This is a genomic window from Flavobacterium sp. K5-23 (assembly GCF_023278045.1).
Lineage (GTDB): Bacteria > Bacteroidota > Bacteroidia > Flavobacteriales > Flavobacteriaceae > Flavobacterium.
On sequence record NZ_CP056783.1, the window covers coordinates 288,357 to 403,699 of the forward strand.

At 33.9% G+C, this 115,343-nt stretch carries 109 protein-coding genes, 2 tRNA genes and 1 pseudogene (2 of these 112 cut by a window edge); 41 read left to right on the plus strand and 71 right to left on the minus strand.

The window, feature by feature from the left end; translation table 11 throughout:
- Together FLAK523_RS01330 and purT are read left to right on the plus strand one after the other, a co-directional pair.
- Window positions 1-762, plus strand: the 3' portion of a protein-coding gene (locus FLAK523_RS01330) for a pyridoxal phosphate-dependent aminotransferase (RefSeq protein WP_248905709.1). Its footprint begins 426 nt before the window's first position; the window shows 762 of its 1,188 coding nt (coding positions 427-1,188); its start codon lies beyond the left edge, outside the window; it ends in the stop codon at window positions 760-762.
- 427 nt (window positions 763-1,189) lie between these two features.
- Complete coding sequence (purT, locus tag FLAK523_RS01335) at window positions 1,190-2,350, plus strand: formate-dependent phosphoribosylglycinamide formyltransferase (RefSeq protein WP_248905711.1); 1,161 nt, start codon at window positions 1,190-1,192, stop codon at window positions 2,348-2,350.
- Window positions 2,351-2,758: 408 nt separating this feature from the next.
- Here purT and FLAK523_RS01340 read toward each other — a convergent pair whose 3' ends face one another.
- Window positions 2,759-3,625, minus strand: a complete 867-nt coding sequence (locus tag FLAK523_RS01340) for an AraC family transcriptional regulator (RefSeq protein ID WP_248905713.1) — start codon at window positions 3,623-3,625, stop codon at window positions 2,759-2,761.
- 94 nt (window positions 3,626-3,719) lie between these two features.
- Here FLAK523_RS01340 and FLAK523_RS01345 point away from each other — a divergent pair, with 94 nt between their 5' ends.
- From FLAK523_RS01345 to FLAK523_RS01355, 3 genes are all read left to right on the plus strand, one after another.
- The gene (locus FLAK523_RS01345) at window positions 3,720-4,082 is read left to right on the plus strand and encodes a DUF983 domain-containing protein (protein ID WP_248905715.1); all 363 of its coding nucleotides are present in this window, start codon (window positions 3,720-3,722) and stop codon (window positions 4,080-4,082) included.
- 130 nt (window positions 4,083-4,212) lie between these two features.
- Window positions 4,213-4,548, plus strand: a complete 336-nt coding sequence (locus tag FLAK523_RS01350) for a DUF6370 family protein (RefSeq protein WP_248905717.1) — start codon at window positions 4,213-4,215, stop codon at window positions 4,546-4,548.
- Window positions 4,548-5,126: a Crp/Fnr family transcriptional regulator gene (locus FLAK523_RS01355; RefSeq protein ID WP_368670293.1), complete on the plus strand. Its 579-nt coding sequence runs from the start codon at window positions 4,548-4,550 to the stop codon at window positions 5,124-5,126. The genes FLAK523_RS01350 and FLAK523_RS01355 overlap by 1 nt, the downstream gene beginning before the upstream one ends.
- Before the next feature lie 162 nt (window positions 5,127-5,288).
- Here the strand turns inward: FLAK523_RS01355 and FLAK523_RS01360 are convergent, their stop codons facing one another.
- A complete protein-coding gene (locus tag FLAK523_RS01360; protein WP_248904378.1) occupies window positions 5,289-6,053 on the minus strand; it encodes an IS3 family transposase in 765 nt (254 codons plus the stop codon).
- A gap of 100 nt (window positions 6,054-6,153) precedes the next feature.
- Complete coding sequence (locus FLAK523_RS01365) at window positions 6,154-6,549, minus strand: transposase (protein WP_248902299.1); 396 nt, start codon at window positions 6,547-6,549, stop codon at window positions 6,154-6,156.
- Between the two features lie 164 nt (window positions 6,550-6,713).
- Here FLAK523_RS01365 and FLAK523_RS01370 point away from each other — a divergent pair, with 164 nt between their 5' ends.
- From FLAK523_RS01370 to FLAK523_RS01385, 4 genes are read left to right on the plus strand one after another with little or no spacing between them, the layout of a single operon-like run.
- Window positions 6,714-7,430, plus strand: coding sequence for a pirin family protein (locus tag FLAK523_RS01370; protein ID WP_248905721.1), 717 nt, complete (start codon window positions 6,714-6,716; stop codon window positions 7,428-7,430).
- 15 nt (window positions 7,431-7,445) lie between these two features.
- Window positions 7,446-7,730 (plus strand): GNAT family N-acetyltransferase, encoded by a 285-nt coding sequence (locus FLAK523_RS01375; protein WP_248905722.1) that lies wholly within the window; start codon window positions 7,446-7,448, stop codon window positions 7,728-7,730.
- 2 nt (window positions 7,731-7,732) lie between these two features.
- Window positions 7,733-8,140, plus strand: a complete 408-nt coding sequence (locus FLAK523_RS01380) for an OsmC family protein (RefSeq protein ID WP_248905724.1) — start codon at window positions 7,733-7,735, stop codon at window positions 8,138-8,140.
- A gap of 2 nt (window positions 8,141-8,142) precedes the next feature.
- Entirely contained in the window at window positions 8,143-8,367 is a 225-nt protein-coding gene (locus FLAK523_RS01385; RefSeq protein ID WP_248905725.1) for a (4Fe-4S)-binding protein, read from the plus strand.
- A gap of 90 nt (window positions 8,368-8,457) precedes the next feature.
- Here FLAK523_RS01385 and FLAK523_RS01390 read toward each other — a convergent pair whose 3' ends face one another.
- Complete coding sequence (locus FLAK523_RS01390) at window positions 8,458-10,089, minus strand: hypothetical protein (RefSeq protein ID WP_248905727.1); 1,632 nt, start codon at window positions 10,087-10,089, stop codon at window positions 8,458-8,460.
- A 172-nt stretch (window positions 10,090-10,261) separates the two neighbouring features.
- Between FLAK523_RS01390 and fabD the strand changes: the two genes are divergently transcribed.
- From fabD to FLAK523_RS01405, 3 genes are all read left to right on the plus strand, one after another.
- Entirely contained in the window at window positions 10,262-11,137 is an 876-nt protein-coding gene (fabD, locus tag FLAK523_RS01395) for an ACP S-malonyltransferase (RefSeq protein WP_248905729.1), read from the plus strand.
- 80 nt (window positions 11,138-11,217) lie between these two features.
- A complete protein-coding gene (locus tag FLAK523_RS01400) occupies window positions 11,218-11,613 on the plus strand; it encodes a transposase (protein ID WP_248902299.1) in 396 nt (131 codons plus the stop codon).
- 274 nt (window positions 11,614-11,887) lie between these two features.
- Window positions 11,888-12,475 (plus strand): IS3 family transposase, encoded by a 588-nt coding sequence (locus FLAK523_RS01405; protein WP_248905738.1) that lies wholly within the window; start codon window positions 11,888-11,890, stop codon window positions 12,473-12,475.
- 140 nt (window positions 12,476-12,615) lie between these two features.
- Here FLAK523_RS01405 and FLAK523_RS01410 read toward each other — a convergent pair whose 3' ends face one another.
- The 3 genes from FLAK523_RS01410 to FLAK523_RS01420 all read right to left on the minus strand — a co-directional run bounded on the left by FLAK523_RS01410 (window position 12,616) and on the right by FLAK523_RS01420 (window position 15,167).
- A complete protein-coding gene (locus FLAK523_RS01410) occupies window positions 12,616-12,843 on the minus strand; it encodes a hypothetical protein (RefSeq protein WP_248905740.1) in 228 nt (75 codons plus the stop codon).
- Window positions 12,844-12,939: 96 nt separating this feature from the next.
- Window positions 12,940-13,959, minus strand: coding sequence for a UDP-glucose 4-epimerase GalE (gene galE, locus FLAK523_RS01415; protein ID WP_248905742.1), 1,020 nt, complete (start codon window positions 13,957-13,959; stop codon window positions 12,940-12,942).
- 77 nt (window positions 13,960-14,036) lie between these two features.
- The gene (locus tag FLAK523_RS01420; RefSeq protein ID WP_248905743.1) at window positions 14,037-15,167 is read right to left on the minus strand and encodes a DegT/DnrJ/EryC1/StrS aminotransferase family protein; all 1,131 of its coding nucleotides are present in this window, start codon (window positions 15,165-15,167) and stop codon (window positions 14,037-14,039) included.
- Window positions 15,168-15,324: 157 nt separating this feature from the next.
- Here FLAK523_RS01420 and FLAK523_RS01425 point away from each other — a divergent pair, with 157 nt between their 5' ends.
- The 3 genes from FLAK523_RS01425 (at window position 15,325) to FLAK523_RS01435 (ending at window position 19,361) form a co-directional block, all read left to right on the plus strand.
- Window positions 15,325-16,566, plus strand: a complete 1,242-nt coding sequence (locus FLAK523_RS01425; RefSeq protein ID WP_248905745.1) for a 3-deoxy-D-manno-octulosonic acid transferase — start codon at window positions 15,325-15,327, stop codon at window positions 16,564-16,566.
- Between the two features lie 271 nt (window positions 16,567-16,837).
- Window positions 16,838-19,018 (plus strand): S46 family peptidase, encoded by a 2,181-nt coding sequence (locus tag FLAK523_RS01430; RefSeq protein WP_248905747.1) that lies wholly within the window; start codon window positions 16,838-16,840, stop codon window positions 19,016-19,018.
- 154 nt (window positions 19,019-19,172) lie between these two features.
- Window positions 19,173-19,361 (plus strand): hypothetical protein, encoded by a 189-nt coding sequence (locus FLAK523_RS01435; RefSeq protein ID WP_248905748.1) that lies wholly within the window; start codon window positions 19,173-19,175, stop codon window positions 19,359-19,361.
- A 154-nt stretch (window positions 19,362-19,515) separates the two neighbouring features.
- Here FLAK523_RS01435 and FLAK523_RS01440 read toward each other — a convergent pair whose 3' ends face one another.
- The 4 genes from FLAK523_RS01440 to mutS form a co-directional block, all read right to left on the minus strand.
- Entirely contained in the window at window positions 19,516-19,863 is a 348-nt protein-coding gene (locus tag FLAK523_RS01440) for a DUF1508 domain-containing protein (protein ID WP_248905750.1), read from the minus strand.
- Between the two features lie 246 nt (window positions 19,864-20,109).
- Window positions 20,110-20,195, minus strand: a tRNA-Leu gene (locus FLAK523_RS01445).
- A 14-nt stretch (window positions 20,196-20,209) separates the two neighbouring features.
- Window positions 20,210-20,282: transfer RNA gene (locus FLAK523_RS01450), tRNA-Gly, on the minus strand.
- Between the two features lie 144 nt (window positions 20,283-20,426).
- Window positions 20,427-23,033: a DNA mismatch repair protein MutS gene (gene mutS, locus FLAK523_RS01455; RefSeq protein ID WP_248905753.1), complete on the minus strand. Its 2,607-nt coding sequence runs from the start codon at window positions 23,031-23,033 to the stop codon at window positions 20,427-20,429.
- 162 nt (window positions 23,034-23,195) lie between these two features.
- On the opposite strand from mutS, the gene FLAK523_RS01460 reads away from it, so the two are divergent.
- Complete coding sequence (locus tag FLAK523_RS01460) at window positions 23,196-23,642, plus strand: DUF1573 domain-containing protein (protein ID WP_248905755.1); 447 nt, start codon at window positions 23,196-23,198, stop codon at window positions 23,640-23,642.
- Between the two features lie 77 nt (window positions 23,643-23,719).
- Complete coding sequence (locus FLAK523_RS01465) at window positions 23,720-24,247, plus strand: RNA methyltransferase (protein ID WP_248905757.1); 528 nt, start codon at window positions 23,720-23,722, stop codon at window positions 24,245-24,247.
- 46 nt (window positions 24,248-24,293) lie between these two features.
- Here FLAK523_RS01465 and folK read toward each other — a convergent pair whose 3' ends face one another.
- Window positions 24,294-25,427 carry a 2-amino-4-hydroxy-6-hydroxymethyldihydropteridine diphosphokinase gene (gene folK, locus FLAK523_RS01470; protein WP_248905760.1) on the minus strand — a complete coding sequence of 378 codons (1,134 nt, stop codon included), beginning with the start codon at window positions 25,425-25,427 and terminating at the stop codon, window positions 24,294-24,296.
- 137 nt (window positions 25,428-25,564) lie between these two features.
- On the opposite strand from folK, the gene sppA reads away from it, so the two are divergent.
- Together sppA and FLAK523_RS01480 are read left to right on the plus strand one after the other, a co-directional pair.
- Window positions 25,565-27,325, plus strand: a complete 1,761-nt coding sequence (sppA, locus tag FLAK523_RS01475) for a signal peptide peptidase SppA (RefSeq protein ID WP_248905763.1) — start codon at window positions 25,565-25,567, stop codon at window positions 27,323-27,325.
- Between the two features lie 150 nt (window positions 27,326-27,475).
- Complete coding sequence (locus FLAK523_RS01480) at window positions 27,476-30,115, plus strand: AsmA-like C-terminal region-containing protein (RefSeq protein WP_248905764.1); 2,640 nt, start codon at window positions 27,476-27,478, stop codon at window positions 30,113-30,115.
- A gap of 89 nt (window positions 30,116-30,204) precedes the next feature.
- Here FLAK523_RS01480 and FLAK523_RS01485 read toward each other — a convergent pair whose 3' ends face one another.
- Window positions 30,205-30,999: a DUF2797 domain-containing protein gene (locus FLAK523_RS01485; RefSeq protein WP_248905766.1), complete on the minus strand. Its 795-nt coding sequence runs from the start codon at window positions 30,997-30,999 to the stop codon at window positions 30,205-30,207.
- Window positions 31,000-31,181: 182 nt separating this feature from the next.
- On the opposite strand from FLAK523_RS01485, the gene FLAK523_RS01490 reads away from it, so the two are divergent.
- Window positions 31,182-32,708, plus strand: a complete 1,527-nt coding sequence (locus tag FLAK523_RS01490) for a GH3 auxin-responsive promoter family protein (RefSeq protein WP_248905768.1) — start codon at window positions 31,182-31,184, stop codon at window positions 32,706-32,708.
- 155 nt (window positions 32,709-32,863) lie between these two features.
- Here FLAK523_RS01490 and FLAK523_RS01495 read toward each other — a convergent pair whose 3' ends face one another.
- The 6 genes from FLAK523_RS01495 to FLAK523_RS01520 form a co-directional block, all read right to left on the minus strand.
- Window positions 32,864-33,295: a VOC family protein gene (locus tag FLAK523_RS01495; protein WP_248905771.1), complete on the minus strand. Its 432-nt coding sequence runs from the start codon at window positions 33,293-33,295 to the stop codon at window positions 32,864-32,866.
- A gap of 24 nt (window positions 33,296-33,319) precedes the next feature.
- Window positions 33,320-33,760 (minus strand): SRPBCC domain-containing protein, encoded by a 441-nt coding sequence (locus FLAK523_RS01500; protein WP_248905773.1) that lies wholly within the window; start codon window positions 33,758-33,760, stop codon window positions 33,320-33,322.
- A gap of 34 nt (window positions 33,761-33,794) precedes the next feature.
- Window positions 33,795-34,202: a VOC family protein gene (locus FLAK523_RS01505; RefSeq protein WP_248905775.1), complete on the minus strand. Its 408-nt coding sequence runs from the start codon at window positions 34,200-34,202 to the stop codon at window positions 33,795-33,797.
- A gap of 276 nt (window positions 34,203-34,478) precedes the next feature.
- The gene (gene clpX, locus FLAK523_RS01510; protein WP_248905777.1) at window positions 34,479-35,711 is read right to left on the minus strand and encodes an ATP-dependent Clp protease ATP-binding subunit ClpX; all 1,233 of its coding nucleotides are present in this window, start codon (window positions 35,709-35,711) and stop codon (window positions 34,479-34,481) included.
- Window positions 35,712-35,878: 167 nt separating this feature from the next.
- Window positions 35,879-36,553: an ATP-dependent Clp endopeptidase proteolytic subunit ClpP gene (clpP, locus tag FLAK523_RS01515; protein ID WP_248905779.1), complete on the minus strand. Its 675-nt coding sequence runs from the start codon at window positions 36,551-36,553 to the stop codon at window positions 35,879-35,881.
- Window positions 36,554-36,774: 221 nt separating this feature from the next.
- The gene (locus FLAK523_RS01520; protein WP_248905780.1) at window positions 36,775-38,100 is read right to left on the minus strand and encodes a trigger factor; all 1,326 of its coding nucleotides are present in this window, start codon (window positions 38,098-38,100) and stop codon (window positions 36,775-36,777) included.
- A gap of 406 nt (window positions 38,101-38,506) precedes the next feature.
- Here FLAK523_RS01520 and FLAK523_RS01525 point away from each other — a divergent pair, with 406 nt between their 5' ends.
- From FLAK523_RS01525 to FLAK523_RS01545, 5 genes are all read left to right on the plus strand, one after another.
- Complete coding sequence (locus tag FLAK523_RS01525; RefSeq protein WP_248905782.1) at window positions 38,507-39,484, plus strand: hypothetical protein; 978 nt, start codon at window positions 38,507-38,509, stop codon at window positions 39,482-39,484.
- Window positions 39,477-39,974 carry a hypothetical protein gene (locus tag FLAK523_RS01530; protein WP_248905784.1) on the plus strand — a complete coding sequence of 166 codons (498 nt, stop codon included), beginning with the start codon at window positions 39,477-39,479 and terminating at the stop codon, window positions 39,972-39,974. The genes FLAK523_RS01525 and FLAK523_RS01530 overlap by 8 nt, the downstream gene beginning before the upstream one ends.
- Before the next feature lie 240 nt (window positions 39,975-40,214).
- The gene (locus FLAK523_RS01535; RefSeq protein ID WP_248905786.1) at window positions 40,215-40,688 is read left to right on the plus strand and encodes an SRPBCC domain-containing protein; all 474 of its coding nucleotides are present in this window, start codon (window positions 40,215-40,217) and stop codon (window positions 40,686-40,688) included.
- 284 nt (window positions 40,689-40,972) lie between these two features.
- Complete coding sequence (locus FLAK523_RS01540; protein ID WP_248905787.1) at window positions 40,973-41,344, plus strand: hypothetical protein; 372 nt, start codon at window positions 40,973-40,975, stop codon at window positions 41,342-41,344.
- Between the two features lie 76 nt (window positions 41,345-41,420).
- Complete coding sequence (locus FLAK523_RS01545; RefSeq protein WP_248905789.1) at window positions 41,421-41,591, plus strand: hypothetical protein; 171 nt, start codon at window positions 41,421-41,423, stop codon at window positions 41,589-41,591.
- 124 nt (window positions 41,592-41,715) lie between these two features.
- On the opposite strand, the gene FLAK523_RS01550 is transcribed toward FLAK523_RS01545, so the two are convergent.
- Window positions 41,716-42,543, minus strand: coding sequence for an MOSC domain-containing protein (locus tag FLAK523_RS01550; protein ID WP_248905791.1), 828 nt, complete (start codon window positions 42,541-42,543; stop codon window positions 41,716-41,718).
- A 326-nt stretch (window positions 42,544-42,869) separates the two neighbouring features.
- Here FLAK523_RS01550 and FLAK523_RS01555 point away from each other — a divergent pair, with 326 nt between their 5' ends.
- Window positions 42,870-43,478: a cytochrome c gene (locus tag FLAK523_RS01555; RefSeq protein ID WP_248905793.1), complete on the plus strand. Its 609-nt coding sequence runs from the start codon at window positions 42,870-42,872 to the stop codon at window positions 43,476-43,478.
- Window positions 43,479-43,601: 123 nt separating this feature from the next.
- On the plus strand, window positions 43,602-44,153 hold the full coding sequence (locus FLAK523_RS01560) for a hypothetical protein (protein WP_248905795.1): 552 nt from the start codon (window positions 43,602-43,604) through the stop codon (window positions 44,151-44,153).
- A gap of 100 nt (window positions 44,154-44,253) precedes the next feature.
- Here the strand turns inward: FLAK523_RS01560 and FLAK523_RS01565 are convergent, their stop codons facing one another.
- The 21 genes and pseudogenes from FLAK523_RS01565 to FLAK523_RS01670 form a co-directional block, all read right to left on the minus strand.
- Window positions 44,254-46,506 carry a multicopper oxidase domain-containing protein gene (locus tag FLAK523_RS01565; RefSeq protein WP_248905805.1) on the minus strand — a complete coding sequence of 751 codons (2,253 nt, stop codon included), beginning with the start codon at window positions 46,504-46,506 and terminating at the stop codon, window positions 44,254-44,256.
- Between the two features lie 8 nt (window positions 46,507-46,514).
- Entirely contained in the window at window positions 46,515-47,237 is a 723-nt protein-coding gene (locus FLAK523_RS01570) for a PepSY domain-containing protein (RefSeq protein ID WP_248905807.1), read from the minus strand.
- 45 nt (window positions 47,238-47,282) lie between these two features.
- Window positions 47,283-48,158 (minus strand): DUF2911 domain-containing protein, encoded by an 876-nt coding sequence (locus FLAK523_RS01575; protein WP_248905815.1) that lies wholly within the window; start codon window positions 48,156-48,158, stop codon window positions 47,283-47,285.
- Window positions 48,159-48,187: 29 nt separating this feature from the next.
- Window positions 48,188-48,325, minus strand: a complete 138-nt coding sequence (locus FLAK523_RS01580; protein ID WP_248905816.1) for a hypothetical protein — start codon at window positions 48,323-48,325, stop codon at window positions 48,188-48,190.
- A gap of 27 nt (window positions 48,326-48,352) precedes the next feature.
- Window positions 48,353-48,961: a membrane or secreted protein gene (locus tag FLAK523_RS01585; RefSeq protein ID WP_248905819.1), complete on the minus strand. Its 609-nt coding sequence runs from the start codon at window positions 48,959-48,961 to the stop codon at window positions 48,353-48,355.
- Window positions 48,962-48,997: 36 nt separating this feature from the next.
- Window positions 48,998-51,541 carry a heavy metal translocating P-type ATPase gene (locus FLAK523_RS01590; RefSeq protein WP_248908114.1) on the minus strand — a complete coding sequence of 848 codons (2,544 nt, stop codon included), beginning with the start codon at window positions 51,539-51,541 and terminating at the stop codon, window positions 48,998-49,000.
- 87 nt (window positions 51,542-51,628) lie between these two features.
- Window positions 51,629-52,189 (minus strand): AraC family transcriptional regulator, encoded by a 561-nt coding sequence (locus tag FLAK523_RS01595; RefSeq protein WP_248905821.1) that lies wholly within the window; start codon window positions 52,187-52,189, stop codon window positions 51,629-51,631.
- Between the two features lie 118 nt (window positions 52,190-52,307).
- Entirely contained in the window at window positions 52,308-53,522 is a 1,215-nt protein-coding gene (locus FLAK523_RS01600) for an efflux RND transporter periplasmic adaptor subunit (protein WP_248905823.1), read from the minus strand.
- Window positions 53,523-53,524: 2 nt separating this feature from the next.
- A complete protein-coding gene (locus FLAK523_RS01605; protein ID WP_248905825.1) occupies window positions 53,525-54,883 on the minus strand; it encodes an efflux RND transporter periplasmic adaptor subunit in 1,359 nt (452 codons plus the stop codon).
- Between the two features lie 2 nt (window positions 54,884-54,885).
- Window positions 54,886-56,139, minus strand: a complete 1,254-nt coding sequence (locus tag FLAK523_RS01610) for a TolC family protein (RefSeq protein WP_248905827.1) — start codon at window positions 56,137-56,139, stop codon at window positions 54,886-54,888.
- Window positions 56,126-58,063, minus strand: coding sequence for an efflux RND transporter permease subunit (locus FLAK523_RS01615; RefSeq protein WP_248905828.1), 1,938 nt, complete (start codon window positions 58,061-58,063; stop codon window positions 56,126-56,128). Before FLAK523_RS01615 ends, FLAK523_RS01610 begins: the two co-directional genes overlap by 14 nt.
- A 10-nt stretch (window positions 58,064-58,073) precedes the next feature.
- Window positions 58,074-59,354: an efflux RND transporter permease subunit gene (locus FLAK523_RS01620; RefSeq protein ID WP_248905830.1), complete on the minus strand. Its 1,281-nt coding sequence runs from the start codon at window positions 59,352-59,354 to the stop codon at window positions 58,074-58,076.
- Window positions 59,355-59,360: 6 nt separating this feature from the next.
- Window positions 59,361-59,776 (minus strand): annotated as a pseudogene (locus FLAK523_RS15250) (heme-binding domain-containing protein).
- Between the two features lie 54 nt (window positions 59,777-59,830).
- Window positions 59,831-60,541 carry a DUF3347 domain-containing protein gene (locus FLAK523_RS01635; protein ID WP_248905835.1) on the minus strand — a complete coding sequence of 237 codons (711 nt, stop codon included), beginning with the start codon at window positions 60,539-60,541 and terminating at the stop codon, window positions 59,831-59,833.
- A gap of 37 nt (window positions 60,542-60,578) precedes the next feature.
- The gene (locus tag FLAK523_RS01640) at window positions 60,579-61,385 is read right to left on the minus strand and encodes a hypothetical protein (protein WP_248905844.1); all 807 of its coding nucleotides are present in this window, start codon (window positions 61,383-61,385) and stop codon (window positions 60,579-60,581) included.
- A gap of 4 nt (window positions 61,386-61,389) precedes the next feature.
- Window positions 61,390-61,917, minus strand: coding sequence for a heavy-metal-associated domain-containing protein (locus tag FLAK523_RS01645; protein ID WP_248905846.1), 528 nt, complete (start codon window positions 61,915-61,917; stop codon window positions 61,390-61,392).
- A 1-nt stretch (window position 61,918) separates the two neighbouring features.
- The gene (locus FLAK523_RS01650) at window positions 61,919-62,395 is read right to left on the minus strand and encodes a TlpA disulfide reductase family protein (protein ID WP_248905848.1); all 477 of its coding nucleotides are present in this window, start codon (window positions 62,393-62,395) and stop codon (window positions 61,919-61,921) included.
- A gap of 62 nt (window positions 62,396-62,457) precedes the next feature.
- Entirely contained in the window at window positions 62,458-63,318 is an 861-nt protein-coding gene (locus FLAK523_RS01655) for a DUF3347 domain-containing protein (RefSeq protein ID WP_248905850.1), read from the minus strand.
- A 150-nt stretch (window positions 63,319-63,468) separates the two neighbouring features.
- The gene (locus tag FLAK523_RS01660; RefSeq protein WP_248905852.1) at window positions 63,469-63,840 is read right to left on the minus strand and encodes a hypothetical protein; all 372 of its coding nucleotides are present in this window, start codon (window positions 63,838-63,840) and stop codon (window positions 63,469-63,471) included.
- Window positions 63,841-63,939: 99 nt separating this feature from the next.
- Window positions 63,940-64,284 carry a phage holin family protein gene (locus FLAK523_RS01665; protein WP_248905853.1) on the minus strand — a complete coding sequence of 115 codons (345 nt, stop codon included), beginning with the start codon at window positions 64,282-64,284 and terminating at the stop codon, window positions 63,940-63,942.
- Window positions 64,285-64,427: 143 nt separating this feature from the next.
- The gene (locus FLAK523_RS01670) at window positions 64,428-65,198 is read right to left on the minus strand and encodes an alpha/beta fold hydrolase (RefSeq protein WP_248905855.1); all 771 of its coding nucleotides are present in this window, start codon (window positions 65,196-65,198) and stop codon (window positions 64,428-64,430) included.
- Window positions 65,199-65,425: 227 nt separating this feature from the next.
- On the opposite strand from FLAK523_RS01670, the gene FLAK523_RS01675 reads away from it, so the two are divergent.
- Window positions 65,426-66,742: a hypothetical protein gene (locus FLAK523_RS01675; protein ID WP_248905857.1), complete on the plus strand. Its 1,317-nt coding sequence runs from the start codon at window positions 65,426-65,428 to the stop codon at window positions 66,740-66,742.
- 47 nt (window positions 66,743-66,789) lie between these two features.
- Here FLAK523_RS01675 and FLAK523_RS01680 read toward each other — a convergent pair whose 3' ends face one another.
- The 3 genes from FLAK523_RS01680 to FLAK523_RS01690 form a co-directional block, all read right to left on the minus strand.
- Window positions 66,790-67,644 carry a DUF4249 domain-containing protein gene (locus FLAK523_RS01680; protein WP_248905866.1) on the minus strand — a complete coding sequence of 285 codons (855 nt, stop codon included), beginning with the start codon at window positions 67,642-67,644 and terminating at the stop codon, window positions 66,790-66,792.
- 5 nt (window positions 67,645-67,649) lie between these two features.
- Window positions 67,650-69,941, minus strand: a complete 2,292-nt coding sequence (locus FLAK523_RS01685) for a TonB-dependent siderophore receptor (protein ID WP_248905868.1) — start codon at window positions 69,939-69,941, stop codon at window positions 67,650-67,652.
- A 520-nt stretch (window positions 69,942-70,461) separates the two neighbouring features.
- A complete protein-coding gene (locus tag FLAK523_RS01690) occupies window positions 70,462-71,175 on the minus strand; it encodes a pyridoxine 5'-phosphate synthase (protein WP_248905870.1) in 714 nt (237 codons plus the stop codon).
- 114 nt (window positions 71,176-71,289) lie between these two features.
- On the opposite strand from FLAK523_RS01690, the gene FLAK523_RS01695 reads away from it, so the two are divergent.
- The 8 genes from FLAK523_RS01695 to murI all read left to right on the plus strand — a co-directional run bounded on the left by FLAK523_RS01695 (window position 71,290) and on the right by murI (window position 79,631).
- Window positions 71,290-71,949, plus strand: coding sequence for a CBS domain-containing protein (locus FLAK523_RS01695; protein WP_248905879.1), 660 nt, complete (start codon window positions 71,290-71,292; stop codon window positions 71,947-71,949).
- A 67-nt stretch (window positions 71,950-72,016) separates the two neighbouring features.
- Window positions 72,017-72,901 carry an NAD kinase gene (locus FLAK523_RS01700; protein WP_248905882.1) on the plus strand — a complete coding sequence of 295 codons (885 nt, stop codon included), beginning with the start codon at window positions 72,017-72,019 and terminating at the stop codon, window positions 72,899-72,901.
- A 172-nt stretch (window positions 72,902-73,073) separates the two neighbouring features.
- The gene (locus FLAK523_RS01705) at window positions 73,074-73,757 is read left to right on the plus strand and encodes a DUF6089 family protein (protein ID WP_248905884.1); all 684 of its coding nucleotides are present in this window, start codon (window positions 73,074-73,076) and stop codon (window positions 73,755-73,757) included.
- A 7-nt stretch (window positions 73,758-73,764) separates the two neighbouring features.
- On the plus strand, window positions 73,765-74,505 hold the full coding sequence (locus FLAK523_RS01710; protein ID WP_248905885.1) for an isoprenyl transferase: 741 nt from the start codon (window positions 73,765-73,767) through the stop codon (window positions 74,503-74,505).
- Window positions 74,438-77,197 (plus strand): outer membrane protein assembly factor, encoded by a 2,760-nt coding sequence (locus FLAK523_RS01715; protein WP_248905888.1) that lies wholly within the window; start codon window positions 74,438-74,440, stop codon window positions 77,195-77,197. The genes FLAK523_RS01710 and FLAK523_RS01715 overlap by 68 nt, the downstream gene beginning before the upstream one ends.
- A 36-nt stretch (window positions 77,198-77,233) precedes the next feature.
- Window positions 77,234-78,238, plus strand: a complete 1,005-nt coding sequence (locus FLAK523_RS01720) for an OmpH family outer membrane protein (RefSeq protein ID WP_248905890.1) — start codon at window positions 77,234-77,236, stop codon at window positions 78,236-78,238.
- Window positions 78,239-78,257: 19 nt separating this feature from the next.
- Complete coding sequence (locus FLAK523_RS01725; protein ID WP_248905893.1) at window positions 78,258-78,758, plus strand: OmpH family outer membrane protein; 501 nt, start codon at window positions 78,258-78,260, stop codon at window positions 78,756-78,758.
- Between the two features lie 96 nt (window positions 78,759-78,854).
- Window positions 78,855-79,631 (plus strand): glutamate racemase, encoded by a 777-nt coding sequence (gene murI / locus FLAK523_RS01730; protein WP_248905895.1) that lies wholly within the window; start codon window positions 78,855-78,857, stop codon window positions 79,629-79,631.
- On the opposite strand, the gene FLAK523_RS01735 is transcribed toward murI, so the two are convergent.
- Window positions 79,628-80,161 carry a gamma carbonic anhydrase family protein gene (locus FLAK523_RS01735; protein WP_248905897.1) on the minus strand — a complete coding sequence of 178 codons (534 nt, stop codon included), beginning with the start codon at window positions 80,159-80,161 and terminating at the stop codon, window positions 79,628-79,630. The two genes, murI and FLAK523_RS01735, sit on opposite strands and share 4 nt — an antisense overlap.
- A 29-nt stretch (window positions 80,162-80,190) precedes the next feature.
- Window positions 80,191-81,189: a type IX secretion system membrane protein PorP/SprF gene (locus FLAK523_RS01740; protein ID WP_248905899.1), complete on the minus strand. Its 999-nt coding sequence runs from the start codon at window positions 81,187-81,189 to the stop codon at window positions 80,191-80,193.
- Window positions 81,190-81,318: 129 nt separating this feature from the next.
- Between FLAK523_RS01740 and FLAK523_RS01745 the strand changes: the two genes are divergently transcribed.
- The 4 genes from FLAK523_RS01745 to FLAK523_RS01760 all read left to right on the plus strand — a co-directional run bounded on the left by FLAK523_RS01745 (window position 81,319) and on the right by FLAK523_RS01760 (window position 84,197).
- Window positions 81,319-82,218: a NifU family protein gene (locus FLAK523_RS01745; RefSeq protein WP_248905901.1), complete on the plus strand. Its 900-nt coding sequence runs from the start codon at window positions 81,319-81,321 to the stop codon at window positions 82,216-82,218.
- A 115-nt stretch (window positions 82,219-82,333) separates the two neighbouring features.
- A complete protein-coding gene (locus FLAK523_RS01750; RefSeq protein ID WP_248905903.1) occupies window positions 82,334-82,534 on the plus strand; it encodes a dodecin family protein in 201 nt (66 codons plus the stop codon).
- Between the two features lie 225 nt (window positions 82,535-82,759).
- Window positions 82,760-83,263 carry a YtxH domain-containing protein gene (locus tag FLAK523_RS01755; RefSeq protein ID WP_248905904.1) on the plus strand — a complete coding sequence of 168 codons (504 nt, stop codon included), beginning with the start codon at window positions 82,760-82,762 and terminating at the stop codon, window positions 83,261-83,263.
- Window positions 83,264-83,369: 106 nt separating this feature from the next.
- Window positions 83,370-84,197, plus strand: a complete 828-nt coding sequence (locus tag FLAK523_RS01760; RefSeq protein ID WP_248905905.1) for a mechanosensitive ion channel family protein — start codon at window positions 83,370-83,372, stop codon at window positions 84,195-84,197.
- 19 nt (window positions 84,198-84,216) lie between these two features.
- On the opposite strand, the gene tsaB is transcribed toward FLAK523_RS01760, so the two are convergent.
- From tsaB to FLAK523_RS01780, 4 genes are read right to left on the minus strand one after another with little or no spacing between them, the layout of a single operon-like run.
- Window positions 84,217-84,885: a tRNA (adenosine(37)-N6)-threonylcarbamoyltransferase complex dimerization subunit type 1 TsaB gene (tsaB, locus tag FLAK523_RS01765; RefSeq protein WP_248905907.1), complete on the minus strand. Its 669-nt coding sequence runs from the start codon at window positions 84,883-84,885 to the stop codon at window positions 84,217-84,219.
- Window positions 84,886-84,935: 50 nt separating this feature from the next.
- Window positions 84,936-85,355, minus strand: coding sequence for a hypothetical protein (locus FLAK523_RS01770; protein ID WP_248905909.1), 420 nt, complete (start codon window positions 85,353-85,355; stop codon window positions 84,936-84,938).
- A 1-nt stretch (window position 85,356) separates the two neighbouring features.
- The gene (locus FLAK523_RS01775; RefSeq protein ID WP_248905911.1) at window positions 85,357-86,661 is read right to left on the minus strand and encodes an efflux RND transporter periplasmic adaptor subunit; all 1,305 of its coding nucleotides are present in this window, start codon (window positions 86,659-86,661) and stop codon (window positions 85,357-85,359) included.
- A gap of 6 nt (window positions 86,662-86,667) precedes the next feature.
- A complete protein-coding gene (locus tag FLAK523_RS01780) occupies window positions 86,668-88,104 on the minus strand; it encodes a TolC family protein (RefSeq protein ID WP_248905913.1) in 1,437 nt (478 codons plus the stop codon).
- Between the two features lie 193 nt (window positions 88,105-88,297).
- On the opposite strand from FLAK523_RS01780, the gene FLAK523_RS01785 reads away from it, so the two are divergent.
- Window positions 88,298-89,707 carry a DUF4403 family protein gene (locus FLAK523_RS01785; RefSeq protein ID WP_248905922.1) on the plus strand — a complete coding sequence of 470 codons (1,410 nt, stop codon included), beginning with the start codon at window positions 88,298-88,300 and terminating at the stop codon, window positions 89,705-89,707.
- 53 nt (window positions 89,708-89,760) lie between these two features.
- On the opposite strand, the gene FLAK523_RS01790 is transcribed toward FLAK523_RS01785, so the two are convergent.
- From FLAK523_RS01790 to FLAK523_RS01890, 21 genes are all read right to left on the minus strand, one after another.
- Window positions 89,761-90,024, minus strand: coding sequence for a hypothetical protein (locus tag FLAK523_RS01790; RefSeq protein ID WP_248905924.1), 264 nt, complete (start codon window positions 90,022-90,024; stop codon window positions 89,761-89,763).
- Window positions 90,017-90,556 carry a DUF420 domain-containing protein gene (locus FLAK523_RS01795; RefSeq protein ID WP_248905926.1) on the minus strand — a complete coding sequence of 180 codons (540 nt, stop codon included), beginning with the start codon at window positions 90,554-90,556 and terminating at the stop codon, window positions 90,017-90,019. Before FLAK523_RS01795 ends, FLAK523_RS01790 begins: the two co-directional genes overlap by 8 nt.
- Before the next feature lie 6 nt (window positions 90,557-90,562).
- Window positions 90,563-91,249: an SCO family protein gene (locus FLAK523_RS01800; RefSeq protein ID WP_248905927.1), complete on the minus strand. Its 687-nt coding sequence runs from the start codon at window positions 91,247-91,249 to the stop codon at window positions 90,563-90,565.
- 12 nt (window positions 91,250-91,261) lie between these two features.
- Entirely contained in the window at window positions 91,262-91,903 is a 642-nt protein-coding gene (locus tag FLAK523_RS01805; protein WP_248905929.1) for a hypothetical protein, read from the minus strand.
- 75 nt (window positions 91,904-91,978) lie between these two features.
- Window positions 91,979-92,329, minus strand: a complete 351-nt coding sequence (locus tag FLAK523_RS01810) for a cytochrome C oxidase subunit IV family protein (RefSeq protein WP_248905931.1) — start codon at window positions 92,327-92,329, stop codon at window positions 91,979-91,981.
- A 19-nt stretch (window positions 92,330-92,348) separates the two neighbouring features.
- Window positions 92,349-93,326, minus strand: coding sequence for a cytochrome c oxidase subunit 3 (locus tag FLAK523_RS01815; protein WP_248905933.1), 978 nt, complete (start codon window positions 93,324-93,326; stop codon window positions 92,349-92,351).
- A gap of 42 nt (window positions 93,327-93,368) precedes the next feature.
- A complete protein-coding gene (locus FLAK523_RS01820) occupies window positions 93,369-93,956 on the minus strand; it encodes a cytochrome c oxidase subunit 3 (protein ID WP_248905935.1) in 588 nt (195 codons plus the stop codon).
- A gap of 2 nt (window positions 93,957-93,958) precedes the next feature.
- Window positions 93,959-94,861, minus strand: coding sequence for a heme o synthase (gene cyoE / locus FLAK523_RS01825; protein ID WP_248905937.1), 903 nt, complete (start codon window positions 94,859-94,861; stop codon window positions 93,959-93,961).
- 115 nt (window positions 94,862-94,976) lie between these two features.
- A complete protein-coding gene (locus FLAK523_RS01830; protein ID WP_248905939.1) occupies window positions 94,977-97,097 on the minus strand; it encodes a capsule assembly Wzi family protein in 2,121 nt (706 codons plus the stop codon).
- Window positions 97,098-97,194: 97 nt separating this feature from the next.
- Entirely contained in the window at window positions 97,195-97,938 is a 744-nt protein-coding gene (gene deoC, locus FLAK523_RS01835) for a deoxyribose-phosphate aldolase (protein WP_248905941.1), read from the minus strand.
- Between the two features lie 196 nt (window positions 97,939-98,134).
- Complete coding sequence (locus tag FLAK523_RS01840; protein ID WP_248905943.1) at window positions 98,135-98,509, minus strand: VanZ family protein; 375 nt, start codon at window positions 98,507-98,509, stop codon at window positions 98,135-98,137.
- The gene (gcvH, locus tag FLAK523_RS01845) at window positions 98,502-98,882 is read right to left on the minus strand and encodes a glycine cleavage system protein GcvH (protein ID WP_248905945.1); all 381 of its coding nucleotides are present in this window, start codon (window positions 98,880-98,882) and stop codon (window positions 98,502-98,504) included. Before gcvH ends, FLAK523_RS01840 begins: the two co-directional genes overlap by 8 nt.
- Before the next feature lie 87 nt (window positions 98,883-98,969).
- The gene (gene sprA, locus FLAK523_RS01850; protein WP_248905947.1) at window positions 98,970-106,133 is read right to left on the minus strand and encodes a cell surface protein SprA; all 7,164 of its coding nucleotides are present in this window, start codon (window positions 106,131-106,133) and stop codon (window positions 98,970-98,972) included.
- A gap of 26 nt (window positions 106,134-106,159) precedes the next feature.
- A complete protein-coding gene (gene ruvA / locus FLAK523_RS01855) occupies window positions 106,160-106,741 on the minus strand; it encodes a Holliday junction branch migration protein RuvA (protein ID WP_248905948.1) in 582 nt (193 codons plus the stop codon).
- A 68-nt stretch (window positions 106,742-106,809) separates the two neighbouring features.
- Complete coding sequence (locus FLAK523_RS01860; protein ID WP_248905950.1) at window positions 106,810-109,101, minus strand: NADP-dependent malic enzyme; 2,292 nt, start codon at window positions 109,099-109,101, stop codon at window positions 106,810-106,812.
- Between the two features lie 155 nt (window positions 109,102-109,256).
- Window positions 109,257-109,691 carry a CBS domain-containing protein gene (locus FLAK523_RS01865; RefSeq protein ID WP_248905952.1) on the minus strand — a complete coding sequence of 145 codons (435 nt, stop codon included), beginning with the start codon at window positions 109,689-109,691 and terminating at the stop codon, window positions 109,257-109,259.
- Window positions 109,692-109,833: 142 nt separating this feature from the next.
- Window positions 109,834-110,754: a tRNA epoxyqueuosine(34) reductase QueG gene (gene queG, locus FLAK523_RS01870; protein ID WP_248908115.1), complete on the minus strand. Its 921-nt coding sequence runs from the start codon at window positions 110,752-110,754 to the stop codon at window positions 109,834-109,836.
- A 115-nt stretch (window positions 110,755-110,869) separates the two neighbouring features.
- Window positions 110,870-111,892 carry a Holliday junction branch migration DNA helicase RuvB gene (ruvB, locus tag FLAK523_RS01875; RefSeq protein WP_248905953.1) on the minus strand — a complete coding sequence of 341 codons (1,023 nt, stop codon included), beginning with the start codon at window positions 111,890-111,892 and terminating at the stop codon, window positions 110,870-110,872.
- An 80-nt stretch (window positions 111,893-111,972) separates the two neighbouring features.
- Window positions 111,973-113,769 (minus strand): cbb3-type cytochrome c oxidase subunit I, encoded by a 1,797-nt coding sequence (locus FLAK523_RS01880; protein WP_248905955.1) that lies wholly within the window; start codon window positions 113,767-113,769, stop codon window positions 111,973-111,975.
- Between the two features lie 28 nt (window positions 113,770-113,797).
- Complete coding sequence (locus tag FLAK523_RS01885) at window positions 113,798-114,952, minus strand: cytochrome c oxidase subunit II (RefSeq protein WP_248905957.1); 1,155 nt, start codon at window positions 114,950-114,952, stop codon at window positions 113,798-113,800.
- A gap of 18 nt (window positions 114,953-114,970) precedes the next feature.
- Window positions 114,971-115,343, minus strand: partial view of a quinol:cytochrome C oxidoreductase gene (locus FLAK523_RS01890; RefSeq protein WP_248905959.1) — the 3' portion only. It continues 980 nt past the right edge of the window; only the last 373 of its 1,353 coding nucleotides appear in the window; its start codon lies beyond the right edge, outside the window; the stop codon is at window positions 114,971-114,973.

Sequence of the window (115,343 nt, forward strand, 5' to 3'; positions counted from 1 at the left end):
CCTACTTCTATTGATACTGATTTCAAAATCACTCCGGAACAACTAGAAGCAGCCATCACACCAAAAACAAAAATGATGTGGTTCAGTTCTCCTTGTAACCCAAGTGGATCGGTATACAACAGAGAAGAGTTGACTGCACTTGCAAAAGTGTTAGAAAAATACCCAAACATCTATGTAGTTTCTGACGAAATCTACGAACACATTAATTTCTCTGGAACTTTTTGCAGTATTGCATCTATCCCGGGAATGCTAGAAAAAACCATCACTGTAAACGGAGTTGCTAAAGCTTTCGCTATGACAGGATGGAGAATTGGTTACATTGGAGCACCGGAATTCATCGCTAAGGCGTGTGTGAAAATTCAAGGTCAAGTAACTTCTGGAGCAAACAGTATTGCTCAACGTGCAACTATTACAGCTGTAGATGCTGACCCAAGTGTTTTAAACCACATGGTAAAAGCATTCCACAGTCGTAGAGATTTAGTTGTAGGATTATTAAAAGAAATCCCTGGAGTAAAAATCAACGTTCCAGAAGGAGCCTTTTACGTATTCCCAGACGTTTCTTCTTTCTTCGGAAAAACATTAAAAGGAACTGAAATCAACAATGCAAACGACGTTTCAATGTACCTTTTGGCCGAAGCTTGTGTTGCAACCGTAACAGGTGACGCTTTTGGAAATCCAAACTGTATCCGTTTCTCTTACGCAACCAGCGAAGATTTACTAACAGAAGCACTAAAAAGAATCAAAGACGCTTTGGCACTATAGTCGAAACTCCTAAAGTCAACAATCCGACTTTTATATATACCAAAAATACCTCAGGAGATTTTCTTGAGGTATTTTTTTTGGCGTGTTCGCCGCGGCGAATCGGGCTTTACGTTGCAATCTTTCTATTTTTAAAGAAAAAACAGAAAGGATTTTCACTACAATCCCTCACGCAAAGTGTAGCTGCTCCGCAAATGTCTCCTGACTTTGCGACACAATCTAAGTATCCATAAAACAAAATGCTTTAAGTAATCTCAACCATTAAGAAATTAAGTTGCATTTAGCTTAATTTCTTAATGGTTTATTTATCTATTCAATTTCATTAGAATCCTTCCTTTTTAAACACTTCAATTTCATCAAAATAATTCGTGAATTTGCGGTCACAAAAAAGCAATTCAGTATTTTTACATTTCAAACTAGACTCCATAAAATGAAAATACTACTTCTAGGCTCAGGCGAATTAGGAAAAGAATTTGCAATCGCAGCACAACGCATCGGGCACACCATAATAGCCGTTGATAGTTATGAAAAAGCACCTGCAATGCAAGTCGCTCACGGTTTTGAAGTCATCAATATGCTTGATGGCACTGAACTGGATCGCATTGTAGCCAAACACAATCCTGATTTTATCGTTCCAGAAATAGAAGCCATTCGCACCGAGCGTTTTTATGACTATGAGAAACAAGGGATAACGGTAGTTCCATCTGCGAAAGCGGCCAACTTCACTATGAATCGCAAAGCCATTCGTGATTTGGCTTCCAAAGAACTTGGTTTAAAAACAGCCAATTATCGCTACGCCACTACTGCCGAAGAATTACAAAAAGGTGTTGAAGCTGTAGGAATGCCTTGCGTGGTAAAACCGCTAATGTCTTCTTCAGGAAAAGGACAATCAACCATAAAAACCGAAGCCGACATTGAGAAAGCGTGGAATTATGCCGTAGAAGGTTCGCGTGGTGATGTGGTAGAAGTCATAGTTGAAGCATTTGTTAAATTCAATTCGGAGATTACTTTATTGACCGTTACCCAAAACAATAATCCAACCTTATTTTGCGCTCCAATAGGACACCGTCAAGAACGAGGTGATTACCAGGAAAGTTGGCAACCCGCTAGAATTTCTGATAAGGATTTATACGAAGCCCAAGATATGGCCGAAAAAGTAACCGAAGCACTTGGCGGAGCAGGACTTTTTGGAGTGGAATTTTTCCTGGCTGATGATGGCGTTTATTTCTCGGAACTCTCCCCTCGCCCACACGATACCGGAATGGTAACTTTGGCAGGAACGCAAAACTTCAACGAATTCGAACTGCATTTAAGAGCTGTTTTGAGCTTGCCTATATTCGAAATTACATTAGAAAAAGCTGGAGCAAGTGCCGTAATATTAGCTTCCGAAAATTCTAATAATCCCACATTTACAGGAATAGAAAAAATCGCTTGTTTACCCAAAACCGATTTCAGAATATTTGGAAAACCTACATCAAGACCGTATCGAAGAATGGGAGTTACTTTGGTAAACGCTACTTTAGAAACACCAATTGAAGAAGTGGTAGAAAAAGCAAAAGAAGCCGCTAAATTAGTCAAAGTACTCTCTTAATAATTGAGGCTGTATTCTAAAACAAACAGTATTAAATTTTCGACTTATTTACTTAGTAGACAACCAAAGGCTAAATGTTAACGGAGGCGAATTCCCCTCTTGAAATCGAAGATTCAACGACTCCAAAACCAATTTAAACCTGAGTTATAGGGGTTAGGGGTGTGTTATTGTTTAAAATGTAAATATTCCATTTTGTTAATACTGATCTAAAACATTAACAGTCATTAAAAACGATAATAAAGGTTGGTTTTTTAGATTTAATGTTGGTTTTTAAGTAAATAACTCGATTAAATTTTAAACCATATAAGGCATATAAGATCATTTATTCTAGGATGCAAAACAACCAGCTAATAAAACTGACATTCCTTTTATGTCGCCTTTTCACAACTGATCTTTTTCTAACCTAAACTATCCTTTTTTAGAATCCCTAAATGCAGTGGGAGTAATAGTGGTGTGTTTCTTGAAAAATCTGGTGAAATAGGAATAATCATCATAGCCTAATGCGATAGCAATTTCATTGACAGTCATTTTCTTGTCCATCAACATCCGTTTGGCTTCGAGAATGACTCTGTCTGTAATGACTTCTGTAGTTGTTTTTTTCAGGATTTCATTGCATATCCGATTCAAATGCTTCAATGTAATATTGAGTTGGGACGCATAGTAAGACGCCGTTTTTTCATTGATAAAGGTATCTTCTAAAAGCTGTTCGAACGTTTTAATTTTCACATTATACGAATGCGTCTCGTGAACAAATGTCTCATTGTATTTTCGAGCAAGATCGATATGAACAATATCAAGCAGGTTCATAATTTTATCCTGTTTCATTAATTGATTATCAGCAACTTCAGTCATCATCGCCCTGAAATAAGGCAAAATAGATGATAATTCTACGCCATTAAGTATAATTTCAGGCTTGCTACTTATCGAAAAATAAAAGGGATAGCTCTCAATATTTTTTTGACCAAAATAAAGATTATACATCTCTTGGGAATAGAACACCACAAATCCATCAACATCTTCGGATAGATTCCAATGATGCATTTGCCCAGGTTGCAAAAGAAAAACACTTCCTGGTTGTATCGTAAAAGAATCAAAATCGATTTCATGAGTCCCAGAACCTTTAGTAAAAACAACAAGTAGATAGAAATCATGTCTATGGGGTTCTTCAACAAAACTATGATCTATCAAATGGTTTTTAAACGTATTGACATACAAATCACGGTTCACGGAATTACAGTTAAACCGCTGGATATTATAAACTGGATATTTTTTCATAATTTAAAAAAATGTCTTTATTGTGCTATAAGTAGCGAATATATAAAATAGCTACGACACAGATATAAAATACCTTTGTAAAAAAAATAGTAAAATGGCACATGCACTAGTTCACATCCTGAGTAACGATTGTCCTCATTGTCTAAAAGGGAAAGTTTTTAACGAGAAAAACATCTTTTTAAAATTTGGATTCCCTAATATGAACTCCAATTGTTCTCATTGCAATTACAAATTCGAAAAAGAACCTGGCTATTTCTTTGGCGCTATGTATGTTAATTACGGACTTACTGTCGCGCAGGCAATTGGAACTTATTTAATAGCTCAACTGTTCTTTGAAGTAACTTTCGATCTAAGAATAATTGCTATTATTGCAATAGTAATCGTAGCGATGTCATCCTTTAACATCCGCCTTTCCCGATTATTATGGATTTATATGTTTAAAAATTATTCCATCTAAATTAGTTCCGAATCAATCTTTCGTGTAAATAAAATCCGGTTTTATTCCGGTTTTCATGTAACTCCTATAGACAAACGTGTTTATTAAGACAAATTGACTATCTTAGTAATCCAAAAAAATTATAGATAAAATGAAAAAAATAGCTGCATTATTAGTCTTGTTTTCAGTGTTTTCAGTAACTGCTCAAGATAAAAAAGAAACAAAAAAATCTCAAATTGTAGAAGCTTCATGTGGGCAATGTCAATTTAAAATGGAAGGACACGGTTGTGATTTAGCTGTTCGCATAGACGGAAAAAACTATTTTGTAGACGGCACTTCGCTAGATTCTCACGGAGACGCACATGCTGAAGATGGATTTTGTTCAGCAATTAGAAAAGCAGAGGTAACCGGAGAAGTAGTTGACAATCGCTTTAAAGCAACTTCATTTAAATTACTCCCTGAAAAACAGAATAAAACAACGAAATAGTGTGTTTAATTCTTCAAAATATTTCCAAACATGTGACTCTTACTCAACAAGAGTCACAGTTGTTTTTATCCAAAACTGAAACGCATCATTTTAAAGCCAAAAGCCTCTTATTGAATACCGGAGAAATTTGCAAATATTCCTATTTTGTAAATTCGGGAATCTTGAGAAGTTTTAATATCAATGATAATATTGTAGAACATGTTTTAAATTTTGCCTGTGAAGGATATTGGATTGGTGATATGTACAGTTTAATTTCTCAAAAACCGGGAAATCTTTTTATCGAAGTCTTGGAAGATGCCGAAGTCGTTTTTCTTTCAAAAGAAAACCAAGAGCAACTTTACATTGAAATCCCAAAACTCGAACGTTTTTTCAGAATACTAACTGAAAATTCTTTGGTGGCAAACCAAGAACGCTTAATGGACAATTTAAGTTTATCAGCAGAAGAACGTTTTTCAAAATTCTGTAAAAGATACCCCGAATTAATTCAAAAAATACCCCAAAAACAAATCGCTTCCTACATAGGAGTAACTCCTGAATTCTTTAGCAAAATGAAGTCAAGGTTACTGAGGAATCAGTAAATAGTAGTCCTTATTGATGGTCAGTCTTTATTAGTGATCAGTAGGTAGTATTCAGTGGTCAGCACTTAATAGTGATCAGTAAAAATAATTATCAGTCCAGTTTACATTGCTAAAAACGGAACACTATAACATGATTAGAGCATACTGAATGCACGTCCCTAATTAAAGTTGACCGATTTCTATTAATTTATCATTGTCAAAAATAGTAATAATAGGCTTAGAAAAAAGAGGATTATTGAACCAATTATTTTCAAAATCAACAGGGCTTAATTTCCCTATGTTGTTATGAGGTCTCTTATTATTATAATGTTCAACTGCTCTATCTACATCCTTTTTTAATTGTTCAAATGTTTTAGGTTTCCAATGGTCTATATACTCTTCTTTTATTGTTCTGTTAATCCTTTCTGCATAAGCATTGTCTTGTCCTGACAATGCCATGCTGATTTCGCATCCACTCACTTTGAGAAGAGCTATATATTCATTGTAAATATACTGACTACCTCTATCAGAGTGGTGTATCATTGGAGCTTGATTGTTTTCTAATGCCATTTGCATTGCGCTTAAATTAGCAGTAGCTCTCATATGATTAGATAGTTGATGTCCAACGATTTTCTTTGTATAAACATCTATTATAAACACTGCGTAATAAAATCTTTCTCCAACATAAATATAAGTTATATCCGATTGCCAAATCGTCGACGGAGCATATACAGACATTGACTTTATTAGATTCGGAAAATAAACTTTCACAGAAAACGTTGTTCTCCTGTAATTTTTATGCCTTTTTATCCTGAACCCTAAATCCATAAACGTATCGATAAATCTATCTCTTCCTATGAAATTAGGACGCAAAGCATAATACATTTTCTCAACCCCACAACCAGGGGGTGTTCTTTCCTTAGTTCCTCTGCTTCTAAAATCAGACATTCTATCTTTCTTTCAAAAGCAACCTGTCTTTTTGAATACTGATTAACTGCTTGCTTGCTTATTTCAAGTGTTTCGTAAAGCTGATTTAAAGAAAAACTTATTACTTTCTGGTTCTCAACGAACCAGCTGATTGTGGGGTGTTGGAGTTTTTTTTTATGTCGATATTAAATTCATCTTTAGCTATATCAATCATCTTTTCGAGATAATCAATTTTTATTTGCTTCTGACCAACCGCTTGTTCAAGTTCTTTTATCTTGAGTTCTAACTGTTTTAGCTTATCAATGTTACTATCTTTCATTTCTACAACTCTAATTCCTTTTTCATTAAAAGTAGAAAATTTATAAATCCAATTGTAGATTGTAACGTTATTCACTCCGTAAAGTCGTTCTAATTGCAGAACACTATACTTCCCGCTTTCGTAAAAACTTACGATTCCTTTTTTAAACTCTTCCGAATAAACTCGGAGTTTCCTAATTTCTTTTAAATTTGCATTCATATAACTTGACTTTTGTGGTCAACCTATATCAGGGAAGTACAAAGTACAGAATACTGAACACTGATTACTAAAAACTGAACACTAATTTTCTTAATCTAGATTAAGTGCCTTTTGCTGACCTTGATTGTAAATTTGTAGTATAGAAATCATTAAATTTATACATTATGAAAAATACAGTAGTACATAAAGCAGACACAAGAGGACACGCAGATCATGGTTGGTTAAACGCTTATCACAGTTTTAGCTTTGCCAGCTGGTACAATCCAGAAAGAGTTCAGTTTGGGTCATTGCGTGTATTAAATGATGACACTATTGCTGCCGGAATGGGTTTTGGGACGCATCCGCACGACAACATGGAAATCATCAGTATTCCACTTGAGGGCGATTTAGCGCACACAGACAGCATGGGAAATACGGAAACCATTAAAACTGGGGATGTTCAGGTTATGAGTGCAGGAAGCGGAATTAAACACAGTGAATTCAATCCGAATCCCGATCAAAGAACAAAGTTGTTACAGATTTGGGTTTATCCAAACCAACAAAATGTGGAGCCACGTTACCAACAAATCACTTTAAACCCAGAAGACCGAAAAAATAAATTGCAACAAATTCTTTCGCCCAATGCTGAGGATGCAGGTGTTTGGATTCATCAAGATGCTTGGTTTCATTTGGGTAAATTTGACAAGGAAGTTACGGCAACCTATGATTTGAAAAAAGAAGGAAATGGCATGTATGCTTTTATCCTTTCCGGGAATGTAACCATCAACGGACAAGATCTGGAAACCAGAGATGGTTTTGGAATTTGGGACACCACTTCATTAGATATAAAAGCCACAACTGATGCCGAGTTTTTATTGATGGAAATCCCGATGCAACATTAATTAAAAATTTCGATTATGAATGAAGTTACAGGAATAGAATACGACGACAAAAAGGGTTATATTTATATTAAGGTTAATGACAAAATCGAAGCAAAAATGACGTTTGTTTTTGCAGGAGACAGTAAAATCATCATTGACCACACCGAAGTAAACCCAGGCAATAACGGAAAAGGTTTTGGAAAGAAAATGGTAGAAAAAGCGGTTGAATTTGCAAGAGAAAAAGGCATTACCATTCTCCCTCTATGTCCGTTTGCCAAAAGTGTTTTTGACAAAACACCCGAATTTAAAGACGTTTTATAATTATGGGAAATCTATTAGAAAATAACATCACAGGACATATTGGCACACAAAAATACTTGTGCACCATTATATGGAGAAACGGTCAGCTTATTATGGATGAACCGGAAAGTATTGGCGGTAATGATTTAGGCCCAGATCCTTATTCAACCTTACTCGCATCATTAGCAAGTTGCACCCTATCCACCTTGCGAATGTACATTGACAGAAAAGGCTGGGTAATTCCCGAAATCAATATATCGTTGAATGCAAAGCAAGAAACAGAGGGAGAATTGAACACCATTATCTCAAGAAGCATATCCTTTTCAGCAGATATTACTCCGGAACAAAAAGAACGATTGTTATTAATTGCCGAGAAATGTCCCGTTTCTAAAATGTTAAAAGGAAAAATAACCATTAATACTAACATCTAATTATGGATTCAAAAGACATCAAAAAAGAATATACTAATGGTGAAGTTACCGTAGTATGGCAATCTGGAAAATGCACGCATTCTGGAAACTGTGTTCGTAATAATCCGGAGGTATTCCAACCCAAAGAAAAACCTTGGATAAAAATAGAAGCCTCATCAACTGAAAAAATTATTGAAACAGTAAAAAAATGTCCTTCTGGTGCTTTAACTTATTATAAAAACAGCTAAAAAATTTAGTTTAGTAGAGTTGAAAAACAAAAAAACCGAATGCGTTTTTACACGCATCCAGTCTTTTCCACTCAAACTAACAACCTAAAACTATTTATTTTGCAAATTGATGTTTTCAAAACTGGAAACATCAATTACCTCTTCCATATCTATATCAAATGAAATTTTAACCGTGTCCCCTATTAAAGTTACTGGTAACTGAGATGATATTTGTGAGGAACCAACGAAGATATTTGGGTAGTCTTTCACTTTAAAATAATAAAAACTATTTCCGTTTTTTACATCGTTTTGAATACGTGTAATCACTGAAGTCAGTATCTTTTTATTGGAAACACTCCCAGGATTGATCTTGTTATCTGCCATATTATACACGTTCTTGAATGAAGTTAAAGCTTCTCGCATCGTGTTCCCCACTCCTACTATTGTATAATCAGAAATGGCTACCATAGCAAACATTTTAACTAATCCTCCCTTGTCTTTCAAAGTCATAACGTAGGTTGGAATATTGTTTATATTATAAGGAATCGGTAAAGAAGCCTTATACCCTTTTTCTTGAACTTTCCCTTGTGCTGAGCTTTGCGCTGCATATTCAGTCGCTCCACCTTGTTTATAAAAAGTAGTTTCCTTTGTTCTAGTGTCTACCAAAACAAAACCAACCGCTGACTCATCCTTCCCTACAGAAGTAAGTCCAGTGTACCAATATGATTTATTATCTTGACCGTAAACTAACGTCAAACCTTCTGTAATTTGAAGTTTATTCGCATTCGAAAAATTCCAATACCCATGAACATATTTCCCCCAATCATTCAATTGATCTTCAATAAAACTGATTGGTTGAATCCTGTCAACCCATTTAGGAGTTGAAGCAATCGAATGTTCTTTAATTTCCCCGGTTTGCGCATTGACCAAAACAACACCTATAGCATCATTCCCGCCAAACCCAATTTCCTTTTCGTATTTTGTCACAACCCAAAAAGGGATTCCTTTATCATCAATTTCAAAAGTATAATCAGCTAAACCCACAGTAGAATATCCGTTGAAATACAACAATCTTTCTATATTACTTTGAAAATAAGCTTCCGGTTGGTATTTAATTTTAATAGGGTTTCCATCAATGTTTTGAACTAATTTTACGTCCCTTTCATTTGTTGCTGAAACCATAACATATCCAGCTGTTCCTTCTTGATTGTTCATCCACTTAAAAAAACCGGAATGCAATAATGGAGCAACCCAATACAAATCATTATTTACTTTTTGAATACAAAAATCCCCAAGTTCCACTTGACTTCCCAAAGCAGGCTGGGAACCTAAAACTTTTTCGCCTAAAAGGTGTGCTAAATCCTCATCAACAACACGTATTTCATCAATAGAAATGGGTGCAATATGATTTGATATTTTTTCACCATTTGCGACTTTACCAATCATTTTTTGGTACGATTCACTCCTAAACATTGGAAGACTGGTAAGCATTGGAAAAGCAATAATGTAAACTAACAATACAGCAACTATAATAAACAGGAACTTCTTTGGCTTAGAAGAGACGATCAATTGCTTCGTTTTTGGAGAAATTTCTAAACCTGTAGAAATTAAAATATAAAAAAGTGTTAGAACCAAAAGCACAAATGGCAGGCCTAAAAAGCCATAATTAATAACCGGCATAGCAAAATAGAACAACAAAAAACCAATAAAAAGCAAAAACAAAACGGGTACTATTTTTTTCATAACAAGAGTTAATAATTTAAATTATTAGTCTCTAAATAAGACTTTTGTTACAATACAATTACTTTATTTATCAAAGTAAATCGCTTTTAAAATAACAATATCCTAAAAAATAGTATTTTTGTCAGCGATTTAATTATTAAATCTTTAAATTTTCAATCTTTAAATTAAACAAATGAAAGCATACGTTTTTCCAGGTCAAGGCGCTCAATTCACAGGAATGGGTAAAGATTTATATGAGAGTTCTACATTAGCCAAAGATTTATTCGAAAAAGCAAATGAAATATTAGGTTTCCGTATTACCGATATCATGTTTGAGGGTACAGCTGAAGAGTTGAAAGAAACTAAAGTAACCCAACCAGCAGTTTTCTTGCACTCGGTTATTTTAGCAAAAACATTAGGTGATGATTTCAAGCCAGAAATGGTGGCAGGACATTCTTTGGGAGAATTTTCAGCATTGGTAGCCAATGGTGCATTATCCTTTGAAGACGGATTAAGATTAGTTTCTAAACGAGCGCTGGCAATGCAAAAAGCTTGCGAAATAAAACCTTCAACTATGGCTGCTGTGCTTGGATTAGCAGACAACATCGTGGAAGAAGTTTGTGCTTCTATTGACGGAGTTGTTGTTGCGGCAAATTATAATTGTCCTGGGCAACTTGTAATTTCTGGTGAATTTTCGGCAGTTGAAAAAGCATGTGAGGCGATGAAAGAAGCTGGAGCAAAACGTGCATTATTACTTCCTGTAGGAGGTGCTTTCCACAGCCCAATGATGGAACCGGCAAGAGAAGAACTAGCTGCCGCAATTGAAGCAACTACTTTCTCCACTCCAATATGTCCAGTGTATCAAAACGTAACGGCTAACGCAGTATCAGACGCTACTGAAATCAAGAAAAACTTAATTATTCAATTGACTGCTCCTGTGAAATGGACACAATCAGTACAACAAATGATTGCTGACGGAGCTACATTGTTTACGGAAGTTGGTCCAGGAAAAGTATTGGCAGGATTAATTGGAAAAATCAATAAAGAAGCGGTTACTGCTAACGCTTAAAATAAGTGTTCAGTTATTAGTGTTCAGTTTGAATCCGACTGTACTTCCCTGATATAGGTTGACCACAAAAGTCAAGTTATATGAATGCAAATTTAAAAGAAATTAGGAAACTCCGAGTTTATTCGGAAGAGTTTAAAAAAGGAATCGTAAGTTTTTACGAAAGCGGGAAGTATAGTGTTCTGCAATTAGAACGACTTTACGGAGTAAATAACGTTACAATCTACAATTGGATTTATAAATTTTCTACTTTTAATGAAAAAGGAATTAGAGTTGTAGAAATGAAAGATAGTAACATTGATAAGCTAAAACAGTTAGAACTCAAGATAAAAGAACTTGAACAAGCGGTTGGTCAGAAGCAAATAAAAATTGATTATCTCGAAAAGATGATTGATATAGCTAAAGATGAATTTAATATCGACATAAAAAAAAACTCCAACACCCCACAATCAGCTGGTTCGTTGAGAACCAGAAAGTAATAAGTTTTTCTTTAAATCAGCTTTACGAAACACTTGAAATAAGCAAGCAAGCAGTTAATCAGTATTCAAAAAGACAGGTTGCTTTTGAAAGAAAGATAGAATGTCTGATTTTAGAAGCAGAGGAACTAAGGAAAGAACACCCAGGTTGTGGGGTTGAGAAAATGTATTATGCTTTGCGTCCTAATTTCATAGGAAGAGATAGATTTATCGATACGTTTATGGATTTAGGGTTCAGGATAAAAGGCATAAAAATTACAGGAGAACAACGTTTTCTGTGAAAGTTTATTTTCCGAATCTAATAAAGTCAATGTCTGTATATGCTCCGTCGACGATTTGGCAATCGGATATAACTTATATTTATGTTGGAGAAAGATTTTATTACGCAGTGTTTATAATAGATGTTTATACAAAGAAAATCGTTGGACATCAACTATCTAATCATATGAGAGCTACTGCTAATTTAAGCGCAATGCAAATGGCATTAGAAAACAATCAAGCTCCAATGATACACCACTCTGATAGAGGTAGTCAGTATATTTACAATGAATATATAGCTCTTCTCAAAGTGAGTGGATGCGAAATCAGCATGGCATTGTCAGGACAAGACAATGCTTATGCAGAAAGGATTAACAGAACAATAAAAGAAGAGTATATAGACCATTGGAAACCTAAAACATTTGAACAATTAAAAAAGGATGTAGATAGAGCAGTTGAACATTATAATAATAAGAGACCTCATAACAACATAGGGAAATTAAGCCCTGTTGATTTTGAAAATAATTGGTTCAATAATCCTCTTTTTTCTAAGCCTATTATTACTATTTTTGACAATGATAAATTAATAGAAATCGGTCAACTTTAATTAGGGACGTGCAGACAATAAATATAATCCTCATAAACTGATGTTTGTGGGGATTTTTTTATTGATTAAGCAACAAAAAAACCTTAGATAAAAAGAAAGCTCATTCTACCTTTATAATTATTAATTGGAGGAATGATAAATTATTTTTTCCACCAATCCCGATTGCGTTTAAGAATCTCCGCTTTCGCTTCTTCCATAGTCATTCCATTTTCCCATTCTGCTTTAAGTTCTTCGGGAGATTTCACACTAAATATTGCTTTGATTTCTGAAACTTTATTTAAAACGGAAGGGTCTTCTAATTTTGACAACCAATCGATCAATTCTAATTTTTTATCTGAAGCATCCATAACAATTACTTTAATACCCAAATTTACAACTAATTAGCCCTAATTATCAAAAAAAAATCCCAAACTATCAGTACGATAACTTGGGATTTTTAACATTTAAAATCTTATGTCAGGAGTTTATTTCTTCCCTCTAATCTTCTGCTCCCATTTCCACGCACTGGCTAAGGCTTCCTCAAGAGTAGATTGCGCTTTCCAACCTAATACGTTGTTTGCTTTGTCCGTATTGGCGTAAGCCGAAGTAATATCACCTTCTCTACGGGCAACAATTTTATAAGGCAGTTTCTTATTACTTACTTTTTCGAATGTAGTAATTACTTCCAAAACTGAACTTCCGGTTCCTGTTCCTAAGTTAAAAGTCTCTACTTTTTCCAGGTTCTTTTTATCCAATAAACGTTGTAATGCTATAACGTGGGCTTTCGCCAAATCTACAACGTGAATATAATCACGAATACAAGTACCATCAGCCGTAGGATAATCATCTCCATATACCGATAATTCTTTACGCAAACCATAACCTGTTTGAGTAATAAAAGGCACCAGATTTTGTGGAACACCTATAGGTAATTCGCCAATTTCAGCAGAAGGATGTGACCCTATTGGATTGAAATAACGCAATAAAATTGCATTTATATTCGACACTTTTGCCACATCAGTAATAATCTCCTCACCTATTTGTTTTGTATTTCCATAAGGAGACATCGCTGTTTGAATAGAAGCATTTTCAGTAATAGGCATTGTTTCAGCCTGACCGTAAACGGTGCAGGAAGAACTAAAAATAAAGCTAGCCTCTTCCTTTTTTTGCAGTTCTTGTAAAAGATAAACTAGGGCATTGATGTTATTCTCGTAATACAGCAACGGATTCTCCACGCTTTCGCCCACAGCTTTAGAAGCTGCAAAATGAATTACACCTGAAATATCAGCTTGTCTCTTAAAAAACTCCTGAACTTTCACTTTATCGCGTAAATCCAACTTTTCGAATGCTGGTATCTTCCCTGTAATAGCAGATATCCCGTCTAATACATCTAATGAAGTATTAGAAAGATTATCAATAATAATCACTTCAAATCCTTGATTTTGCAATTCGACAACGGTATGAGAACCTATAAAACCTAACCCGCCTGTTACCAGTATTTTCATTTCCCTTTTGTTTAAACGATATGGCTAAAAACCAAATCTTATTTCATTAAAAAGACGCGATAAATCGCGTCTCTACTTTATTTCAAATACTCTAAAATACTGTCGGTTATAAACTTAACCTGATCTTCTTCAAGTTCCGTATGCATTGGTAAAGACAATACTTCTTTTATCAATTGATTCGTTACTGGAAAATCTTCCTCTTTGTAACGCGTGTCCAAATATGCTTTTTGAGAATGCAACGGAATAGGGTAATAAATAGCACAAGGAATCCCTTTATCTAGAAGATGTTGCATTAATCCATTTCTGTCGGCATCAATGATTCTTAATGTATATTGATGAAAAACATGACTGTCTTTATCTCCAAAAATGAATGGGGTCACAATATTTTTATGATTGGCTAAAGCGGCACTGTACGCATTTGCCGCAGCTTGTCTAGCCACATTATAAGCATCTAATTTTGGTAATTTAGCATTCAAGACTGCTGCTTGAATACTGTCTAAACGGGAATTCACACCCACCACATCGTGATGGTAACGTTCGTACATTCCGTGATTTACGATTCCGCGTATTTGATGTGCCAGAGCATCGTCATTAGTGAAAATGGCACCACCATCCCCATAACAACCTAAATTTTTGGATGGAAAAAAGGAAGTAGAAGCCACGTGACCTATCACGCCCGCTTTCTTTTTCGAACCATCTCCATATTTATAATTGGCACCAATAGCCTGTGCATTATCCTCAATTACGTATAGATTATGTGCTGCAGCAATTTCCATTATTGCGTCCATATTTGCCGCTTGTCCAAATAAATGTACCGGAACAATCGCTTTGGTTTTTGGGGTTATCGCTTTTTTAATTGCTTCAATAGAAATGTTGAAAGTGTCCATATCAACATCAACTAATACCGGAGTTAATTGCAACAATGCAATCACTTCAACAGTTGCAGCAAAAGTGAAATCGGCAGTAATTACCTCGTCACCTGGTTTTAAATCCAGTCCCATCATGGCAATTTGCAATGCATCAGTCCCATTAGCACAAGGAATAACATGTTTAACATCAAGATATTCTTCTAATGACTTCTGGAATTGGTGAACCTGAGGTCCGTTGATATAAGTATTTGTATCTAAAACTTCTTGGATAGAATGGTTTACTGTTTCTTTTATATTTTCGTATTGCCCTTTCAGGTCAACCATTTGTATTTTCTTCATTTCCTTATATAATTAAAGTTTAAAAGTTTAAGGATTAAAGTTGCTTCAAAAACCAACTCCCACTTTCTTAAAACCAAGAACAAAAATAGTTATTTAATGAGTTCCCGCAATGGATTTTCTATAAACTAATGTATTTTAGCGCCACAAAACAACAGCTATGCTTTTTCTATACAATCTACTTATAAATTTTAGCGCTATAATCGTAAAACTAATCGCTATTTTTAGTCCGAAAATCCAACTTTTTGTAGAAGGCAGAAAATCGGTTTTTATCGCTTTGGCATCCAAAATTGATCCTAAAGACAAAACGATTTGGTTTCACGCAGCTTCACTTGGTGAATACGAACAAGGATTACCTGTTATTGAAAAGATAAAGGAAAAATACCCGAGTCATAAAATCGTCCTGACTTTCTTTTCCCCATCCGGATATGAGGTTAGAAAGAACAATACCGTTGCTGATGTTACCGTGTATTTACCATTGGACACTAAAAAAAATGCTACCGAATTCATGAAATTAGTTCATCCTGAAATGGCCTTTTTTATAAAATATGAATTTTGGCTGAATTACCTGAGCGAACTTAAAAAACACAACACACCAACTTATCTTATTTCTGGGATTTTTAGAAAAAAACAACTGTTTTTCAAATGGTATGGAGGCTTTTATAGAGAAGCATTAGATACTTTTACCTATTTTTTTGTGCAAAACGAAGGGTCAAAAAAGTTATTATTACAATTAGGAAAAACTAACGTATCCGTTTCTGGTGACACTCGTTTTGACAGGGTAGCTTCTATTTTAGAGAAAGACAATTCGTTAGATTTTATTGCTGATTTTAAAAACAATACCACTACAATTGTTGTGGGAAGTTCTTGGCCAAAAGACGAAAACATATTAGTGGACTTTATCAATTCGACCAATCATAAAGTAAAATTTATTATTGCACCTCATAACATCAAGAATGATCAAATCCAACAACTGAAAAATTCGATAACCAAAAAAACCGTTTTGTTTTCTGATGTACAAACACCATTAATCGAGTCTTTACACGATTTTGATGTGTTTATCATAGACACAGTTGGTATTCTGACCAAAATATACAGCTATGCTGATATCGCTTATGTGGGTGGAGGCTTTGGAAATCCAGGCGTTCATAATATTTTAGAGCCAGCCACTTTTGGAGTTCCTATTATTATTGGCCCAAACTATTCCCATTTTGCCGAGGCGACAGCATTAGTCAATATGGAAGGTTGCGTTTCTATTTCAAATAAAACGGAACTAAACCAAGCTTTTGAAAATTTGATTCGAAATGAAGATATTCGGAATGAAAAAGGGCACATTTGCAGCACTTTCGTGCAGATGAATAAAAATGCAACTTCAATTATTTTAAAGCAACTGGGGATGTAATATAATTTTCATTTCAGTATTAAACATTGACATCAAATTCCTTTTGTTAGCCTGTTTAGTTTTTAAAATCAGCTTAAGAAGTAAACAAGTAGAGCGTTTTTATAACATACTCATCCATTTGCACAACAACTTAAGTTAAAAGTAATGTAGCTTGAAGTCAAAACAGCAATGAAAATGCACAAAAATTGTATCTTGCCGACGATTTTATATTCCATCATCGAAAAATGATGCAGTATATTTTTAAATAAAAATCTTAATATAAATTGACATTATGAAATTTTTAAAATTACTCCTTTTATTATTTGTTGTCCAGACCCAAGCACAACAAGGCGGTATGTGGGTTCCTTCTCTTTTAAAAGGAATGAACGAAACCGAAATGAAAAACCTGGGTATGAAAATGACCGCTAAGGACATTTATGACGTTAATCAATCCAGTATGAAAGACGCTGTTCCCCATTTTAATGGTGGCTGTACTTCAGAGGTGATTTCGCCAAAAGGGCTTATATTAACAAACCATCACTGTGGTTTTGACGCTATTCAAAAACATTCATCAGTAGAACATGACTATCTTACTGATGGTTTCTGGGCTTATAAAATGGAAGAAGAATTGCCTAATGAAAACTTGACAGTCACTTTTATCGTCAAGATTGAAGATGTAACTACTCAAGTATTAGCCGGAGTTTCCTCTTTATCTTCAGAAGAAGAAAAACAAAAGAAAATTCAGGAAAACATCACTGCTTTAAGCAACAGTCTTCCCAAAGAAAGCTGGCAAGAAAACAAAATTCGTACTTTCTACGAAGGAAATCAGTATATGTTATTTGTTACTGAAACTTTCAAAGACGTGCGTTTAGTAGGAGCTCCACCAACATCAATAGGGAAATTTGGATCAGACACAGACAATTGGGTTTGGCCAAGACATACCGGAGATTTCTCTTTGTTTAGAATTTATGCTGACAAGAACAATCGCCCTGCTTCCTATTCTAAAGACAATGTGCCTTACACTCCAAAACACTTCTTGCCTATTTCATTAGACGGTATTCAAGAAGATGACTTTACATTGGTTTTTGGCTATCCAGGACGCACCAACGAATATTTACCCTCTGTTGCTATCGAACAAATTGTAAACGAATTAAACCCTGCTAAAATCGAAATTAGAGATCGTGCTTTGAAAGTGGAAGATGGTTTTATGAGAAAGGACAATGCGATTAAAATTCAATATGCTTCAAAATATGCGAGTACAGCAAATTATTGGAAAAAATGGATTGGAGAAACACAAGGATTAAAAAAATCGAATGCTGTTGTCCTTAAAAAAGAAGCGGAGAAAGAATTCCAAGTAAAAATTAGCAAAGCAGGAAAAGATCAAGAGTACGGAAGTTTGTTTTCAGAATTCGAAAAAAACTACACAGAAATTGCCCCTTACGCGCTAAGTAGAGATTATTTCTCGGAAGTTATATTGAGAAATACGGAATTACCAGGTATAGGTTTTAAACTATTCCAATTAGAACAAGTTTACAACACTAAAGGCGAACAATCGTTTACGGACAGAAAAAACAACTTAATCAATAGTCTTGATGAGTTTTACAAGAATTTCAATCCCGCAGTAGATGAAAAAGTATTTGAACAACTTGTAGAGTTGTACGCCACGAAATCTCCAAAACAGTTTTTACCTTCTAATTTAACGAACGTAAATTCAGCTAAACTAGCAACTGACATTTACAGTCAATCAAAATTGACAAGCTTCTCTAAATTAAAAGAACTACTTACTGGAGATTCAAAAACGGTTATAGCTAATTTAAATAACGACAAAGGATTTCAATTTGTAAAAGAGGTAGCTGAAAAATACCTAAAAGAGGTAGCTCCAAAATACGATGCTTTGAATTTAAAAATATCTGCGTTGCAACGTACCTATATGAAAGCACAACTGGAGCTGAATAAAGACGCACGTTTATTCCCAGATGCTAATAGTACATTACGTGTTACTTATGGAAAAGTAAAAGGATACGAGCCAAAGGACGCTACTGTATACACTCCTGTGACGTATTTAGACGGCGTAATGGAAAAATACATCCCAGGTGACTATGAATTTGATGTTCCATCAAAATTAATCGAACTGTACAACAACAAAGATTATGGGGAATATGGCGAAAATGGTAAAATGCCGGTTTGTTTTATTGGAACAAATCACACTACAGGAGGGAACTCTGGAAGCCCCGCTATTGATGCAAATGGGAACCTTATTGGACTGAACTTTGATAGGGTTTGGGAAGGTACTATGAGCGACATTTATTATGACCCAAGTATTTGTAGGAATATAATGGTTGACATTCGCTATGTTTTGTTTATTATGGACAAATATGCTGGAGCAAAAAACTTAATCGAGGAGTTGCAATTAGTTCACCCAAAGAAAAACAACCCCCTGAAAAAGAATATATTACACAAAAAGACAAAATAAAACCCCTTTGATAATTGACACAATAATTGACTGTCATTGGGTCGATGAAGAATATTTGATTTTTTTTTGAAAATAAATTGAAAAAATATTTTACATATCAAAAATTTTATATCTTTGCCTCGAATTAATAATTAACCTTTTATAATAAAGTAAGATGAAAAAAGTATTTTTAAGTTTAGCTGTAGTTGCTGTTTTAACTGTTGTATCATGTAAGAAAGCTGACGCTGCTGCTGACGCAACTGAAGTTGTTGATTCTTCAGCTGTTGCTGTAGACACAATGGCTGTTGATACTGCTGCTGTTTCTGTTGATTCAGCTGCTGTTGAAGCTCCTGCTGCTCACTAATTAGAATTTATTCTAAGAAAAAATTAAAACCATTACTTAACGTGATGGTTTTTTTTTATGCGCTAAAAATAGCAATGAAAATCAAAACAAAAAAAAGAGAGCCTTGATTACATATAATCAAAGCTCTCTTTTTGCTATTTAAACCTTTTCGAAATCAATCTTCAAAAACGAAATCATTTGCAGAGAAGTCCAATATCTCCGCCTTAGATCCATATTTTACTATTTCATCAATTCCTTTCTGGACCATTAACACTGTTGAATACTTCCTGCTTGTTGCCATAACAGCATCTACAACCAATACCCTGAAAAAGAACTTCCCACTAGTCGTTTTGAACTTCACAAAAGAACAAGTCTCAAAAACGGACCTAACATACTCCGCATCCGACTCACAGTCCATCCTTAATTCATACGCTTTACTAGTTAAAATCGGCTTCCCTTTTCTGGAAGTGTATTCAAACTTATAGCTTCCATTAAATCTTTTACTAATAACAAAAGAACCCATAAAATTTTTGATTGTTTATTTGAAGACATCCATAAAGGAACAAAATAAATTTCGCAATCCCTATCCCTCTTATCTTATTGATTTTTAAAACTTGCTTATAGGAGTTAGCGAAAAAAAGACTAGACTAAACTATTATCTAATACTCAATCAATAACAACCCAACAGTTAAACCTAGTTTTGACTAACACAGACAAGCTCCGTGTATTTTATAAAACAAAAAAAACCTCTTCTTTCGAAGAGGTTTAGTACTCAGAGCGGGACTTGAACCCGCACGAACATTGCTGTTCACTGGATTTTAAGTCCAGCGTGTCTACCAATTTCACCATCCGAGCATTATGTGGTATCGAGCGAAAAACGGGGCTCGAACCCGCGACCTCGACCTTGGCAAGGTCGCGCTCTACCAACTGAGCTATTTTCGCATTTTCATCTTTAATAAGAACTGCAACACTTTGTTAGTATTGCGGTTGCAAATTTAGGACATTTATCGAATAAAACAAGAGCTTTTTAAATATTTTTTATCATTTTTTCATAACCTTCTGATAACCCAAACTTTAATTATTTGTTTACTTTTTAGTAAGCATTCTTTTTATCTCATTTAGCTTCATCATTGCTTCTATAGGCGTCAATGTATTTATGTCAAGATTTAAAATTTCCTCTTTAATCTCTTCTAACAATGGATCGTCTAAATTGAAAAAACTCATTTGCATTTCATCCTTTTCTGCTTTGATTCCGCTTAACACTTCACTCGAATGGTCTTTCTCCAGTTTCTTTAATAGTTTTTGCGCTTTTAGAATAACAGTTTGCGGCATTCCAGCCATTTTCGCCACATGTATTCCAAAACTATGCGCACTCCCTCCTTTGACTAATTTTCGAACAAAAAGTACCGTATCTTTTAATTCTTTTACCGCCACGTTATAATTTTGAATCCTTGGCAAGGTCTCACTCATTTCATTCAGCTCATGATAATGGGTAGCAAACAAGGTTTTAGGCCTTGAAGGATGATCGTGTAAAAATTCTGCAATGGCCCAAGCAATCGAAATTCCATCATAAGTACTTGTCCCTCTACCTATTTCGTCTAGCAACACTAAGCTTCTGTCGGAAATATTATTCAAGATGGAAGCCGTCTCATTCATTTCGACCATAAAAGTAGATTCACCCATCGAAATATTATCTGAAGCCCCTACTCTTGTGAATATCTTGTCTACAATCCCCATCTTAACACTGTCAGCAGGCACAAAACTTCCCATTTGAGCCAAAAGCACAATCAAAGCAGTTTGACGCAATATAGCCGACTTACCAGACATATTAGGTCCTGTAATCATAATTAATTGCTGGGCTTCCCTGTCTAAAAACACATCATTAGAAATATACGGTGTTCCTACTGGCAATTGTTTTTCGATAACAGGATGCCTTCCGTTTTTTATATCAAGTTCAAATGTTTCGTCTAATTCTGGGCAAACATATTTATTTTCTATTGCTAATTGCGTAAACGAGCACAAACAGTCTAATTGAGCCACTAAATTAGCATTCAACTGTACCGGCTTTATATAAGTGGTAATCCAAGCAACTAATTGCTCAAATAATTCGGATTCTATTTTTTGTATTTTCTCTTCAGCGCCAAGAATTTTAGCTTCATACACTTTTAATTCCTCAGTGATATAACGCTCCGCATTGACAAGAGTTTGTTTTCTTATCCATTCTGGCGGCACCTTATCTTTATGCGTATTCCTAACTTCGATGTAATACCCAAAAACATTATTAAATGATATTTTCAAAGAGGTAATCCCTGTTCGTTGCGACTCTCTTGACTCAATTCCTTCTAAATAATCTTTACCCGAAGTTGAAATTGCGCGCAATTCATCTAATTCTTCATTGACCCCTTTAGCAATTGCATTCCCTTTGGAAATAGCAACTGGAGCGTCTTGATTTAAAGTGGCTTTAATCTTCTCACGCAATAAATCACAACTATGCAAACTATCTCCAATAATCTTTACCGCTTCTTGCGGGCTCTCTAAAGCCAATGCTTTTATAGGAATGATAGCGTCTAGAGATTCTTTTAGGTAAATCACTTCTCTAGGAGAAACTTTTCCCGCAGCGATTTTGGAAATCAGTCGCTCTAAATCGGAAATTTGCTTGATCTGATTTTGCATGCGCTTTAAAACCTCCTGGTTTTCTTTCAAATAAGAAACAACCTGATGACGGCCTTGTATTTTAGCACAATCTTTTAGCGGCAAGGCTAACCAACGTTTTAACAAACGACCACCCATTGGCGAAAGCGTTCTATCAATAACATCCAGAAGAGTTACCGCATTAGGGTTATAACTATGATATAATTCGAGATTCCGAATCGTAAAGCGATCCATCCAAACATATGCGTTTTCAGCAATACGCTGAATTGAAGTTATGTGCTGTACCTTATTGTGCTGTGTTTCGGATAAATAATATAAAATAGCTCCCGAGGCAATAATCCCCTCTTTCAACTCTTCGATACCAAAACCTTTTAAGGAAACAGTTTTAAAGTGCTTCGTTAAAATATCGAATGCATAATCTTCCTTATATATCCAATCTTCTAAATAAAAGCTATGGTAGTCGTCCCCGAAATTTTCTCGGAACTCGTTTTTATTATTCTTTTGAATTAAAACTTCACTTGGGCTAAAATTTTGAAGCAACTTATCAATATACTCGGCATTCCCTTGAGCAGTAAGAAACTCCCCAGTTGATACATCCAAAAAAGAAATACCAATTGATTTATTAGCAAAATATACCGATGCTAAAAAATTATTTGTTTTAGAATTCAACACCTCATCGTTCATAGAAACACCCGGCGTCACTAACTCAGTTACCCCACGCTTGACAATTGTCTTAGTCATTTTTGGGTCTTCAAGTTGGTCACAAATCGCTACACGAAGTCCAGCTTTAACCAGTTTAGGCAAGTACGTATTTATAGAATGATGTGGGAAACCAGCTAAGGCTGTTTCAGTCTCAGAGCCTGCTCCACGTTTAGTTAAGGTAATTCCAAGAATTTTAGAAGCCCTAACTGCATCATCTCCAAATGTTTCATAAAAATCACCCACACGAAACAACAAACAAGCATCAGGATATTTCCTTTTGATTTCGTTATACTGCTTCATTAATGGTGTTTCCTTTACTACTTTGTCTTTAGCTGCCAATTTAATTGTGGTTTTTAGATGTGAAAAATATCAGCGAATTTAAATATTTAATAATGGAAAAGTAAACTCTAAAAAAAAAATTAAAAAAATTTTATGCAAAAATTTAGATGTAATTTCAATATTTTCTATAAATTTGTTATTAATTAATAAAAAAAGACTGAAATGAAAAAAATATTTTTACTAGCGATGCTTACTGTTTTAGGAGTTACAACTTCTAATGCTCAAGAGACTACCAAAAAAATAAAAGCTGTTAAAGCTAAAGTTGCAAGAGTAGATGGCGCAGGAATGGTTTTTGCTTCAGAAACTATTGATTACGGAACAGTTGCTTACAATTCTGACGGAAAACGTGAGTTTGTTTTCACAAACAACGGAACCAAGCCTTTAATTATCACAAATGCACAAGGATCTTGTGGATGTACAGTTCCTACTTACCCTAAAGAACCAATTGCTCCAGGAGCAAAAGGTGTTATTGGAGTAAAATATGACACTTCAAGAGCAGGACAAGCTTTTACAAAAACAGTGACTTTGACTACAAATGCAGTAGATGAGCCAACAAAAACCCTTACTATTAAAGGAAATGTATTGGCTGCTGATGGTTCAAAAAGCTAAATATCTTTTAAATATCTCAAAAAAAGCTTCCTTAATTCCGGAAGCTTTTTTTTATTACATCAAACCCATATCAAAGAATGAGAAAATTAGAAAACAGCGAACTTGAAAGAAAATCTATTGAAGATTTCAAAAAATCAGAAAAAACTCCTGTTATTTTAGTATTGGATGATGTTCGCAGTTTACACAACATTGGTTCTGTATTTAGAACTGCCGATGCTTTTTTAATTGAAAAAATATATCTGTGTGGTATAACGGCAACTCCTCCAAACAAAGAAATTAATAAAACAGCCCTTGGAGCTACCGAAACTGTCACTTGGGAATACAATAAAAATGTTCTTGAAGTCATCGAAAACTTAAAGAAGGACAATGTGACTACACTTGCAATTGAGCAGGTGGAAAGCGCAATTTTTTTACAAGATTTTAAAGTTGAAAAAGGATCTAAGTATGCATTAGTTTTCGGGAATGAAGTTTATGGTGTGTCTCAAGAAGCTGTGGCTCTATGTGACGGTTGCATCGAAATCCCTCAATTAGGGACGAAACATTCACTTAACATATCAGTAAGTGCCGGAATTGTAATTTGGGACTTTTTCAAGAAAATGATATAATACTACTATGATTTACGATAATTGCACCAAATTCAACTTTGTGTAATTATCGTATTTTCTTTTTTATTTCTTCCAAAACAAAGACATAATCCTCCTGGTTTTTTACAAAATCCTTATCGGATACATCTATTATCAAAACATTCAGCTCCGTTTGTGATTTAATATAATCAAGATAGCCACTATTGATTTTATTCAAGTATTCAGCTGGTATTTCCTGCTCATAGCTTCTTCCTCTTTTTTTAATATTTTGAAGTAATCGTTCTGAATTTTGATATAAGTATATGTACAAATCCGGTTTTGGCATTTCTCTATAAATGATATCAAACAGATTGCGATATAGGCGGTACTCATCTTCAGCAAGTGTGATTTTGGCAAAAATCAAAGACTTGAAAATATGATAATCGGCAACGAGAAAGTCTTTAAACAAGTCAAATTGTGCTAAATCATCTGATAATTGCTGGTACCTATCAGCCAAGAATGACATCTCAAGAGGAAACGCATAACGGTTTTGATCTTTATAAAATTTAGGGAGAAATGGATTGTCAGCAAATCGTTCCAATACTGTCTTAGCATTAAAATCTTCCGCAATCTTTGTCGTCAAGGTTGTTTTCCCTGCTCCAATATTTCCTTCAAAAGCGATGTAATTAAATTGTTCAAGGGAAATGTCCTGTAACGGACTTCTCAATTCCTGAACAACAGTACATACACTAAGATCTGGAGTAACTTGAAGTAATTCCGGAATTGATTTTTTAAAAATTGGGTGTTCCCAATCCATATTTAAATCTTGAAATGGCATTAATACAAATTTTCGATCTTGCATTAATGGATGCGGAATCTGAAGTTTTTCAGTTTCTATAATCTGATTGTCATACGCGATTAAATCAATATCAATAATACGGGATTGATATCCTTGTTCAGCACTTCTTAATCGCCCTAATTTTTTTTCAATCTTTAAAACCTGACTTAGAATTTTATGTGCCGTGCTATAGGTATGTAAAACCAAAGCGCAATTATAGAAAGCATCACTTTCAAATCCCCAGGATGGCGTTTCATATAATTTAGAAACTTTGATAACTGTCCCTATTTCCAGATGTATTAATTCTATACATCGCTCCACATTTTCAAGGCGATTGCCCTGATTACTGCCTATAGATAAAACGACCTGATGTTGTACTTTCATATTAAGCACAAATTAACTAAAAGAATTTTAGATTTAGCAATATATTTGCACTGAGTATTAAAAATAATATCCAATTATTTAAACTAAAAACTGTAACATTTCCAGCAATTGTGCTACTTATTAATAAAATAAATTTTATGAACTTTCTTCGAAATGTAATGTCAACCATCATTGGTATATTTGTCTTCTTTATGTTATTCTTTTTTGGGATAATCTTAATTGCCACTATTTTTGGCGGAGAACCAGAAGCTGTTGAAGTAAAAAGCGATTCGGTAATCGAATTAAACTTAGACAAAATAACAAATGACTATGCTGGAAAATACAAAGACCCTTGGGTAACTTTTTTTTCTGATAAAAAAAGCATCGGGCTAACGGATATAATCAATGCAATTGATGAAGCCAAAAATGATGATAACATAAAAGGAATTTCTATGTTAAACAGCCAGTCTTCGTTAGGAATGGCACAAAGTAAAGCTTTAAGAGATGCGTTAATCGATTTTAAAAAATCAGGGAAATTTGTTATGGCTTATGCCAATTCTTATTCTCAAAAAGAATATTATTTAAACTCAGTTGCAAGCCCTATATACATAAACCCATCAGGAGAAATGGATTTCAAAGGACTTTCGTCTGAAATTATGTTTTTCAAAGACCTACAAGAAAAAACAGGTGTCAAAATGGAAGTAATACGTCATGGAAAATACAAAAGTGCCGTAGAACCTTTTCTTGAAAACAAGATGAGTGATGCTAATAGAGAACAAATTACAGCTCTTTTAAACTCAGTATGGAGCTCAACTGCTTACGACATTTCAAAAAGCAGAAAAATTTCGATTGAAAAGCTTAACGAAATTGCAAATGGATTATTAGCTCGTACTCCTGCTATGGCCAAAGAACAAAAACTTGTTGACATAATAGCCTACGAAGATATTTATCATGATGCTATTAAAAAGGCATTAAAAGTAACTAAAGACAAGGACTATAATAAAGTTTCAATCTTAGAATATGCTAAAAAGATAGCAACGACTTCTTCTATATCTGATGCTAAAGACGAAATTGCAATTATTTACGCACAGGGAGAAATACAAAGCGGTGAAGGAGATGTAAATATCATTGGTGAAGGTTCGATGCGTCGTTCTTTACAAGAAGCAAGAAAAAGCAAAAACATAAAAGCCATTGTACTTCGTATAGATAGCCCAGGTGGAAGCGCTTTGACTTCAGATTTAATTTGGAGAGAAATTGAATTGACTAAAAAAGTAAAACCAATTGTAGTGTCAATGGGTAATTACGCTGCGTCAGGTGGGTATTACATTGCTTGTAATGCTAACACAATTTTTGCTGAGAAAAACACAATAACAGGTTCTATTGGAGTGTTTGGAATATTGCCTAACTTCAGTCAGTTGGCTACAAAAATAGGCATCCACACTGAACAAGTAAGAACACATGAAAACGCATCTAGATACAGTCCGTTTGTTCCTTTAGACCCTAAATTTAAAGAAGTAACCCAAGAAAGTGTAGAGAACGTTTACAACACTTTTGTATCTCATGTTGCTCAAGGAAGAAAAATGACTTTTGCCCAAGTTGATGCAATCGCTCAAGGTAGAGTTTGGGCAGGATCTGAAGCAGTGAAAAATGGTCTTGTGGATAAAATTGGAGGTTTGGATGATGCAATTCGTGAAGCGGCTAAATTATCAAAAACTAAAAAATACAGCACAAAAAACTTTCCTGAATACGAAAAAAACTTCGATGATTTGTTTGCTAACCTTCCTTTTGCAAAATCGAAAGAGGCTTTTATAAAAGAAGAAATAGGACTGGAGAACTATAACATTATGCAACAAATTAAAAAAACACAGAATCAAAAAGGGATGCTAATGTTGATGCCATACGAGATTACAATTAAATAATTTCACGTAGCTACTTGAAAATCCGTTTTAGTTCATTCTAAAACGGATTTTTTTATTACCCAAACTTTGAGATTCTGTAAGATAAACATTAATTTTACAAAAAATAAGGCAAGGTATTTGCTTTTATAAAACAAACTTAAAAATCGTAATATGCTAAAGAAAATTTTAAAAATATCTGGAATTATAATTCTTCTGCTAACCTTGAGTTTATTTGCTATCCCTTATTTTTTTAAAGACCAAATAAAAGCCAAAATCGCTAGCGCCATAAATGACAAAGTAGATGCTAAAGTCTCATTTGCAGATGTTGACCTGAGTTTATTTAAAAACTTCCCCAATGCCACTGTTATTTTAGACAGTTTAGTTATCATCAACAAAGCACCATTTGAGGGAGACACTTTAATTTCATTAGGAGAACTGAATTTAAAAATGTCTATCAAGGAACTTTTTAAAGACAAAAACGAATCGATAAACATTCAAGGAATAACTTCAAAAAACGGTTTAATAAATATCATCTTTAATAAAGACGGAATTGGAAACTATGATATTGCTTTGAAAGACAACGCTAAAAAAGGCGATTCTAAAAGTGACCCGCTAGCATTAAACATTCAGGGCTACAAAATTGATAATTTCAAGTTCAAGTATTTTGACGAAGTATCCAAAATAAAAATGGTGATTGACAGCATAAATCACGAAGGGACTGGTGACTTTGCTGCTCAAAAACTGGATTTAGTTACTAAATCCACTGCCAAGGTTTCTCTTTACATGGATAAAGTCAATTATATGAATAAGGTACCGTTAACTTTAGATGCCGTTCTAGGAATAGATTTAGACAAAAGCAAATACACTTTCAAAGAAAACAAAGCACTTGTCAATCAATTGCCTTTAGAATTTGACGGATTTATTCAACTTGTAGATGCTGGGCAAGAATATGATTTGAAATTTAAAACGCCAACATCCTCCTTCAAAAATTTCTTGGGAATAATCCCTGCCGCATATGCATCAAGTTTAGACAATGTAAAAACTACTGGTGATTTCACTGTTGCAGGTTTTGCCAAAGGACTCTATTCAGATTCAACAGTTCCTAAATTCAATGTTAAAATAGCTTCAAATAATGCTTCTTTTCAATATCCTGACTTACCAAAAAAAGTGCAAAATATTGTAATTGACACTAAGATAATCAACGAAACGGGGATTTTAAATGACACTTACGTGAATTTAGACAAACTGTCTTTCAAGATCGATCAGGATGTTTTTAATGCTAAAGCAAATATTAGAAACATCACTCAAAATGCAATAGTGGACGCGGCACTAAAAGGAACAATCAATCTTGCGAATTTATCTAAAGCGTACCCAATAAAATTAGAAAAACCTTTATCAGGGATTTTAAAAGCGGATGTTGTAACCAAATTTGATATGGCTTCAGTAGAAAAAAGTCAGTATCAAAACATCAACAATGCAGGAACAATGAGCTTATCTGGTTTTAACTATACGGATGAGAATGGAAAAGGAATGAACATAAGTAATGCTCTTGTACAGTTTAATCCAAGTATCGTAAACCTAAAAGAATTTAAAGCGACAACTGGTAAAAGCGACATTAATGTAACTGGTGTTTTAGAAAATTTCTACGGTTTTATTTTTAAAAACCAAAATCTGAAAGGGAATTTCAATTTGAATTCGAATCAAATTGCTGTTAGTGATTTTATGACTCCTGAAAAAAGCTCCACTACAGAAACTAAAAAAGCAGAAGCGATGAAAATCCCTGCTTTCTTAGATTGTACGCTTACAGCAAACGTAAATACTGTTTTATATGATAATTTGACTTTGAGAGAAGTCTCCGGAAAATTAATCGTTAAAGACGAAAAACTAACAATGGAGAATGTAAAAACATCCATATTTGGCGGTACAATTGGGTTAAATGGTGCTGTTTCCACTAAAGGAAAAACGCCAACATTTGATATGAATTTAGGCCTAAATCAAGTAGACATTGCGCAATCTTTCACGCAACTGGATATGCTAAAAAAGATTGCTCCTATTGCCGGAATTATCAATGGAAAATTAAATTCAACCATAAAACTGAACGGGAATTTGAATGAAAACACTATGAGTCCTGATTTAAAGACCATAACAGGTGATTTATTAGGGCAGTTACTATCAACAACTGTAAACTCCAGTAACTCTACTTTATTGACGGCATTGACATCAAATATTAAATTTTTAGATTTAAATAAAATCAATTTTAATGACTTGAAAGCGGCAATTACATTTAAAGATGGAAAAGTAAACATAAAACCATTCGACATTAAATACCAAGACATCAAAGCAACTGTTGGCGGATCTCACGGCTTTGATCAAAATATGAACTACAACATTAAATTTGATGTCCCTGCAAAATATTTAGGAACAGAAGCGAATGAACTTATTGCTAAGTTATCCCCAGCTGATGCGGCTAAAATGGAAAGTATTCCAATAAACGCAATTCTTACTGGTAATTTTAGTAACCCGAAAATTACCACAGATATAAAAGGAGCGGTAACTAACTTGACGAATCAATTAGTACAACAGCAAAAAGAAAGATTAGTAAAACAAGGAACATCCGCTTTAACTGATTTAATCAATAAAAACAAGAAAGCTGGAGACACTACAAAAACAGTTGTTCCAACTACTAAAGAGGAAGTGAAACAAGAAATTAAAACTAAAGCTACTGAACAAGTAAAAACAAAAGCCGACGATTTAATCAAAGGCTTGTTTAACAAAAAGAAAAAAGTAGTAGATACAACCAAGGTTAATTAATCAAAAAACTAATTATATTAAAAAAAGGGAATCTCATTATGTTGAGATTCCCTTTTTTGATTTTATTTCTTATTGTATATATACTATTACTATACTGAAATCTTTACTATATACCCTTCAGAACCTCGAATGTTAAAAACGGTGCCGTCTTCAAATAATAGATATTGCCCTTTTATTCCAGACAATTTCCCTTGAAAATTAGGTGTTTTATCTAAATTAAGACTATTCACTTTTACAGGATATTCGAGGACCGGGAAATGCATTTGATATAAATCATTTTTTTCTGAAAAGAAATACTCCTTAACTTCTGCTGGAATAAGACTCTCAAGCTTTAAACGTTCTGCAATTAAGTCAACGTGTTCCACATTGTTAGTTAACATCTTACGCCAATTCGTTTTATCAGCATAATGATTTTTAAGTGCGACCTCAGTAATTCCTGCTAAATAACGATTTGGCACTTCAACTATAGCAATAGCTTCATTCGCCCCTTGATCAATCCATCTTGTAGGAACTTGAGTTTTACGTGTTACCCCTACTTTCACTTCACTTGACAAGGCCAAATAAACAATATGAGGTTGCAATTGTACTTTTTCCTCATAAGCTAGATCTCTATCTTCAATCCCAAGATGTGCCGTGCTCAACTCTGGTTTCATAATCCAGTCACCAACCGAAGCACTAGAATAAAAACAATCGTAACAGCATCCCTGACGGAATATTTTTTTCTTCTTTTTACAATTCAAACATTGGTATCCTTCAAAATTAATTTCGATAGACTTATTAAACAATTGATTCACATTGAGAAAACTATTCTCAAAAACCAAATAGTACTGGATTGGGTCTCCAAATTCAGTTTGCATTTTTGTAAGTACACCTTCGTAAGTCATTTGAATATAAGATTTAAAATAAACGGCATTGATTAAAGTCCGCTAGGTTAGAATTTTAATTTTAAATAGGACTTCATCTCAGAAAAAATACTATTTTTGGTTTAATTGCAAAGTTACCATTTGAAAACTGATATTCAAATTCAAAAGCGTAAATCTAATATTGTAAATCATAAATTCATATAATGCCATTAACTATAATCAATTCGTTCGCATCTTGGGTTTTAAAACAACGAATCCACCAGATAGAACTTTTCCTGAAATACCCAAATGAGGTTCAGGAAGAATTGCTTATGAATTTAATTCAGTCGTCAAAATACACGATGCTGGGCAAGAGTTATGATTTTGCTTCCATTAATTCCTACGCTACTTTTGCTGAAAGAGTTCCCGTTACCTGCTACGAAGACATTAACCCGTTGATAGAAAGAACCAGGAATGGAGAACAAAATCTGTTTTGGGAAACCCCTATTAAATGGTTTGCTAAATCAAGCGGAACCACTAATGCCAAAAGCAAATTTATTCCCGTTAGCAGCGAAGCATTAGAGGATTGTCATTACAAAGGAAGTAAGGATTTATTATGTCTTTATTTAAACAACAATGAAAATTCAGAGCTCTTTTTAGGTAAGAGTTTACGACTTGGCGGAAGTTCCCAGATATACGAAGACAACAACACTTTTTTTGGTGACTTATCAGCCATATTGATTGAAAATATGCCTGTTTGGGCTGAATTCAGCAGTACACCAAGTAGTAAAATTTCACTTATGAGCGAATGGGAGACTAAAATTGCTGCCATAATAAATGAAACCAAAAAAGAAAATGTCACCAGTTTTGCTGGAGTTCCTTCTTGGATGTTGGTACTAATGAACAAAATGCTGGAGGAAACCGGAAAAGGTAATTTACTCGAAATTTGGCCAAACCTGGAAGTATATTTCCATGGCGGTGTGAATTTTGAACCCTACCGAGAACAATATAAAAACATCCTTCCAAAAAAAGACTTTAAATATTACGAGATATACAATGCCTCCGAAGGGTTTTTCGCGATTCAAGACCTTAACTATTCCAGTGATTTATTGCTAATGTTAGACTATGGTATTTTCTATGAATTTATTCCAATGGATACTTTTGGGACACCCAATCAAAAAACCGTTCGTTTAGCTGATGTCGAACTTGCAAAAAATTATGCCATCGTCATTACAACCAATTCCGGTTTGTGGCGTTATCTAATAGGTGACACGGTTCGTTTTACATCCTTAAACCCGTACCGCATTAGAGTAACAGGAAGAACCAAACACCATATCAATGTTTTTGGTGAAGAATTGATGGTCGAAAACACAGACCAAGCCATCGCCAAAGCCTGTAGACTAACAAATTCCGAAGTTATAGATTATACCGTTGCACCCATATTTATGATAGACAAGGAAAAAGGGTCTCATGAATGGATGATTGAATTTAAAAAGGCACCGGACGATATCGCTGTTTTCCAAAAAGCATTGGACGAAACGTTACAATCCCTAAATTCAGACTACGAAGCCAAACGATACAATAATATGACACTTAACACGTTAACTATAAACATAGCTCGTGAAAATTTGTTTTATGATTGGCTAAAAGATCGCGATAAATTAGGCGGACAACATAAAATCCCAAGGCTATCCAATCAAAGAGATTATCTGGAACAGCTAAAAAACATGCAGGTTAAAATAATTATATAAATGAAAAAAATTCTACCAATTGTCTTTGCACTTTCTATACTCACTTCTTGCGGACCAAGACGTTTGTCGTGCGGGCCAAGAGGTATTTGTAAAGCTCCTCACCACCTTAAAAAAATGGAAATCAAGCAGCAAAATATAATTTGCTACAACGGAAATTAATTTTCTTTTTCGTCAAAATTCACCATCCAGTGGATACCAAACTTATCCACCAACATCCCGAAATAAGCACCCCAAAAAGTTTTACTCATTGGCATAAAAGGATTCCCTCCTGCTGAGAGACCATTATACATTTTATCCGCTTCTTCCTTTGTGTTCGCATTGACAGAAAGAGAAACATTCCCTCCAAACACAACTTCTCCACTTGCCGAATTACTGTCGCTTCCCATTAAAATGGATCCGTTTCCTATTGGTAAAGTGATGTGCATAATCTTGTTGGCATCTTCTTCAGAAATCGCTGGAGTACCTTCAGAAGGCATATCTTTAAACTTTCCCATATACGGGAATTCCCCACCAAATACCGATTGATAAAATAAAAATGCTTCTTCGCAATTGCCGTTAAATATTAAATAAGGATTTATTGTTGCCATAATTGTGGTTTTTAAATTACTTTTTTATTTTTCCTCTGAAAGTTTCTTTACCAAATCCAATCCTTTTGGGAATGTGGTTTTGAAATAATCAATATATTCCTCAACCGAGTCCATTTTAGCTTCTAAAACAGTAACACCGTTATTTTCGGTTAATCGATAGGTTTCCATGGAACCTGACCATTCTTGTACTTTAGAATCAAAAGGCACTTCTACAAAGTTCTTTATTTCACTTATGTGTTTAAATGCGATGTATTCATTTGGAATTTTCTTTTCGATAACACCATTCATTCCGTCTCCTTTTGGGGATAAAAAATGAATTTTACTGCCTTCTTTCCAATCACTTACTACATAATTTCCTTCGCAAAAAACGGATGTCCATTGTTTGTATGTGTCTTCATTCCATAAAACGTCCCAAACCTTCTCTTTTGGGGCATTTATCTCGATTTTGAATTCCAATGTTGTCATCTTGTATCTTTTTTTGGTTCAAATAAAACTATTATTATGGCATTTTAGTAAAATCCATATACAGCATATTCCAGCGATGCCCATCTAAATCTGCAAAACCGCAACCGTACATCCAGCCTTCTTTTAACGAAGGTTTTGCAAAAAGCGTTCCTCCAGCATCAATCACTTTTTTAGCAAACGCATCTACTTCTTCCCTGCTCTGCGCATCAATTGAAATTAGCAGTTCAGAACTGGATTGTGTATTCGTGATTTTATTTTGTACAAATCCCTCAAACATTGATTCTTCAAAAAGCATTACCACAAAATTAGATTCACCCACTAACATACAACTTGAATGTGTCGTATCATGTTGTTCATTAAAAGAAAAACCAAGTTTAGCGAAAAAAGCCTTTGATTTCGCCACCTCTTTTACCGGTAAATTCAGCCAGATTTGTTTGGTCATATTTTATGAATTTAAATGAAATTCCTTTCGGAAATTTTTTAAAATACCCAAAAGTGTTTACCAATCTTGCTGCTGTAAAGCTTCGGGAATATCAGTGTTATATTGGATATTAAATTTACAACTTATTTAAAATCAAATCCTCTTTTATGAAAAATTTAACCCAATAACAAAATGACACCCAGCCTTATACTTATTTGAGAAACATTTGGCTTTAGCCCATAAAAAAACCTACTCGTTTTACGGAGTAGGTTTGAATTGTATTGTTTATTCTATTATTTAAGAAGCAATTTCTAATCGCTTCAATAAATTTTTATTCAAAGTTTCTTTTGCATAATCAACGTCAATTTCTAATATTTTATCATCAGAACTTGGTAATTCATACATCGCATCCGTTAAGATTGCTTCACATAAAGAACGCAATCCACGAGCACCTAATTTGTATTCTAATGCTTTATCAACAATAAAATCTAATGCTGCATCAGTAATACTGAATTCCACATCATCCATCAAGAACAATTTTTGATACTGTTTGATTAATGCATTCTTAGGCTGAGTTAAGATCGCTCTTAATGTTTCTCTGTCTAATGGATCCATATGAGTTAACACTGGCAAACGCCCGATAATCTCTGGAATCAAACCAAAATCTTTGATGTCTTTTGGGATAATGTATTGCAATAAATTATCCTTGTCAATGTTATCCACGTTTTTAGAAGTAGAATAACCTACAGCCTGACGGTTCAATCGTTTTGAAATAATTCTTTCAACACCATCAAAAGCACCACCGGCGATAAACAAAATATTTTGCGTGTTTACCTCAACAAATTTTTGGTCTGGATGTTTACGTCCTCCTTTAGGTGGTACGTTTACAACAGTTCCTTCCAGTAATTTCAATAAAGCTTGCTGTACCCCTTCTCCTGAAACATCACGTGTTATTGATGGATTATCGCTCTTACGGGCAATCTTGTCAATTTCATCGATGAATACAATTCCGCGTTCCGCTTTGGCCACATCATAATCAGCAGCTTGAAGTAAACGAGTCAAAATACTTTCGACATCTTCACCCACATAACCTGCTTCAGTTAGTACCGTAGCATCCACAATAGCCAAAGGAACGTCAAGCATTTTTGCAATTGTTTTTGCAACTAATGTTTTACCAGTTCCGGTTTGTCCTACCATGATGATATTACTTTTTTCAATCTCTACTTCATCGTCCAGTTGCTGTTGCATTAAACGTTTGTAGTGATTGTAAACGGCAACTGCCATTACTTTTTTAGTTTGGTCTTGCCCAATAACGTATTGGTCTAAGAACGCTCTAATCTCTTTTGGTTTCTTTAAAACAAGATCACCAACTAATTTAGAACTTCCACCTGATTTTATTTCTTCAAGTACAATTCCATGCGCTTGCTCAATACATTTATCACAGATATGCGCATCAATTCCCGCAATTAATAATTGGGTTTCTGGCTTCTTCCTTCCACAAAATGAGCATTCTAATTTTTCTTTCGCCATCTTTTTTTAGTTACAAAGGTTCAAAGTTACATAGGTTCAAAGGTCGATATATAGAACTCAGAAAATAGTAACCTGAAACTTTTTATTTTAATCACTTTAATAAACCTCAAAACACAAAGGAAATAACTTTGAAACTTAGCTCCTTTGTCGCTTTGAAACTTAAAAAATTAACTTTTTCTCAACACTTCATCAATCATTCCGTATTCTTTTGCTTCATCAGCAATCATCCAATAGTCACGTTCACTATCAGCATAAACTTTTTCGAAAGGTTTTCCTGAATGCTGCGAAATGATTTTATACAATTCGTCTTTCAGTTTCAACATTTCTCTCAAGTTGATTTCCATATCAGATGCTACTCCTTGAGCTCCTCCTGATGGTTGGTGAATCATTACTCTTGAATGTGGCAATGCTGAACGTTTTCCTTCGGCTCCTGCACATAATAATACCGCTCCCATAGAAGCAGCCATACCTGTACATATTGTAGCTACATCTGGCTTGATGTATTGCATCGTGTCATAAATTCCTAAACCTGCATAAACACTTCCTCCAGGAGAGTTCAAATAAATTTGAATGTCTTTAGAAGCATCTGCACTTTCTAAGAATAACAACTGTGCTTGAACGATATTAGCAATTTGGTCATCAATTCCTGTACCTAGAAAAATAATCCTGTCCATCATCAGTCTCGAAAAAACGTCTAATTGAGAGATGTTCAATTGGCGCTCTTCAATGATATAAGGAGTCATATTTGTAGGGTTCATAGCGGCTACGATTTTATCGTAATACATCGCATTTACTCCTTGGTGCTTTGTAGCAAATTTTTTGAATTCTTTACCGTAGTTCATTCTTTTTTAGTTTAAGGTTTAAAGTTTAAAGTTTAAGGGCGTTCCACTTGGAACTTTAAACCTTAAACATTTAAAAATAAAGAGCGTCAGAAAAAAATTTCTGACGCTCAAATATAACTATTTTTTATTGTTTACCATCTGTAATGAAATCATAAAATTTTAATAATCTCTTGCTCTTTGAGGGCTTTTGACTTTCGACTTTACAACATCACAAACTAAATTTATTCTCCGTAAGACGCAGCGATAAATTGATCGTAAGTAACTTCTTTAGTTGTTGGCATTGCTTTTTCTTTAAACAATTCCAATAATTTCTCTGCTACAACTTGGTCAGAAAGTCTTTTCACTTCGTCTTGGTTAGACAAAACTCTTGCAACAATTCCTTGAACTTCAGCGTCCGTAGGATTTGCTTGTCCAAATTGTGCCATTTGTTGACGGATGTTTTTTGTAGTGAAAGTTTTCAAGTCTTCAAAAGTGATTTTGATGTCTGATTGAGCCATAGCTCTACCTTCGATCAATTGAAAACGCAATCCTTTTTCAGAACGTGCATATTCAACTTCAGCCTCTTCAGGAGATAATTTTTTCTCACCTACAGTTTGCAACCATTTTTTAAGGAATGCTGAAGGCAAATCGAATTTTGTGTTTTCGATTAAAAATTCAGTAACATCACCTAATAATTTTTGGTCTGCTTGAGTTGCAAATTGCGCCTCAGCATCTTCTTTGATTTTTGCTTTCAACTCCTCAAGTGAAGCTACAGTTCCAGCTCCAAACAATTTGTCAAACAATTCTTGATTCAATTCAGCCAGTTCAGCCGTGTTGATCGCTTCGATAGTGAAGCTTACATCAGCATCAAGACCGTGAACATCATCATGATTTACTTTCATAACGTCCATCAATTGGTGATCGTCTTCAAATAAACCTTTAGTATTTACAGTAACAACGTCACCTACTTTTTTACCTATGAATAAATCAAAAGTAGCTTTGTCTTTAAAAAGATCAGCAGCAACAGTAGTTGCGTTATTAATTCCTTTTTCTTCGTTTGTGAACGTTCCGGTAACATCTGAGTCAGCAGCAACAACCTCTTGAGGAATTGCAGTACCAAATTGTTTTTGGATACGTGTTACTTGACCTTCGATTAATTTATCATCAGCAGTAACTACATATTTTACGATATCGTTTTTAGCGTCTAAGTCTAATTCGAAGTTAGGAACCAATCCAATTTCATATTCAAAAACCAATTCTTCAGCATCCCAAGAAAAATCTTCGTTAACTTTAGGAAGTGGAGTCCCAAGAAGGTTTAATCTTTCTGATTGAACAAAACGCTCTAAAGCCAAGTCAACCACTTTTTTAACTTCTTCTTCTTTTATTGCTTTACCGTATTGTTTTTCAACAAGATCTTTAGGCACAGCCCCTTTTCTAAATCCTTTAACAGTTGCCAAAGGCATTTTTTCGTTTATTCTTTTTGCCACTTGACCTTTGTAATCCATGTGAACAACTGTCATTACAATCGTTTCATTTACAGCGTCTATTGCTACTCTTTTGATATCCATCTTCTTCTTTAATTTACATGATAAAATTCGCCTGCAAAATTATAAAATTTTTCCAAGCCAACCAAGCTTTTTACCCCCGAACCTTCAGTATTGATTTTCAGCCGATTCTATTGCCCGAAATCTCCTCCATTTGATTTTATTTTGGGCGTGACCACAAGGGTCAGACTGTTCGTTCCCGCTTTTATTATTTTACCCTGTGGGATAAAACAATAAAGAGCTCCACTTCCATCCCTCACGCAGTTCGAAGTAGTCAACAATAAATGTGCTTTTTATAATTTATAAGATAATTATTATATATTTGAACAATGAATAAAGCATGACGGTTGTCATACCTATCTACCCAGAATCGGGTGGCTGTATATGGTTTTATCATACATACTTATGTGCTAAACTCAAAAAAACTTATATGACAATTAAAACCTTAATAAAATTCCATCTATTTGACTTAATATTTACGCCATATAATGGAACAGCTAAATCATCAAAATCAATACTAGTTGAATGTCTTCAAAGAATTAACGATGAGAGAACTCAAAACGGACAAGCAATTGTCTTAGATAGGCATGAAGATAGAAAAGATGAGTTACCAAGAAATTTATTTGTAGCATCAGCAGCGTATAGTCTCACTGAAAAAATATATAAATGTAGGATTGCCCTCATTAGAGCAGGAAAAATACCAACTCTTGTCAACAAATCAAACTATTCTATAGCTGAATTCAATAAATTAGATTCACATGACATCGCTGAAGTAACTAATTTTTATATTGACGTAAATGGAAAAGTTCCCGTTGTCTGTTGTGAATTTAATTCTAACGGACCTAGAATTAATGATATCGAATACTATTTTAGACAAATATCTTCACATAAGATGCTACGTATATCGAAATCTTGTAAAGCGTCAATACATATGAAGATGCCTATAAATGATGTCTTGAATTCTATAACCGATGTGCTAAAATTTGAAATTAAAGCTAAGCCGAGCAGACTTAATTATCTTACAAGTGTAGTCCAAGGATCATTTATAGGTAATATGAATTTGCTGGCCAATACAATTGAACCTAGATCTATAAAAATAGACGCTTTTTTTAGAGATCGTGGAAAAAACTCAAAAGAAGTTAGTAAAAAAAACCTTAAGGCTTTAACATTCGTTAAAAAGGTTCTTTCGGCAATTCAAAAAGACAACAAAATTGCAGAAGAAATTGACGATTTCATGCTGGAATTTGAAAGAGAAGACGGTACAGAAGATATTTTTAATCTATTAAAAGGAAAAATAGAAATAGAAGCCGAATGTTCATTAAAAACATCTGGGAACCTTGACACTAAAGAACTATTTGAAAAAGTTTCATTGCAATTTAATGATTATTTAGAAGAATATAATGGCTAAGATTTTAGACAAATACTATGATAAACCTATACTATATGATTATAGTTTATCTATTTTAATAATATTATCTCTTTATATATTGAATGAGCGTAAATTAATAAAATTACCTTGTGGTGAATTTAATTTTGATTTTGCATCTGACATAGGTGCTATTGGCCTAACAATTTCTGGTTTCATTCTAACTTTAATTACAATTTTAATTTCTTTCAAAAGTACTCAAATACTATCTAATGAAGAATTGAAAAATGATTCAAACCCTTTTAAAATTTTCTTAGCAAGCAACCTCTACAAAAGAGCTATCGAGATTTTACAAAAAGGTGTTATTTCATTAATTATAATATCTTTTCTTATTTATTTTTCAAAATTAATTTTACCTAAAGAAGAATCTCCCTATATGTTCTTCTTAAACATAACAGGACTTATAATTATATTAACTACTTTTTTAAGATGCTATTATGTGTTAGGTTTAATTTTAAAAATGCAGAAATAAGTTGATCCCGTGCTGGCTAGAGCGTAATGTCCCTCCCAGGCTAGCGCGAGCCTCCCGCTCGTAAATACACAGTATAAAAATATAAAATAGCGTCAATAAAGACAAATATGAATTATCTTTATTATTGATTAATCATTTTTAACAACACCAAATTAATTTTTATCGAGGGCACGAGCGGGACACTCGCGAAAGCATTGAAAACCATAGTCTAAATGTTGTATGTAATTAAAAAAAGGAAATATGAAAGAGCTTTTTAAGACAGAGAACTATCTAGAACCAATGTTACTACTTGATTACAAAATAGATGCAAACTGCAACACTGTTTACGATGCTTGGACTGATCTGGAGGTATTTAAAAAGTGGTTTTGTCCTACTGGATTTTCGGTCGCTCTAGCCGAAATGGATCTGAAAGTGGGTGGCTACTTCAGGGTTCATATGAAATCCCCGGAAGGCGAAATTTACCCAACAAAAGGAGAGTATCTTTTACTTGACAAACCCAATCGACTTGTATATAAAGATTCTTGGGATGACAACAGAGAAAACAACGAACCCACTGTTGTTGAAATCGTTTTTGAGCCTTTAGGCAATAAAACGCTTATAAAAATATATTCAAGTTTTGCAACTGAGAAACAAAAGAAAAATGTTCTTAGTTCAGGAATTGTCGATGGATGGAAAATGTTTTTTAAAAATCTCAATACCGTGTTAAAAGAATAAAACTACCTATTACAAAGCTTCGACTAATGTGATCGAAATAACATTAACTTAAGGATATATTTGTCATTTCGACCATAGGGAGAAATCACATACCGAGAGCAACTAGTGTGATTTCTCCTTTGTCGAAATGACAAGCCAACATCGTTTATTTTAACTAAATGCATTTAGTTCGTGTAAATAAGAAAAAAACTCAGCTACCTTCAACAGTTTTAACAAATTGCTTTTTTTAGAAATTAATTTACATCTAGTTTTGTACTTTTGGCTTCAAATTAAAATCTCCTAAATTGACAAAATATTTAAAATATCTTATTTCTCTCTTCCTGGCTTTTGGTCTGATGGTGAATGATGGTGCTTTAGAATTTCAATCCAATGCAGCTGATTATTATCAATTCTCAAACGCAATTGTAAATAACGAATGGAATACTTCCCGTTCTAAATTATATGTTTTTAATCAGACTAACACTTCTGAAAAAACAGCATTTCTAATTCCTTTTAGCTTTCTTCAGTTTGCTGCTAGTTACAGCCTTAAAATTCCCGTTCTCTTTAAATTAAGAACACTTCTTTACCAAAAAATAAGTTCATTTACTATGCAACGTCTCTTTATAAACGAGATGATAACTGCTAGAAACTCCTATACCAATTTATACATAGCCTAGAAAATTCTTTCTACGCATATATGCTATTCCAAGCATAACGATGATACCTAATGTCTAATCATTTATCATTTACACGATGTATAAACACAAAAACCAATCCCGTTTGGAGCAATCCAAACGCCCTATTCTTTGGGCTAAAAGAAAATTAATGCTGCTTCTTACTGCATTTATGATAGGAATGTCTAACGGAATGAACGTAGGCGACACTAAAGTTCACGGTAAACAAAATCAAACGGAACAACAATAAAACACAAAAGCCATGAGTACATCATGGCTTTTTGTATTTATACAGTTACTGTTTAAAAATTATTTCCATAAACACAAACCAACCTTATTTCCCTTAATATCTTAATGGTTAAACTTTTCTAAATTTAAAAACCTATTTTTTTAGATACAGCCACAACATCTCCAATGCTAACACTTCCCTCCTGCTTGGCAATTAAATTTTGTCCAAAAATCACATTGTTTCCTACTCTTTTATATTTGGACAAAGTCAATAAAGGCTCTTTTCCGGCAACGATTCCTTTTTCGGGATCTACAGTTATCATCACGCATCTTCCGCAAGGTTTAACTCCATAAAAAGGGAGATTCCCTATGGTAAACTCACTCCACGTTTCCTCTTCATAAGATTCACCACCGGTAAAAACAAAATTAGGTCGGAATCGTTTCATAGGCACCGCTTCCTTCATACGGGAATTTAAATCATCCAAAGACGACTGTCCTATGATTAAATAAGGAAATCCATCCGAAAATGAATTGATATCTTCTGGTGTAACCGCATAATCCGAATCAACTTTTCTATGACTCTCTTCTGGCATATAAACCAATCGAACGGAGTATCCCAAAATTTCAGAAAACCAATTCGAAATAGTTTTGTCCACTTCATAGGCAGCAACAGTATCATCCCAAACAACGGCGTCTAGATTTTCAGTATCGGTGTTTGCAGTTGGATATAGTGCTACTTTGACTTTCTCAACTGTTTTTTCTCTGTGGCTAATAATTAAAAAATCCTCTTCCATTTCAGTTTCAAAAAGCGCCAGTTCTGGATTTTCCCTTTGAGAAAGAAAAACCCCTTTGTCATCAACCAACATCCAACGGCGATCGCGTTCTAATCCTCGATGTGTAACATTGGATTCTTGAAGGCTAATTCCGCCTAATGATTTTATTGGATAAACCCAGATTTCCGAAAGTTGAAGCATAACTACTTTATTTTCCTCAAAAATAATAAAAACAAATTACCAACGGTAGGCAATTCGGATTGAGTCCTAATAAGAATCGGGAAAATTAATGTTTTTACAAAAAAGAAGATACGCACTTAAATAAATCGTAAATTTATATTAAATTAAAAAAAGATTCAAAATACTGATTATCAAATCATTATACACTGTTCAATATTCAATTGACAATAAAAAAAAATTAATGCTTTAATTCACAGGAACAAGCAAGAATGCCTGTTCATCCAAGAATTGAGGGCATTAAAAATAGGTGTCGATCAGGCTTATGAGTCGACTTAAAAACTACAGCCATGAAAACATCAGAACAACAAAGTGAACTCTTCAAACACACACTACATAAACTCCTCCGAGTCCTAAAAATAGAGTTTACAATCGTTGCCGTTGTGACGTTTGCATTACTGACACTTACTTCCTGCCAAAATTCAGATAAAAAACAGAAACCAGTTGAACAGAACTACCCTCAACAAAAAGAAGAGGAAAATCATATGGATGAACACAGCGGGCATTCTCAACGTATGAATGAAACCAAAGAATGGTTAAAACTGGAATTGGGAGAAAAGTACAATCAGCCCGTATCTCCCGGCACAACAGAACAACTTGCGCAAGGCAAAGACGTATTCACAAAAAATTGCGTTAGTTGCCATGGTAATGGAGGCAAAGGAGATGGTCCCGGATCAGCTGGATTACAGCCAAAACCAGCCGATTTTACCAATCCAGAACATTCCTCCTTTTATTCAAACCAGGGTCGAATATACCTCATAAAAAAAGGAATAAAGGGAACCGCAATGACGGGATGGGAAAACACCCTGAGCGAAGAGGAAATCCTTTCTGTTTACGTATTTGTGAACTCTCTAAAAAATCCAGATGAAATGATGGAACACCACGGGCAAAATCATTAAACAATAAAAAAACAGGAATGATTCGAATGTTAATAACTGAATAATTTTTAAAGGAATGAAGAATATTTCAAGTTAAGAAAAGTAATTATAAGCAAACACATAACGCAATATAAGTATAAAGCAATGGCAAAAATTTTAAAAATAGCAAGGGCATTCACTATTATAGTAGTGCTACTTTGGAACTTTTCAACTAAAGCACAGCAAAGATACCAGACAAGGGAAGGGATTATAGCCGTTATTGGCTCATACAGGGATTCCATAGTAATTGCCAGTAACGATCATTTGTTTGTTTTACTCAATTATGAAACTGCTGATATCACATTAACACTTAATCCGGCTACTTTACGCACTACGACAGACTCATTGAATGTGATACTCACCAACTTATCCCTAATGCCTGTAATACTGAAAGGAAAACTGAACATTCCTTTCGTGAATACTTTAGAACATCCAGATCAGAAACTAAATTTTACGGCAGAACTGCATATGAATAAAATAATAAAAACAATATATGCAAATGGGCAACTTAAACACATTGCGGGCAACGAAACCTTTTCTAATTTGCTTACTCTTAATTTTAAATTGCTATTAAGCGATTTCGGAATCTTTTTGCCGGAAGGTTGGAGCGACGAGATAACGATACAAATTAATCAGGCGATGCTTAAAAAGCAATGAAATAAAAATGGCTTCCCTGAGGAAGTGCCAAATATAATAACAAAAAAAGATGTTTGCTTTTTACCACAAACATCTTTTTTATAACTTTAAAATTGGATTTTTAATAATTCAAATTCACTCCAAAACCCACTCCCATATCACTGTCGTAATGTGTTGTTATCCCAAAGTTTTTACCCACAATGTATTTCAATCCGGCCATATATTCTTTATCTGTATTGACCATAAAAGCCATTCGCAAACGTTTTGAAACAGGAATGTCTTCACGTGATAATTGAAAACGAACGTTTCCATCACTAAAAACCTCAGCCTGTGCAATGACCAAAAGCGGCAAAGTATAATTGACCCCTAAACTCACTACCGAACGATTGTCTTTAGTATTCGATTGACCAAAAACATTTTTCTCTACCTCATCTATTCCAAACTTTCTATAACGCCAGTCAAAACCGATGAATGGCATCAACCATTGATTTTTACCTATGTATCTCCCTATATGAGTTTCGGTTTCATAACCGTGTCTATCGTGGTACCCCAAACGCCATTCAGTTTCAAAAGCCCATCTTGCATTTTGCGCCATCGCTTTTCCATCATTTCCGTTTGTAGAAAAATCATTCTCGGCCATAACATGAATTCCGTTACTTTCTTTTTGCAATTTTTTATAGGCCCATTCTTTATTGGGTAAAAGTGGGTTTGCAGCCGAGTTTTCATAACTAAATACCCTGTTCATTCCCGCCATCATATGATATAAAATGTGGCAATGAAAAAACCAATCTCCATCAGCATTGGCATTAAACTCAATAGTATCCGTTTCCATTGGCATAATATCCAATACGTTTTTTAAAGGTGCAAACTCTCCCTGCCCATTCAACACTCTAAAGTCATGTCCATGTAAATGCATCGGGTGACGCATCATGGAATTATTATGCAACACAATCCGAACGTTCTCCCCTTTTTTGATTAGAATTTTATCTGTTTCTGATAGGACTTTATTATCCATACTCCACAAATACCGATTCATGTTTCCCGTTAATTCAAAACGCAATTCACGTACAGGAGCATCTACAGGAAGCGTGGTCACTGTTGGAGATTTTAACATCGAATAATTTAGCGTTACTATGTCAGATGAATTGGAACTCATAGTATGTTTTGAATGATCCGTTTTATCATTCATCTTCATTTCTTTAGGACTTTCGACTTTTGACTTTTGACTATCTCCAGTAATCTCCGGATACATTACGGTATTCATATCCATTTTTTGAAGACTCATATCCATACCCATATCGTTCATGGTTCCATCCATGTTCATCATGTCATTCATCATTTTCATCCCTTCAAAATAATTCAATTTTGGCAATGGAGAAACTAATTGTTTGATTCCATTACCTATATAAAGAGAAGCTGATTTGGTTCTGTCTTCTGGTGTGGCCAAGAATTCGTAAGCCGTATTATCTGCTGGAATAGTCACCACAACATCATAAGTTTCTGAAACTCCTATTATCAATCGATCCACGTCAACGGGTTCTACATCATTTCCATCATTGGCAACGACCGTGATTTTTCCTCCGGCATAAGTCAGCCAAAAATAGGATGAAGCACCAGCATTAGAAATTCGCAAACGTACTTTATCTCCTCCTTTAGATTTGCTTAGTACTTTTGCCATAGATTCATTAAATCCGTTTATCAAGAATTTATCATAATACACATCACTTACATCCATGGCCAACATGCGTTTCCATTCGTTGTTGAGTTTGGTTTTAAAATGCCCTTTTCTAATGGCTTCCGCATAACTTTGAGTAGTTCCTTTTTTAATTGCAAACCAATCGGAAGCATTGTGTAGCATTCGGTGGACATTATCAGGATTGTAATCCGTCCATTCGCTCAAAACAACAGGAAGTGCCGGCAAATCATCAATCCCTTTTCTAAAAGTAGGATCACTATCTTTTTTCTTCAATGTCAAAGCGCCATACATTCCTATTTGTTCTTGCAAACCAGAATGGCTATGATACCAGTGCGTACCGCTTTGTACAATTGGGAAACTGTATTTATGAGTGGTATGCGGTGCTATTGGCATTTGGGTAAGAAAGGGTACTCCGTCTTCTTTATTAGGCAAAAACAGGCCGTGCCAATGCAGGGAAGTAGATTCATCCATTTCATTATGAACATAAATCTCAGCAATATCCCCTTCCGTAAAAGTAAGGGTTGGCATAGGAATTTGTCCGTTTACGGCAATGGCTCTTTTATCTTTCCCCGTAAAGTTCACAATGGTGTCTTTTACGTATAAATCATAACGAACTACTTTTTGTGCATTTGCAGAGATAGTAAAAACCAATCCTAATAGTAGTATTCTATATTTCATCTCACTCCTTATTTAATTATACTTCTTTTCATTTTTCTCTTTATCTTCCTTATTGTGGGAGACGTAATAAACCAAAGTAAAAAGCCGCTTAAAACAGTTATTAACCCTAATACTGAAAATATTCTTAATACTATGTTATTCATATTGTCACGCCCTTCGTAATCCATCGTATGAGTCATCCATAAAAAATCAAACCATCTCCAGTCCCGATGTCTAACCGTTTGAAAAGCGCCATCATTTACAGAAACATACACTTTCAAATTGTTAGGTTCATTATAGGAAATCACATAAGCGGGCAGCAATTTTTCCCTGTATTCGTGGTGTTTCCCAACAGAATTAATCAGCTGAATGTCCTTTACGGTTATACCCGAAACAATATTTTTATTGGCAATCGCTATTGCTTCCTCTTTAGAAACCCCTTTCTTTAAATCTCCAGTTCTAGCATGAAAAAGCTGCTTTTTATTTATCCAATAGTAAGGTTCATTCTTGATTTCTCTTAAATCTATTGATGCTATTGCAAGTGAAGGACTTAAAGCTGAAGGACTTAATAAATTTGAAAAAGAGGTTGCTACAACCCCTGTTTTTCTAAATTGATCTCCATGGATATCATCAATATTGGTCCAACTAAAATACAAGCCGCTAATCGTCCACATTAAGAATTGAAGCCCTAAAAAAATTCCCAAATACCGATGAGATTTTCTAATCCATTTCGCTTTTTTTCCTTTAATCATATATACTTTTTCATTAAGTTAAACATTATCGAATAGTTGCTGTTTTTACTTTTTATTTTTAAGCAATAACTCCCACTCTTCAATTTGTTTTTTTAATGATACCGCTACTTTCATTTTTTTGTTTTCAGCAATTGCCAATGCTGTTTTAGCAGCTAGAATAGCATTGGGAAAATCTTTTAAATCAACATATATTTTTTGTCTTAAATTAGGGTAACTAAAATTTGTTCCATCTATTTTTTCTGCATCATTAAGCCACTGTATTGCTTTCATAGAATCCCTATTAGTACTATAATAATAGTTTGCTGCTTGAAATAATAAATTAACATTCTGCGTTTTTTCTTTTACAATATGCTTTTCTATTAATGCCAGAATATTTTCATCGGCTTTACTTTTTAATGGAATTTTCACCATAGTGTTTTCCCACATCAATTTTAAGAAACCTTCTCCTTTGTTATTAATGTCGTTTACTTCTATTGTAAATGTTTCATAAAAATTAGCCGTTTTCTCAACAGGTACAGTAAAACGAAAAACATCTTTCTTCTCGTCATAACCTGTTGTCCCGTGTAAAGTAGTATCTGTATTTACAATTATAGTCCATTCCTTTTTTGAAGGAATAGTGTAAATCGAATATTTACCTGATTCTAAAATTGTATTTCCAAAATCTATCGTTTCATTAGTTGCAAATGTGGTACAACCACTAGCTCCTGTTCTCCACATTTCATCAAAGGGCACTAATTCCCCAAAAACTTTTCTTCCTCTTGTCAATGGCCTATTATAGGTTACATTAACGATTGTACTTCCTATTTCCTGTTCAAAAGAGGCTGACGGACTTGGCTCTGTTAATTTTATTTGAACTTTTTCTTGTGCAGAAATTAACAATGCTTGTAAAATAAATACACTAATTAAAATTACTCTTTTCATTTTTTTTTGGTTTTGGTTTTGGTTTTAAATTATTTTCTTTTTCTATACCTGTGAGCAGCTACTAATAATACTAGTGCAAAAATCAATATTGATACCCACCAAAAAATATGCATTCCCATAAATATATAGGATCCCATATGCATTCCTTCATTTCCATGATCATTCATAACTTTTTGTTTTAGGTTTATATTCTATTAATGATGTGATTTATGATCTTCCTCTTTTTTAAGTTTTCCGTCCATTGCTTTCATTTTATTCTCTTTTTTCATTTTCTCCATCATCTCCATCATCTCCTTATTTTCCATCATAGACTTACACATTCCAGACATCATAGCATTATCTCCTTTTGATGATTCCATCATTTTCGACATCATACTTTTCATCATTTCCGGATTTTCTTTCATTTTTTTCATCATCTCTGACATCATGCTCTTCATCATTTCTGGATTTTCTTTCATGCTTTTCATCATTTCAGTATGCTTGTCTTTCATCATTTCCGGATTATCCTTCATCATTTCTGACATCATTTTTTTCATCATCTCAGGATTTTCTTTCATACTTTTCATCATTTCAGTATGCTTGTCTTTCATCATTTCCTTTTTCTTTTCCTCCATCATCATTTTACCGCTTTTGCTATTCATAAGTATATCCATCATTTCTTTTGACATACTCTCATTGTTAGCAATGGTATTCATTATTTCGATTCTCTTATCTGATTTTGAAAGAACCTGATTAGTTGACTGGCAGGAATATAGCAGTCCAATTAACCCAATTAACAGTGCAAATTTTTGTAGTGTTTTCATAATTTTATATATTTAAATTAATAACAAACTTCAATTTTACAATTTCAAACTTCGCAATCGCAAGGCATTTGCAATCACGGAAACGGAACTAAAACTCATTGCTAAAGCCGCAATCATTGGAGATAACAAAATCCCGAAAAACGGATATAGCACCCCGGCAGCAATTGGAATCCCAAGCACATTATAAAAGAAAGCAAAGAATAAATTTTGATTGATATTTTTCATAACCGCATGACTCAGTTTTTTGGCTTTTACAATCCCTTGTAAATCCCCTTTGACTAAAGTTATTTTGGCGCTTTCAATCGCTACATCTGTTCCGGTTCCCATCGCTATCCCTATATCGGCTTGAGCCAAAGCAGGAGCGTCATTTATACCATCACCCGCCATAGCAACTATTTTACCTTCGGCTTGCAATCGTTTAATTTCTTTCAATTTATCTTCTGGTAAACAGCCTGCTATATATGAACTCAATTTTAATTCATCGGCAACAGCCTTGGCCGTATTAATATTATCACCGGTCATCATAATAACTTCCACTCCCTGGCGCATTAGTTCCTTAATAGCGGCAACACTTGATTTTTTTATGGCGTCAGTAATGGTTACATAGCCTAAAACGGCATTGTCAACCGAAATATAAGAGACTGTTTTCCCCAGTTTCTGCTCAGCAACAATTTTACTTTCAATTGCTTCGGAAGTAGCGGCTCCAAACTGTTCCATAAGTTTTTTATTCCCAAGAGCAACCTTTTTACCAGATACTGTTCCTATTACTCCTTTTCCGGTAATGGATTCAAAGTCTTTAACTTCTGTCAATGTGATTTTTTTCGCTTGCGCAAATTGGACTACGGCTTGCGCCAATGGATGTTCGCTATATTGATTTACAGAAGCAATGTTTTGAAGTAAATCCTCCTCTTGATTAGTAGCTGAAAAAACCTTTTCCACTGATGGTTTCCCCTCCGTGATTGTTCCTGTTTTATCAGTGATTAAAACAGTCACCTTGTTCATTTTTTCCAATGCTTCGGCATTTTTTATCAGCACTCCTGATTGTGCTCCTTTACCCACTCCCACCATTACTGACATAGGGGTTGCTAGCCCTAACGCACAGGGACAGGCAATAATCAGCACTGCAACAGCATTTATGAATCCGTAGATTAAAGCTTCATTTTCAGGCCCGAATTTTGCCCAAACAAGAAATGTAGTTATCGATACCACAACTACTATTGGCACAAAATACTTTGCTATTCGATCCGCTAATTTTTGGATTGGAGCTCTAGAACGACTGGCATCATTTACCATTTGTACAATTTGCGAAAGCAAGGTTTCAGAACCAATTTTTTCGGCAACCATTACAAATGATTTAGTTCCGTTAATAGTTCCGGCAACAACCGCATCATCTATTTTTTTATCGACTGGAATGGGTTCGCCCGTAATCATCGATTCATCAATCGTGCTTTCCCCATCGGTGATTTTTCCATCAACAGGGATTTTATCTCCTGGTTTAACACGCAATAAATCCCCTTTTTTTATATCATGAATAGAAATCACTTTATCGACACCATCAATTACCAAGGTGGCTTCTGTTGGCGCTAATTTCAGTAATTCTTTTATTGCGCTATTGGTTTGGCTATGGGCTCTGGCTTCTAATAATTGCCCTAATAAAACTAAAGTTAGGATAACAGCCGTAGCCTCAAAATAAAGAGAAACCGTTCCGCTATGCGTTTTAAATTCAGAAGGGAAAACATCTGGAAAAAACATCCCGACCAAACTGAATAAAAAAGCAACTCCCGTACCGATTCCAATCAAAGTAAACATGTTGAGATTCCAGGTAACAATTGATTTCCAAGCGCGAATAAAAAACATCCAACAGGCATAAAAAACTACGGGAAGCGTTAATAGTAATTGTACCCAATTCCACTTTTCAAGATCCATTACTTTCAATAATGGATTGTTAGGCAGCATTTCCATCATGGATATTATGAAAACAGGAACAGTAAAAAGTAAAGCTACTTTCATTTTGTGAAGCAATTTGAAATACGCTTTTTTTTCTTCACTATCTGATGGCTCCATTGGGACTAAATCCATACCACAAATAGGGCAAGAACCTGGACCGTCCTGCACAACTTCTGGATGCATCGGGCACGTATAAAGCGTTTTTCCTATATTTAATTCTGGAGCTTTCACTAAATCCATTCCGCATACTGGACAGTCTCCCGCTTTGTCATACACTTTATCGCCTTCACAATACATCGGGCAATAATATTTCCCTGCGGCATTAACTGAAAGTTCTTTATGAATAGTAGTGTTTTTGGGTTTATCAGTTCCACAACACGATTTTGCACTAGGCGTCTCAACTTCATTAGGTAAGGAGTCTGCGTGAGGAATCATCTCTATGGTGTAGTTTCCAACAGCAGACAAGGCATCTTGCAACTGCGCAACAGGAATATGTTTTTCCATTGTTAGGGTTGCCAATGCCGGATCTAAAACTACTACTGCTTCAATTCCTTCGATAGCATTAAGTGTTTTTTCCACTTTAGTACGACAACCATCGCAAGACATTCCGGTAATTTTATAAGTGTGCGTCATCATTTCTAAGTTTATAAATTAACATTACAAATATCCGAAAGAACCCTTTCTGCCTTGTTACAGAATTTTGGAGAAAAATTACAAGATTTACAAATCGTCTATCTGAATTCTTTTTTTATCCTTTAATTTTTTAAAATGTGTGGGCGTAAAACCTGTTGTTTTTTTAAACTGATTACTTAAATGCGCCACATTACTATAATTGAGCTGAAATGCAATTTCACTCAAAGTCAACTCGTTATAAATCAACAATTCCTTTGCTCTTTCAATTTTTTGAGCAATAAAATAATGTTCAATCGTAATCCCTTCCATTTCAGAAAACAGATTACTCAAAGAGTTATAATCCTGTTGTAAATCTTCGGCTAAATAGTTAGATAAATTGGTTTTCAGTTTTTCAGTTTTGTAATGCACCAAATCAACAATTAGATTTTTAATCCTTTCTATAATCTTGCTTACTTTATCGTCTAACAATTCGAACCCAAGTAAATTCAGATTATTGGTTAGTAATTGCATTTCGCTTTTTTCTATATCTCCAGAAACCTCAACTTCACCCAGTGTCATTGATACAACAGGATGTCCTATTTTTTCCAGTTCAGCCTTTACAGCCATTTCACAGCGACTGCAAACCATATTTTTTATGTAGAGCTTCATTTACAATACTATTATTTTCAGCAGCTTATTCAAAGTTCCGATTTTTATTATTAAAATCACTTTCCTTTCTTCATTATTAACTATACTTAGCTTAAATTCAGTGAATTATATAATAATTTTACATATCGTGTCCTGCCATAGGATCACTCCCTTTACGAAATTTATACTCACTGTTGATCGCGTATGCTCCAGTAATGACTACTTTTTTATTTGGGTCTAATTCAGATATTATTTCGATCATTCCATTCGTTTCCACTCCTGTTTGAACCATTACATTTTCAAAAATTCCAGGCCTTTTTTCAACCCAGATATAAGTGGCCTTTTCTTCTCGAATGACCGCATCCACAGGAATAAACAATCCTTTTATATTGGATTTTGTTAATCTTGCTATGGTCTGCATTCCAGGTTTCAAAAGAAGATCTGCGTTTGGCACTTCCATTCTAATTAACAACAATCTGGAATCGGGGTTAATTTCCGGGTTAATAAATGCTATTTTCCCATTTGTGTTTTTATCCGGATAATCCGTAAAGGAAACTTTTGCCGTTTGTCCTATTTTTAAACTTTGTGCGTAGTTCACGTTCACCTGAGTTTCAAGCCAAAGACTGCTTAGATCCGCTAATTTAATTATAGGACTACCTTCCATAACATAACTGCCTTCTGTAGTCCTAATTTCCGAAACATAGCCGTTATAAGTACTGTAAAAAGTGGTGTATGGCGACACATCAGCAGTCTTTTTTATGCCTTCAATTTGTGCATTGGATAAACCAAAAAACAATAATTTTTGTTTGGCTGCATTGAGCATACTTATTGCATTTTTTCCAAAATCACCTGGCATAGACAATTGTTTATAGGCCGTGTAATAATCTTGTTTTGCAATGGCGATATCCTCACTGTATATTTGATAAACCGCTTCATTCTTTTTGACATAAACCCCTTCCGTCTTGAAAAATAATTTCTCAATCCTACCCATCGCTCTTGCCGAAATGGTTTTGATTTTTTCCTGATTTATCGTCAACACACCCGTATAAGTATCTTCAATATTACTTTTGGTTTCTAATATCGTTTGAGTGGTGATGTTACCCAATTGTATTTGTTGATCGCTCAGAGATATTTCATTAGGGGCTGAATCCTCTTTTTTCATAGGAGTCAAATCCATATGGCAAATAGGACATTTACCCGCTTTATCTTCTTTTACCTGCGGATCCATCGAACAAGTGTAGTACACATTATCTTTTGATTCGTGTGCGCTATGTTCCTCTTTGTTTTTAGTATTACATCCTATAAAGGCAAGTAATACGACAAATAGGAAACTGTTTTTTAGTGACTTTTGCATAATTAATTGGTTTTAATAAAGCTCTCGCTATCCATTAAATACTGTCCATTTTCTACTACTTTATCTTGAATTGAAATTCCTTCAATGATTTTAGCAAAACCATCAATCTCAATTCCGGTTTTAATTTCTTTGGCTTTAAAACCTTTATCCATTTTCACAAAAACTACTTTTTTACTTCCTATACTCACAATAGCCTGTTTGTCGAGCCAAATACCTTGAACCGCATTTGATTTTACAATTCCTTGTAATCGCAAACCTATTGGAAAACGGAGTTTTTTATTATTCAAATAAACTCGGATTCGGTTTGTTTTATCATCAGGATTAAATTGCGTTTCGACGAAATTCACTTTGGCGTCTACGAAGTCTTTTTTATCCAGCTCAGATGTTATTCGAATAAATTGATTCATTTTCACCAAGCTGTTATTTCCTTGCGAAACGTTAAACACCCCCCAGACTTTATCTGTATTCATTAATTTAAAAACAACCTCAGCCTTTTTTATATAATCTCCTTCTTTTATTGATAAGGAAGTTGTTGTTTCATTCGGTTTCTGCATTCCACCCGAAACATTATTTGACATTCCGTCTGTTCCCTGAACAATCCCATTAGTAGGGCTGTAAATAGAAATCACTGGCTGTGTTTTTTTGGCTGCAGCCAAAGAATTAATCTGGCTATTACTCATTCCGTAAAGAAGAAGTTTTTGTTTCGAAGCTTTTATAATCGATGCGTTTCCTGAATCATTAGTGATTAGGTAAATGAAATTTTGCTGTTCTGTTAGCAATTCAGGGCTGTACAAATCAAAAAGCTTTTGTCCCTTAGCCACTTTTTGGAATTTATAATTCACATACATTTTCTCCACTCTCCCGCTAATTCTTGCCGCAATATTTACTGATGAATTAGGATCATATTCGACCATTCCCGGTAAATTTATTTCACTGCTTAGCGTTGTGTCTTTTGGCGTTGTGGTATTATAATTCCCTACTACAAAATTATCGGTTGGTTGCAATAAGTGATCGATGGAATTGCTTTCTTTAGGTTGGTTTTGACTTACTTTTCTAACTAAATCCATTCCGCAAATAGGGCAACTTCCGGGTGCATCCCGAATTATCTCGGGGTGCATCGAACAAGTATAAACTAATTCCTGCTGTGGCTCTTTCTCTACTTTGATCAGTTTCATTCCGCATTTATGACAGGTTCCCGGTTGATTACTAAAAACCGAATCTTCTGGCATAGGACAGGTATAAGTTACCTCATCATTTGAAAAAAATGTATTGTTTCCTGATTTCGCCACAAAATAATAGGTCGCAATTCCAATGATGGAAAAAACCAAAACTACCAGACTGTATTTTAAATATTTGTTCATAGTTACTTCGTTTCCAGTTGTTTTTCAATTTCTACCTGTGTGCTCAAAATGGACTGTAATTTGTCTAATTTCTCAATTTGAGCCATATTCAAAGCTTCCCAAGCATCCAACACAACAAACAAGTCTCCAGTATTGTTTTGCCAAGCTATAATTGAGGTGTCATAATTCCTTTTCAAAGCCGGAATGATGCTTTTCTCGGCAATATCGTATTGCTTTTTCAAGTTGGTCAACTCCGTACTCATTCCTGAAATCATCCCAGTGGCTTCATTGAGGATCATTTGTTTTTGCCATTCGAGGCTTTCGTTTTTTATTCGAAAACTATCCATACTTGCTTTATTCATTTTGGTAGACCAAGGCATAGGAATCGTAATCATTCCCATCAAAGAAAATTGTTGTGGACGATCGCCAAAAGCAAACATATGGTCATATTTTACACCAAACTCCGGTAACAATTTAGCTTTTTCCGTTTCTATTCTCAACTGATTTAATTCAATTGTTTTTTCAATGGCTTTTACATCACTTCGGTTTTGAGATAGTGAAGTGGCATCCGTTTTCATAAAATCAAATTCATTCAAATCATAAGCCGAATCAATATCAAACGCGGTGTTTTTGTCTCTTGCCATCAAGGTATTAAGCAAAATCCTTTTTTGAGAAATGTTGTTTTGCAACATAACCACCATACTTTGTAAGTTACTGTATTGTGATTTTGCCTTATAATAAGTGGGCAATTTATCCATATTGTATTGGTAGCGAATTTCCATACTTTTGATCATATATTCCAAAAGCAATAAATTATCGTTGGCAATCTTAATCTTTTTATCAAGTACAATCCATTGGTAATAATTGGCTTTTGCCAATGCATTTAACTGATTAATGGTATAATTTTTATTCTCTGCTTCCACTGAAGACATAGCGTTCATATAATTATAGTCGGCTTTTAATTTTGACGCATTGGGAATCATTTGCGTAAAGCCAACCATATAAGCCCCCATTCCAGGATTCATTTCATCCGCTTTCCACATTTTAGTGTCGTAGGGCGTCATAAACAAACCTGTATTAATTTGTGGAGCCATCCAGCTTTTTGCACCAATAGCCGCAGCATTCATACTTTGAATATCGGCATCGTACATTTTTAATTGAGGATTATTTGTTTTGATTCTCGTCAAAACAGCATCCAAAGCAAGTGTTTGTGCCCCCACATTTGTAGTGCAAAAAACCAAACAACTTATAACGAGTAAATAGCTATTCTTTAACATCTATCAATTCTATTTTACCTTTTGTTCTCAATTCACGAAGCTTTGTTATTTCGAAAACTACTGGTGTTACTAATAATACATAAATCGTAGAGGTGATTGTCCCTCCAATAAGCGGTACGGTGATAGGAATCATCACATCAGCTCCGGTTCCGGTTGCCCAAAGTATAGGAACTAATCCAAATAATGAAACTGAAATTGTCATTAGCTTAGGACGCAACCTTTTGGCCGAACCGTCAATAATGTACTGTCTTAATATTCCTTCCGTAATCGTTTCACTGCTATTCCCGTGATCAGCAACCATTTTATTCATCGCTTCATTCAGATAAATAGTCATCAACATAGCTGTTTCTATGGCCATCCCGAATAAAGCAATAAAACCTACTGCCACGGCCACTGATAAATTAATACCATAAAAATAAACCATAAATACTCCCCCAATAAGGGCAAAAGGAACGGTGATCATAGTGATCATAGCCTCTTTCATTGAATTGTAAGTAAAATATAAAATGAGGAATATTATAACAACAACGATAGGCAATATCATACTCAATGTTTTATTGGCTCTGATTTGGTTTTCCCATTGACCGCTCCATTCCACATAATATCCTTTTGGCATTTTGGTCATCATCGCATTCAATTTTTCCTGCGCTTCTTTTACGGTGCTCCCTAAATCGCGATCGCGAACATTAAACAAAACACTTCCTCTAAGCATCGCATTCTCACTGTTAATCATAGGAGGCCCATCACTTATTTTTATATCAGCTACGGTTTCTAAAGGAATAGGACCAAAATCCATAGTTTGCACTTGGAGTTTTTTCAAGGCTGATATACTGTTTCTATATTCCTGTGCATATCTCGCATTGACTGAGAAACGCTGTCTGCCCTCAATAGTTGTCGTTAATGTCATTCCTCCTATTGCCGCTTCAACTACATTATTCACATCATCAATGCTAAGACCATATCTACCTATCACTTCACGCTTAGCTTCAATATCGATATATTTTCCACCCGTAATAGGTTCAGCATATAAATCTTTAACCCCAGAAGTTCCTTCCAATGCTTTCTTGATTTTTTGAGCCAAGACATTGATGGTATCTAAACTTGCTCCATAAATTTTTATCCCCACATCAGTTCTAATACCTGTAGCCAGCATATTAATCCTGTTGATGATAGGCTGTGTAAACCCATTAGTCACACCCGGAATTTGGAGTTTATTATTGATTTCAGTTATGACATCATTTTTTGTTTTGTCTTCTCTCCATTCATTTTGAGGTTTTAACAAAACAATGGTTTCAATCATACTAATAGGACTGTTATCGGTTGCCGTATTGGCTCTTCCCGCTTTTCCTAAAACGTGGGCCACCTCAGGTATTGATTTTATCAGTTTGTCCTGTACCTGCAATATTCTTTTCACTTCTGAATTCGACACATCAGGTAAAGTCACCGGCATAAACAAAATGGAACCTTCATCTAGAGGAGGCATAAATTCAGACCCCAATCTGGTAAACATTGCAACGCCTATCAATAGCGCCAAAATATTAACAGCCAGTAATGATTTTCTCCATTTCAAACAAAAGGTAAGTATAGGAGTGTAAATTTGTTCCAGTTTTCTATTAATTGGATTTTTTGATTCTGGTCGAAGTTTTCCCTTTAGCAAGAAACTAATCAGCACCGGAGTTAAAGTAATGGCAAGAAACGCATCTACAATAAGAATAAAAGATTTGGTCCAAGCCAATGGACTAAATAATTTACCTTCCATTCCTGTCAATAGGAAAACGGGTAAAAAAGAAGCAATTACTATAAGTGTCGAATAAAAAACACCCGGACCTACCAACTTAGAAGAAGACTCTATAAGTTTTAGTCTTTCTTCAGATGATAAAGGATCCTGTTCTTTTTTGAATATTTTATTTAAAAATTTTTTCATTTCAAGTCAATTATTGATTTTCTTCCATTCCTTCTTGTTTCTCCGAAATTGTCCTATAGGCATTTTCTACCATCACAATTCCGTCATCAACCACAACCCCAATGGCCAAGGCAATTCCGGTAAGAGACATAATATTGGACGAAATCCCAAAAGCTTCCAGAAGTATAAATCCAATCGCAACTGATATAGGCAATTGTATAAGAATAATTAGGGCACTTCTCCAATGAAAAAGGAAAAGCAGAATCACAATCGAAACGGCAATCATTTCCTCCATTAAAGTTCCCTTTACGGATTCAATGGCTTTTTCAATAAGCTCACTTCTATCATAGGAGGTTTTAAAAGTTACGCCTTCAGGAAGACCTTTTTCTACCTCTTTCATTTTTTCCTTAACGGCAGTTATTACTTTATCTGCATTTTCGCCGTAACGCATTACCACAATTCCACCTACTACTTCACCATCTCCGTTTTGGTCAAAAATACCCAAACGTAAATCACCTCCCATTTGAACTGAACCAATATCACTAACTTTTACGGGAACCGAATTATAGTTTTTAATGGCAATATCTTCGACGTCTTTTATGTTTTTAATATACCCTAAACCTCTTACGATATAGGACATATTACTCATTTCAAATTTCCTTCCTCCCACATCATTGTTGCTTGTCTTCACCGCTTTCATCACTTCCATCATGCTTACATTATAGTATTGCATTTTTAAAGGATCTAGCACCAATTGATATTGTTTTTCAAATCCACCAAAAGAGGCGACTTCAGCCACACCGGGAACGGTTTGCAACGCGAATTTAACGTACCAGTCTTGCAACGCTCTTTGCTCTCCAAGATCCATTCCGTTAGTTTCCAGATGGTACCAAAAGATATGACCTACTCCTGTACCGTCTGGACCTAAAGTTGGGACAACATTTTGCGGCAACAATCGTTGTGCATAATTCAATCGTTCCAGAACCCGGGTTCTCGCCCAATAAGCGTCGACATCATCTTCAAAAATGATGTAAATAAAGCTCATCCCAAACATGGAAGAAGCGCGTATATTTTTAATTTTCGGGATTCCTTGTAAGTTGGAAACCAAAGGATAGGTTACCTGATCCTCTATTACTTGTGGGCTTCTCCCCATCCATTCCGTGAAAACAATAACCTGATTTTCTGATAAATCAGGAATGGCGTCTATTGGATTTTGGTTTACACTATAAATTCCCCAACCAAACAAAGCAGCCGAAACCAGCAACACAACTACCCGGTTTCTTAGTGAGAATGATATTAATTTTTCTACCATAATAATTTAATTTACAGATGAAATACTGTCTTTCATCTTTTCGATCCATTGAATTAATTCTGCTTTTTGAGCGCTTGTAAGGATTGCCTCTTTATTAATAAGAGTATAGGAAGACAAAGGCATTTCATCGGATTTGATTTGTTTTACAATTCGATCCAATTTATTCCCTTGTTTTCTAGAAGAATAATTTCCCCATTCACTAAAGTTTAAATTTTCCTTTCCTTCTTTAATATGCTGTCTATCAATATTCTTGCGGGCTGAATATAAGCGCACCAAGGATAGCGGGTAGTGTTACTGTGACAATCGTAACAGGATGTTTTTAAAATGGTTTCCACCTTTTTAGGAACATTATATACTTGGGTAAAATGAGTAGTTGTAACCTGCCCGTAATCAATATTACGGGCAGGTTGATACAATTGCATCAATAAAATAATACCAAAACTAATTATGATTATTCTTTTGACTCTTGTTTCATTTTACCACTCTTTTTTTACTGCACCACAGCTTAACATTTGGCTACCAAAATACGGGTTCTTGATATCTTTAGTCTCACTTATCCAGATAGCTCCTTTATCATTATCAGCCATTGGACAAAAATCCTGATACAGTTTTTGTTTTGTTCCAAAAGCTGTAATTAAATCGTTAATGTCTTTACTTAACATTACGAAATGTTCTCTTTGACGGTCAATTTTTCCTGAATTATCAGCAATGTGTTCAGCATGTTCCTTTGCGTCATCAGCAATATCCAAATACTGTTTTTTTAATTTAGCGTCAATTTCGTTTGAATTTACTTTTCCAAAAGTTGCTTGTAATGCTTTCCCGGCAGCAGCAGCCCCTTTTGAATCGTCTTTTACAAGAGCATTTTTTAAATTCAAATACCCACTTACAATTTCGTTAATTGAAAATGAAGATTGAGAAGTACTGTTTGTTGTTTCCATATTTGATCCTTCGTGCATATCTCCATCGTGGTGTTCGTGAGTAGCTTCAGTATGTGCTACTGGCTCAGTCAATTCCATTCCGCATTCTGAACAAGCTTCCCCTTGCTTTCCTGTTACTTCAGGGTGCATCGGACAAGAATACAATTGCGAACTTGATTCTGAAGTTTCCGTTGTTGCAGATTCTTTGTTTTTTTTACATGATACAGCCACCATTGCCAATATCATTACTGATAGAATTAATTTTTTCATTTTTTTATATATTAGATTTTGTTAATAATTCTTGTTTTTAATTAGTTACATTAAAAAAAGTATACTCTAAACGAAGTAAAAATCCGTTTGGAGCCGTACGATTCATAGAAGTATATAACTCTTGTTTGTAAGCCAAGTCAACTCTTGCTTGACTATTAATTATAAATTGAACTGAAGGAACAACATCTAAATACGATTTTCCATTACCATTTAATCGCTGGCCTAAAAATTCAACCATCGCATTGATATTAGTTTGCTTGAAACTCGTGTATTTTTTTGGATGCATTAATTTACCAATAGAAAGTGTATAATTTATGGCGCTATTACTTTGGTCAGCAGGAAATTCATAATTAGGCTTATTGTCTAATGCTCTTTCATAACTTATAGAAGAGCTTATTGCTACTTTATTAATCAACTGAGTCGCCACAATTCCTGTTTCATAACCGGTATTATGTCCCATTGTCTCGATTTCATCCTGATGAATATCGGCATTATTGAAACTGTATTTCGCGTAAGCAGCCATACGGAAATGACTGTGCATATCATCTACAGAAAAGAATCTATACTTAGCGTATAAACTTCCTCCTTCGGTATCCCAGCCTTCTCCGCTATTGCTTATAAAAGCAGCGGCACGAAGCATCAATTTATTATTCACCCCCCACATAATTTCGGGCATATTATGGTAATTTAAATTTCCGTTTTTTTCATATAAGAAAAAATTCATATCCCTAACTCCAATGGAACCCGCAGGAACATTACTGGCAGGATCAGTCATAACGAACAATTCCTGGGATTTTACTTGAAAAGAAAAAGCAACTAGGAATATAAGAAGTAAATGTCTCATTTTATTATAGGGTTTTAATATGGTAATCATCTTCATTTTCTAAAGCATACGTTGGCACTTTTGAATATGACTTCAGTAATTTCTTAAACTCCTTACTTGTAACAAACCCCTTGTCTAAAACCTGAACTTTAGTTTCTCCGTTTAGTGTCTTTGCTTTTGAATCAACCATAACATAGTTAACCTCTCCTACTTTTACCATTTTGTTTTCTTGCGCATCTACATTATCAAAAGCAACAGTCATTACCATTGAACCTACAAAAAATCCCGCTTTCTCAACGCCTTCTTTCAATACTCTTGGCTTTAAAGCATTATCTTTTTTAAGATATACTGTAAACGTATTTGTGTTTAAATCTATACTTATACTATCTACTTCTTTTAGTGATTTAAGCTGCTTGTTTATAGCATTAGAGCACATCGAACATGTAAGTCCAGTTGCAATAATTTCTACTTTACTAATTTGAGCATACGATTTTAGGTTTACAACTAGTAACAATAGTGTAATCACTATCAGTTGTTTGTTCATTATTTTCATTTTATTGTAATTTATTAATTTGATTATTAATTTCTTCTTCTGTTGGATTAATAGCGATTAAAATCCCTTCTTTATCAAACAAATAAGTTGTAGGGAGTTCCTCAACACCAAAACGAACAGCCACTTTAGCGTCAAATCCTTTTGGTTCATTTAATTGTGTGTATTCTATTTTATCCTTTTTTATTGCATTTCCCCATTTCACTATATCAGTATCAAGGGATATCCCAATAATTTCAAAGTCTTTAGTCTTAATGTCAGAATGGAGTTTTACTAACTTTTTATTAGCAACTCTACAAGGTGCGCACCAGGAAGCCCAAAAATCCACTAATACTGTTTTCCCTTTGAAAGAGGACAATTCAACAGCTTCATTTTGGATGTTTTTTAATGTACTATTGGGCATAGCATCTCCAATTTTCATTTGTGCATTCCCCTTAGAGAAAGAGACAATTAAGACAATGGCTAAAACTAATTTTTTCATTCTGTTTCGAAATTAATGATGTTGTTATGGCGTAAGAATAAATTATTACGCCATAAAATGTTTTATTTTAATGTTTCCACTGTTTTTCCACAGCTCAACATTTGAGATCCGTAATATGGATTTTTGATAGCACTGTCTTTACTCAACCAGTTCGCTCCTTTTCCTCCATTTGCCATTGGACAAAACTGATAATAGGTTGGCGTGTCTAATTTTGACACTTTAACCATTTCATACATGTTTTTAGACAAAGTCATGAAATGATCACGTTGGTGTTTAATATCCTCAGTATCCGAAATATGATCAGCATCTTCTTTCAACTGTTTCATAGTTTTCATCCAAACCATATGTACATCCATCGCTAATTTATCCATTTGAACAGCATTAAGCGAAGCTAACAAGTCTTTTGAAACACGAGAAGATTCTTTCCCATCTGTTTTTACTAAAGCCTCTTTTAATAAAAAGTAATTGTCATAAACCGCTTTTAATTGATTTACTTCTTGCGTAGGTGCTGCTGCTGCGTGTCCTGCGTGATCTCCATGATTCTCCATCGAAGCTTTTTCCGTATTATTAACTTCTACCTTAGTTGCTCTTTCATATTGACAACAACCGTGTAGGTTATCATATACATCAGTAGGAGCAAGGAATTTTTCGCTGTCGTAACCTGCTAATGCGATACGCTTTAAGATTTCGTCCTGAGAAGTTTGTTTCGAATCATAAGTAAGAGTTGCCATTTTAGTGTCTTTATTCCAGACTACTTTAGCAATTTTATTAAGATTCCCAGCCTTTTCTATATTGGCTTTACACATAGCGCAGTTCCCTAATACCTGAACTGTTTCTGTTGTTGAATTTTTAATTTGCGCAACGGCAACTGTAACTGATAGCAATAGAGTTATTGCCATCACAACTTTTTTAAGTGATTTCATTGTATAATAAATTTGAATTGAAAATAGCAAGACAACATCAAATCAATAGCAAATAAGCTATAATTTTATATTGTAACAAGCCGAAAAATAATTGATTGTAAAGCAAGATTGCTTTGAAATTGACAGACTATTGGCTATCAAAAATTTATTTTAGCCTATTTTAGGAATAAGCCAAATTGAAGAATATCCTTCTGAAGTAAAAGATACTGGATGATTAAATCTATGTTTCTCCAAAGAAAAATTAAACAACCCGTTTTGTGAAACGGAATCTAATGAATGGAAAATTCCAATATTTACTATTGAAATACTGCCACACAAAGAATGACCGCATTTTCCGTTGCATCCTTTTTGATTTTTGTCTTTCGAATGAGTCTCATTCGAACAACAATCTTTCTTTTCAGTCTTGGATGCCATTTCTTTAGTGCAAGATTTTTTTTCTGAAATTTTTCCACACGCAAAAGCTTCACTAGGCATCAGGAAGAGACCAAGTAAAACGATTAATAAGATGTGAATTTTTTTCATTTGCACTAAAATAGTTTAACAAAATTAAACAAAATATTGTAATGCATCACTAATGTATTGTTAAAAAAAATTAGTGATGCTTTATTTTAAGTGTTCGATTTATTTTGTCTCCCCTAAAATTGAATACATTAATGACTGGGAAACCGATAAAATAATACTAAACAACAAGGCCGTGAAGAAGGAGTCAACACTAAATCCACCCACAATATTATCACATAATAAAATGATTAGAGCATTGATAACTAACAAGAACAACCCTAATGTTATAAAAGTTATAGGCAAAGTCAATATAACAAGGATAGGTTTGATGAATATATTTAATAACCCAAGAACCACGGCAACAATTAAAGCAGTTGTAAAACTGGCGACATGAACCCCAGTCATAAGATTTGAAAGAAGCACCACTAAAACAGATGTAATAAGAATTCTAATAAGTAATTTCATATGTAGATATTTATTGTTTTTCAATTGTCTCCCGATAGCTATCGGGAGTAATTCGCATATCCTTTTTGGTGTTTGTGACCCAATTTTAGGTTATGCTCATTTCCTGTTTTTTTATTTTCTTTAAAAGTAGTTAATTTTTTAAATTATTGGTTTGTTTCTAAAAAAGAACTTGCCAATTGATGAAACATCTTTGGGTTTTCAGCATGAAGCCAGTGCCCTACACCTGGAATTGTCTCAATTGTAGCAACTGGAAATTGCAGTTTTATACTTTCAAAATCACTGTCCAATATATAATTTGAATTCCCACCACGGATAAAAAGTGTTGGCTTACTGAACACCAATTCTTCGGGTAGCGGCACCCCTATCTCATCCATTTTTTTATTAAAAACAGAAAGATTAAATCGAAAAGCCAGTTGTCCCGGCTCTTGCCAATACAAACTTTTCATCAAAAATTGACGCGTCCCAAAATCAGGAATGTACTGAGTTAACACAGCTTCAACCTCACTACGACTTGGTTTTATCGAGAAATCAACTGCATTTAATCCCGCCAAAATAGGCTGATGGTGTTGTGGATAAAATTTCGGACCTATATCAGCCACAATCAGTTTTTTAACCATATCAGGATAAGATGCAGCAAAAAGCATCGCTGTTTTACCACCCATAGAATGTCCTATTACATTTACTTCCTCTAATGAATTAGCTTTACAATAGTCGAAAACATCCTGAGCCATTATCTCATAACTAAATTCTTCCGACTGTAAACTACGTCCGTGATTGCGTAAATCAAGAAGATGCACCTGAAAACCTTCGGAAGCAAATTGTGTCCCGATAGTTTTCCAATTGTCAGACATTCCCAGAAATCCGTGAAGTATTAAAAGTGGCTCACCTTGACCTTCTATTTTTGAATAAAGCATTTCTAAATATAAATAAAATTGAACGCAAAGATAACAAAATCAATTTCCGTTTGATATCAAATAAAATTTGATTTTTTTCCAAATATCACTAAAAGTGGGTATTGTAAACACTTCTGAAAAGGATTATTTTTGTAGTGAAAATATTACCTTGAAAACTTATTTTCAATTTAAACGGAAATCAAACATTTACTTCCGCGTCTTTATTACAAATTCTAATTTTAAAACAAATGATTAAAAAATTCCTTCTGCTCTCAGTGATTATTTCACAACTTACAATTTCTTGTACAAACGATAGTGGAGACACCCCAGATACTTCAGCTGACAATTTAAACGACCAAATTGCCAACATTATCAAACAACCGTATTCAAACTTAACTCCGGCACAACAAAAAGTTAAACTCGAAGCTGAAGCAAATGAAATGCTGCTTCAAATGAAAAAATCAGAAACGTCTGGTGCTATTGAAGCGATTCAAAACTTAGGTAACTTACTAGATGTTAGTTCCGTAGATATATTCAATGGTAAAAATGACAACCAAATTGCAGAAATCCTTAATGTTTCTGGCGTTTACGGTATCTACTCATGGAATAACACAAAACAAATTTGGGTAAAAACCACTTCCACTACTGAGTTGAAATTTGTTTTTCCAGCAAAGAAAAGTCAAACTATAAACAATGCTTCTTTATCTTCAAAGGCTATTTCATCTGATATTAAAGTGAAAATAAGGGACAGTTACAACTGGCAATCTGGAACTACTATAAATGATGAGTTTTACTTACCAACTTCAGTAGATGCAATTTTAACTATTGACAATGTGCAAGCGGCTACTTTCGCAACTAATGCGAAATATTCAAACGGTAAAGAAACGCCAGACGACTCTAGTTTTAAAATGGCTTTAAATGATGGTTACACTTTCGAAATTAGCGGTAAAAAAGGAGATCCAAATTCAGCTAAATCAACATTTACATTTAACGGTAAAAACTTAGTGTCATTTACATCTGGAAGTACTGCTAAAATTGACGAATTACTGAAAGATGATGCATTAGTTTCTTACAGAGGAAAAGCAAACGGGCTTGTACAGATCATGGATAATTTCATGATTGTGGCTGATATGGATATTACTGGATTAGCTAATGATGAAGCTGCATTAGAAAAAACATTGGTAGAACCTGATTATAATAGTAGTACTTATTACTCAAAAATAAATGATTATAACAAAGCCTATTCTGAAGGAGAGGTTCTTGCAAAGAACAAAAATACAAAACTGATTCTTGTATCTAAAAAAGATGGAACAAAAATCGCTGACGTGATCCAAAAATCTGAAAAAGGATATAGTTACACCCATCATTACGAGTGGAATGTATCTGGAAAATACTGGTCTTGGAATTCAAATACCACTGGTATGACTTATCAAGAATATGATGAAGTACTTTACCTAAAATTCAATGACACTACCGAAGTTGAAATGAGTGTTTATTTCTCTACAGGATTTGATGCACTTGAAACTAAATTTGAGAACTTCTTAAAATCTTTTGAAAGACATTAATTCTTCTTTCCTGATGATTTTAAATGAGGCTGTTTTTTAAAACAGCCTCATTTTTTTTTAGGCGTCTGTATAGAAACGGTGCTTTGTCCGTAGCCTGCCCAGATACCCAGACCACCAATGATGTTCGATTTCAAGCTTGTATTCGATGGATAGATAGGGTTTCTACCATTCACAATTTCATTTTGCCAACTATTCCAAAAATCAAAAGCCTCTTTGTTTAAGGTTCTTAATTTGACATAAATTAAATCACCATCAGTGAAATAAGGTTTGAATTTTGCTTTGGGAAAAATTAATACTCCCCTATTGATTTGCATAGAAACAGAAGCCGAAGTAAAACTGTCATCATTAAGGTTCCCATAAAAAGCAGGCACAAAAACAGGTTCTTCTTTATCTATTCTTGTTGTGACTTGGTAGTAATTCTTCTCTAAAACGGGATCGTCAAATTCTATGAAAACATAGCCCGTCGAATCCTTTGGATTGTCTTTGATATAAGTAGCTTTTTTTAAAACAACCGTTTTAGGGATTGTTGTAGTTGCTTGAATTACCCTGTCTAAATATTCAATTTTCAACGTATAGTTTTTTCCAACTTCTCCAAGTATTTCATTTCCGTAATAAACAAATGGAGGAATCCTGTCATTATTCCTTTTCAACTTCAAAATCTCTTCCCTTTGTCCATCGGAAACGGTAATCTTAGCAGAACGAATAACGTGGTTTAAAATAGTTGTAGAATCTATAGCCGTTGCAATAGGAATACTTCTGGACAAAATGACTTGCGGATAATCGCCCGCTTCAATCCAACCTTCGACAACAATCTTGGATTCTATACCGACACTCTTATCAAAATCATCCTGATTACAACTTAACAACAGCATACAAAAAGACAATACGATTAACTGCTTCATTTTTTTTAAAATTTAAATCTCCAACTTATAGATGGCAATATGGAGTATAATGTTTTTCGTTCTGGTTTGACTTCTATTTTTTCTTTGTCTTTATCAATCGTGACATTCAAAACTACGTATATCGGATTTTCGATATTGAACGTATTGAATATTGAAAAATTAAGAGCGCTTTCCCTTCCCCTTGTCTTAATAAAGTAATAATTTACGGAAAGATCGGTGCGAATATAATTGGGCATTTGGGCATTATTATATTTACCATATTCTTTTACAGGATTATTATTTATAAAATACCAGGAGGTTGGCATTGTAAAACGGTTTCCCGAACTGAAAATTTGAGTTAATCCGAAATCCCATTTCAAATTTAAATCAAAAGTCCCCACCAGAGCTAAATTATGTCTTCTGTCGTATTTTGCATAATAACGGGCTCCCTCATTAATCTCTTCAAATTGGCGATTGGACCAGCTCAAGGTATAACTCAACCATCCTTTAAATCTTCCGCTGTCTTTTTTTAACATCCATTCTAAACCATACGATTCACCATTCCCTATCAAGATGTCGTTTTTGAATGTTGTGATCTCATTAAATTGTGTTACTCCATAAGGATATTCAATCAAATGATTCATGGAACGGTAGAATCCGTTCAGCGAAGAATTAAATTGTTTTGTCAATATGCGGCTTCCTCCAACTGAAAATTCATTGGAACTTTGTGCCGGAATCCCATCAGAACTGGCAACCCAAAAATCAGTGGGAATACCAACACTTGATGTTGTGATTAAATTCAGATATTGATTTTGACGGGTGTAAGAGGCAAAAAAAGAAGTGTTTTTATGAGGGTAATAATTCAATAGCATTCGGGGTTCTAAATGTAAAAAAGTAGTTTCTCCCTTGTCAGACAGGTAATAATTCATTCTTAAACCTAATTCCGCATATACTTTCTCCATTAATTTAGGCTTTGCACTTGTATATAAAGCCAGACTATTAGCGGTACTGATTACGGCTTGTTTATCAATATTATTTGAACTCAGATTATTAACTTCAATTTTTTGAGGTTGCAATTTATGATTGGTATACTGCAGACCCGTTTCGAATGGTATTGAATTTATCAAATACCGAACGGAGTTTGAAAACCCAAAATCTTGAACATAGGAAGATATGCCCATTTGAACTGTGGCTTGCTCCATATGTAAATTGTTACCATAACGGGTAAAATAAATTGCGTTTGACATAACCACAGCATCTGAAACCTGATATTTCCAAGCTGACGAAACAACTGTATTACTCCATTTCAACTTTGCATTTAAATTCAAATTAGAATCATTAATCTCCAACTTATCACCGCTTACAAAAGCGTCAATTGTCAGAAGCTGTTTTTTGGAAAGCTCCGCTACTAATGTCATATTACCATCGGCAAAACCATATTGCAATCCTTTGACATCACTATCTTCTTTATTTTTTTTTGATTCGAATAAAGGAGCAACTATCTCATCGATGTATGTTTTTCTTCCTGAAAGATACAATCCAACTTTATCATTTAAAGGCACCGAAAATGTAGCCTGTGAAGCTAACAAACCCAAATTACCCTGAACCGAGAATTCAGCGGGCACCTTCTTATTAGGCATTACTAAAACCGTAGAACTCAATCGTCCGCCATTTTTCGGATCTGAATTTGATTTGTCAAATTGCACTTCTTGAATGTGATTCGCATTATAAAAAGGAAAAACACCTAATAAATGTGCCATTCCATACACAGTTGCATCTGCATATAGCATTAAATTATGTCCAGGATCACTCCCACGAACGTATAAATAGCCATTTGCGTCTCCTGAATTCTGAACACCCGGGGTTAGTTGCAGCAGTTTTATTATATCTGTTGTACCCATTATTGAGGGTACTGATGCCAATTTACTGGGAATAAACGACAGCTTACTTCCTGAAGTTATCGAAATTGATTTTTTAGAATTAGATAAAACCACCACCTCATTTAATGCGCCGCTATCTCGTATTAAGATCAAGTCAAGTGACGTATCCTTTAGTATGTTTTCTTTTAGATAATGTGACACAAAGCCGATGCAACTCACTTCAATTGAACAAAAACCAGTTGGGATTTTCATTGAATATACTCCTATTGAATCTGTTATTGAGTTAAAAACAGTGTTGTCAGCAATAATGGTTAGGTTTGCTCCAATTATTGGCAGTTTGCTTTGATCTAATATTGTCCCTTTTACTTCAATATCTGACTGGGCATAAACTTCAACTCCACAAAAGAACAAAAAAGAAAATAAGAAAATTGCTTTCAAAGCTTAGCATTTAATGAGCGGCAAAAGTAGGAATTATTTCGCAATACTCTTAGTCCCAAAGAAGGATTAGACAAATTAAAATGAATACTGTCTATAAGTATTTCAATCCCCTATGCCTTACACTAATTTCATAAATAAAAACAACATCGATTAGACCGAATAGTCTATTTCAATTCTTTCATTGCGTGAGGGATAAAAGCGGAAATCCTTTTTATTATGGAGCGATAGCGGAATAATAAAAAGATTATAGCGAATAGCCCGACCACGCTGTAACGCTAGTGAAAGCGTGGTCACGCCCAAATTATTTTATCGAGTTACTCACTTAAAAACCAATATTAAGTATAATAAACTCAAACTTTATTATAGTTTTTAATGACTGTGAATACTTTAGAGTAGCATTAACAAAATGAAATATTTACATTTTAATCAATAACACACCCCTAACCCCTCTCAAGAGGGGAATTCGCCCCCCGTTAATATTTAACCTTTAGTTGTTTATTAAGTAAATAAGGCGATTATTTTATTTTAATTTTTGCAAATACATATTTACCACATTCTCTAATCCAAGATAAATTGACTCGGAAATTAAAGCGTGACCTATGGAAACCTCGAGTAATCCTGGGATGTTTTGATTAAAAAACTGGATGTTATCTAAACTTAGATCATGGCCTGCATTGATTCCTAATCCTAACTCATTAGCCAAAACCGCTGATTTCACGTAAGGATCAATTCCGTTTTTATTCCCCAGTCCGTATTGATGCGCAAAAGATTCCGTGTACAATTCTATTCTTTCGGTTCCAATTAGTTTAGCCCCTTCAATCATTTCGAGAACAGGATCAACAAAAATGGAAGTTCTAATTCCGTTACGTTGAAATTCCTGAACAATTTCGGTTAAAAAAGAAGCGTGTTTTACCGTATCCCAACCCGCATTAGAAGTAATAGCATCCACTGCATCAGGAACCAAAGTAACTTGTGTTGGTTTTATTTCAAGAACTAAGTCTATAAATGTTTTCTCTGGATTTCCTTCTATATTATATTCAGTATAGACGATCGATTTTAGATCTCTAGCATCTTGATAACGTATGTGACGTTCATCAGGACGAGGGTGAATCGTAATTCCTTCCCCGCCAAATTTTTGAATATCAGTTGCTACTTTTAATAAATCTGGCACATTTCCTCCACGCGCATTTCGTAAAGTAGCTATTTTATTGATGTTTACACTTAACTTAGTCATAAGAACATATATTGATTGTGGTAAAACTATTTTATTTTGACAAAAATACAAAGTAAAACTTAGGAGTTTTTGCCTTTTTTTGATTATTTTGCATGAAATATTGAGGATTTATTTATGGCAGAAATAGCAGACTATATTAACACTGATTTTAAAGCGATTGACAGCCACGAAACTATTGCGGCCGTAAGGGATTTTTTTGCCGAATTGAATTTTTCGCATTTTCCGGTAATCGATGACGATATATATATAGGTAGCATATCATCTGATGACATTGAAACTTTTGATAGCGACAAAAAAGTTATCGATTATAAATACACGCTTGAAGGCTTTTTTGCAAGAACAGATTCTATTTGGCTTGAAGTATTAGAAGTGTTTGCAAAAAATCATTCTAATTTAATTCCAGTCTTGGATGAAAACAATAACTATGTAGGCTATTATGAAATAGAAGACATTATGTCGTTTTTTCATCATACTACATTTTTAAAAGAACAAGGTAAAATTATTATTGTCAAAAAAGGAGTTCTAGATTATTCCATGAGCCAAATCACTCAAATCGTAGAGAGTAATAACGGAAAGCTTCTTGGCCTTTTCATATCAGATTCTGATATTGATAGTGTCGAAGTAACAATCAAAATAAGTTCTGGAGCGTTAAATGAAATTGTTCAAACTTTTAGAAGGTATAATTATGAAATTATCTCAGAACACAATGAAGACAATTACATAACCAATTTAAAAGAACGAGCTGATTATTTAGACCGTTACCTTAATATGTAATTGCACGTTAAATACGGGAAGCCATTCTATCTTAGAGTCAAAAACTTTTAAAAGATCACCAAATAAAATGAAAGTAGCCATTTACGGTCAATATTATCAAAACAGCACTGAACCTATAATTAAGGACATCTTTGTTTTTTTTAATAAAAGTAATGTAGAATTAGTGATTGAATCTAATTTCTTAGATATGCTTTACGAAAAAAGCATCGTGACTAAAGAGTACAATACTTTCTCGTACCATACTGAACTGGATGATAGTTTTGATATGCTAATTAGCATAGGTGGAGATGGTACTATTTTGAGGGCTGCCACACTAGTTCGTGATTCCGGCATACCCATTTTAGGGATTAATGCAGGTAGATTAGGGTTCCTGGCTACTGTTCAAAAAGAGAACATTGATGAATTTCTACAAATTGTAATTGACAAAAAGTACACGCTTTCAAAAAGAACATTACTTAGCCTTTCTTGCATTCCTAAAAACGAATCTCTTCAGGACATCAATTTCGCCATGAATGAAATTACCGTTAGTAGAAAAGACACTACCTCGATGATTACAATTGACACGTATCTAAATGATGAATTTTTAAATTCTTACTGGGCTGACGGGTTAATAGTATCAACTCCAACCGGTTCTACTGGTTACTCTTTAAGCTGTGGCGGCCCAATATTAACTCCAGATGTAAAAAGTCTAGTTATAACACCAATCGCCCCTCATAATCTTAATGCAAGACCACTTGTTATACCAGACGAAACAGAAATTCGACTAAAAGTATCAGGTAGAGAAGAACATTATTTAGTTTCCTTAGATTCCCGAATTACCTCCGTGAAAAACGAATCAATTTTAACCATTAGAAAAACACCTTTTCAAATAAATATGGTAGAAATTCCGAACGAAACTTTTTTTAAGACATTACGCACAAAGTTACTTTGGGGAGAAGATAAAAGAAATTAATTGTTTTTTTAATTAGTTACTATACGAATCCACCTGTTTTAACCGTTTCTTCTTAAACAAATCACCTTTCAATCGTTATCCCACTTTTTATTTTTTAAAAAACAGGACATTTAACAATATGAATATTGATTCGTATCGATAATTATTATATTTGCACGCAATTTTTAATTCAATGGTTAAATTATTTAATTTATTTCTTTTATTGTTTCTTGGAATTTCAACACAGGCACAGATTCACGAAATCGGTGTGTTTGTAGGGGGAAGTAACTTTATTGGAGACGTGGGACCAACAACCTATATAGCTCCAAATGAGCCTGCTTTAGGGTTGCTTTATAAATGGAACAAAAGCCCAAGACATGCATATCGTTTTTCATATACACAGTCAAAAATAAGTTCAAACGACCTAAACTCTAAGGAGACTAGCAGAAGTCAAAGGGGCTATCATTTTGAAAATAATATAAAAGAAGTATCTTTAGGCCTTGAATTTAATTTTTTTGATTTCGACCTTCATAATTTAAAAAATAAAACAACCCCTTATGTCTATTCTGGGTTAAGTTATTTTAGACACGATGAGTTGTATATTTTAGCAGGAGAAACAAGAAAAGATAAAAGCGCGAATTCGATTGCTGTACCAATGATCATAGGAATAAAGTCTAAATTTAGTCCTAATTTTATTTTAGCGATAGAAGTTGGAGCTCGATATTCTTTTTCAGACAATCTTGACGGAAGTAATTCGGAAAATGAAAATTTAAAATATTTACAATTTGGAAATTTGAATAATAATGATTGGTATGTTTTCTCTGGGGTTACTTTAACCTATACCTTTGGGAATTCGCCTTGTTATTGTGCGGAATAATATAAAAATGGACTTACTAGATACTATCGATAAAAATAATTTACCCAAACATTTAGCCATAATAATGGATGGAAATGGACGTTGGGCAAAAAAACAAGGGCTTCTAAGAGCTTTTGGCCACGAAAGAGGCACTAAATCCGTAAAAGAAATTATCAAATCAAGTGCTAAACTAGGCATTGAGAACCTTACTTTATATGCTTTTTCAACAGAAAACTGGAACAGACCTAAGTTAGAAGTTGACACTTTAATGAAGATATTAATCAATTCATTAAAAAAAGAACTGCCAACACTTGAGAAAAACAACATCAAACTGAATGCAATAGGGAATTTAGAAAAAATGCCTAAATCAGCACAGAAGGAACTTATTGATGTAATTGAAAAAACAAAGAACAACACCCGAATGACTTTAACCCTTGCATTAAGCTATGGTGCCAGGGAAGAAATAACGAATGCTATTAAGCAAATTAGTGATAAAGTTAAAAATAATATAATTTCAATAGACGCTATTGACGATTCCATTATAAATGAGCATCTTTACACGCATAATCTACCGGATGTAGATTTATTAATACGAACAAGTGGAGAACATAGAGTAAGTAATTTCCTGTTATGGCAGATAGCCTATGCGGAATTTTATTTTACAGAAATATTATGGCCTGACTTTACAGAACAAAATTTATATGAGGCTATTATTAGTTACCAAAAAAGAGAACGTAGATTTGGAAAAACAAGTGAACAAATTAAATAATTTTTTAGTGTTAAATAAAAGTATAAAAGCAGTCCTTACCCTTTTAATTTTGGGAAGTTTTTCACAAGTTAAAGCTCAAGATAGAGTCCCGTTTGATCAAGGAAAAAAATATATTTTAGCTGATGTAAACCTAACAAGTAAAATTAGTTTCAATGACCAAACGGTAATTACATTTGCTGGTCTTGAAAAAGGACAGGTAATAACTGTTCCAGGTGAAGAAATCAGTAGCGCCATTAAAAAATTAGGAAAGCTTGGTCTTTTTGATCAAATCTCATTCTATATAAATAGAATTCAAAACGATAGTATTTATCTTGATTTAGATATTCAAGAACTACCTAAGTTAAATGAAGTGAAATTCGTGGGCGTTAAGAAAAACAAAACCGAAGCTTTAATAAAGGACAACAGTCTTATCAAAAGCAAAATAGTAAACGAAAACTTAATTACAACCACTAAAAATTATATAGAAAACAAATATAAAAAAGAGGGGTATTACAACACCAAAGTAAACATCAATACCGTAGTGGATACTGCGAATGTAAACCATGTAAATATGCTGGTTTCTGTTGATAAAGGCGAAAAGGTGAAAATTCACGAAATTGACTTTGTTGGTAACACTAAAATATCGGACAAGAGTTTACGCAAGGCGATGAAAGACACAAAGCAAAAAAATGTTTTTCGTGTCTTAAAAGCTTCAAAATTCATTAAATCAAAATACAAAACCGATTTAGAAAAAGTAATCGCATCCTATAAAGAAAAGGGATATAGAGATGCTAGAATAATTTCTGATTCTGTTTTATATAATAAGGACAAAAACAGTTTAGCCATAAAAATTAAAGTCGAAGAAGGAGAGAAATACTATTTTGGTAATATCAAATTCTTAGGGAACACAGTCTATTCTGACCAATTCTTAAACAGGATATTAGGTGTTAAAAAAGGGGAAACCTATAATGGAGTATTATTAGAAAAAAGAATTGCTGATAAATCTAAACCTGACGGTGAAGACATCACTAATTATTATCAAAATAATGGGTACTTATTTTCTAACATTAATGCTGTGGAAGTAAGTACCGCAAATGACACTATTGATTTTGAAATCAGAGTTACTGAAGGTCCTTTGGCTTACTTCAATAAAATAACAGTTGTAGGAAATGATAAAACTAACGACCGTGTAATTTATAGAGAATTAAAAACTAAACCAGGAAACATATACAGTAAAGAACAGTTAGTTAGAACTATTCGTGAAATTGGTCAATTAGGATTTTTTGATCCTGAATCAATAGATCCTAAATTTAAAAATGTAGATGCTGCAGCAGGTACAGTTGATATAGAATACAATCTAGTCGAAAAAGGATCAAGCCAAATAGAACTTCAAGGAGGTTATGGTGGTGGTGGCTTTATAGGAACATTAGGTTTGTCTTTTAATAACTTTTCAGCGCGTAACTTACTTAATAGAAAAGCGTATCAACCCGTTCCAATGGGAGATGGACAAAAAGTTTCACTTCGACTACAAGCTAGTACTTTTTTCCAAACCTATAGTGTTTCATTTTCAGAACCATGGTTTGGACAGAAAAAACCGGTACAATTCAGTACTTCAATATCGTATAGCAAACAGTTTTTAAATAATTTTCAAACTGGTAGAGTTGACAAAGAAAAAAGTTTTAACATCCTTACATTATCTGTAGGATTAGCTAAAAGATTAACTGCGCCAGATGATTACTTTACATTATCACAATCAGTTAGTTACCAACATTATGATTTGAATAATTATAATACGGGATTATTTACATTTGGAAACGGAGCTTCTAGAAATTTTGCCTATACAGTAGGATTATCAAGAAGTAGCAAAGGTATCAACCCAATATTTCCAACATATGGTTCAGAGTTCAGTATTGTTGCCAAAGTAACTCCTCCTTACTCTTTAATAAATGGTACAAACTATGCAAATTTAAAAGACCAAGCGGATTATAAAACAAGATATACCGGTACAACAGCAACCTATGGAGTTGACGGAAAACCACTATTGCCTGGTGACTATACTAAAGTTACAACAGTAACAACTAATGGTGTTAGCAATACTGGTTTTGTAAGTGTTTCGGATCCAAGTGATGCAGATACCGACATTGCAAAAGTGGATCAAAAGAAATTCAATTGGTTAGAATACTATAAAGTAAAGTTCAAAGCAGATTGGTACACCAAAATTTATGGTAAATTAGTATTGCGAACGCTTTCAGAATTTGGTTTCTTGGGTGCTTACAATCAAGACAGAGGATTAGTCCCTTTTGAAAGGTTCTATTTAGGTGGTGATGGATTAGCAAATTTCTCAATGGACGGTAGAGAGACTATCCAATTAAGAGGGTATCCTAACAACTCTGTAACGCCTGTAAATGCTAATGGTGAACAAATAGGTGCAACAGTATACAATAAATTCTCTATGGAATTGCGTTATCCTATAACAATGAAACCTTCGGCATCGATATATGCTCTAGCATTTATGGAAGCAGGATCTTCATTTGATAATTTTAAAAATTACAACCCGTTTGATTTAAGTAGATCTGCAGGTTTAGGATTGAGAGTATTTATGCCAGCATTTGGATTATTAGGTATCGATTTCGGACATGGATTTGACAGCTTGACTCCAGGAGGAAAACCAAATGGATGGGAAACGCATTTTATAATTGGACAACAATTTTAATAACAATGGCGAACTATTTTCTAAAACAGTAAAGTTATGAGAAAACAATTTTTATTTACATTTTTAGCTTTGATTGTATTAAATACAATTCATTCGCAAACAAGAGGAACTAAAGTTGGCTACATTGATATGGAATACATCCTTCAAAATGTACCCAATTATACTGAAGCTAGTAATCAATTAGAAGACAAAGCTCAAAAATGGAAACAAGAAATTGAAGCCAAAAAAATTGTAACCCATAAATTAAAAGAAACTTTAGCAGCTGAAAAAGCTTTGTTAACTAAAGAATTAATTGAAGAAAGAGAAACCGAAATCAAATTCCTTGAAACCGAAACTTTAGATTATCAACAAAAAAGATTTGGCCCTAAAGGAGATTTAATGTTGCAAAAAACTCTTTTAACAAAACCAATACAAGATCAGGTATTCACAGCGATACAAGATATTGCTGAAGCAAAAAAATATGATTTTATATTTGACAAATCATCTGATTTAACAATGATATTTGCAGCAAAACGTTTTGACATTAGCGATCAAGTATTACGCGTGTTGAACCGTACTGAGAAAAGGGAGCAGCTAACAAAAAAAGAGCAAGCTGCTAAAGAAGCAAAAGAAAATAAAGAAGATGCTATTGAGGACAATCCGTTTTTAGCAGAAAGACAAAAGGTATTAGAGGAGAAAAAAGCCGCTAGAGATAAAATCCTTGAAGATAGAAAACTGGCCCAGGAAGCAAAGAAAAAAGAATACGAAGATAAGAGAAACCAAATCTTAGCCGATAGAGCCGCTAAAAAAAATGGCACGGTTTCTGCCTCTACTAAAACAGAAGAATCAGACGCTACTAAAACAAACGACTCCACTTCAGTGGAAAAAGCAAAACAAAAACAAATTGAAGATAGAGCTAAAGCGTTAGAAGATCGAAAAAAAGTGATTGAAGACCGTAAGAAAGCGTTAGAAGAAAAAAGAATAAAAACGCTTGAGGAAAGAGCAGCTGCTAAAAAAGCTTTAGAAGAAAAAAGAAAAGAAAACAACCAAAACAATAATTAATTTACTAAATTTTAAAACAATGAAACAAATCAAAACTTTACTAATTGCTGCAACTCTATTTTTTGGAGCAAATCAAACTATTAATGCTCAGGCAAAAACAGCTCATGTTGACGTTAGTGAAATTATGACAAAAATGCCGGCAATGTTAGATGCTCAAAAACAATTAGACAAATTGAGTGGAACTTATGATGCAGATTATAAAAAAATGGTTGAGGAATACCAAAACAAATTAAAAAAGTACGAAGCTGAATCAGCTACTGTTACTGATGATGTAAATGGTGACCGTTCTAAAGAAGTTCAGGACATGCAAAAAAGAATTGTTGATTATAGAGACAATGCACAAAAAGAATTACAACAAAAAGAATCTGATATTGTAAAACCAATTATGGAAAAAGTGAGAGCTTCTATCCAAAAAGTTGGTAAAGCAAAAGGATACCAGTACATTATGGATGGTTCAAGTCTTTTATTAGCTGACGGTCCTAATCTTACTGCTGATGTAAAAAAAGATTTAGGTTTCTAGTATAAACCCAATTCAATTAAAAAACTGCTCAATCTAAATACGGATTGAGCAGTTTTTTTTTAGGATAATTAACACATAGCACTTAACTTTGTTTTAATGGATAACAACAAACCTATAGGCATTTTTGACTCTGGAATAGGAGGAACTTCAATTTGGAAAGAGATACATCATTTATTACCAAATGAGAAAACAATTTACCTTGCCGATAGCAAGAACGCCCCTTATGGACAAAAATCAAAAGAGGAGATTATTGCCTTAAGCATGAAAAACACTGATTTATTGCTTGAAATGAATTGTAAATTAATTGTAGTGGCTTGTAATACCGCTACTACAAATGCCATTTGGGAATTGAGAGCTAAATATGATGTTCCTTTTATAGGTATTGAACCAGCCATAAAACCCGCAGCCAATCAGTCATTAACACAAACAATTGGTATTCTAGCCACTCAGGGAACCTTAAACAGCGAACTTTTCAATAAAACTATAGAGAAATACCAAAACACAAAAATTATTGAGCAAGTTGGACATGGGTTAGTTCAACTTATTGAAAACGGAAAAATAAATTCTACTGAGATGACTGAATTACTTCGCTCCTATTTAACACCAATGATTGAAGCGAATATAGACTACCTTGTATTAGGATGCAGTCACTATCCCTATTTAATTCCGCAAATAAAAAAAATGCTGCCCAAACACATTCAAATCATCGATTCAGGGGAAGCTGTAGCTAGACAAACCCAAACCCTATTAAAAGAAAAAATAGGATTTACGACAGCCCAAAACAGTGAATCTGTATTTTATACAAATACTGACCCTTCCGTTTTGCAATCAATTTTAGGAAATGGATATTCTATTGAAAGAAAAGACTTCTAACTTATTTCGGTTTGTTCGCCATCTTTAAACCAGCCAGAATACATTACATAATTATCTGAAATACGTGCAATTTCACCGGCAAAATCAGATTGATCAATTTCTTTAACCTTCTTAGCAGGAACTCCAGCCCATATTGAACCAGATTCTACAATAGTGTTTTGCGTGATCACAGCTCCCGCTGCAACGATTGAATTGCTTTCAATCACGCAATTATCCATTACAATGGAACCCATTCCTATAAGCACATTATCCTGAATTGTACAGCCATGAACAATTGCATTATGTCCTATAGAAACATTATTCCCTATTATTGTAGGGTGTTTTTTATAGGTACAATGAATTACAGCCCCATCTTGAATATTTACTTTGTTCCCAATTTTAATAAAATTAACATCTCCTCTAATTACAGCATTAAACCAAACACTACAAGAAGTTCCAAAAACAACATCACCAACAATAGTTGCATTTTCAGCAACATAACAATCCTCTGGAATAGACGGATATTTTCCGTTAACAGATTTTATTAACATAAATTAAAATTTAGAGGGATACACGAAAATTAATTAATCGCTGGACAATTACATTCGTACTTTTCCTTTTTACAAAATAAATTAATCCCCAAAGTTATCTGGTGAAAGCCACCGTTATCAAACTTAACAGCTCCAGCTACATAAGAATAGGTATAAGCAAACATAAAGTTTTTATAATTCACACCTAATATTGGCGTGAAATATTGCAGTTTTTGATTAGAAACAGTAGTGCCATTTACATATTCAGCACCGTCAAAACTTCTTCTATATGACAGGCCACCCCAAAGTTTTCCGAAATCTAAATTCTTATACGCTTTAAAGTTTAGGTCAATAGATTTCTCTTTGGTTTTGTCAACAAGTTGAAACAACAAAGAAGGCTCAAACAACAATCTGTTTTTATCACCAAAAACATATCCCGCACTCAAAAGAAATTTTCTTAGATTATCGCTTTCATATTCAGAATATATTTCTCTTCTGGTTTCAACAGCATTTTTCACAGTAGCATGCGCATAAAAATCTAAATAGTTATATGAAGCTCCAATGTCAACATTTACGTAAGAATCTTTTTGAACAATAGTCCCATCTATTAGTGGGTCCCAGTTCCCCGATTGCATAAAACCCGTCTCATCTAATTGACTCTGAATCAAACCTGCACTAACTCCAAAAGAAAGTTGATTTAAATCAATTTCATCCCTAGAGAACATAATGTGATGCGCAAAAGACAATTTAACACCTTTTTGAGAATGATATCCGTTTTTATCATTAAATAGTATAATTCCAGCACCTGATTTTTCTCCTACCCTACCATTAAGACTAAGGGTTTGCAACTCCGGAGCACCCCCTTGATTAAACCATTGTTTCCTGGACGTCAACCTTATTTTAGCGCAATTTGCCGCACCAGCCATTGAAGGATGCAATAGATAATAATTATCTGATAAATAATCCGAGTAGACAGCTATACCCTCTTGTGAAAAAGAATAAGAACTGATAAAAAGAAAAAGAAATATACATTTTATTTTATTATACATAGAATTCCAATTAGGAAATGAAAGAAAACGCTATTAAAAACTAAAAGAAAGTTAATTTATGCATTATAATATCAAATATAGTTATTAGTAGAAAATAACTTTACTAAATTTGCATAAATATACAAAATCATGACTAAAGTTACCATAAAAGACACTCAAAACCCAACTATATTAAAATTTGAATTTGAAGATTTCATAACACAAAATGAAAGTTTTGAGTTTAAAAATATAGATGAAGCAAAAAACTCACCACTTGCACAACAGCTTTTTTATTTACCATTTGTAAAAACCGTATACATTTCAGGGAATTTCATTGCAGTGGAAAAGTTTAGCATAGTTGAATGGGTAGATGTAAAAGATGCCGTTGCTGAACAAATTGAGGCATTTGTTGCAAACGGAGGAACGATTATTACAATCGAAGAAAACAAAACAAAAAAACAGCCGATTACGGTTTATGGGGAAACCACTCCAAATCCATCAGCTTTAAAATTTGTGGTCAGCAGAATGTTGACCAAAAACGCTATTGAATTTAAGAATATAGATCAAACTGCTGCTTCACCATTAGCAAAAGAATTATTTAAATTTTCTTATGTAAAAGAAGTTTTTATCGATGAAAATTACATCTCAGTAACAAAATATGAAATCAACAACTGGGATGAAATCACTTTAGAGTTAAGAACATTTATCAAGCAGTATATTGAAAACGGAGGTCCAGTATTAGACGAAAGTCAAATTGTAAGTATTACCAAAGACGAGAGTAACAAAGACACTAAATTTGATTCACTTGATGAAACCTCTCAAAAAATCATAAACATTCTTGAAGAATACGTGAAACCAGCAGTACAAGCTGACGGTGGAAATATTGCTTTCGATTCTTATAATGAAAATGATAAAACGGTAAAAGTGATCCTTCAAGGTGCTTGTAGCGGATGTCCTTCTTCAACATTTACTTTAAAAAGCGGTATTGAAAATATGCTGAAAAGTATGTTAAATGATGAGGACATAAAAGTTGAAGCAGTAAATTCGTAACAACAATTTTCACAAATAGCTGTATTTGAACTATTTATAAAAATTATAACATTTTCGAATACTTAAAAAACAAAAAAAATGGTTAAATTTATTTCTTAACAAATAAACAGAAACCATGACAGTATTAAAAGTAATTGAAGTGCTTTCAAGTTCAAACACGAGCTGGGAAGATGCAACTCAAAAAGGAGTTTCAAAAGCAGCAAAATCAGTAAAAAACATTCGATCTGCCTATGTTCAAGAACATAGCGTATCTGTTGAGGATGGAAAAGTCTCTGAATATAGAGTGAATCTAAAAATTACATTTGAACTTGAATAGTTCAAATTAAAAAACATCAAGCGTTTCTCCGGAAACGCTTTTTTTATTACTTAAAATCAATAAAAATAAAAAACACTAAACATCTTCTATTAAAAGAGAAGTAAGTTGTTTAATAATAGTGTAAATTCAATTACAAATATTGATTTTCAGTAGATTAAAAATATTTAATAGAACACATTAGAAAATAATTCTTACTATTGTAGTCTAATCTAATTTTAAAAAACCATGGGAATATCATCATTTTTAAAAAATTTATTTGGCTCAGCCAAAGAAACAGCAAGTGAACTGACTGACAAAGCAGAAACAGCTGTAGAACATGCGAAAGAAGCGGCATCACCATACCTGGAAAAAGCAGAAGCATTTGCAGAAGAAGCCTTAGAAAAAACCAAGGAAACTGTAAGTGAATTGGCAGACAAAGCCGAAACAGCTTTTGAAGACGCAAAAGAAGCAGCTGCTCCTTTAATGGAAAAAGCAGAAAACTATGCTGAGCAAGCTAAAGAAAAGGCGGGTGAATATTCAGATAAGGCAAGTGAAGCGATGGGAAATGCAATGGAATCAGTAAAAGAGAACGCATCGGCAGCAATGGATAAAGCAGAAGATTTGGCTGGAGAAGCAAAAGAGTTTGCCTCTAAAACAGTTGATAGTGTAACTGACAAAGTAAATTCAATCACGCATTCTGACAAAGTAGAAGACAAAACAGAAGACAAAGAAAACACAACTCAAGCATAAACGAAAATTAAAGCAATTAAGTAATTTCTAAAAAAATAAATTAGTTGTACTTTTGCTATTCAAACACAAACCTTCTCCTATGGGAAGGTTTTTTATTACCTTAAAAATGATTCTCAGTCCAGATTACGTGGCAAGTTACGCCAATAGCTTCGTTAAAGCATTAATTGATTATTCCCCAAAACTGATCTCCGCATTTGCCATTCTGTTTATTGGGCTTTATGCCATACGTCTAATCAATAGAATTACCCGGAAAATAATGGTGAAAAGAGAATTAGACCCTACATTATCAAAATTTCTGGCAGATATTTTACTTTGGGTTTTGAGAATACTATTATTCGTCACATTTATCTCAAATTTAGGAATCGAGACTTCTTCTTTTGTGGCTATCCTTGGAGCTATGGGACTTGCAGTAGGATTGTCACTTCAGGGTTCCCTATCTAATTTCGCTGGAGGAATGCTAATTATATTATTCAAACCTTTTAAAGTGGGCGATTTAATCGAAACACAGGGAGTTATGGCCACTGTAAGTGAGATCCAAATATTTGTAACCAAATTAATCACCGCTAACAACGAAACTGTTTTTGTGCCTAATGGCGCGTTATCAAATGGCACAATAACCAACTTCTCCATGCAGGGATATCGTCGCGCCGATTTAACTTTTTCCATCTCTTACGACACCGATATAAAAAAAGCAAAAGAATTGATTGAAGCTATTTTAGTAAACAATCCAAAAGTTCTTCAAACTCCCAAACCTGAAGTTTTTGTAAAAAACCTGACCGACAGTTCAATCCAACTGGCAGTTAGACCTTGGGCAAAAAATGCGGATTTTGGAGTAGTGTTTACAGAAACATTAGAAAATTGTAAAACAGCATTTGATATAGCCGGAATTGCTATTCAGCCTTTTGTAAAGGAACAATCAAACAGTAACATCTAATCAAATCATAGCTGATCTATTATTTCTTGGAAGTAGTGATCATAAAATCTTTCAAATAATAAGGTTCAAAATAAGCGACATCAACGGTGTCGTTTTTTTTGTGCTTTTCAAAACTAAGAAAGCTCATTTCTTTGGCAGAGGGATATTTAACATCTTCCAGAAAAATAAAATTTTCTTTCACCATAACGGTTTTACATTTTTCGGAACAATCGCCCACAAAATAAACAGGACCTTCAATTTCATCGAATGAGTTCTCGGTGATAATTTCGGCTTGTACTTTCCTTTGTGATTCTAAATTAGAGTTGAAAACGGCACTATACACTTCCATTCTTCTGGCGTCAATCATTGGGACAATCAAGCCATCTGAAATTGTTGCCTGAGAAGCTAGCGTCTGTAATGTATCTACAGCTATTAAAGGAATATCTAATGCAAAGCAAAGTCCTTTGGCAGCAGAAACCCCAATACGCAAACCCGTATAAGAACCTGGTCCTTGACTCACGGCGATTGCAGTCAAATCTTTATATGTTATTTCAGCCTCTTTCAATACGTCTTCAATAAAGACATGCAAACGCTCAGCGTGAGAATAACCCTCTTCGGCAATTTCATTACAACTGATGGTTACGCCGTCTTTAGCTAAGGCAACCGAACAATTTTTAGTAGCTGTTTCTATGTTAAGTATATAGGACACTAGAGAATTATATTAAGATTGAATGGCAAAAATAGTCAAAAGTCCTTGATTTATTTTTGAATAATAAAATTCGCGTTACTTTTTTCATAAAACCTTCTAAATATAAACGTAAACAATAAAATGAGAAAAATCGGCACACTAATCTTGTTATTCGGATCTAAAAAACTATACGAAAAAATACAAACCGAAAACAATAAAAACCCAATTGAAATTCCTTTATATAACTGTAACGAAACATTCGGTTTGATATAATATCGTTTTAATGTATCTGTTTTTATAACTATTTCATTTTCTACCAAATAATCATCACATTGTATAGAAACAATATGTTTTCCTGGTTCTAAAGACAAAAATCTTTTTGAATTTGAATATGTTAAAACTCCTTGATTAATTCCGTCTACAACAAGACTATATTTTTTACTTTTAAAAAAAATATCTTTCCTGATTTCGATCAATAAATTATTAATCATTTTATTTCTTGGTTTTATCTTTATCCGTTTTCAAAGTCACTTTATCTCCTGAATTCAATTCCTTCGTCACAGTCGAATAAGGACCCGTAATTACCACATCTCCCTTTTTAAGACCTGTAACCACTTCAATATTAGAGTCGTCTTGAATTCCTGTTTTTATAACTCTGATTTTTGCTTTATCCCCAACTTTTACAAAAACACATTCAAATTTCTTATCGCTTTTTGGAGCTGCCTTACTCTCGTCAGATTCAGGATCAACTACTTTAAAGTCCTTCATTGCTACTGCAGCCGTATCCGATTTTATTACAATGGAGCTAATTGGCACTACCAAAACATTGGATTTTGTTTTTGTAATGATATCTACTGTAGCTGTCATTCCAGGTCTAAAAGGCGAATAAGCAACTGGTTTCCCTACTAACAAATCCTGGTAAGACTCTTTAAGAATTCTTACTTTCACTTTAAAATTGGTCACCTGATCTGCAGTTAACGTAGAGCTCGCCGAATTAGAAATACTCGTTACCACTCCTTTGAACTGTTTTTTCAAGTAAGCATCAACTTCAACATTAGCCTCATCACCTACTTTAATTTTTACAATATCATTTTCATTCACATCTACTTCCACTTCCATATTGTTCAAGTTGGCTACTCTTAATATTTCAGTTCCCGCCATTTGTTGCGTTCCTAAAACACGCTCTCCTAATTCAACATTAAGAACAGAAATAGTTCCGTCAGCAGGTGCGTAAATTGTAGTACGCGAAAGATTATCTTTGGCTTCATTTACTGTTGCCGATGCACTTTGAACATTGTAATATGCAGTTTGCTTACTTGCTTTAGCCACTTCAAAAGAGGCAATGGCTTTATCCCAGTCTGACTTTGATATTATCCCTTTTGCAAACAACGTTTTGTTTCTGTCATAACTTGATTTAGCTTCCTGAAAAGATGCGTCAGCCTGACTTAAACCAGCTTTAGTGCTTGATAAATTAGAAACCGAACGGTTGTACCCAGAAGTGTACAAATCAGGATTTATCTTAACTAAAAGGTCTCCTTTTTTAACCACTTGCCCTTCTTTCACATTCAAAGAGATTATCTCTCCTGAAACTTCAGATGAAATTTTAACTTCAATTTCGGGTTGGATTTTACCGGTTGCCGATACAGTTTCAACAATAGTCGTAGACATAACATTAGAAATCTCTACTTCTATTCCTTTGTCTTTGTTTCCAATAACTCCAGATTTAGAAAGCCCTACTAAAGAAGCAATAACCACAACTGCTCCACCTAATATAATATAAATTGTTTTTTTTGTCATGATAAATTAATTTGTGATGATAGGAATTCCAAAATAGAATTCTAATATTTTTATTTTAAAGATGTAATCGTATTTGGTTCTTAAAACTTCTGACTGTGCATTTGAAAGTAATGTTTGTGATTGATTGAAATCGAAAGAGTTCATCATTCCAACATCATATTTTTCTTTGGCGTATACATAAGCTTCTTGTCTAGCATCCAGCGCCACAATAGAAGACTCATGTGCATTCAAAGCGCCTTTGGCATCCGTAAATGCTGTATACACATTTCTTTGCAAATCTAGATCTTGTTGTTCCAATGCAATTTTAGATTTTTCTAAATTCACTTTAGAACGCTCTACATTGTTTCTGGCTGCAAATCCGTTAAATATTGGAACTGATAATTGCATCCCAAAAGAATGTCCTTTATTATTGTCAAACTGATCAAAAACAGGCAAATGTTTTCCTAATACAGGAGTGAAATTAGGCTCAAGAACGTTTTGATTTGTTCCTTCCACAAAACCTATTGAGGAAGTAGGATTAGCTGTATTAGGTACGGCACCAACAATTCTATCTGAATAACCTGCTCTAGTACTAAAGCTATAAAAACCTTGTAAAGTAGGCTGATAAGTACCTTTAGCGATTTCCAGGTTTTTCATTGCAATTTCAAGATTGGTATTTGCGATTTTCAACTCAGTCCTTCCCTCTTTTGCCTTATTATAAATTGCTATAGGAGTTTGCATCAAAATCTGATTCTCGTCTTTTGCATTAGTATCATCAACAACATCAAAATTTTCAAAATCTTTCAACTGCAACAATTGAGAAAGGCTTAATTTAGAAATCAGCAAAGCGTTTTCAGCTGCGATTACTCTTTGATTATCAGAAGCAACTGTAGCTTTTACATCTAATAAATCTCCACGAGGAATGGTTCCTGCTGAAACTAACTCTTTGGAACGCAACAATTGTTTTTCATTAATAGCCAATTGTTCCTGTTGCACCTTTAAATTTTCCTTATTAAAAAGAACCTGCAAGAATGCATTAGCTACATTCAAAGCAATATCTTCTTTCATCTTTAACAATTGATATTTAGCTGCAACAATGGAAAGATTAGCTCTTCTAAGGGTATTTTGATTTTGTAACCCCTTATAGATATCAACTCCTACATTAGCACCAGCAGAAGTAAACTGCGTTGTTTTATTTTGAAGAATACCCGTTGTAATATCCTGATTCAAACCAATATTCCAAGAATGGGAAGCGTTTGCATTTAATGAAGGTAGAAAATTTCCAATTGCCCCTCTTTTATCTATTGTGGCAGTTTGCGTGTCCAAATCGGATTGCTTGATGGAAATATTATTTTCTATGGCGTAGTTAACACACTCTTTTAATGTCCATGTTTTTGTTTGTGCCTGAGATGACAAACTACATAGTAGCACTAAAATTAAACTATAAAAACTATTTTTTTCCATATATTTTTGAATAACTATTTGACATGTGCCAAACAAATTTAATTTTAACTGTATGAAAACCTATCAACTTATAGAAAATAAAAGACAGACAATTCATCTATTAAACAATTAGACTTTTAAAAAATGTATTTGTTACAAAAAAACCAATAAATATATTTGTTTTATTATTTTTACCCTTTCAAACCTATATAAAATGTCAAAATTTCATTCGATTCTACTAGTTTTTAGTGCTTTTTTACTTTTACAAAGCTGTTCCACAAATCAAAAAATTTCGGCACTAAAACCGGAACCGGATGATGCAAGTCCATTGCTATATGACAACAGCCCTTCATTTATCAATTTACCCATTAGCATAAAATTAAAGGATATTGAAAATAAAACCAACTCATTGCTGAATGGATTAATCTACGAAGACAACAATATTGAGGATGATGATATTGAAATTAAGGTTTGGAAACTAGCCCCCATAAGCATCGAGAGTTATAATAATGGTGCAGGTGAAAAAATAAAAACAGTGTTACCTCTTAAAGCTTTGGTTAAATATAGGATAGGCACAAAAACCATGGGAGTGGAACTCTATAACACTAGGGAATTCAATCTAAACGGAATAGTGACCCTAATAAGCGATGTGGGTTTGAATAATTGGAATCTAAATACTAGAACAACATTAAAATCACTGGATTGGAACGAAAGCCCTACTATGATCGTTTTTGGTAAAGAGGTTCCAGTAACCTACTTGGTTAATCCAGGAATAAAGCTTTTTAAATCGAAAATTGAGAAAAATATAGATGACGCAATTGCAAAATCCATGGATTTCAAACCTAATGTTCTAGAAGCGCTAAATAAAATATGCACTCCTTTCCAAATGAATGAAACATACGAAAGCTGGCTTCGAATAGTTCCTACAGAAATTTATTCAACGAATGCCAAATTGAAAAACGATGTGTTTTTACTTCAAATGGGAATGAAATGCACAATGGAAACTTGGGTTGGACAAAAACCGGAATCAAAATTTGATGCATCTAAAATAATACTAAAACCAGTAACAAAAATTCCGAATCAGATTTCATCCAATATAGTGGCAGTTTCTACCTATAATGATGCTTCAAAAATAATGACCAAAAATTTTTCGGGGCAAGAATTTGGAACAGGTACAAAAAAAGTAAAGGTTAAAAATGTAGAGCTTTGGCACAAGAACGGAAAAATGGTAATAGCATTAGACCTATTAGGATCTATAAACGGAACCATATATCTAACAGGTCTGCCAAAATACAATGATGATAAAAAAGAAATCTATTTTGACCAATTAGATTATGTACTGGATACTAAAAACAAACTAATGCGTACCGCAAACTGGCTTGCGCAAGGATTAGTTTTAAGAAAAATTCAAGAAAGCTGTCGCTATTCCATAAAACCAAATTTAGAAGAAGGCAAACAAACGATGATGGGCTATTTAAAAAATTATTCGCCTATGCCTGGAGTTTTCGTTAATGGAACAATGGAAGACATTCAATTTCAAAAAACACAACTTACCAATAATGCCATCTTAGCATTTATAAAAGTAAATGGCACAATTAGCGTTTCCATAGATGGATTAAAATAGAAAAACATCACCATAAAGAGGAAATCATTCGAAAAACGAAGTTATACTTACCGTTACAGTTTCTTCTTTTTCATTCTATAAACTGCATATCCTATTCCCGCAACTAACACGTAAGGAATTATCATTAAATAAACTATTCCGTCGTTTACAGCTTGGGCCTGATTTTTATTGTCTTCTCCTGCTAATGCAGCACGACACATCGCACATTGAGCATAGGAAGAAAAAGAAAAGAATAAAGAACATAGAATATAGAAATATACTCCTAACCCAATTCTTCTTTTTTCTTTTTTCTTTTTTCTTTTTTCGCTACTAAACATAATAAGGAGAAATCATTAGATAAACAACAACACCGGTTACAGCAACATAAAGCCAAATAGGGAATGTGATTTTAGCAATTTTTTTATGTTTATCAAAAACTTGAGCTAACGCCCTCACATAAGTAGTCAAAACCAGAGGAATAATTACAATTGACAAAACGATATGGGTAAATAAAATAAAATAATAAACATATTTAATAATTCCTTCTCCACCAAATTTAGTAGAATCAGAAGTCATATGATAAGCAACATACATTCCTAGAAAAACAATAGAACAACCTATTGCCGTTTTCATAAGATTTTCGTGTAACTTCCTGTTTCCGTTTTTAATTGCCAATACGGCCAAAATTAAAACAACTGCGGTAATACCATTTACAGTGGCGTAAATAGGAGGTAAAAAAGTAAGAGGCTGAACATCATAACCCAGTTTTCTTAAATTAACACCAAATAATAAGGCAACCACAAGCGGAATGGCAACTGACAACAGGATAATCCATTTTTTATATTTTTGTTCTAAAACTTGCTCTTTCATAAAATTCTATTCTTCTAATAATACATTAATATCCTGTTGAATATCTCTCACTCCATTTTTATCTAAACCATCGTAATATAAGATTGGATTACCAAACTTGTCTCTTCTGCATCGAATATTTCCGTTTTTATCAATCAAAGCAAACAATCCTGAATGCTCAAATCCACCACTTACTTTACTATTCTCCCCTGCATAAAGATTAAATCCTTTGTTAGCTAAATTCATTATGTACGCTTTGTCGCCTGATAAAAAATTCCAACTTGATGATCTAACTCCTAAAGCCTTTGAATGAGATTTTAATACTGCTGGAGTATCTGTTTCAGGATCGATAGTAATAGATACAATTCCAAAATTAGGATTGCCAAAAAACTTGTTTTCAATCTCAAGCATACTCAAATTCATCTTAGGACAAATAGAAGGACAGCTTGTAAAAAAGAATTCTAACACATACACTTTTCCCTTATAGCTTTCATTAGTAATTTTAACATTATCTTGATTTACTAATTCGAAAGCAGGCGCAGGTCCTATTTCAACTAATTTGTTCACTTCATTTGAAGACGAAGACACTTTATCCAATCGATTCCCTTTGACAACTTCATTGTTTTTTAACTTCTCCACAATTTTTGGAACTGCATAAATTCCGAAAATTAGAATGATAAATGAAATCCCGATGTATGATTTATTTTTAAACATAAATTATATAATTTAAAGCCTTCTTGAAGCATTTTTATTTTTTTTCAAAGCTGCACGATATTCGTATAAAATAACTTTAAAATCATCCTTCATTTCATTACTCAATTCCGAAGGATGAAACGTATTATAACCTTCTTTATAAGTTTTCACATCTTTCCTTCCTCTTAAGTCACGTACTTTATCTACAATAAAAACATTAGGCGTACCGTGTTTAGCATCTAATTTACCAACCAAATTTAACTGGCTGTAATAGGATTCAATATCAGAAGGGGAAGCAAATAAAAAGTGCCATTGAGAAACATCAGTAAATTCACCTAAGGCATCGACAACTGATTTCATATCAGCTTCAGTACCTAAAGGACAAATCATAACAAATTGCAAGTCTTTGAAAGTATGGTATTGCTGATAGATTTTTTCATTCAAATTGAATAAATTTCCTCTGTTTTTGAGCACCTCAGTTCCTGAGAATCCCAAGATGGTTATTTTCTCATTCAAACTTACTTTTTCTCCATTCAATGATTTCCATTCGCCAAAGTCGGCAATTTTTGGAGTTATGACAGGTAGTTTAGTAAAACCATTTACCCCCGAAGCAAAGAAAAGATAGGCTACGATAGGCAAAATAAATAAAACGAAAAGAACTATATTTTTTTTCATTATGATGATAAAATTTAAAGTGCAAAAATAAAAAAAGGCACGCAATGCGTACCCTTTTTTTGAATTAATATATTGTTAAAAATTCCATTTAATAGTAGAATCTTTAAAAACCCCATAAATATAATGCCCTTCAGTCAATAGAATGAAAAGTAAATATAAAATCAGGAAGACAACAGGCAGTACAACTGACCATCTAAGACTTGATTTTTCACCTTCCATGTGCATAAATGCCCATACAATGTAATATGCTTTAAAAACGGTTAGGATATAGAAAATCCAATTAAGTAAATTCATTCCTAAGAAATCAGTAAAATGTAATGATTCCGGTTTAAGTATCCCTAAAAATACCTCTATAATTGTAACGGCAGACAATATTCCGAAAACTTTCCAGATTCTACCTATATTAGATACATGTTCGTGTGACATAATAATAACTTTTTGAAAATTAAACTAGATAGAAAACTGTGAATACGAATACCCATACTAAATCGACAAAGTGCCAGTATAAACCAACTTTCTCAACCATTTCATAACTCTTTCTTTTCTCATAAGTACCCATAAGTACATTGAAAAAGATAATGATATTGATAATTACACCAGAGAATACGTGGAATCCGTGGAATCCAGTAATAAAGAAAAAGAAGTCAGCAAATAATTTACTACCATACTCATTCCTTACAAGATTAGCACCTTCAACAACATAAGCTGCTTGAGATAACCTCATTACAGATTCTTCTCTTGAAAGAACTGTTTTTTTCTTGTCTTTTGTAATCACCTCGGTTCTGATTAATAAATCCGGATGTGCTTTGAAACCAGCTTGAACTTCAGCAATAGAGTAAGTTGGCAAAGCAGATTCGCTTACAAACCAAGCTCCTTTACTTGAAGCGTGTTGTACTCTTTCTTCAGGCAATGTTGCAGCAAAATCAGCTAAAGCAACACGATGTCCTTCTTTATCCACAAACTGTAGTAAACTACCTCCAGTTGTTTCAATCGCACCATATTCACCTTTGATGAAATTCTTCCATTCCCATGCTTGAGAACCTACGAATATCAAACCACCGATGATGGTTAAAAACATATAAATAACAACTTTGTTTTTTTTCATTTGATGACCTGCGTCAACGGCCAAAACCATTGTTACAGATGAAAAAATCAAAATAAAAGTCATTAATGCCACATAATACATTGGAGCAGATACTCCGTGCATAAATGGAAAGTGTGTAAACACTTCATCGGCCAATGGCCAAGTTTCAATAAATTTAAATCTAGAAAAACCGTAAGCTGCTAAAAATCCAGAGAACGTTAAGGCATCTGATACGATAAAAAACCACATCATTAATTTACCATAACTTGCTCCCATTGGCTCATTGCCGCCTCCCCAAGTTTTTTCTTCACTATTTGCAGTAGTAACTGTCGATCCCATAAAAGTTATTCGTTAAAAAGTTCCCAAATTTACGTTTTTTTCTTATTTAAAGAAATATAAAAACAAAAATAAATAAACCCACAAGAAATCAAGAAAGTGCCAGTACATCGCACCTAGTTCTATTCCAAGAGTTTGAGTAGAATTGTATTTTTGTTTAAAATGATTATAAATTATAATTAATAGTGAAATCAACCCTCCCGCAAGGTGAATTAAGTGCACAAGTGTTACAATATATAAAAATGTTGTCGTGATAGAACTTTCGCTTCCCGTAAAATAATATCCGTTTTCCACTATTTGACCAAAACCAACAAATTGAGTAACCACAAACAATATTCCTAATGCTAAGGTAGCTAAAAGAAAAATAGTGGTCGCACTTTGATTGTTTTTTTGTATTGCTTTTTTTGCCAAATGAAAGGTTACACTAGACACAATAATTGCAATTGTGCTAAAATAAAATGCCGTAGGCAATTCAAAATCTTTCAACCAGTCCGCTCTAGATTTACTAACCACAAAAGCACTTGTAATCCCTGCAAACATCATAGTCATACTAACCATCGCAAACAACAATATCAATTTATATGATCTTGCTGTTCTTGCATTATGTTCGTCTACTGTCATTGTCATTTCCATAACTATCTTAAAAATTTATCAATAATATAAATCAACTGTAACAAAGTAATATAAGACACACTGACTAACATCAGTGTTCTTGCCGCTTTTGGCGTTCTTAATTTGTATAATTGCACTGAATAAAAAAGCATCCAAAGTCCCAATAAAAAAACTAGAATAGCCGCTATAGGCGATATAAACAATTTACCTGTATATCCTAAAGAAGGTAGTAAAGAAGCCACTATAAGCCAAACAGTATACAATATCACCTGTAATGCCGTCCCTTTATCTTTCTTTCCCGTAGGAAGCATAAAGAAACCTGCTTTTTCATAATCTTCATATAAAAACCATCCTATTGCCCAAAAATGAGGGAACTGCCAGAAAAACTGAATTAAAAATAAAGTCCCTGCTTCGATTCCAAAATCTCCCGTAGCCGCAACCCAACCTAACATAAAAGGAATGGCTCCAGGAAACGCACCTACAAAAACCGACAAAGAAGTCATTGTTTTCAGCGGCGTATAAACACTCGTATATAAGAATATTGATATCGCACCAAACATTGCTGTCTTTGGATTAATAGCATATAAAAGAGCAATTCCAATAATAGCAAGTAAACTAGCCACCAGCAACGCAGTATTTGAAGACATTCTTCCTGAAGGCACTGGACGATTTTTAGTCCTGTCCATCAAAGAATCTAAATCCTTTTCAATTACTTGATTAAAAGCATTAGAAGCTCCCACCATACAATACCCACCAATAGCAAGCATTACTAATACGGACCATTGAAACGGATTCTCACTATTAAAACCAAGCATATAGCCTGCAATAGATGAAAACAATACGCTTATTGCCAGACCAGCTTTAGTGATTTCTTTAAAATCTGAAAAAACCGTTTTAAGGGAAAATGTATTTGATGTAGCGTTCAATGCGGTTTTTATTTTGAATTTTAAAACTGGCGCAAAGATACACATTAGATTGGAAAAGTAAGGATGAAGAATTTAGATTTTAAAATAAATCAACATCATTAATTAACTACACCTATTAATAATCAAAATACCAATTAAATACATCCGCTCTTAAACCAATGGTAAACCAAGATGTATTTTCTTTAAAAGTAGACAAAGTGTTTGTTGACGGATCGAAATTTCGATATATATAACTTCCAAAAAGCTTAAGATTTGTTGTAGGATTTATCAAATACCCTCCTTGAATGTCAGCAATGAAAACTGAAGTTTTATTACCCTGTCCTACTTTAACACCACTGTCAAACGGTCTTTTCTCATCATAATCTTTATAGATATCCCCTCCATAATTAAAACTATCCTCAGTGGTGTTAAAATCTAATCCACGTGTACCAATTGTAACTTTAGCATCAGCAAAAAACCTGCCTTTATGATATCGACCAATAGCGATTAATTCATTGAAATTACCTCCCCATTGATGCCCAAGGCTTTGATTATTATGCCCATAGTTAGTTATAGGAGCACTATGGGAATAGAGATAAGGACGTGCCAGATTATATTCTAACTGTAAGAGTAATTTGTCAACATGAAATGCATTATAATATTTAACCCCTAACTGATACCCGTATTTGTTTTTCCAACTATTATCTCTAGCCTTAATATCTCCTAATGAAAATTCGTCTAATAAAAATTGCCCGTAAAAATTTATCTGATTATTCCATTTGTATTTCAAGGTCAAACCTAACAGTGCATTTCCAGTTCTCGCCGAAGATGCAAATTCCACTGAACGATAAAAAATAAGCGGATTCACAAAACTCATATCAAACCCTCTATCGTTAGTATTAGTCCAAATTACCGACTCAAAAAAACCAAGATTCAATTTGTTTGAAACATTCCAACTCAAATAATGATTAGCCATGAATTTTGTGGCATAAGTACGCTCAAGAGTCGCCTCAGGACGAACATCTTTAAGCCACATATAAGTATTGGTGTATTTTAACTTCCAAAAATTAGTGTTTAATTTAAAATAAGGATACGGACTAGCTCCATCACTTACCAATATTGAGCGATAACCATCCCCAATAAAATTTCGGCCATAACCCATTTGCATATCAATGTGCTTATTTGGCGCAAAAGTCAAATTAGCTTCAGCCAAAGGAAAATCATAGGAATCTGTTTTAAAATGTTTTGCAATTCCCATACCCGGTATAATGGCAGGATTACCTCCTTGAGGTCTTATAGAATTCGCATATCGATTGAAATAATCAGCAAATCTTCCTTGACTTTCAAAAACTGTAGTGGTGAAATTAAGTTGACTCCCTAGCCCACCACGAAAATTAATTGCACGGGTATTCACATAGGTATAGGAATCCGAATCAGAGGAAGTCCCTACCTGCAAATCCAAAATTGGGTTAACAGTAAACCAATACCCTTCTCCTTGTATTTCAACTGTGTTTTCATTCCATAATTTTCTAGCCCACCATCCAGAAGCCTCTTTTCTCAGTCCTTTATTAACCTCTTTTAAATCATAATATTTAGAAACCTCAAGATAGGTATATGGTTTTGAAGCCGTATGATTATTACTCCCTACTCTATTCAATGAAGAGTCAAATTGAGAATAATAACTATGAGAAAAAGGAATATTTAAATGACTATCATACTCAGGGCCATTATATTTTTTATAAATGATACTATCGAGTTCCGTAAGAGGCTTTGTAGCTTTATAAACCAAGTCAGAATTAGCTAGTATTTGAGCCGCTAATTGTTCTGAACTCTTCAATGGGATGTTAATATTAATTGTATATCTTGAATAAGTAGGCTTTCCATTATAAGTAGGCGGTCCTATTTTTGGAAATTTATTAAAAACTCTTTTAGTCTCCTTAATTAATTCCTCGTCCGGGGCATTAACATAAATCACTTTGAAAGATCCATTGGTGTCCACTTCAAATAATACTTTAAAACTATCAATACTATTATTTTGTTTCAAATGCGGAGGCACTTCAAAATTTATAAATACAAAATCTTGAACTTCACTATAAAAACAACGCTCTAATGCTAATGATGACAAACTACTACAATTCGAAAAAACAGGAAACCGTTCGGATGAATTTGATAATTGATTAGTATTATTACCTACTTCCTGTGAATAAGATATAAAAGAATAAAGCGATAAAAATAAAGCCAATAAAACTTTTTTCATATGTATTGTAATTTGTTTGGTATAGAAAACACAGTGCCTCATTTGAACAAAGAACGAGATTTATGTGTACTTATTTTATATAAATTATTATTGTATTTTAATATTCAAAATTTGAATTTTGACCATTTGCAATTGCCTTAGCTCCAGACGTGCCTATTCGCTTTACACCTAACTGAATCATCTCTACAGCCTCATCATAAGTTCTAACTCCTCCGGCGGCTTTTACAGGCAACGGCGAAGCATTTTCTAACATCATAACAATCGCCGGTAAAGTAGCCCCGTTAGGCTCGTTATTTTGAGTCTGATAAAACCCAGTTGATGATTTCACAAAAACAGAAGAATAAAGACTTTCGTCGAAATTCAAAATAACCACATTTTTAATCAAAGCGGACAATTGAATAATTTGTTTGTCATTGAGAGCTGCAACCTCAATAATCCATTTCACAACCTTTTTATGCTCTAGCCCAAGCTGTGTTCCCTTAAAAATTTCTTCTTTCACAAGATCCACATCCCCTTCTTTAAAGGCTACATAATTACAAACAAAATCTAAGTCATCCGCGCCATCAGCTATTGCTTGTTTTGCTTCAGTTAATTTGTCTTCTATAGTTGAAATACCATTAGGAAAATCGATTACTGTGCCTATGTCTAAATTTGAATTGGCATTATTAACCATTGCTTTCGCCAAAGAAACCATTTCAGGACGAATCATAATTAGCTTAAAACGTTCCTCAATTGCTTCTTGAATAAATCCCTTAACCACAATTAAATTCTCACTTTCATTGAGACCGGCTTGTTTTGCCGTTTTCAAATAAGTAGAATCTAAATACTGTCTGACATCCATAATTACATGATTTCTAAGTTAGAACAAAAATACATTTAAAAAACACAAAAACAGAAATTAAACAATTAGATTTTAATCCTCTTTTAAAGCATTATATTATTCGATAAAAATCAATGTTTCTAAAAAAAGAAAATGATGTAATCTCTATAAAACAAAAAAAATCCTGTTGAAACAGGATTTTTCATAATTTATAACTTCATTTATTCTTAATCTTACTATAACCCATTATGACTATTACAGCCAAAATTGCTCCAGATAAATTGGCTAAAAAATCAAACACATCAGCTTTTCTTGTAGTTGTAAACAACTCTTGACACACTTCGATTCCGATTCCAAAAAAAACAGAAAAGAAGAATGGTATTTTCCAAGGCAAATAATTACTCTCCGGCTTTACTTGTTTTTTTAAATACAAAAACCAAAGTAGGGTAATTAGAAAATGAAAAAAAACATGAACTAATTTATCTAAATTTAAAATGCTGACAGCTGGAATATCACTGGATTGTACTAAACATAAAAAGGACACAATTCCTGTCCACGAAATAGCAATCCAAAAAAAAATATTTTTATGCACCAATAAGTTCTTTGTATGCTTCACTTGAAAGTAATGAATCATAATCAGCAACATCCGCTACTTTTATTTTAATCATCCATCCAGCACCATAAGGATCAGCGTTAACTGTTTCTGGCTTACTTTCTAATGCATCATTAAATTCTATAATTTCTCCAGCTAAAGGAAGAAATAAATCAGAAACAGTTTTTACTGCTTCTACAGTTCCAAAAACCTCGTCTTTTTCTAAAGTTTGGTCTAAAGTTTCAACTTCAACATATACGATGTCTCCCAATTCTTTCTGAGCGAAATGAGTAATTCCTACTGTTGCAACATCTCCTTCTAAACTAATCCATTCGTGATCTTTTGTATACTTTAAATTCGCTGGTATGTTCATATAAATTCTATTTGATTATTGATAATTTAATTTTAGTTGCGCAAATGTAACAATCTTCTATCTAAAACTTGTTTAGATTTTAATAAATTAATTTCCGAAATTATAACGAAGAGTTAGGCCTGAACGAATATTTGTCAGAGGAAAAGAGGTCGATATAACTGCTTTCGAAAAAGAATGATCATAATAGAAAATAGCCGTAAGGTTTTTACTAAATGAATAATCAGCCTTGAATGTTATAGACCAGATATTTTGCCCTCCCGCCAACTGATTCTTATTATAATCTAAATAACGCACAATGGTTTGATTATTTCGATATGAAAGATCAGCCTTTACATTAATATCTCCTTTTATAATCCCTGAAGGATTATCTGCTAATCTAGATGTAAAAATCACATCTTTAAAACGATACCCTAGTCCTACCACATATTCGATTCCTTTTACTTCAGTCAATAAATTATTGTCAAAACTCATTGATAAAGCACGATCTTTTTTAACTTCGGCAAGTAGTTTTAACGAACTTTTTAATTCGAAATCCATTCTAATTAACGGGCTAAACTGTTCCACTAAATTGATATTAGACATAATGGTTTTATTGAAAAAGTTCCCACCTGCATCAACACCGTTTGGATCTTTGTCGTATTCAAAATTAGACCTGTATGCATTAATAGTATAAGAAGCTCTATAATTATGCTGCAATGAGAAGCGTCTGAAATTCTTTTTGAAGATTTCATAACGCATTAATCCGTTATACTTAACAGCCCAGTTTGGTATTGGAAAATCTCTAAAGATACCAAGTGAAACATTCGAAGCACTATTGCCGGAATAAGCTGCTAAAAATGAAGGTAACAATACCGCTTGATTGTTTTTTCCATACCCTACAGGATAGCCTTCCGCATCTAAATTTAAAGGATTGTTTATATCAATTCCACGTTGTAACGCTAATCTATTAGCAACATCAAGCCTATTACTTCTAAAATCATCAAAGGCAGCAGAAGTTATTTCATCACTTGTTGAAAATGCGGTTTTTATTAAAACAGTAGAAATTGAAAAAAGACCGTAACTGTATGGAGAACGCGAGTTGTAATTTCCGCTTTCAACATCATATTGTTCCGAGAAATTTTCAGATAAAGAACGATCTGCTGTCAAATCAATTTTCAAATCCGGAAATAAATCAACATTTGCTGTCGCTTTAAATAACTTATTGGAAACCTGAGAAAAATTCTGATTGAACTCTTTGTAACTAGTCAACCATCCATTTCTGGCGGCATCATACCTGACATCATCTTGACTCCCAAAAATAAACCCTAATGACGGTCTTGAAGATCCCAAAAAACCTACACCTGGCAAATAACCAGGCAATATTGTACCGTTATTCTCCGTGTAATTTATTTGAATGTTTTTAACACTGGTTAAAACTCCCATAAAACCATCAACGAAAGGGTTGCTTTTAGCCTCTTGATTCGTATTAGCTTTTACTATTTTTTCTCCTGGTTTAGGAGCAACAGCTTTAGGCTTACTTCCTGAATTTTTACCTGCTTTAGATATCCCTAAATATTTATAAAGCATCTCCATATTAAACGAAGCGTTTAAATTAGAAGAGCTTGCATTTTGTACCGTATTCCCTAAATTATAAGATGTCCCTCTAATTTGAATTTCTGACAATCCATTAGATGCGCGTTGCCAGCTATAATCTCCAGTATAGGTGAAATTTGCTTTTACAAAACTAAATAAAGGGATTTTATTAATTGGAATCTCATAATTCAAGACAAGTTGTTGCATGTGCTGATTTGGATCACCAATGTTCCAATAACTGTCCCAAATGGAGAAACTATCAATAGGTTCGTTATCTGAATTTAAATACGTTTTCACAATATTACTTGATGAAGCAGTATAGTTTAATTTCAAAGATTTCGTAAGATTATAATTAAATCCATATTGATAGTTAAATGCAAAATTTCTTCTGTATAATGGATCAAGTCCAATTCCTTCTACATCAACCTGTCTAAATTGTTGACGATTGAATTGCCTGATAATATTTGAATTGAACGTAATATTTGACGGTAAATAATTAAAGTTAAAATCACTTAACATTTTCCAATAAGTGCTTTTTTTCATGAATTCCGTTTTCTTGAACGGCTCTATTGATTTAGGCTGAAAACTATATGCATAATCTACCGAAGTACGCGTTTGCTGATCTTCATAATTTTCAATTTCGAAATCATGTCTTTGAACCTCATTATAGGATTGTGAGAAAGTGAAATTTTCAGGATCATAAACGTGTTGTTTTTGCTCAGGACTTCTTTGTTTTCTTACTCCAATAAAATTGATACTTGTTCGTTTCGTATAATCAATTGCTCTATTCGTGTAATTGTTTTTTGTTGCAGCATCCGTAGTTTCATTTAACAGTTGTTTTAACCTTATATCTTGATTAAAAGGATCGTATTCTGGAGTAATTATTTCTTCTCCAACTGCATAATTGAATGGTAAATTAATACCCCATTTTGATGGCAGTAACTTACCCAAATTAATATTCGTTACAATATTATATTGCTTAATATCCTCACGACTTCTTTCATTTGGTCCTTGTTCTAAAGCTCCAAAACCAACAGTACTCTTTTTACCAGTTGCGGATATTGTCGCAAAATCAGCAAAATTTGAATCTATATTCAATACCGCAGCCATTCCGCCTTGGTTATCCATATCGGCCAGACGCAGTTCATTGAACCACACCTCTCCTTTGATATCTTGATGCGTTTCATTGCTTTTCACACCTACCATTAAGGTTCTCACTAATCCAAAATTAGGATTTCCCTTTATCCCTATTCTTAATTTATTTGATTTTCCAGCTAAAGAAGGATCAAGAGCATCTTCATTTTGATAATAAATTCCATCAGCAGGTAACGAGCTTAAATCTATACTCATCGCTTGGATTTTTAACTGAGTTAACAAATCCAGTGACAAATCGATTTTATTATCTTCAGGCCATACCGCTTCCGCACTTAATGGAGCACAATCTGATACAGATGATGAAGAAGGTGTTGTTACTTTTAAAGGGATTTCAACTTGGTAAAAGTTTTGGGTAAAATCATTACCGAAACGAATAAATCCAATCATTTGATCGTCTCTTAGCGTAGTTTCGCCAGGCAGTGATTCAGCATGTAAGAACATCTTTAATTTTTTGAATTGACGCATATCAATACTTACATTTTTAAAAACAGCTCTTGAGTCATTTGGTTCTAAACCATCTCCTGAAACTCTTAAAGACAACGATTGTTCGTTTTGATTTATTAAAGTATTATTATTAAACAATTGTTCCCTTTGTACCCCCGGAGGAATAATATAGTTGATTGGACACCTTTGATTATTCTCTTGAACATTAACCGCAAAAACATCTAAATCTGTATTATCATCTGCTACGTTCAAATCATTAAAATCAAGAGCATTTGTAAATCTTCTCCAATCACCTCTTACTAAATCCAATGCTCCAAAACGAACGGTAACATCTTGACTGAAACCAGTCATAAACATTCTCATAAATCGTATTGATCTGAAATCAGAGATATTCCCTATTGTGTTTTCCGGTTGTGAAACAGGAATTTTAAACTGAATCCATCTTGAATCAGTAGTTTCTCCATTAGGCAATGTAACCTGAGTATTTCTAATATCAGTTATGTAATTCTGACCTATTGCCATATTAGGCAAAACATTAATGCTATATTCATAATAAGCATTAATTGTATTCATAGTGTTATCTCTGTTTATATCTTCTACATCTGGCGCGGTAGTTGAACCTCTATTAGGATCTGAAACGTCAACTACTGAATTTCCGTCAACTCCATTGTATTTTTTATAACGCTCAATAATGTTCCCTGTTGTATTTAAATAAAAGGTATAATTATCTGCAGCTGGATCAGGATCAGATGCATAATTAGTATAAACGGATCCTTCCTCAGTATCTCTCAATCCGTCCAGTCCTATATCTTGATTAGCACGAGTATCTTGATTTGTATCAAAAGCATAAATTAAAGATTGTGAAGCAGGAACATTACCCCATAAAGGCTGTGGATTTACTAATATTTGATCAGGCCCTAGTCCGTTTTCATATTGTTTCCTACCGTCTTTCAAAATATCTTCTGAAATCTCTCCTAAATTGAAATAAATTTTACCATCATTACTTGGAGCAATTGCTCCCTTTCCTACATAAGGATCTAGTATCCAAAACTGGATATATTCTACATTCCCTTGTTCAAAATTTGTTGAATTGATAGCTCTCATTATTCCTCCAAAGTTATCCTTTGGATTTAATCCCACATTCAAACTATTATTATAAGCCCCCCTATCAGAAGGATAATAACTCAAATCTAAAGTATTTACAACTTGGGTTTGTCCTTGAGCGATATCCGTTAATGGGTAAAGCTCCTCGCTATATATTCTTCGGGTAGTATTAAAAGACAAATCATTATTAGAAATCCCAGATGGTTTTTGGGTGTAAAATATTGGATCTATAGAATACCAAGACAACCTAGCTCTTTTAAACCCATAACTCAAATCGTTTGCTGATGCATTGAAATCATAGGTACTCCTTGCGTTTTTGTCAGGTGTAGATGCTAAACTCCAAGCGTATGCTGAACGCATATCAATAGTAGATTGAGAGCCTTCAAAATCATCCACATAAATGGTCGATTCGCCTTCAAAACGATCTGCTTTTGGCGTATCTGGTTTCAAAAAAGCAATTTCTCCTCTTACAGAAAGGTTCGATGGTACATCAGTATCTATATTTGGCAGTTTGTTTACCAATCTTGTAAAGAAAGGAACTTCTGTTGAATAATTAGTATTGAACCCAAAGATGGTATTGTTTACAGATTCCTGACCAAAACTTGACTTTTGAGTAAACGGCTTCTCAGACATTTTCAAGAAAGTGGCACCAACTAAAAACTTGTCTGAAATTTTATGCTCTACATTAACCCCGGCAAATCTTCTTACCTGTTGCCCAAAAATAGAATTGTTTTCTAATGAAACATTAATTGGAGTATTAGAAGCCTGAAGTGATGGGTCTAGAATTTGCACTATTCCAAATTGATAATTCACACTATAATCAATCCCTTCAACTAAAATCCTACCTCCAGCAGTAACTACTACTGAACCCCTAGGCACATTAAATGCCCCAATAGGAATACCATCTCCACCAGTTGATTTGTATTTTCCTCTTAAAAGAAATTTATTTTTTTCACTGTCTTGTAAAGCGCCTGACTGCGTATTACGGTACATATTTCTAAAAACATACTTTTTCTGATTTTGGTTATACGAACTGGCATCATTATAATTTTCTACAGAATTAGGGTTTTTCAATTTAGAAAACAACAATTCCCCAAAAGGTTCTTTAGTAGTAAACATAATACGCCCGTATTGAGAGTCTATTGTTAATCCAGGCATAAAATCAAAAAATCCATCTCCACCAGTTTGCGGATCATTATTGTAATTTAATTTATCTAAATTAAACACTTTAAGTAAAGGAGTGTCTTTAATTTTATTATCTACCGTAGGATTAGATGGAAAAGGTACTGGATTACCGGCAGCATCTTTAGCTTCAGATATATAATTTATTGGTGACGGATCAGTATAAAGTATATTGAATCTAAAATCTTCCTGTTTTATTTGGTAAGCACCAGGGATTTGATAGATATTTTTCATCATCAAGTTCCAAACCGGATTTTTGACATTGGTTAAATTGCTTTTCAGCATTTTCAAAATCAAACTTTGAGTAATAATTGCCTGATTTGAAGGAGTATTTCCGGTTACAACAGTAGCATCTACTCCATCATTACCAAATTCCCCCACCTGATAAACCTGATCTCCAATAGTATATTGATAGGCAACTGCTAGAACTTCGTCATTAGCCAATCTTTGTTGCAACGAAATATATCCCAATTGCGCATTAAATGAATATTCATTAGCATTTAATTTCCTTGCGTTTTCCAGCTTCGAATAATCCTGTCCTTCACTTACACTGGCATTAAATCCAGAACTTGAAGTAACAATTTCACGAATGTTATTATTTAACAACCCGCTATTGGTTTTAATTAACCCTGGGTCAAATTTATTATTTTTATTATCTGAAGGAGAATCAACAGGATTAACAAACATCCCGGTAGATGGATCTAAAACCACCACTTCATTATCAACCATACCAGTCAATTGGGCTTCACCTAAATCCTGAAGCGCAATGATGTTTCTTAGATTATTGCTTGTTGTACTTACTCTTGTTTGTTTATTGGTTACCCAAATTTCTAAACGCGAAATCTGAACCCTGCTATCGATAAAAGGATAATTTTTTAAAGATTCATCATACCTGCTTCTAAAATATTGTGACAGGAAAAAGTGTCTGTCATTATCATAATCTAAAGCAAACATATCAAAATCTTGAATCGTTCCTCCACCTTGGGAAACGACGCTTTTAGTTTGGGATTTTTGCTCAGAGAAAACCCCAGTTATCGTGGTTTTACCAAATTGTAATTGTGTCTTTACACCAAATAAACTTTGCGCTCCTCTAATTAAAGAGCTATTTAAAGGCATACTCACATTTCCAACTTCTATTTTTTGAATAATATCATCTTCAGAAGGAGTGTATTCTAATTTGATTAAATTTTGAAAAGCAAATGTTGACTGCGTATCATAATTAGCATTTACTTGAAGACGTGTCCCCACTTTCCCCATCAAACTCATGCTTATCCTTTGATCAAAATCAAAAGACAAATTAGATCTGTTTCTAGGTGAAAAAGAAGGATTGTCTTGTTTTGTGTATCGCACGCCTAAATCCATTTCTACAGAACCCGTAGGTTTCACATCAATGGTATTACTTCCAAAAATAGACTCAAAAAGACCGGATTTTATATAATATCTAGGCAATAAATCTTTCTTTGCCTCTTCACTTCCCTCTTTTTTTCCATCAATGGCATCACCTTTTAGTTTGAAATAATCACGCATAGATTCTTTCAACACTAACTTTTGATATTCATCTGGAGTTAATACTATTGGGTAATTAATAGAAAACCCGTCAACTGTATTGGTATAAATATACCTGTCAGTAGCGGGGTCATATGTGTAAGCGGAAAGGATACTTTTGGGGTTTTTTATTTGAACTTTACCCAGAGCAAAACCGGCATTAATAGTATCCTGAGCTTCTTGTTTTACTTGAGCTTGTGTTACAAAACCACAAAATAAAACCATCAAAAAAACACGAAATCTATGCATCTATATATCGTTTTTTCGAGTATTTTTTATAATATTTTTAGTGCTTTCTTAATTATTGATTCAACCGAAGCTTCGGGGTCCTCTTTTACAATTTTATCAATTACTTTTTCCGAAGTTTTTCGAACAAAACCTAAAACCTCCATAGCAGATAACGCTTCATCTTTATTTGTATTGTTTAAAGTTATTGAAACTTCATCCAAATCGTACAATTTCAATACTTTTTCTTTCAAATCAAGAATTACTCTTTGAGCCGTTTTACTACCTATTCCTTTTATAGATTGAATAGTTACCACGTCAGCTGAAGCTATTGCATTTGTAATTTGTTTCGGGTCTAATGAGGACAACATCGTCCTGGCAATATTTGCTCCAATACCAGAAACGGATAACAACAATTTAAAAATTTCTCTTTCTGATTTTTCAACAAAACCATATAAAGTATGCGAATCTTCTTTTACTTGAAGATGGGTAAACAATTTTATAAAATCTGCATTAGGGAGCAAGGAAAAAGTATGCAGTGAAATATTCACGTGATAACCAACTCCGCCACAATCAATTACTACTTGCGTAGGTGTTTTCTCAACTAATTTCCCTTGTATATGTGTAATCATTTATCAAATTTATAAACCAAATGTATCCCTTTTTCTTTACTCCGTAATCTATCTAAAAAATAAAACAATTACTTAATAGAAGTGTTTTTTTTCTTTTGCTTTTCTTGGGCGTCAATAACTGTAATTGCTGCCATATTTACCATTTCCTCAACACTTGCACCTAACTGAAAAATGTGGACTGGTTTTCCCATCCCTAACATAATTGGCCCAATAGAGTCCACTTTATTTAACTCTTTTAATAATTTATAGGTAATATTTGCTGATTCTAAGTTTGGAAAAATTAAAGTGTTTACTTTTTTACCCGCCAATTTAGAAAACGGAAATTTCTCTTTTAACATTTCTGGATTCAATGCAAAATCAGCCTGAACTTCACCATCTATAATCATATCCGGAAAATTCTTATGCAAATAAGTCACTGCCTCCCTAACTTTTGCAGCACCAGGGTTAGTAGACGAACCAAAATTTGAATACGAAACCATTGCAATCACTGGTTCTACCCCAAACATTCTGGCAGTTTTAGCAGTCATAATAGCGATTTTAGCTAAATCGTCAGCGGTAGGATTAATATTTATGGCGGTGTCTGATAAAAACATAGGGCCACGGGCAGTCATCATCATATTTGTAGTTGCTACAATAGAAGCCCCGGGTGCTTTATCGATAAGTTGCAACATTGGTTTCAATATTGAAGAGTAACTTCTAGAATGTCCAGAAACTAATCCGTCAGCATCACCTTCATTAACCATCATTGCTGCAAAAAAGTTACGTTCACGCATTAATTTTTGAGCATCTAAAAAAGAAACACCTCTTCTTTTTCTAGATTCCCAATATTTATTAGCGAACCTATTTCTTCTGTCATTTTCTTCATTAATTTTTGGATCAATAATCTCAACATCAGCTTCAAAACCAAGTTCTTCTTTCAACTCTAAGATTATCTCTTTGTTACCCAATAAAACAGGTATTCCTATACCTTCTTCAAGTACAATTTGAGCTGCTTTAAGAACATCTAAATGATCGGCTTCAGCAAAAACAATTCTTTTAGGATCCATTTTAGCCCTATTGGTAATCAATCGAACCATTTTATTATCATGGCCTAAACGATCTAAAAGCTCTTCTTCATATTTAGCCCAATCCGTAATAGGATTTAAAGCTACACCTGATTCCATTGCCGCTTTCGCAACAGCAGGTGCCACTATCGTTATTAATCTTGGGTCAAAAGGTTTTGGTATAATATAATCCCTACCAAAATTTAACTTAGTTTCTCCATAAGCAATATTTACTTGCTCAGGAACAGACTCTTTTGCTAATAAAGCTAATGCTCTAACAGCAGCCATTTTCATAGCTTCATTAATTTTTGTAGCACGCACATCTAAAGCTCCTCTAAAAATATAAGGGAAACCTAATACATTATTAACTTGATTAGGATGATCAGATCTTCCCGTAGCCATAATAATGTCTTTCCGAGTTGCAATTGCTAAATTATATTCAATTTCTGGGTCTGGGTTTGCCATTGCAAAAACAATGGGGTCATTAGCCATCCCAAGTAACATTTCAGGAGTAAGTACATTTCCTGCAGAAAGACCTAAAAACACATCAGCTCCTTTAAGAGCATCACCTAAAAGAATTCCTTTTGCACCATTTGCGTATTTTTGTTGTAATGGAGATAGATCGGTTCTGTCTTTTGATAGAACACCGTCTTTATCAAACATGATAATACTTTCCCTGTTTACTCCTAATAACACGTATAAATTTGCGCATGCCAAAGCTGCAGATCCTGCTCCGGACACAACTACATTTACTTTTTCAATTTCTTTATCAGCTAATTCAAGAGCATTTAAAAGTGCTGCAGAAGATATAATTGCTGTACCATGCTGATCATCATGCATTACAGGTATATTCAATTCTTCCACCAAACGCCTTTCAATTTCAAATGATTCCGGCGCTTTGATATCCTCTAAATTAATTCCTCCAAATGTTGGGGCAATTGCTTTTACTGTTTCTATGAACTTATCTATATCCTTAGCATCCACTTCAATGTCGAAAACATCAATATCAGCAAAGATTTTAAACAATAGTGCTTTCCCTTCCATAACGGGCTTAGAAGCTTCAGGTCCAATGTCCCCTAACCCTAAAACGGCTGTACCGTTTGTAATTACTGCAACTAAATTCCCTTTGGCTGTATATTTATAAACATTATTAACATCTTTTGCAATTTCTAGACAAGGCTCGGCAACACCCGGTGAATACGCTAAAGATAAATCTCTTTGTGTGGCATATTTCTTTGTTGGAACTACTTGTATTTTCCCTGGAGTGGGCTTAGCATGATATAATAAAGCTTCTCTTCTTTTGCTGTTTTTGTTCATTTTATTCTATTTTAACTAGTATACAAAGATATAAGAGTTGACTTAAAAAGTAAGCTTTTATACTATTCTTTTATAAGATTCAAAAATTCATTTTAACACAAAAAAAATAGCTGTATTAACTTACAGCTATTTACAAATATAATTTGAGTATTACTTTATGCTTTTATGCCATGGATATATGAATCTAAATATTCAATAGTGTTTTTCTGAATTTCCATTATCGCTTTCACTACATCACCAATAGATATGATACCAACAACTAAATCATCAACTAATACAGGTAAATGTCGGACTCTTTTAGTGGTTATTAATTCCATACAATAATCCAAATCGTCTGTTGGTTTCACTGTTTCCACATCCGTTTCCATAATTTCATATACATAAGTATCTTTAGAGGCCTTGTTTTTTAGAACAATTTTACGAGCATAATCCCTTTCAGACAAAACGCCCTTTAGAATATTATCCTCAATTACTAAAACCGCCCCAATATTTTTTTCCCCCATAACTTTTAGTGCGTCATACACCGTGATAGTAGAAACTATTGAATGAATTTTATTCCCTTTTATGCTTAATAATTGATTTACAGTCATAATAAATGGATTTAGTTAACTATAAATTTAAAAAAAACTTCTAACAAACGGAAAATAAATACGCTTTTATTTTATGAGCATTCAAAATAATACTAATTTAAAACCGAAAAAGAGATGTTGTACGTTCAAAAAATATAATCTATTATTTCAAGAAATCAATATTCCGTTGTAGTCCTTTAAACTTTGTTCTTTTAATTGGTGAGTCTTTAAAAACAACTCTAAAGGTTTCTTCGGTAATTTCCTCCCAATCTCTTTTGGACATTGATAAAATTTCAGGATTTGGATTAAACAAGGGTTCGTTATGCGCCTTAGAAAATTTATTCCAAGGACAAACATCTTGACATATGTCACATCCAAAAGCCCAATCATCAAATTGTCCTTTCATTTCCAATGGAAGATTCTCCTTTAATTCAATGGTAAAATAAGAGATACATTTACTGCCGTCAACAACATATGGTGATACAATTGCTTCAGTAGGACAAGCATCAATACAGGCGGTACAACTTCCACAATGATCTGTAGTTGCATTATCATAATCTAAGTCCAAATCTATAATTAATTCAGCAATGAAATAGAAAGAACCCACTTTCTGGGTTAACAAATTACTGTTTTTACCTATCCAACCCAATCCGCTTTTTGCCGCCCAAGCCTTATCTAAAACAGGAGCTGAATCCACAAAAGCACGACCACTTACTGACCCTATATTTTCCTGAATCGAATTCAGTAATTCATTAAGTTTTTCCTTAATTACAAAATGGTAGTCTTGACCGTATGCATATTTTGAAATCTTATACGAATCTTGATTTTGAATTTCTGACGGGTAATAATTCAACAAAAGTGAAATTACACTTTTAGCATCATCAACTAATAAAGTGGGATCTAAACGTTTGTCAAAATTATTCTCCATATAGGACATTTGGCCGTTTCTATTCTTTTTAAGCCAATCCTCAAGCCGAGGCGCTTCCTGCTCCAGAAAACCAGCTTTAGATACACCACAAGATAAAAATCCGAGGCGTTTGGCTTCGGATTTAATAAACTGCGTGTATTTGGATTTAGAATTTATAAAATAATATTTAATAGTTAAATTGTGTTTTTAGCCCTGATGGAAGCGATATCCTTTTCTTCACTTCTTTAGGCAAGGAAAGATAAAGCGGACAGAAGGATATAGCTCCTTAATTTTAAAACAATCCTCCTTGAATATTTATATTTACTTTTCCTAAGTGCTTATAAGCTTTATCAGTAACTTCTCTTCCTCTAGGCGTTCTCATAATAAATCCTTCTTGAATTAAGAAAGGCTCATATACTTCTTCAATTGTTTCGCTGCTTTCGGATACAGCTGTAGCCAAAGTGGACAAACCAACGGGACCTCCTTTGAATTTTTCAATGATAGTGATCAGAATTTTATTGTCCATTTCATCCAAACCGTGTGCATCGACATTAAGAGCTCTTAAAGCATAGCGTGCAATTTCAATGTCAATCGTACCGTTTCCTTTTATTTGAGCAAAATCACGTACACGACGCAACAATGCATTAGCTATACGAGGTGTCCCTCTACTTCTACCTGCAATTTCGATAGCAGCTTCAAGCGATATAGGCATTTTTAAAATGGATGCACTTCTTTCTACAATTGTAGTTAAAAGCTCGGTTGTATAATATTGTAATCTCGAAGAAATCCCGAAACGAGCCCTCATTGGAGCCGTTAATAATCCTGAACGAGTAGTTGCACCAATTAAGGTAAATGGATTTAGATTGATTTGCACTGTTCTGGCATTAGGACCAGATTCAATCATAATATCAATTTTAAAATCCTCCATAGCAGAATATAAATATTCCTCTACTATGGGACTAAGCCTATGTATTTCGTCAATAAACAGGACATCTCTTTCTTCTAGATTAGTCAATAGACCCGCTAAATCACCCGGCTTGTCCAATACAGGCCCAGAAGTGATCTTGATACCAACACCCAACTCATTAGCCAAAATATTAGCCAATGTTGTTTTTCCTAAACCGGGAGGACCGTGAAATAAAGTATGATCAAGGGCTTCTTCTCTTTGGTTAGCTGCTTCAACGAATACTTTAAGATTTTCTAATATTTGATCTTGTCCTGCAAAATCATCAAAAGATAAAGGTCTTAATTTTTTTTCCAGATCAAATTCATCTGAATTATAACCGTTAGTTGTAGGGTCTAAATTTTCATTCATTTAACAAAGATATGACAAAGTTTCACGTAAATAAAAATGCCTCTCTAAAATTAGAAAGGCATTTTTAATATATTTAAATTCTAGTGGTGTAATACTTCTTCACCCGGTTTCATAGGTACATTTTGAGGAACAAAATCTACATCGTGATTTGGGTTACTATAATCGTAAGGCCATCTGTGTACTTCTGGAATTTCACCTGGCCAGTTACCATGCATATGTTCAACTGGTGCAGTCCATTCAAGAGTATTTGATTTCCAAGGGTTCATTACTGATTTCTTACCGTAGAAAATACTACTAAAGAAATTATACAAGAATACTAATTGGAAAACCCCACCTATTAAGGCAAAAGTTGTAATCAATACGTTTACATTTTGTAAATCATCAAACAAAGGAAAGTTTGTGTTTGTATAGTAACGTCTTGGTAAACCAGCTAATCCAATAAAGTGCATTGGGAAGAAAACTCCATAAGCACATATTGCAGTTACCCAAAAGTGAACATATCCTAAGTTCTTATTCAACATTCTTCCGAACATTCTTGGGAACCAGTGATAAACTCCAGCAAACATTCCGTAAAGAGCAGAAATACCCATTACTAAGTGAAAGTGAGCTACTACGAAGTAAGTATCATGAACGTTAATATCTAAAGTACTGTCTCCAAGAATAATTCCTGTCAATCCACCTGTGATAAAAGTAGAAACTAAACCAATAGAAAACAACATCGCTGGATTCAATTGTAAGTTACCTTTCCAAAGTGTAGTAATATAGTTAAACGCTTTTACAGCAGAAGGAATTGCAATTAACAATGTTGTAAAAGTAAACACAGATCCTAGGAATGGATTCATCCCTGAGATAAACATATGGTGACCCCAAACGATTGTTGATAAGAATGCAATTGCAATAATTGACATAATCATCGCTCTGTATCCAAAAATTGGTTTACGAGAGTTTGTTGCAATGATTTCAGAAGTGATTCCTAATGCAGGCAAGATAACAATATATACTTCAGGGTGTCCTAAGAACCAGAATAAGTGTTCAAACAAAACTGGAGAACCTCCTTGGTAATGTAACACTTCTCCAGCGATATAAATATCAGAAAGGAAAAATGAAGTACCAAAACTTCTATCAAAAATCAATAATAATGCTGCAGATAACAAAACTGGAAATGAAACCACTCCAATAATAGCAGTTACAAAGAAAGCCCATATAGTAAGAGGCAATCTTGTCATAGACATTCCTTTTGTTCTTAGGTTAATTACAGTTACAATATAATTTAAAGATCCCATTAATGAAGATGCGATAAAAATTGCCATTGACACTAACCATAAAGTCATTCCTAATCCTGATCCAGAGATTGCTTGAGGCAATGCACTTAAAGGCGGATATATTGTCCAACCCGCATTAGCAGGTCCTGATTCAACAAATAAAGAACAAATCATGATTACACTTGATAAAAAGAATAACCAATAAGAAATCATATTCATAAATCCTGAAGCCATATCTCTAGCCCCAATTTGAAGAGGTATCAATAAATTACTAAAGGTTCCACTTAAACCAGCGGTAAGAACGAAAAAGACCATTATGGTACCATGTATTGTTACTAACGACAAATAAATATCATTAGTCATAACACCGTTTGGAGCCCATTTATCTCCTAATAATACATTAAATATTTTGAAAGATTCCTCTGGCCAAGCCAATTGCATTCTAAAAAGCAAAGACATAGTAACCCCAATAACTCCCATAATAATACCAGTAATAAGGTATTGCTTAGCAATCATTTTGTGATCAATACTAAAAATATATTTAGTAATGAAAGTGTCTTTATGGTGGTGTTCGTGTTCGTGATCGTGTCCGTGATCGTGACCTTCTGCTGACATATATTTGTACTTTAAATTTTCTTAATAATTATTTCATAGCGATTTTAGAAACAGCTACTGTATCCTTAACTTTTGAAGAGTCAATAATAGTTCCACCTTCTACTGGCGCTTCTGTTTTAGATGCTTTAATTTCTTTAACTAAAGCTACTTTTTCAGACAACCATATTTTATAATCTTCTGGTGTATCTACAACTACTTTCAATTGCATGTTATAGTGCGAAGAACCACATATTTTGTTACAAATAAGTAAATAATCAAAAGAATATGGATCAAGAGCAGTTAACCCTTTTGCTGCTAATTCAATATTTTTCTTAGCTCTGATTTCATTGATTTTCGCAACTTTTTCAATCATATAAGGCAACTCTCTATATTCAGCAGAAGTATATACTGCTTCAAAAGCAAATTCTGTCACCATTCCTGGAACACAGTTCATTTGTGCTCTAAAATGTGGAAAATAAGCAGAGTGCAGTACATCTTGAGATCTCATTTTGAAATGAACTTTTTTACCTTTAGGTATGTGTAATTCACTTGCAACAAAATCATCTTGAGAATAAGGATCAGCTACATCCATACCTACTGTATTTATTCCTTCAATATAACGAACATTCGCTTTACCAAGGACATTATCTTCACCAGCATACCTTGCAGTCCATTTAAACTGTTGAGCATATAGTTCAATTACAATAACATCTTCATCTTCATCAACAAACATAATGTTTGTCCAAGCATAAAGACCGTAAAGAATCAAACCTGCTAAAACTACAGCTGGAATAACACTCCAAATTGCTTCTAATTTATTGTTATCAGCAAAATACAATGCTTTTTGATCTTTTCTACCTCTATATTTAAAAGCAAAATAATGTAAAAGCACTTGAGTTATTGCTTGAACAACGAATATTAAAATCCAAGTAATGTTCATTAAATAATCAACTTGAGCACCATGTGCTGAAGCTGGAGTATGAAGTACTAAACCTCCCCATTTAAACAATCCGTAGATTGTAAAAATATAAATGAAAGCCAGGAATCCAAACATCAAATAACCTTGTACGTTATTATCATCATCCGTAGCCACTTGAGAGCTATCCGAAGTAGAACCTACTTGCGTAAGATCAAATATTTTAGTCAATTGCCATAAAGCAACAGCTAATAAAACTAAAACTATAATTACCAACAAACTTGTCATCTGTTTATTTCTTTTAAATTAATAATGAAAATGTTTACTCTCTTCTATAAATGGATTTCTTTTTGGCAACAAAGGAGTTTTAGTTAATGCCGTGAAAACAGCAAAAATAAACAATCCAAGGAAGAAAAGAACAGATGCAATTTCGGAAACACCAATAAACCATTGATCACCTACTGTACCTGGCATAATCATATTAAAGAAATCAACATAATGTCCTGCTAAAATTACAATACCTGCCATTACAAGTACCCAAGTGATTCTTTTGAAATCTGTATTTATCAAAATCAACAATGGAAAAACAAAGTTCATGGCTACCGCTCCAAAGAAAGGCAAGTTATACAATTCTATTCTTGTAATAAAATAAGTAACTTCTTCTGGAATGTTAGCATAC

What these genes read in the sequence shown, in the direction of transcription:
- FLAK523_RS01670 (WP_248905855.1), bottom strand. Translation starts at nt 65,198, where the DNA reads ATGCTTTATTCAAAAATAGAAGGTCAAGGTGAGCCACTTTTAATACTT.
- FLAK523_RS01805 (WP_248905929.1), bottom strand. Translation starts at nt 91,903, where the DNA reads ATGAAAAAAAATATAGTTCTTTTCGTTTTATTTATTTTGCCTATCGTA.
- FLAK523_RS01605 (WP_248905825.1), bottom strand. Translation starts at nt 54,883, where the DNA reads ATGAACAAATATTTAAAATACAGTCTGGTAGTTTTGGTTTTTTCCATC.
- FLAK523_RS01550 (WP_248905791.1), bottom strand. Translation starts at nt 42,543, where the DNA reads ATGCTTCAACTTTCGGAAATCTGGGTTTATCCAATAAAATCATTAGGC.
- FLAK523_RS01560 (WP_248905795.1), top strand. Translation starts at nt 43,602, where the DNA reads ATGGCAAAAATTTTAAAAATAGCAAGGGCATTCACTATTATAGTAGTG.
- FLAK523_RS01675 (WP_248905857.1), top strand. Translation starts at nt 65,426, where the DNA reads ATGATTAAAAAATTCCTTCTGCTCTCAGTGATTATTTCACAACTTACA.
- FLAK523_RS01485 (WP_248905766.1), bottom strand. Translation starts at nt 30,999, where the DNA reads ATGACTTACGAAGGTGTACTTACAAAAATGCAAACTGAATTTGGAGAC.
- FLAK523_RS01340 (WP_248905713.1), bottom strand. Translation starts at nt 3,625, where the DNA reads ATGAAAAAATATCCAGTTTATAATATCCAGCGGTTTAACTGTAATTCC.
- sprA (WP_248905947.1), bottom strand. Translation starts at nt 106,133, where the DNA reads ATGCATAGATTTCGTGTTTTTTTGATGGTTTTATTTTGTGGTTTTGTA.
- FLAK523_RS01345 (WP_248905715.1), top strand. Translation starts at nt 3,720, where the DNA reads ATGGCACATGCACTAGTTCACATCCTGAGTAACGATTGTCCTCATTGT.
- FLAK523_RS01815 (WP_248905933.1), bottom strand. Translation starts at nt 93,326, where the DNA reads ATGGGATCGACAGTTACTACTGCAAATAGTGAAGAAAAAACTTGGGGA.
- FLAK523_RS01530 (WP_248905784.1), top strand. Translation starts at nt 39,477, where the DNA reads ATGGCTAAGATTTTAGACAAATACTATGATAAACCTATACTATATGAT.
- FLAK523_RS01580 (WP_248905816.1), bottom strand. Translation starts at nt 48,325, where the DNA reads ATGAATGATCATGGAAATGAAGGAATGCATATGGGATCCTATATATTT.
- FLAK523_RS01735 (WP_248905897.1), bottom strand. Translation starts at nt 80,161, where the DNA reads ATGTTAATAAAATCTGTTAACGGAAAATATCCGTCTATTCCAGAGGAT.
- FLAK523_RS01795 (WP_248905926.1), bottom strand. Translation starts at nt 90,556, where the DNA reads ATGAAAGAGCAAGTTTTAGAACAAAAATATAAAAAATGGATTATCCTG.
- FLAK523_RS01490 (WP_248905768.1), top strand. Translation starts at nt 31,182, where the DNA reads ATGCCATTAACTATAATCAATTCGTTCGCATCTTGGGTTTTAAAACAA.
- FLAK523_RS01865 (WP_248905952.1), bottom strand. Translation starts at nt 109,691, where the DNA reads ATGACTGTAAATCAATTATTAAGCATAAAAGGGAATAAAATTCATTCA.
- FLAK523_RS01695 (WP_248905879.1), top strand. Translation starts at nt 71,290, where the DNA reads ATGGCAGAAATAGCAGACTATATTAACACTGATTTTAAAGCGATTGAC.
- FLAK523_RS01640 (WP_248905844.1), bottom strand. Translation starts at nt 61,385, where the DNA reads ATGAGACATTTACTTCTTATATTCCTAGTTGCTTTTTCTTTTCAAGTA.
- galE (WP_248905742.1), bottom strand. Translation starts at nt 13,959, where the DNA reads ATGAAAATACTGGTAACAGGCGGGTTAGGTTTTATAGGTTCTCATACC.
- FLAK523_RS01740 (WP_248905899.1), bottom strand. Translation starts at nt 81,189, where the DNA reads ATGTATAATAAAATAAAATGTATATTTCTTTTTCTTTTTATCAGTTCT.
- FLAK523_RS01800 (WP_248905927.1), bottom strand. Translation starts at nt 91,249, where the DNA reads ATGTTTAAAAATAAATCATACATCGGGATTTCATTTATCATTCTAATT.
- FLAK523_RS01565 (WP_248905805.1), bottom strand. Translation starts at nt 46,506, where the DNA reads ATGAAATATAGAATACTACTATTAGGATTGGTTTTTACTATCTCTGCA.
- FLAK523_RS01620 (WP_248905830.1), bottom strand. Translation starts at nt 59,354, where the DNA reads ATGGTAGAAAAATTAATATCATTCTCACTAAGAAACCGGGTAGTTGTG.
- FLAK523_RS01655 (WP_248905850.1), bottom strand. Translation starts at nt 63,318, where the DNA reads ATGAAATCACTTAAAAAAGTTGTGATGGCAATAACTCTATTGCTATCA.
- fabD (WP_248905729.1), top strand. Translation starts at nt 10,262, where the DNA reads ATGAAAGCATACGTTTTTCCAGGTCAAGGCGCTCAATTCACAGGAATG.
- FLAK523_RS01570 (WP_248905807.1), bottom strand. Translation starts at nt 47,237, where the DNA reads ATGATTAAAGGAAAAAAAGCGAAATGGATTAGAAAATCTCATCGGTAT.
- FLAK523_RS01495 (WP_248905771.1), bottom strand. Translation starts at nt 33,295, where the DNA reads ATGGCAACAATAAATCCTTATTTAATATTTAACGGCAATTGCGAAGAA.
- FLAK523_RS01820 (WP_248905935.1), bottom strand. Translation starts at nt 93,956, where the DNA reads ATGGAAATGACAATGACAGTAGACGAACATAATGCAAGAACAGCAAGA.
- FLAK523_RS01680 (WP_248905866.1), bottom strand. Translation starts at nt 67,644, where the DNA reads ATGAAGCAGTTAATCGTATTGTCTTTTTGTATGCTGTTGTTAAGTTGT.
- FLAK523_RS01365 (WP_248902299.1), bottom strand. Translation starts at nt 6,549, where the DNA reads ATGAATGCAAATTTAAAAGAAATTAGGAAACTCCGAGTTTATTCGGAA.
- FLAK523_RS01830 (WP_248905939.1), bottom strand. Translation starts at nt 97,097, where the DNA reads ATGAAAAAAGTTTTATTGGCTTTATTTTTATCGCTTTATTCTTTTATA.
- FLAK523_RS01615 (WP_248905828.1), bottom strand. Translation starts at nt 58,063, where the DNA reads ATGAAAAAATTTTTAAATAAAATATTCAAAAAAGAACAGGATCCTTTA.
- clpX (WP_248905777.1), bottom strand. Translation starts at nt 35,711, where the DNA reads ATGGCGAAAGAAAAATTAGAATGCTCATTTTGTGGAAGGAAGAAGCCA.
- FLAK523_RS01380 (WP_248905724.1), top strand. Translation starts at nt 7,733, where the DNA reads ATGGGAAATCTATTAGAAAATAACATCACAGGACATATTGGCACACAA.
- FLAK523_RS01690 (WP_248905870.1), bottom strand. Translation starts at nt 71,175, where the DNA reads ATGACTAAGTTAAGTGTAAACATCAATAAAATAGCTACTTTACGAAAT.
- FLAK523_RS01760 (WP_248905905.1), top strand. Translation starts at nt 83,370, where the DNA reads ATGATTCTCAGTCCAGATTACGTGGCAAGTTACGCCAATAGCTTCGTT.
- FLAK523_RS01555 (WP_248905793.1), top strand. Translation starts at nt 42,870, where the DNA reads ATGAAAACATCAGAACAACAAAGTGAACTCTTCAAACACACACTACAT.
- deoC (WP_248905941.1), bottom strand. Translation starts at nt 97,938, where the DNA reads ATGGATGTCAGACAGTATTTAGATTCTACTTATTTGAAAACGGCAAAA.
- FLAK523_RS01500 (WP_248905773.1), bottom strand. Translation starts at nt 33,760, where the DNA reads ATGACAACATTGGAATTCAAAATCGAGATAAATGCCCCAAAAGAGAAG.
- FLAK523_RS01725 (WP_248905893.1), top strand. Translation starts at nt 78,258, where the DNA reads ATGAAACAAATCAAAACTTTACTAATTGCTGCAACTCTATTTTTTGGA.
- FLAK523_RS01575 (WP_248905815.1), bottom strand. Translation starts at nt 48,158, where the DNA reads ATGAAAAGAGTAATTTTAATTAGTGTATTTATTTTACAAGCATTGTTA.
- gcvH (WP_248905945.1), bottom strand. Translation starts at nt 98,882, where the DNA reads ATGAACATACCAGCGAATTTAAAGTATACAAAAGATCACGAATGGATT.
- FLAK523_RS01750 (WP_248905903.1), top strand. Translation starts at nt 82,334, where the DNA reads ATGACAGTATTAAAAGTAATTGAAGTGCTTTCAAGTTCAAACACGAGC.
- FLAK523_RS01780 (WP_248905913.1), bottom strand. Translation starts at nt 88,104, where the DNA reads ATGGAAAAAAATAGTTTTTATAGTTTAATTTTAGTGCTACTATGTAGT.
- FLAK523_RS01790 (WP_248905924.1), bottom strand. Translation starts at nt 90,024, where the DNA reads ATGTTTAGTAGCGAAAAAAGAAAAAAGAAAAAAGAAAAAAGAAGAATT.
- FLAK523_RS01350 (WP_248905717.1), top strand. Translation starts at nt 4,213, where the DNA reads ATGAAAAAAATAGCTGCATTATTAGTCTTGTTTTCAGTGTTTTCAGTA.
- FLAK523_RS01720 (WP_248905890.1), top strand. Translation starts at nt 77,234, where the DNA reads ATGAGAAAACAATTTTTATTTACATTTTTAGCTTTGATTGTATTAAAT.
- FLAK523_RS01430 (WP_248905747.1), top strand. Translation starts at nt 16,838, where the DNA reads ATGAAATTTTTAAAATTACTCCTTTTATTATTTGTTGTCCAGACCCAA.
- purT (WP_248905711.1), top strand. Translation starts at nt 1,190, where the DNA reads ATGAAAATACTACTTCTAGGCTCAGGCGAATTAGGAAAAGAATTTGCA.
- FLAK523_RS01715 (WP_248905888.1), top strand. Translation starts at nt 74,438, where the DNA reads ATGAGGCTATTATTAGTTACCAAAAAAGAGAACGTAGATTTGGAAAAA.
- FLAK523_RS01650 (WP_248905848.1), bottom strand. Translation starts at nt 62,395, where the DNA reads ATGAAAAAATTAGTTTTAGCCATTGTCTTAATTGTCTCTTTCTCTAAG.
- FLAK523_RS01645 (WP_248905846.1), bottom strand. Translation starts at nt 61,917, where the DNA reads ATGAAAATAATGAACAAACAACTGATAGTGATTACACTATTGTTACTA.
- clpP (WP_248905779.1), bottom strand. Translation starts at nt 36,553, where the DNA reads ATGAACTACGGTAAAGAATTCAAAAAATTTGCTACAAAGCACCAAGGA.
- FLAK523_RS01745 (WP_248905901.1), top strand. Translation starts at nt 81,319, where the DNA reads ATGACTAAAGTTACCATAAAAGACACTCAAAACCCAACTATATTAAAA.
- FLAK523_RS01785 (WP_248905922.1), top strand. Translation starts at nt 88,298, where the DNA reads ATGTCAAAATTTCATTCGATTCTACTAGTTTTTAGTGCTTTTTTACTT.
- FLAK523_RS01665 (WP_248905853.1), bottom strand. Translation starts at nt 64,284, where the DNA reads ATGAAATTACTTATTAGAATTCTTATTACATCTGTTTTAGTGGTGCTT.
- FLAK523_RS01600 (WP_248905823.1), bottom strand. Translation starts at nt 53,522, where the DNA reads ATGCAAAAGTCACTAAAAAACAGTTTCCTATTTGTCGTATTACTTGCC.
- FLAK523_RS01505 (WP_248905775.1), bottom strand. Translation starts at nt 34,202, where the DNA reads ATGACCAAACAAATCTGGCTGAATTTACCGGTAAAAGAGGTGGCGAAA.
- FLAK523_RS01810 (WP_248905931.1), bottom strand. Translation starts at nt 92,329, where the DNA reads ATGTCACACGAACATGTATCTAATATAGGTAGAATCTGGAAAGTTTTC.
- FLAK523_RS01385 (WP_248905725.1), top strand. Translation starts at nt 8,143, where the DNA reads ATGGATTCAAAAGACATCAAAAAAGAATATACTAATGGTGAAGTTACC.
- FLAK523_RS01425 (WP_248905745.1), top strand. Translation starts at nt 15,325, where the DNA reads ATGCTTTTTCTATACAATCTACTTATAAATTTTAGCGCTATAATCGTA.
- FLAK523_RS01595 (WP_248905821.1), bottom strand. Translation starts at nt 52,189, where the DNA reads ATGAAGCTCTACATAAAAAATATGGTTTGCAGTCGCTGTGAAATGGCT.
- ruvB (WP_248905953.1), bottom strand. Translation starts at nt 111,892, where the DNA reads ATGAATGAAAATTTAGACCCTACAACTAACGGTTATAATTCAGATGAA.
- FLAK523_RS01770 (WP_248905909.1), bottom strand. Translation starts at nt 85,355, where the DNA reads ATGATTAATAATTTATTGATCGAAATCAGGAAAGATATTTTTTTTAAA.
- sppA (WP_248905763.1), top strand. Translation starts at nt 25,565, where the DNA reads ATGAACTTTCTTCGAAATGTAATGTCAACCATCATTGGTATATTTGTC.
- FLAK523_RS01460 (WP_248905755.1), top strand. Translation starts at nt 23,196, where the DNA reads ATGAAAAAAATATTTTTACTAGCGATGCTTACTGTTTTAGGAGTTACA.
- FLAK523_RS01885 (WP_248905957.1), bottom strand. Translation starts at nt 114,952, where the DNA reads ATGACAAGTTTGTTGGTAATTATAGTTTTAGTTTTATTAGCTGTTGCT.
- FLAK523_RS01585 (WP_248905819.1), bottom strand. Translation starts at nt 48,961, where the DNA reads ATGAAAACACTACAAAAATTTGCACTGTTAATTGGGTTAATTGGACTG.
- FLAK523_RS01590 (WP_248908114.1), bottom strand. Translation starts at nt 51,541, where the DNA reads ATGACGCACACTTATAAAATTACCGGAATGTCTTGCGATGGTTGTCGT.
- FLAK523_RS01390 (WP_248905727.1), bottom strand. Translation starts at nt 10,089, where the DNA reads ATGAAAAAAATAGTACCCGTTTTGTTTTTGCTTTTTATTGGTTTTTTG.
- FLAK523_RS01360 (WP_248904378.1), bottom strand. Translation starts at nt 6,053, where the DNA reads ATGTCTGATTTTAGAAGCAGAGGAACTAAGGAAAGAACACCCCCTGGT.
- FLAK523_RS01480 (WP_248905764.1), top strand. Translation starts at nt 27,476, where the DNA reads ATGCTAAAGAAAATTTTAAAAATATCTGGAATTATAATTCTTCTGCTA.
- FLAK523_RS01525 (WP_248905782.1), top strand. Translation starts at nt 38,507, where the DNA reads ATGACAATTAAAACCTTAATAAAATTCCATCTATTTGACTTAATATTT.
- FLAK523_RS01755 (WP_248905904.1), top strand. Translation starts at nt 82,760, where the DNA reads ATGGGAATATCATCATTTTTAAAAAATTTATTTGGCTCAGCCAAAGAA.
- murI (WP_248905895.1), top strand. Translation starts at nt 78,855, where the DNA reads ATGGATAACAACAAACCTATAGGCATTTTTGACTCTGGAATAGGAGGA.
- FLAK523_RS01535 (WP_248905786.1), top strand. Translation starts at nt 40,215, where the DNA reads ATGAAAGAGCTTTTTAAGACAGAGAACTATCTAGAACCAATGTTACTA.
- FLAK523_RS01435 (WP_248905748.1), top strand. Translation starts at nt 19,173, where the DNA reads ATGAAAAAAGTATTTTTAAGTTTAGCTGTAGTTGCTGTTTTAACTGTT.
- FLAK523_RS01440 (WP_248905750.1), bottom strand. Translation starts at nt 19,863, where the DNA reads ATGGGTTCTTTTGTTATTAGTAAAAGATTTAATGGAAGCTATAAGTTT.
- FLAK523_RS01635 (WP_248905835.1), bottom strand. Translation starts at nt 60,541, where the DNA reads ATGAAAAAATTAATTCTATCAGTAATGATATTGGCAATGGTGGCTGTA.
- FLAK523_RS01545 (WP_248905789.1), top strand. Translation starts at nt 41,421, where the DNA reads ATGTATAAACACAAAAACCAATCCCGTTTGGAGCAATCCAAACGCCCT.
- FLAK523_RS01370 (WP_248905721.1), top strand. Translation starts at nt 6,714, where the DNA reads ATGAAAAATACAGTAGTACATAAAGCAGACACAAGAGGACACGCAGAT.
- FLAK523_RS01375 (WP_248905722.1), top strand. Translation starts at nt 7,446, where the DNA reads ATGAATGAAGTTACAGGAATAGAATACGACGACAAAAAGGGTTATATT.
- FLAK523_RS01700 (WP_248905882.1), top strand. Translation starts at nt 72,017, where the DNA reads ATGAAAGTAGCCATTTACGGTCAATATTATCAAAACAGCACTGAACCT.
- FLAK523_RS01710 (WP_248905885.1), top strand. Translation starts at nt 73,765, where the DNA reads ATGGACTTACTAGATACTATCGATAAAAATAATTTACCCAAACATTTA.
- FLAK523_RS01705 (WP_248905884.1), top strand. Translation starts at nt 73,074, where the DNA reads ATGGTTAAATTATTTAATTTATTTCTTTTATTGTTTCTTGGAATTTCA.
- FLAK523_RS01520 (WP_248905780.1), bottom strand. Translation starts at nt 38,100, where the DNA reads ATGGATATCAAAAGAGTAGCAATAGACGCTGTAAATGAAACGATTGTA.
- FLAK523_RS01660 (WP_248905852.1), bottom strand. Translation starts at nt 63,840, where the DNA reads ATGAAAAAAATTCACATCTTATTAATCGTTTTACTTGGTCTCTTCCTG.
- FLAK523_RS01420 (WP_248905743.1), bottom strand. Translation starts at nt 15,167, where the DNA reads ATGAAGAAAATACAAATGGTTGACCTGAAAGGGCAATACGAAAATATA.
- FLAK523_RS01610 (WP_248905827.1), bottom strand. Translation starts at nt 56,139, where the DNA reads ATGTTAAAGAATAGCTATTTACTCGTTATAAGTTGTTTGGTTTTTTGC.
- folK (WP_248905760.1), bottom strand. Translation starts at nt 25,427, where the DNA reads ATGAAAGTACAACATCAGGTCGTTTTATCTATAGGCAGTAATCAGGGC.
- FLAK523_RS01775 (WP_248905911.1), bottom strand. Translation starts at nt 86,661, where the DNA reads ATGACAAAAAAAACAATTTATATTATATTAGGTGGAGCAGTTGTGGTT.
- FLAK523_RS01880 (WP_248905955.1), bottom strand. Translation starts at nt 113,769, where the DNA reads ATGTCAGCAGAAGGTCACGATCACGGACACGATCACGAACACGAACAC.
- FLAK523_RS01465 (WP_248905757.1), top strand. Translation starts at nt 23,720, where the DNA reads ATGAGAAAATTAGAAAACAGCGAACTTGAAAGAAAATCTATTGAAGAT.
- ruvA (WP_248905948.1), bottom strand. Translation starts at nt 106,741, where the DNA reads ATGATTACACATATACAAGGGAAATTAGTTGAGAAAACACCTACGCAA.
- FLAK523_RS01860 (WP_248905950.1), bottom strand. Translation starts at nt 109,101, where the DNA reads ATGAACAAAAACAGCAAAAGAAGAGAAGCTTTATTATATCATGCTAAG.
- FLAK523_RS01400 (WP_248902299.1), top strand. Translation starts at nt 11,218, where the DNA reads ATGAATGCAAATTTAAAAGAAATTAGGAAACTCCGAGTTTATTCGGAA.